A 110,707-nucleotide genomic window follows, 5' to 3' on the forward strand; every position below is an offset into this window, starting at 1 on the left:
CGCGAGAAGCTGCAGGAGCGGCTGGCGAAGCTGGCGGGCGGCGTGGCGGTCATCAAGGTCGGCGCTGCGACGGAGACGGAGCTGAAGGAGAAGAAGCTGCGCATCGAGGACGCGCTGAACGCGACCCGTGCGGCGGTCGAGGAGGGCCTGGTGCCAGGCGGCGGCACGGCGCTGGTCAACATCATCCCGGCGCTGGACAAGGTGCAGGCGACGGGCGACGAGCTGACGGGCGTCAACCTGGTGCGCAAGGCGCTCGAGGCGCCGGTGCGGCAGATCGCCGAGAACGCGGGCGTCGAGGGCTCGGTCATCGTGGAGCGCCTAAAAAAGGAGCCGGTGGGCCAGGGCTTCAACGCGGCGACCGGCGAGTGGGTGGACATGATCAAGGCCGGTATCGTGGACCCGGCGAAGGTGACCCGCTCGGCGCTGCAGAACGCGGCCAGCGTGGCGGCGATGTTCCTGACCACGGAGGCGGTCGTCGCCGACAAGCCGGAGAAGGAAAAGGCACCTGCCGGCGGCGGCATGGGCGACATGGACATGTGAAACAACGTCCATCATCCACCGCGGCGAGGCGGCCGGACCCGTGGGTCCGGCCGCCGCTTTTTTTTTCCAAGCCCCCCTGCTAGCCAGCACCCGCACCGCACGCCGGTCCCCGTGCCCTTCCGCGGCCGCCGTGACATAATCTCCGCCCGGCAGCGCATCCTAAAGCGCGCAGACATCCACGGGAGGAGGTTGTGCCATGCCACTCATTCCGTATGATCCGCTGGGGATCTTCCGACGCGAGAACGGCCTGCCGTCGTGGCCGGCGCTCGGCCAACTGTTCGACAGCGACTGGTTGCGCTTCGGCAACGTGCCGCGCGTCGATGTGCGTGAGACGCCGTCCGACGTCATCGTGACGGCCGAAATCCCCGGCCTGGAGCGCAAAGAGGACGTCCATATCGTCATCCACGACCGTCATCTCCACCTGAGCGGCGAGGTCCATCGCACGTACGAGGAGAAGCGGGAGAACATCCATCGGGCCGAACGGTTCTACGGCCAATTCTCCCGCACGGTCCCGCTCCCCGCCGCCGTGGAGGAGGACCAGGCCAAGGCCACCTATCGAAACGGCGTCCTCGAGATCACCATCCCCAAGGCGAAGACCCAAATCGGCAAGCGGATTGACGTCGACTTTCACTGACCGGTCCGAAGGGGTCCCGCGGGCACACGGAGGCAGTGCCTCGGCCTCCTCCCGCTCGCACCCGCGTGCGCGGCCACAGGCCCCGGCGCGCAACGGGGCCTGCGGCCGTTTCGGTGCGTCCGGCGTCTATCGGGTGCCATCCGGCGGCATGGGGGCGTCTGGCGGCCACACGCATGCCGCGGCCGGTAGATCCAGCACCGCCTGCAGGACCGGCGTGCGCAGCGAGCGACCGGGCGTCCACGTGCTGTACGTGACCCGCACGGTGATGTCCGGCCGTACCCATTGCGCGCCTCGGGATCGCCCGGGACGGCGGAAAAACGGCGCCTCCGGGACGCGCAAGGGGCCCAGCACGTCCGCCAAAGCGCGCCACTCCGCCGACGGCAGGCGACCGCTGCCGGTGTGTCCGACGTACCACAGGCGCCCGGCCCTGTCGTACACACCGAGCAGCACCGCGCCCATGCCGCCGTCCTCGCCGATGGTGTAGCCGCCGATCACCGCATTCAGGTCGTGCACGTGTTTGACCTTGAGCCAATCCCCCCGCTTCTCTCCCACCCGGTAAGGGGCGTCCCGGCGCTTGCACACGATGCCCTCGAGCCCGAGCACCCGCGTGCGTTCGAAGAGCTCGGCGCCGTCCGCGTGATCGTCCACGCAACGCACATGAGCGGTGGGCCGGATCACCCGGCGCAACAGCGCCAACCGCTGTTCCAACGGCCACGCCGTCACCCAGGCCCCGTCGCAGTAGAGGATGTCGAACACCATGTAAAACACCGGGACCGCGCGCTGCAACGCCGCCACCCGTTCTCGCCGCCGAACCCCGTCCCGGCGCATGACCTCGTGAAAATCCGGCTTGCCGTCCAGGCCGAGGGCGACGACCTCCCCGTCGAGGATCACCGACGACGCCGTGCAATACGCCTCCGCATCGAGCAATTCCGGGTAGTGCCAAGTCCGATCCCGCCGGTGCCGGTTGTACAGCCGCACGCCCCCGTCATCCCGGTATACCAACACGCGCACGCCGTCCCATTTCACCTGCGCGATCCACTCCGCCCCGGCCGGCGGCCGGTCCGCCGCCTTCGGTTCCATCGGCGTCACCGGCTTCATCTCGCATCCAACCGGTTTTTGATGACGCGCAGCAGCAACTCCAGCTCGAACAGCCGCCCCTCGATCCGGTGCAGGTGGCTCTGCATGTCGTCAATCTCCTGCTCGGCCTTGTAGTTGATGGCGAAGTCGATGACAGACTCGTGCTTGTCGCGGGCGGCCTGCCGGTTCTGGCTCATCATGATGACGGGCGCCTGAAAGGCGGCGATGAACGACAGGATCAGGTTGAGCAAAATGAACGGGGGCTCGTCGAAATGCGGCAGGAAACGGACCGTGTTCCAGCTCATCCACAGGGCCAAAAAGGCGGCGAAGCACACGATGAAGGTCCAACTCCCGCCGAAGCGCGCGATGCGGTCGGCCAGCCGGTCGGCCCAACGGGTCTTGCGGTGATACTCCTCGTCCAGGTGGGCCATGATGCGGCGCTCGTACAGGTCGACCAAGCGGTCGATGCGCTTGGCGTCGTCCTCGTTGATGGGGATGTCGAATCCCTCCAGGGTCGGCGCACCCGTCATCCACAGCTCCTGTGGTTTGATGTGGTACCGTTTTCTGCGCATCGCCGCCTCCCGCTTCCTCACCGATTCTCTCTCTTTAGCTTTCCCCTGCGCCGGTCCGGGCTTGCGTCAACGCTGCCCCGTCTCCAACCCCGGCACCCAGTCCGTCGGCTCCGGGGTCGCACGCTGGATGACGAGGTGCTCGTCGCCTGGCATCAGCCGCTCCCCGCGCCGAATGACCCACCGGAGCCAAGATCCGGCCATCCACGAGGTCACCAACGCCAGCATCACCAGGATGGCGAAGAAATTCTGGTTGATGATCCCGAGGGAATAGGCGACCGTCGAGAGGACGATGCCGGGCCCTCCGCGCGCGTTCATCGCCGCGGCGAGATTGAGGCTCGTCAATCGATCACACCGGATCGCCCGGCAGGTGCCGTACACCACCAGAGTCTGTGTCGCCGTGGCGAACAGGACGTACAGCAGGAAGAATCCCACGCTGAACTGGTGCGCCAAGTCCAACTGCAGACCGACGACCGCAAAGTACAGCGGGATGAACAGAGAGAACGAAAGGTCGCGCGTGCTCGCCTCCACCCGCTCCCGCAGCCGCTCTGGCAGGGTGAGTTTCGTCGCCACGCCGGCGAGCAGCGCCCCGTACATCACGTCGACCTTCAGATACCCCGCGATGTCGGAAATCAACAGGAGGATGAGCAGGAAGTAGCCGAGGAAAGACGCCCGGAACAGGACGTTGACCCGCCGGGACGTCACACGGCGCAGCATCCAGGGCAGCGCCACCGTGCAGGCCGCGAGAAAGCCGAATGTGACACCGAGGCTCTTGAGCAGGACGCCCGCATCCACCTGGCCGTGGCTGCTGACCAGGCTCGAGGCCACCGCCAAGGCCACCCAGAGGAGGATGTCATGCACCACCGCCACGGCCACAATCACCTTGGCAAACCGCGAGTGCAGGATCCCGAGGTCCGCGAAGATCTTGGAGATGACCGGGATGGACGTGACCGCAATGGAGATGGCGATCACGATCTTCAACGCGGTGAGCTGATTCGCAGGACCGAGGAATGGCGCGGGGTCCCAGACCATCGTCAGCAACCAGCCCGCGAGGAAGGGCAGGACGGTCGACGCCGCGATGATCGCCGCGCCAATCCGGAGGTCGGACGCCTCGAAGCGCGCCTGAAACTTGAGGCCCGAGTGAAACATGAGCAGCATCAACCCGAGTTGCGACAGGAACCCGAATAAGCTCCCCTCCGATGAAAACCCCAGAAACAACGCGTGAAACGCGTTTGGAAACCACATGCCGAGCACGGTGGGTCCCAGCAGAAGACCCGCTGACACTTCTCCGATGACGCGCGGAATGGCCAGGCGTTCGGCGATGTAACCGAGCACATGAGCGGCCGCCAGCAGGGCGGCCACGGCGAACAGAAAGCGGACCAGATCGGCTCCCGCCAAACTGAACACGACAGACCCCTCCTCTTGCATCTCCCCGCCTCACGGGACGGTGAGATACCGTATGAGGGGCGCCAACGTGTGTCCAAGGCGGACATCCCGGGTGGACAAATCCCTACCGCGATTTGGACGCAAGATCGGGCGGGACGCACGGTGCCTGCGTCTGTACGCAAAAACGGCTCCTGTGCCATCCATCAGATGCACAGGAGCCATCATCCTCAATGGGCATTTATACGGTGAGCTCCATCACCGGATTCGATTGTCTGCTCCAGCATATCGCAGGCAGACCCGGCGCGCGACGGACAGCCGCCCAACGTTTGCATGCGGAACGAAAACCAAGATCCCGCGCGGAACGCGCCAAAGGGTCTCCTTCTTCCGTGCATGCGTCCCCGTCAGAACATCCGCTTGACGGCGGTGATGTGCTTGCCCCAGTAGGAGTTCGGCGTGACGGGCAGGTATCCGACCTTGCCCAGGCCGCCGCCTTCCTGGATCATGCGGCCGTTGCCCGCATAGATGCCGACGTGCGATCCGTTGTTGAAGATGAGGAGATCGCCGGGCTGCATCTGGGACACGGGCACCGTCCAGCCCACCGACTTCGCCTGCGTGCGGGACGCGGTGCTCATCTTGTATCCGAGCGCGTGATGATACACGTACGACGTGAAGTTCGAGCAGTCAAATCCGTACTGTCCGCGATCCTCATTGTGACCCCACACGTACGGCGTCCCCAACTTGCTTTGGGCCACCTTCAGGACCGCGTTGACCTTCGCCTGCCGGGAAGCGGACGGCTTCGCCAACGGGTGCACGGAGGCATCGTAGGTGACGCCCGGTGGCAGAGACGCGCTGTGCGTGACGGCCACGCTCGAGCCCGTCGAAGCGGACGCCACCGGTGCAGCGATGGGTGCCAGCGTTGCGAAAACCAGTGCGGCCGATGCGACAAGCCTGCGCATTCCTGTTGCGGTCATTTCGATTCCTCCCTACGCCTCCGGGGCGCGTTGACGGGTTGGAGCCAGAGACCGCTCCAGCCTTGCGGCATTCCCCTCAAAGAACGCAGGTCCCCGTGCCGGACGTCCGTCCGGATTCGGCCGAAGTAGGGCGTCCGTCCCCAGCGGACGGGCGCGTATACAAAAGCCTAACATGGGAGCGGAAAGAAGAAAATACAAAACTTGTGGTTCTGTTGGCGCGAAATGCTATATCATGAGACCCCATGAATAGGATCACCCGCGCACGGCCATACTCTCGGGGTGTGATCCTGTCAGGGAACGGAGTGTCTCCATGCCCACGACGCACGAAGTGTTGTACCAGTCCGTGATCGCCTTCATCGTGCTGTTTGTGGTCGCGCGCGTATTGGGCAAACGTCAGGTGGCGCAGTTGAGCTTTTTCGATTACATCGTCGGCATCACCATCGGCAACATCGCCGCCAGTTGGTCGCTGGACCAAGTGAAGACGCGCCACGCCGTGGTGAGCCTGTTGCTGTGGTGCGGGCTGTCCTTATTGATTGCCCTGTTGCAGAGAAAATCCTACCGGGCGCGGGTGTTCTTGGACGGTCGCCCGACCGTGGTCATTCAACGGGGGAAGATTCTGGAGCGCAACCTGAAAGCGTGCAACCTGTCCATCGAAGAGCTCATGCAGATGCTGCGGGAGAAAGATGTTTTCAAGGTCTCGGATGTGGAATACGCCATCTTGGAGATGAACGGAAAGCTCAGTGTGATGAAAAAGTCGGAGGTCCAGCCGCTGACGCCGAAAGACACCGGGACCGCCATCACCCCGGAACACGAACCGCGGTTGGTCATCATCGACGGGCACGTCATGGAACGGTCCCTGCGGGACGCGGGTTTTACCCGCGAATGGCTGTTGGAGGAGGTGCGCAAACTGGGCGCGCAAGACTTTCGTGACGTGTTTCTCGCCCAGGTGGATTCCAATGGCCGGGTCTATGCGGACCTGTACCAGGATCATCCGCCGCGCCCGGAGCCGAAGCCGAAGGCCATGGTCGCGGCCAATCTGAAAAAGATCCAGGCCGACCTGGAGATGTTCGCGATGGAGACCCGCAACGAGGAAGCGAAACAGACGTACACCCAGATGGCCCAACAGGTGAAAGCGCTGCTCGACCGGGCGGCCCCCCACCTGAAAGATTGAAGCGGCTTTCGATTTCGGTCATGCGCGCCGGGCTGTGGACATACATTTTGATGGGGATTGTCCCATCCCGGTGAAGGAGACCTGCGTATGACTGGAGTCGTGCCGGCCCTCCTGTGCGCGGTGTGCTATTCTCTCTCTTACGTCCTGTTGCACCGCGGGCAGGCGGACCTCGACAGCGATGACAACGGACTGCTGCCTATCCTGGTCGTCGGAAGCCTGATACTGGGCGTCGCCACCCTGGTGAAGATGGCGCACGAGGCGGACGCCAGCCTGCTGTCTTCCCCCCGCGCGTGGATGGGGTACGGCCTGTGCGCCCTCGGCGGCATCGTGGGCACGATGCTCGGACGGATGTCGTTGTACGGCGCCATCCGGGTGCTCGGCGCCACACGCGGCGTCGTGATTGCCACCCTCGAGACGATGGTCACGTTGGTGCTGGCCGCCCTCTTCCTGCAGGAATCGTTGGACGGCGAGCGCCTCGCGGGCGTGGCGCTGATTTTCGCCAGCATCGGGGTGCTCCTGTGGGAACGCCAACGCCACCCGCAGCGTGCGCTCCTGACGCTCGGGGTATCCCTTGGCGTCGCCGCCGCCCTGTTCAAGGGCAGCGGCCACTTCCTGCGGAAACTTGGAATGAACCAAGGACTGGATCCCACCCTGGCGGCCGCCCTGGACGTGACAGCGGCTTGCCTGAGCTACCTCGCCGTCCTCGCAGCATCCGGACGCCTCAGTTCGTACATCCGCGTGTACACGCGCACGTTCAACGTCTATCTGTGGTCCGCAGGCTGCCTGTCCGCCGCCGGCGTGCTGTTGTTCTTCGTCGCCGCAGCCACCTCGCCCCTCTCCACCGTCGCCGTGATGGTGGGCCTGGAGCCGGTGTTGGTCGCCCTGTTCTCAATCGTGCTGTTGCGCGGGCTGGATCGCCTCACCTGGTGGACCGCCCTGTACGCCGCGCTCGCGACCGCCGGTGTGATGCTGGCCAAGTGATACCAGCGCCACGCCGGCGGTGATCAAGGTGGCGCCCGCCAGGAAGGACAGGCCCACCCGCTCTCCGAGGCACCACCACCCCAACAACGCGCCCGTCAACGGTTGAAAGAAAAAATACAGTCCGCCCGTTCCGGCGTCCACCCGTTGCAAACCGTAGTTCCACAAGAAGAACGCGATGGCGGTGGAGATCACGCCGATGTACAGGATGCCCAGTACAAGGCCCGGGCGCGTGAGCGCGGCCCACGAAACGCCTCTCCCCTGCCAGATGGCCGCCGGTGTCATCACCACCCAGGCGGCGAGCATCGCGTGGGCCGTGATGACCCAAGAGGGGTATTGCGGCGGCACCCGCTTCACCAGGACGGACATCAACGCCCACGTCAGGGCCGCCAGGACCAGGACCCATCCGCCCAGCCGCGCTCCGGCGTCCAGGCCGCCGAGCCCGATGATCATCCACACGCCGGCCGTGGCGAGGACCACGGACAGACCCTTTCGCCAAGTGACGGGTTCTCCGAGCACCATCCTGCCGAAGATCACCATGAAAGCCGGAGTGGTCGACGTGATGACCGCGCCCATCTGCGCCGTGGACCAGTACGTCCCGACGAACTGGGCGGAGATGGACAGCGCATACCCCACCAAGCCGACCACCGCCATCCGCGTCCAGTCCCGCCACGGAACCCGCATGGGCAGGCGCATCGCCCATCCCGCGCCGAACAGCACGCACACCGCAATCGCGTAACGGATCCACACCAACGCGAAAGGCGGCACCGCATCCAGTACCACTTTGCTGACCACGTACAAGCCGCCCCAAATACTGGCGGCCAACGCCAGAGACAACGGGCCGGCCCAACCGCCGCCGAACCGCTGGGCCACCGTCACCTGTCCTGCCACGCCCCGCCCCCCTTCCCGCAGCCACTGCCCTGTTCACCCTGATGCTAACCGGCCACCGGAGGGCGGTCAATTCCTTCCGAGACGATCAACGTCGGGTCCGCCGTGGCGGTTTGGCGGGGTGCGGCAGGTCTGGAGAACGGCGGCTCATCCGTCTATCGGTTGATCTGAACGGACTGCGGGGCGGTCATGACCATGTTTCCGTGATCGATCACGTGGTACATCACCCAGTACTTTCCGGGCGCCGGAAACGTGTACGAAGCGGAATACACCCCGTCGCCGGTGCGCTTGGCATGCATCAGGTCGTGCTGTGCATCCGGCTTGTCCGGCCAAACCTCGAACATCACGTCGTCCAGTTGGTTGACGGGAGATCCATTCCGGGTCACGCGCACCTGCAAGAGCAGGGGGGTCCCCGCCTTCGCCTGCGCGGGGACGGTCATCTGCACCGTGGGCAGCGGTGTCTGCGCCGCCGGCTGAGGCGGGGACGGTTGGGTGGCCTGTCCGCAACCGCACACCAAGCCGCCACCGCCCAACAAGGCCAGTCCCATCAACAGGGCGGCACCTTTTCGAACCATGCCAAACCTCCTCACAGCCAATGCCAACGCGCGATGAGGCTGTGGATGTCCTGCTCCATCTTCTTCGGGTCCGGATTGTCCCCGAGGTAGGTGGCGCGGATGTTCCCGTTCTGGTCGATGAGCTCTGTGACCAGCGTGTGGGAAATGTATACGGAATTGGGCACCTGCTGCTTGTAGATCCCCCAGGCTTTCAGAATGGCGGGCAATTGCTGGGGATCCGGACGCAGGAAATACCACCCGCCGTAGTCCGGCTGATAGTGGGACGACCAGTCCTTGATGACCTGCAGGGTGTCGTGTTCCGGGTCCAGGGTCACCGAGACGATGGCGACCTGGGTCCCGAACAGCCCCTGTTGCTTGAGGTCATTCTGGACCTGCTCCAACCGGTACGCCGTCAGCGGGCAGGGCCCCGGGCAGTGCGTGTAGAAAAACGTCACCAGCCGGATCTTGCCGTCCAGGCTGCTGAACCGGACCGGTTTTCCATCCAGATTGGTCGCCGTGAAATCGGACGCCTGTCCCGTCACCGGCAGAGCGCCGCCCCCCGCCCGGACCATGTAGCCGATGGCCCCCGCGATGGCAAACACCAGAACGGCGACGAACGCGTAGAACACCATCCTGCCCGCCCGAGTCCGCACACCATCACCCCGCATTCACCAGGTTGGCCGGCCGCGCGCCGCCGTCCCGCCCGAGCTTCACCGATTCGTCCGGCGGCTGAGCCACGCGGTGCCCAAGGAGATGACCGAAAGCACCAGGGCGATGACGGAGACGATCCCGGGCCATCCCGGCGCGCGCGACTCCGCCGTACCGGAGGCCGGCGCGGCCGGTGCCGCCGTGTTCGTGCCCGCCGCCGGAGCCCCCGTCGTATTCGCCGTCCCAGCCGGTTGTGTGCCAGCAGGCGCCGCCGCGAGGATGTCCGTCACGGAGTGCGGCGTATCGGCCCCCGGTTGTCCCGTCCATTCCACGATGCTGCCGTCCTTGTAATACTGGTAGGCGTCCCAGGCGACGCTGCCCGCCTGCTTCGGGTTCTGGCCGACGAACGAAAACTCCTGGAACTGCCCTGGCGCGATGCCGGCCCCCGTCGCGGTCCACGTCACACGGGTCACGCGGCCGGAGGCGTCCTTGTCCTCGCTGACCGTCCATCCGGGGACCGGTTCGTACTGCTCGAAGGTGACGCCGTCCGGCACCTTCAGGACCACCTTCACCGTCGGGACATCCTTCTCCGTCGGCACCCGCATGGTGTACTTCTCCCAAGCCCCCGTGGTGGATGTCTTCGGAGACACCGTGACATGCGCCCATACGGCCGGCGCGCCCAGCACCAGGGTGGCCGCCAACGCGCCCGCGGCCGACCAAACTGTCATTCTCTTTGTAAACATCATACCATCCTCCTCGCCTTCTCAAAATGCAGACGGATTGCCGGTGACGAACTCGTAATCCGCATCCCAGTTCGTCAAGTCCGCCGTCAACACGTGCAGATGCGCCCGCCACCTGCCGGCCATCGTCAGATACAACCCGTGTGCCCTGTACACGCCCCGGCCAGCGGGTTCCAGCCGGATGGTGTCGGTCCCCATATTCATCTCGAGGCTCGAGAGCGCGAGCGTGACCTGTTGCACGCCGGTCACCGGCTGGCCCGCCCCGTTCCGCAGCTCCACCTCAAACACATTGTCCCCGACCTCGTTCGGTTCGATCCGCAGCGTCGCCCGGACATCGTTGGAGATGGTCTGGGTCTGCACCACCGGCCCGGGCGCCGCGGCGGCCGGCGGCAGATTGGTCAACACCGAGGTGATGACCAACACCACCGCGCCCAATGCCAGCTCGGCCGCCAGCGTGCGTTGGATGCTCCGCCGCCGTCCCGCCGGTGCGCCGTGCGCGCGCACCCAATGGAAAGCGGCCAGGCCGAACATCAACAAGAACACGCCGAGTTTCACGAGCAACGTCTGACCGTAGCGGGTGTGGATCCAGGCGTATCCCGTCGGGATGTTGTCCAGAGCGGCGTACAGGCCGGTTGCGGCGAGCACGCAAACACTGGTGATGCCCCACGGCGCGAAGCGGCGCATCGTCTCCCAGTACAGTGCCATGCGCTCGTCCCGATCCGCGACGACCGGTTCCACCCGGGACAGCAACACGACCATGCCGAGCAGACTACCGATCCACAGTGTCGCGGCGGCAAGGTGAAAGGCATCCAGCGGGATCGACACCGCCGGAACGGTCGCGCCTGCGGCGTGTCCGCTGGCGCTCTTTGCCGCTATGCAGACGGCCGTGGCCAAGAGGGTGACCCACATCGCTCCACGGCGCCGTCCCGCCGCCCAGGCGGCCCACAGCACCGCCACCATCGCGGCGGCCCATCCCCACAGGGGACCAAACCGGGTCGCCGTCAACACCGGCCACCACACGCCGGGGGCGAGCGCCTGTCCCCACCCGACGCCGGCGTCCAGCCGGGCCTGCAAGGGCAGGTTGGCCAGCACCGCCACCGTCAACACGGCCAACCCGGCCAGACGAGCCCGTTGCACACGGGGCCACAGGGCATCCCGCAACCGGGCGGGCACGACCCGCCACCAGAACAGCAGCAGCCCCCCGGCGCCGGCCAGGCCCAGGTATTCTCCCCAGCGCACGGCCACCATGTCCGCCCCGGGCAAGTACGCCTGCCCCGTCACGGAGGCGTTCGACGCGGCCTGTCCCACGGAAAACGGCAGGGTGCCCGAGACCGGGTGGCCGTCTGCGGAGACCACCCGCCACCGCGCAGTGTACAGGCCCTGCCCCAATCCCGGGCGAAGGGAGACCAAGAGATGCTTCGGATCGTTGGCATCCACATGCGCGTCACCGCGGTCCACGCGCTGCCCCTGCTCGCCGGTCACCTGGAGGGCGTCGAACACCGCCTGAACCGGTTCATCGAACCAGATCTGCACGGTGGCCGGGGCGCTCGCCAACGCCGCATTCGGGGGCGGGTCGGCGTGAACGACGTAGGCGTGCGCGGACACGGTCGTCGGCCACGCGCACACCCACAGGATCGCCGCGAGGATCCGGATCCACCCGGCGATCCTGCCGCCCAACCTTCGCATGGCGTCCCCTCCCCTCACGCAATCCGAACGATTCCAGCTTACCCAATCTTGCATTGCGGAAATCTAGCTCACCCGGGCTATTTCTGTGGCAGGATTGCGTCCGGTCCCGGCGCCGCCCAGTACCGGTTTCCGTCCCGCGTGTCCAACGGACGCGACGGGGTGATTTGCATGACGATGCGCCGTGCGGGATAGTAGAGGAGGTAAAGTCGTTTGGGCGAAGGATGGGAGTTGTATGCCACTTCGGTATTACCGGGTCACCCTGGTCCTGGGCCCCGCCGGGATCGTCCTCGCCGCCGAGCTGGTCCGTCACCAGTTCGGCCTCCCGTACGTCTCCATGTCGAAAGGCAATTGGCTGATGGCGCTGCTCACCGCCGTCGTCATCGCCCTGTTCTCGCAGGGATTGTTCCGGCGTTTCGAAGCGGCCACCCAGTCGCTCGCCCGCGAGCGCGCAGCCCGGGCGGTGATGGAGGAACGGGAGCGGTTGGCGCGCGAGCTGCACGACCAGATTGCCCAGACGTTGTTCTCCATCGGGATCCAACTGGAAGCGCTGCGGCAAGCTTCTGCGGGTACGGACGCAGACAGGCCTGAGATCGAGGAGGCATGGCGCGAGATCCGGGTCGCGCTGCGGGAGGTGGATGACAACGTCCGCCAGGTGATCTTTCATCTGCGGCGGCCCTTGGACGACGGCCCGGACCTGCACAGCCGCCTGCGGGCCCTGCTCACCCAGGCGTTCTGGTCCCAAGACATCCGTTGGGAGGTCCGGATGGACCCTTCTGTTCGTCTGACGCCCGCCGAAGAGGTGCAGTTGTTCGGCATTGCCCAAGAGGCGATTGCCAATGTGAAGAAACACGCCGGGGCCACACGCGTGCGGGTCGCCCTGGAATCCAATCCGGCCGGTGGTTGGGCGTTCCGCGTGGAAGATGATGGACGAGGCTTTCAGCCCGGTGCCGGCGTCGGCCACTACGGCATTCAGATCATGGCCAGCCGGGCGAACGAGATCGGCGCGTGCCTGGAGATGGAACCCGCCGCGCCGGGAACCACCGTCCGCGTCGTCAAACCGGGGTGACGCGGCGGTGAGCCTGGTGGGCCGTCCCGTGGCCCGGGGCCGCCCTCACGACGACCGGCTATCGTTTCGGACGTGTGTCCGCCTATTCCCCCGAAGGCACCCGGTACGCCGCCAACTGCACGCGGTTGTGCAGGTGCAGCTTCGCAAGGATGTTCTTGATGTGGTTCTTGACGGTGTTCTCGGAGATGAAGAGGGCGTCAGCAATCTCCCGGTTGGTGGCGCCCGTACGCACCAGCCGGAGGACTTCCTGTTCCCGGGCCGTCAGCTTGTCCGCGCGGGCCGAATCCAGACGGCCGCCGAAGGGGCCCGTGCGCCCCGGGGTCCTTTCCTCTCCCCCTCCGGCGGCCCCATGGCCGTCCGAAGCCGCGGGCCGAAAGGAGGACCAAAGGCGCAGCGCCATCTCCCGCGGAAGCGGACCGTCCCCATCCATGACGCGCAACAGGTAGGCAATCCAGTCCTCCGGATGCATCCGTTTCACCAGGTACCCCTGCGCGCCGGCGCGAACCGCCTCGAACAGATCCGCCGGATCGTCGGATACGCTCAACACCACCACTGTGATGTCGGGCAGATCCCGTTTGATGCAGCGGGTCGCCTCCCATCCGTCCATGCCGGGCATGCGCAGGTCCATCAGCACCAAGTCGGGATGATGCAGCCGGGTCAGGCGGACGGCATCCATTCCGTTCGCCGCCTCCGCAACGACATGAAACCGGTCCTCCCGGGCCAACCAGGTGCACACGGCACGGCGCGCGCGATCATTGTCGTCTGCCACCAGGACTTTGTACCTGTCCATCGTACTCACCGCCCTCCAGCCGGACGTTCTCCTGCTATCTTAACGCAGCGCACCGGCAGGGTTCATCCTCCGCCAGGCCGGGTGAGAGGATGCGGGCTCTTTCTGCGGCGCGGTTCGCCGGTGGGGCCCGCGCTTGCAGCTCCCGCTTGTCTCTCCACTTTGGTATGATAGTGCCGGAAAGCGAATGAGGAGGATGACCGTGGACAAGGTACTGATCTTCGGACATCGGAACCCGGATACGGATTCCATCTGCTCCGCATTGGTCTATGCCGATCTGAAGACGAAACTCGGCGCCTCGGTGGAGCCCGTGCGCCTCGGCGAGCTGAACGCAGAGACCCGCTTTGTGCTGGATCACTTCGGGGTGCAACCGCCGCGGCTGGTGGACGGGGTCTCCGCAGAGGCCAAACAGGTGATCCTGGTGGATCACAACGAGCGCCAACAGAGCGCCCCCGACATCGAGCAGGTCCAGGTGGCCGAGGTGATTGACCACCACCGCATCGCCAACTTCGAGACCAGCCAACCGCTGTATTACCGGGCCGAGCCCGTCGGCTGCACCGCGACCATCCTGAACAAGCTGTACAAGGAGCACGGCGTCTCGGTCAGCAAGGAGATGGCGGGCCTGATGGTGTCGTCCATCATCTCCGACACCCTCTTGCTCAAGTCGCCCACCTGCACGGAGCAGGACGTCGCGGCCGCCCGCGAGTTGGCCGCCATCGCCGGGATCGATCTCGATTCGTACGGCTTGGCCATGCTCAAAGCGGGCGCGAACGTGCGCGACAAGTCCGTCGAGGAGCTGTTGACCCTCGATGCCAAGGAATTTCAGATGGGCGCCTACAAGGTCGAGATCGCACAGGTCAACACCGTCGATCCGAACGATGTCCTCGAGCGGCAGGCGGACGTGGAGGCGGCCATCCAACGCACCATCGACGCCAAGGGGCTGGATCTCTTCGTGTTCGTCATCACGGACATCCTGAACAACGACTCCGTGGCCATCGCGCTCGGCCGTGCAGCCAAGGCCGTCGAGATCGCCTACGGCGTCACCCTCGACCGCAACCGGGCCGTCCTGAAGGGCGTGGTCTCGCGCAAGAAGCAGGTCGTTCCGGTGCTGACGGACACGCTGGCCAACTACACGGCGTGATTCCCATTCCGCGGAAACCCGCAGAGATGTTCATCAAGAAACCCCGCAGCCCCGTACCCGCTGCGGGGTTTCTTGTCTGGTCCACGCGCATCGCAGCTTCGTCTGTTGACAAGGATACGGTACAGGGGTATGGTGTTTTCGAGCGATGAAAAAGGTGGGGATGGCGATGTGCGCCGATCACAAGGGGCATCCTTATACCGCGCACAAGGACGACCTGCTGCGCCGGCTGCGGCGCATTGAAGGGCAAGTGCGCGGCGTCCAGCGGATGATCGAGGACGACCGCTACTGTGTCGACATCTTGGTGCAGATTTCGGCCATCAAGAGCGCCCTGCACCAGGTGGGCCTGTCTGTGCTCGATGCCCACACCCGTGGTTGCGTGGCCGACGCGTTGGCGAACCGGCAGCAGGGCGAGGAGAAGATCGACGAATTGATGGATGTCATCCGCCAATTCACCCGGTCCTGAACGGCTGCGGGAGGTGAACCCATGGGTCAAGTGAAAGAGGTCACGCTGGCCATCGAGGGGATGACATGCGCTGCCTGCGCCGCCCGCATTGAGAAGGTCGTCGGCCGGCTGGACGCCGTTCGGTCGGTCCACGTCAACCTCGCTTCCGAGCGGGCGCACGTGACGTACGTCTCCGGCGGGATGGACGAGCAGGACCTCATCCGAGCCATTGAAAAGGCGGGATACGGCGCCACGCTGGCCACCGCGGCGGCGGACGAGGCGGAAACACAGCGCAAGCTTCAGGCGTACCGCACGGACCTGGCCAAGTTCTGGTTCTCCGCCCTTTTGACGCTGCCCCTCGTCGTGCAGATGGGGATGATGTTGTTTGGCGGACGCCCCTTTCTGCCGAACGGGATCGCGTGGCTGCTCGCCACCCCCGTGCAGTTTTACGCCGGCTGGCGCTTTTACAAAGGTGCGTACCACGCCCTCCGCGGCGGGGCCGCGAACATGGATGTGTTGGTGGCGCTCGGCACCAGCGTGGCCTATGTGTTCAGCGCCATTCGGACGGTCATGGGACGTCCCGACGTGTACTTTGACAGCTCGGCCACGGTGGTGACGCTCGTCTTTCTGGGCAAATTGCTCGAGACCCGCGCCAAGGCCAAGGCGAGCGCAGCCATCGCGTCCTTGGCCCAGCTCGGCGCCAAGTTCGCCCACGTGCTGCGGGAGGGCGTGGAGACCGACGTGCCCGTGGAGGCCCTGCGGGTCGGCGATCTCGTCCGGGTGCGTCCGGGTGAAAAGGTGCCGGCGGACGGCGTGATCGAAGAAGGCGTGACGTCGGTGGACGAGTCGTTTCTCTCAGGAGAATCGATGCCGGTCGCCAAACGGCCGGGCGATCCGGTCGTCGGCGCGTCCATCAACCAGACGAGCGCCTTTCTCATGCGGGTGACCAAGGTGGGCCGGGACACCGCCCTGGCGCAGGTCATCCGGCTGGTGGAGCAGGCGCAGGGGTCGAAGGCACCCGTGCAACGGCTTGCCGATACCCTTTCCGGCATCTTTGTCCCCGCCGTCCTCGGGGTGGCGGTGCTCACGCTGTTGGTGTGGGGCGGATTCGGCGCCTGGGCCCACGGCCTGCTCGCCGCTGTCGCGGTGCTGGTGGTGGCCTGTCCGTGCTCGCTGGGACTCGCCACACCGACCGCCATCATGGTCGGCACCGCCCTGGGGGCGGAGTCAGGCATCCTCATCAAGGGCGGCGAAAGCCTGGAACGGGCTCACCACGTCGACACGGTGGTATTCGACAAGACGGGGACGCTCACCCTCGGCAAGCCGATGGTCACCGACGTGTGGACGGTTGCGGGCGTGGCACGCGAACAGCTGCTCGCGGCTGCGGCGGCCCTGGAGGCGCAGAGCGAGCACCCGCTCGGCCTGGCGGTGGTTACGTACGCCAAGAAGCAAGGTGTGGACATCCCCGCCGCCTCCGGTGTGGAAGCGGTGCCCGGCCGGGGCGTCCAGGGCATGGTGAACGGTGCTGCGGTGCGGGTCGGGAATCGCACGTGGTTCCTGGAACAAGGCCTCACCGTCCCCGATCCCGTGTTGCCAGCGTTTGAGCAGGCCGGCAAGACGGCGGTGCTGGTGGCCCGGGAGGACGAGGTGTTGGGGGCGATCGCGATCGCCGACACCGTCAAACCAGACGCCGCCGGCACAGTGAAACAGTTGAGAGACATGGGCATTGAGGTGTGGATGATCACGGGAGACCAGGCGCGCACGGCGGAGGCGGTGGCCCGGCAGGTGGGGATCGACAACGTGATGGCGGGCGTCCTGCCGTCCGACAAAGCGGCCAAGGTGGAGGAGCTTCGCAGGCACGGGCGGGTGGTCGCCATGGTCGGGGACGGCATCAACGACGCACCCGCGCTGGCGGCGGCGGACATCGGGATCGCCATGGGCACGGGGACCGATGTGGCGCTGGAAGCGGCGGACATCGCCCTGATGCACGGGCGTACGCACGGCGTCGTGGAGGCCCTGCACCTGTCCAGAGCGACCCTGCGCAAGATCCGCCAGAACCTGTTCTGGGCGTTTTTCTACAACGTGCTCGGCATCCCCCTGGCTGCCTTGGGCCTGTTCAGCCCGGTCATCGCGGGCGCCGCCATGGCCCTCAGTTCCGTCAGCGTGGTGTCCAACAGCTTGTTGCTGCGCCGCCTGAAACTGGGACGAGAGGTGCTCGCGGTGTAACAGGGAGCAAATCTTCGCCACCGACGGTGCCTGACTTCAACCGAGAAGGAGGATGACTTTCATGGCGACCGAAACCATCATCGTCAAAGGCATGACCTGCAGCGGATGCGTGAACGCGGTCACAAGGGCCCTGAAGTCGGTGGACGGCGTTCAGGATGCCCATGTGGACCTCGAGGGTCAACAGGCGACCGTCACCTTCGACGAGTCAAAGACCAGCGTGGCCAAACTGAAAGCGGCCATTGAAGACGCCGGATACGACACCGAGTGAGCGGCAGGAGAAACCGGAACCCGCAAGGCCTCAGGCCTTGCGGGTTCTCTGTTTGCGGACAAACACACATTTCCCTGTCCATGGAACACTTGACCAAACCGCTGGATGAACCTGGTCATATGCTGGACGGGACTCAACCGAAAGGGGGACACTTCATGGCCGGCCATGTGTTCCAGCGCGTAGGTGTGGTTGGACAGGGATTTGTTGGACTTCCGTTGGCAGTGGCGTTTGCGAGCAGCGGGGTTCAGGTGGTGGGTATCGATATCGATGCGCGCAAGATTCAGGCGCTCAATGCCGGCAGAAGCCCCATTGCCGATGTGCCGGACCCATCCCTGCAGACCCTTCTCCAGGCCGGTCAGATCCGCTTCACGACGGACATCGGCGAGATCGCGGGAACCGACGCGGTGCTCATCTGTGTGCCGACCCCGCTCAATGAGCGCGATGCGCCGGATTTGACCGCCATCCTGGAGGCCGCCAAGTCGATCTCCAGACACCTGGCGAAAGGCCAGTTGATTGTCCTGGAGAGTTCCACATTTCCCGGCACCACCGAAGAAGTCTTGATCCCGATTCTCGAGACGTACGGCATGCGGGCCGGTGAAGACTTCTATGTCGCCTATTCCCCGGAACGCATCAATCCCGGTGAGAAGTTCAATCTCAAGCGCATTCCCAAGGTGGTCGGCGGCGTGACGCCGGCGTCGCTCGAACGGGCGCTGGACCTCTACCGCCTCGTCTTCGACCAGGTGGTTCCGACGTCGTCCGCGCGGGTGGCGGAGTTCACCAAACTGCTGGAGAACACGCAGCGCTTCATCAACATCTCGATGATGAACCAACTCGCGGTGCTGTGCCATCAAACCGGCCTCGACCTGTGGGAGGCCATTGCCGCAGCCGCGACGAAGCCGTACGGGTTTGTCCCCTACTATCCGGGGCCGGGTGTCGGCGGGCACTGCATTCCCGTGGACCCGATGTACCTGAAGTGGTATGCGGACCGGGCCCGGTGCACGCTCGACCTCGTCGATGCGGCAAACCACATCAACCACTTCATGCCCACGTTTGTGGCGGAGCGGATTGTGAGCCTGAGCGGCGTCGAGCAACCGCGGGTGTTGATTGTGGGGGTCACATACAAGCGCGACGTGAATGACACCCGCGAATCGGCTTCGCTGCGGGTGTTGGAAGCGCTCGCCCAGCGATCGGCGGTGACCGCCTACCACGACCCGCTCGTGCCCGAGATTCGCATCGGCGGCCAGCAACAACAGTCCACGCCCCTCACCGAGCGGACGGTTTCCAGCTTCGACGTGGTGGCGATTCTCACCGACCACTCTCAGGTCGATTACGAACTCATCCAAAGGCATGCCCGGAACGTGTTGGACTGCCGGGGGATTTACAAAGCCAAGCACCCGAACGTTCACACCCTGTGAGAGGAGCTGCGCAAGATGAAGCTGCTGGTGACTGGAGGGGCTGGCTTTATCGGTTCACACGTGGCCGAACACCTGCTTCGCTCAGGACACACCGTCACCGTCCTGGACAATCTGTCCACCGGGAGCCGGCGGAATGTCGAGGACCTCCAGGCGTACGACCGCTTTTCGTTTGTGGGCGGCACGGTCCTCGACGCGAAACAGGTGAATTCGCTGGTGAAGGAACACGATGCGGTGTTCCATCTGGCGGCCGTGGTCGGCACCAAGAATTGCATTGAAAACCCCATCGACCTGATACACAGCAACATCATGGGAACTGATCACGTCGTCACGGCCTGTTTCGAACACGGAAAAAAACTGGTTCTCGCCTCGACATCGGAGGTCTACGGACGGTCGGAGCAAGTCCCGTTTCGCGAGGACAGCCCGAGGGTGTTCGGCCCCATCCACTCAGACCGCTGGTGTTACGCCACCACCAAGACGCTGGACGAATACTTGAGCCTGGCCTACGCCAAGCGAGGCCTTGCGGTCACCATCCTGCGTTACTTCAACATTTACGGCCCGCGCGCCAATCAGAGCCGGTATGCCAATGTCATCCCGTCCTTCATCCGGCGCGCGTTGAACCATGAGCCGCTGCCCATCCACGGGACGGGAGAGCAAACGAGGAGCTTCACCTATGTGAGCGACTGCGTCGCCGCTACGGTTGCGGCGCTCGCGCCGTCGGCCGACGGGGCCGTGATCAACGTCGGCGCGGAAGAGGAAATCAGCATCAAGGCGTTGGCCAGGACCATCATTCGGCTGTCGGAATCCCAGTCCACCCTGGTTCACGTGTCCTACGAACACGTCTTTGGGCGCGGACACGAGGACGTTTCCCGGCGCGTCCCGGATGCCTCACGCGCGCGCCAGTTGCTCCACTTCAACCCGACGGTGACCCTGGAGGACGGCCTGCGGAAGACCATTGAGTGGTATCGAACGGCCGAGGGATATGGACACGATATCGATTGAAAAAGCCGAAATAATTGGAGGAATCAGGTGATGGAGTCCATTCACAGGGATACAAGCAAACGGCTGGCCATCGTGGTGCCTGTCTCGAACGAGGCAAGAACCATCCGTTCGGTCCTGGCTGAACTGCTGAAACTCCAGCCGGACGATCTCATCGTCGTGGAGAACGGCTCCACGGACGGCAGCGGGCAAATCGCCAAGTCGATGGGCGCCAGGGTCCTTTCCTACGAGACGCCGCTGGGCAACGACGTGCCCAGGGCGGTGGGTGCGCTGGCTACGGATGCGGACATCTACCTGTTTACGGATTCGGACCTTGTGATTCCTGCGGAGCAACTGCTGCCGCTCATCGAGGACATCGAGTCCGGCGCCGACATGGCCATGAATGCCATCGACTGGTGCGCGCGGTATCCAAAACCCGACGCCCCGTCCATCGCCCGCTACTATCTCAACCTCTGCTTGGGCCGGCGCGATCTCGGTTTGGAAAACGTGCTGACCATCCCGCATGCCTTCAGTCGGAAGGCGTTGGACCGCATCGGCAAGGAGGTGTTGGCCAACCCGTTGCTCGCGACGGCGCTCGTCATCTACGAAGGCCTGGCCGTCACGGTGCCGACGCAGTATAACGTCCTCGACAAAAACCGCGCCCGCAAGGCGCACATGACGCTGCCGGGCGACAAGCTGCCCTACGCATACCAGCGCATGCACGGTGACGCCACGGAGGCGTTCGCGCACCTGTTCACCCGGAAAGGGCCGAGGTTCGGATTCGGCCCCGGGTTGCAGGACCGGTCCGCCTATGACAACCGTCACCTTTACACGGCATCGTGGGTGCCCAGTGCGAAGCCCGTGACGGAGCCGGACGTCACGCTGGTCCTGTCCATCTCCCACGGCACGGTGCCGCTGCGCCGCTTTCTGGAGCAGATGAAAGACCGGTACCGCTTGATCCCGGTCGTACACAGCGCCGAGGCCAAGGTCACCCAATTGCTCGAGCGCCTCGACATCCCTTACATTCATATCCCGCACTTCGTCGGGCACAATGTGGCGTTTGCCATCGGTGCCGAACAGGTGCAGACGCCCATCGCGGTGTTTCACGACACGCTGCAGCCGCTGGACCACTACGAGATCCACCCCTTTGCGGCGCCGATTCGCGCCGGAAAGGCGCACGTCGTGGTCAATGATCAGTCCATGTATGTGGGCAGGCTCGAAGGCATGTCCCCCGTGCTCATCGGCAATTACTACCTGAACATCGTCGCCAATGAGCCCGAATTGACGACTTCCGCCATCAACCTCCCGCCGTACGGCATCCACGTCCCGTCCTTCCGGGACATCGGCTGGGCCGCGCTGATGAACCCCTCGCTGGCGCAGATAGTGGCGCTGGAGAGGGGCCTGACGGTGATTCCCGGTCTGCACCTGGATATCGCGCATCGCACGAACGTGCACTGGAGGCCGGTCCTGATGGACGAAAACACGCTCATCGGGGACCAATTGGAGAGTCTGTACTATTGGGTGACCAAGTACGGCTACCGAGGAGGTTTCAACGACGGCAACCGGCAGCGCCACGTGATTCCGGCAGGACACCCGGCATACCTCGTCACACCGCCGGTCGGGCAACCCCATGTCGACCTACACGAAGTCCTCAGCCACTGACGGCTCTCCACCGCCCCTCAACCCCGGCCGTGCCGTGATGCGCACGCTCAGGTCCCGCCCCCGTACGGGTATGCGGGCAAACCCTGCTCATGCGCCAAAACCCGCAAGGCGAAACGCCTTGCGGGTTCTCTGGTCCGGGAAGCAAGCCTGTAAGCCGAGTTCTGTACTCCCGTGCTGCAGGCGGCATCATACCGGCCATGCGGGTTGGCAGCGGATGCCTCGCACGAACGGAGTGACAACCATCTATCTAGGCCGACTGTTGCCAGCCGGCTCGAGCGACCTACCCGAGCGCGTGGCGGGCCACCACATGTGCGCTCCTATCCGGTCTTGCTCCGGGTGGGGTTTACCTAGCCAACCTGTCTCCAGGTTGCTGGTGCGCTCTTACCGCACCGTTGCACCCTTGCCTGTGAGGCCGAAGCCTCCATCGGCGGTCTGCATTTCTGTGGCACTTTCCCTAGGATTGCTCCCGCCGGACGTTATCCGGCACCCTGCCCTGTGGAGCTCGGACTTTCCTCTCGTGCGGCCTTTCGGCACTGCACCAGCGGTTGTCCGGCTTACTCCCCGTTGAAGCACAGGATATTATACGCCCGTACCGTCATGGCGTCAACATCCGATCCGGCGTCCACGTCAGATCCACTGAAACGGGTCCTCCGGCACGTCTGCGATCTCGATGGTCACGCCATCCGGCAGCTCGCGTGCAAGCCTCTCCCGGATCTTGTCCAACACCGGCCGCTCCAATGCGGCGTGTGTCGCATCCACGATGGCCAGCCCGTCCTGCCAGGCTTCCGCGACCGTGTGATGATCACAGTCGGAGGTCACCAACACCTGCGCTCCCTTCGCGATCGCGCTGGCCGCAAAACGGCCCCCCGAACCTCCTAGAACCGCCACGCGCTCGACCGTAAGCTTGGGGTCTCCCGAAAACCGGATGTGCGCCAGCCCGAGCCGTTCCCGAACGTGATCGGCGAAATCCCCCAGCGGCATGGGCCGGAACAGTCGCCCCACCCGGCCAATCCCTGAAACCTTCCCCATCAATTGCAACGGGTAGATGTCGTACGCCACCTCTTCGTAAGGATGCGCTTCCAGCATCGCCCGGACGACCGGTTCGAGCTTCGACTCAGGCACCACCGTCTCCAGGCGTACCTCAGCCGCCCGTTCCAGGCGGCCCACCTCGCCGAGAAAGGGTTGAGCGCCCTCCAGGGGCAGGAACGTTCCCGTCCCTTCCGTGTTAAACGTGCAGTGGCTGTACGCACCGATGTGCCCCGCGCCGGCCGCGCAGACCGCCTGCAACACCGCCTCGTGGTGAGAAACCGGCACGAAGACCACCAGCTTGCGCAACCCCTCCGTCCGCGTCCGCTCCAGCACTTCACACTCCGACAAGCCGAGGCGCTCCGCCAGCACGTCGTTGACGCCGCCCTCCGCGATATCCAGGTTGGTATGGGCGTTGAAGACCGCGAGATCGTGCGCCAGAGCGGCCGCGATGGTCCGGCCTCTGGCCGTCCCGGTATCGATGCGTTGGACCGGCCGGAAGAGCATCGCGTGGTGGGTGATCAACAGGTCTGCGCCCGCGGCCACCGCCGCGTCAATCACCGCCGGATACGGGTCGAGCGCCAACCACACCGATTGCACCGGCTTGTCCAATCGGCCGAGCTGCAGCCCCACCACATCCCGTTCCATGGCGAGCTCAGGTGGCGCAATCCGGTTCATGATGTCGATCACGTCGCGCACCGTACACACTGGGCGCATCCTCGTCATCCCCCTCCTCTGCCAACCAACGGTCCATGGCGCGAATCTGTTCCTCCACGGCGGCGCTCCGGGCCTTCGCCTCGTCGGAGGTGCCGTTCGCCACCCGCTCCCGGACGCGCATCAACCGGCCACGGTCCTCCTGCACACAGCGCACGGTGGCGGGTGAGCGCCTGCGGAGGAGATACGGCCCGTACTCGTGGCACAACCAGTCCTCCTCCGGCCCCCACCCAAGATATCCGGCGTCCGGACACACCGCGCGATCGAAGGCAATCACCTGGTAAAACCGCCCGTCCTCCTCCAGGAGCACCTCATCCCAGATGCCGAAGCCCAGCCGGCGCATGAACCGGCGGACCTCGCCGCTGGCGTTCATCGGTTGGATGACCACCCGCTGCATCGCCGCGAGGACATCCGGTGCCCGGTGCAGAATCCCCACCACCGTCCATCCACCGAGGCCGGAGATCACCGCCACGTCGGCCTCCCCGGGCTCGACGGGCGCCAGCCCGTCCCCTTGCCGTACGGAGATGGCGTGATTCAGTCCAAACCGGGCCACATTCTCCTTCGCCGCGCGGACGGGACCTGACGCGACATCGCATGCGATGGCACAGGGCACCTGGCCCGATCTCACGAGGGAGATGGGCAACAGCGCGTGATCGGTGCCCACGTCCACGGGGCGGGAACCCGCCGGGACGAACCGGGCCACGTGGGACAGTCTGGCCGACAGCCCCTTCGGCGACACTGGCATTCCCTGCAACCTCCTGTTCCCCCCCCCCCGGCGGATCACTGCAGGCGGAGCCCGGCCTGACCCGATACGGCATACTTCACGCGGGCCGCCACCTCCCGCACCGCATACCGGAATTCACTCGGTCCGGAACGGGCGGCGCACCCGCACGCCTCCATGCCCAGCCGATGGGCGACCGCCATCGCGCGCGGCAGATGATAATCACTCGTCACAATCACCGCGGTCCGCAAGCCGCGGGCCTCCATCACCCGTCGGCTGTTGGCCAAATTTTCCCATGTATCCGCCGAATGCCTGTCTTCTAGGATAACATCGGGCGGCACCCCGTTCAAAATCAGAAAGCGTTTCATGGATCGGGACTCACTGACCGATTCGTCCGGCCCTCTCCCGCCGCTGACGATGAGAAAGCGGACGTACCCCCTGCGGTACAGATGGAGCCCCACCTTGAGGCGGGCGGTGAGCGCGGTTCCCGGGCGGTATCCGTCCGTATACGCCCCGAGGATGATGGCCGCGTCCGAAGGTCTCGGCCGGTAGGCACGGCCCACCTGTCGGGCGCGGTGGGCCAATCCGAAGATGACGAGCGCACCGAGTGCCAGCACAGCCACGGCGCCGGCGGCCGCGCGCAACCCCATCACGACACCCCCTCCGCCCTCCATCGCCATGACGGCCCGGTGTTCGCTCTATTGTACGGGCATGCTCAGAACGGTAGAACCGCCTGACCGGGATCAGCCCAGGGTCCCGCGCAGCCACCGGCGCATGCAGTCCGACGGCACGGCATCGGCGGGGCCCGTCTCCAGGCGTGCGGCCGCGGGCCGGTCGGTTCGCCACAGGACACCGAGCGGGAACGGGTGTGTCTCCAGAAGCTGAATCAACTCGGCGCTGGAACGGGCGGGCGTCTCCTGATAGAACACCGAGCGCCGGTAGAAGGCGTAATCGTGCGTCTTGTTGAAGACCACACACGGGCTGAACACGTTGACCAAGGCGAAACCCGGATGGGAGACGGCCTGTTTGAGAAGTTCCACCAGGTGCCGGATGTCGCCCGAGAACCCCTGCCCGATGAAGGTGGCGCCCGCCGACCAGGCGAGCCGGAGCGGATGGACGGGCTCGTCCGCGTTGCCGTGCGGACTGGTGGATGACCGGTAGCCGGTGGGGCTCGTGGGGGACGTCTGCCCCTTGGTGTTGCCGTACACCCCGTTGTCCATGACGACGTAGGTGAGCGGCAGGTTCCGCCGCACCGCGTGCACGAGATGACCGACGCCGATGCCGTAGCCGTCCCCGTCTCCCCCGGCCGCGATGACCGCGATGTCCGGCCGGGCCGCCGCGATGCCCTGAGCGACCGGAAGCACCCGGCCGTGGGTGGTGTGGACGCCGTATCCGCCGAAATAGTGGCTGATCTTTCCGCTGCAACCGATGCCCGACACCAACACCACGTCTTCGGGAGCAATCCCCAGTTCCAACAATGCCCGCTGAATGACCTTCAACACCGCGTAATCTCCGCAGCCCGGACACCAGGTGGGCCGGTTGCCGTTCTCATACGCCTTCAGATCCAGCGTCATCCTCGAACCCTCCCGTGCAGGGTCTCACCCGCCGCCTCCAAGGCGGCCAAGAACGCCTCGACCGTGTAATGCTCGCCGTCGTAGCGCCGAACCGTCCGGCATCCGCCATCGGGTACCGTGGTGGCCAACAGGTGCGCCAACTGCCCCGTGGCGTTGTATTCGCACACCACGACCTCTCGCGCGCCGGCCACGGCAGCCAGCAGCCCGTCCGCAGGCACCGGCCACAGTTGACGCAACAGGACACCGCGGTACAGGTCGGGGTGCGCCGCCACCGCCGCATGAATCAATTCCCCCATCGCCCCGGTCCCCACCAGACACACAGGCGCTTCCGGTGAGCCGACCGGGGTGAGCGGGCGGTCGTACCGAACGCAATGCACCTTTTCCAGCCGGCGGCGGTGCAGCGTCGGCCGAACGGACTGAAAATCGGGCTCCATCCAGCCGCGCTCGTCGTGCTCATCGCCGCTGGCGACATACCCCCCGCCTCGCACCCCCGGCACCGTCCGCCATGGCAGTCCGCCGTCCTCCGCGGCAAAACGCCTGTACCCGTGGACGGACGCAGGAGGGAGCACCGTGCGCCCGCGCAACGCCGGCACGCGCATCAGCGCGTCGTTCACCGTCTCCCACGGAACGCTGATGCGCCGCAGCGCCAGATCGAGATCGAGCGCGACCAACACCGGACACTGATGGAGGTCGGCCAAATTCAGGGCCTCCTGGATCACGGCGAGACAGTCGACCACGCCCGTGGGGGCCAGCACGATCCGCGGGAACTCCCAGTGGCCGGCGTAAAGCAGGTGGCGCAGATCGCTTTGCTCCGTCTTCGTCGGCATGCCGGTCGACGGACCGCCGCGCTGGTTGTCGACCACTACCAGCGGGACTTCGATGGTCGCGGCGTACCCCAACCCTTCCGTCATCAGATCTATCCCCGGGCCGCTCGTCGCGACAAATGTCCGCATGCCCGCGTAACTCGCTCCGATGGCCATGTGGATGGCCGCAATCTCGTCCTCCACCTGGTACGCCCTGCCACCGACCTCCGGCAACCAGGCCGCCATGTACTCCAAAATCTCGGAGGCGGGGGTGATGGGATATCCGCAGTAGATGCGGACGCCCCCGTGAATGGCCCCGAGACACAGCGCATCATTGCCCGACAGGATCGCCGTGTCCGGCGCGTCGGACGCCTGCACCGGTCCCGAACTTGTGGAACCTGCGGCTTTCGCATATCCCCGATGCAGCGGTTCAAGATTCACGCGCTGATGAAAGTGCGCCATGGCGGCCGCCTGCACGTCCTCCGGCGAGAGCCCTAGCTTGCAGGCCACGACGCCGAGCGCCCACAGGTTGAAACCGACGGGATCCAGGACATCCCGATTGGCATTCGGGACCCCGTCGACCGTCGCCGCGCCGTACAAACCGGTGACGTGCCGCACCCGGTCGCGGTACCGCTCCGCCGCTTGGCGATCCCACACCACCGCCACATCGACCGCATGCAGACGGGCTGGGGCCTCGCCGCCCGTGTCCTCGTCCACGTACGCCTCGAAACTCGTCAGTCCGCCGCGAATGATGGTGGAAAAGTCGCGCCACGTCCGGAACCTGCGGCCGTTGGCCCGTAGGACCTCGGACAGGATGGCGCCGGCCGTCTCGACGCCCTGCCCCGTATAGCCACAGATGGCGATCACCATGTGTCGTCCCTCCTCGCCTCCCTTTGCACGTCGTCAGCACCCCAGATGGCGGGCGATGATGAGCCGCTGCACTTCCGATGTTCCCTCGCCGATCTCAATCAACTTCGCGTCACGCAGGTTCCGCTCCACCGGATAGTCGCACAGGTAGCCGTTTCCGCCGAGAATTTGAATTGCCTGCAGGCAGATCTGCGTGCACATCTCGGAGGCGAACAGTTTGGCGAACGACGCCTCCAGGGTGAACGGGCGGCCTTGGTCGTGCAACCACGCCGCTTTCATCACCGCGTTGCGGGCGAGGTCGATGTGCAGCGCCATGTCGGCCAGTTTGTGCTGAATCGCCTGGAATTTAGAAATGGTCTGACCAAACTGGGTACGCTGTTTGGCATAGGCCAACGCCGTCTCAAACGCGCTGCGCGCGATGCCGACGGCCAGTGCGGCGATGGCGACCCGTCCGCCGTCGAGGGTGGACAAGAACTGCTTGAATCCGGCATGGAGAGGGCCAAGGAGGTTGTCCCGCGGGATCCGCACGTCGTCCAGGATCAGCTCGACCGTGTTGGACGCCCGCATCCCCATCTTTTCGTACGCCTTTCCGACGCGGAATCCCGGCGCATCCGTGGGGACGATGAACGCGCTGATGCCGCGGCGCTCCGGATCGGTGACCGCCGTCAACACCACCGTCTGCGCGTATCCCCCGTTGGTGATGAAACACTTGCTGCCGCGAATCACCCATTCGTCTCCCTCGAGGCGCGCGGTCGTCCGCGTCCCGCCGGCGTCCGACCCCGCCTGCGGCTCCGTCAACGCGAAGGAGCCGAGTTTCTTCCCGGAGGCCAGCGGCACCAGGTACTGCTGCTTCTGCGCCTCCGTCCCGTACAGATAGATGGGCATGCAGGCCAGCGACACGTGTGCCTCGTAGCTCAAGCCCGTCCCGCCGCACGCCCGTCCGATCTCCTCCACCGCGAGACAGTAGCTCACCATGTCTGCGCCAGCACCGCCGTACCGCTCCGGGATCGGCAGCCCCAACAGGCCCAACCGGCCCATCTTGTCAAACACCTCTTTGGGGAATTGCGACGTTCGATCCCACTCCGCCGCATGCGGCAGGATTTCCGCTTCGGCAAACTCCCGCACCGTGTCCCGGATCATCCTCTGCTCCAGCGTCCAATCAAAATCCATCCGTGCACTCCCCCCGTCTCCCTCTCATTATACTGGGAAAGCGCTTGCACAAGGCACACAAAAAACGCCGCATTCCCGGTTGAACGCGGCGGCCCGTGCGTGCGGGATGCTGCCGGCCGGCTGCCCGGCCATCTCCCCCGTCGGTGCAGATAGCGAATTCCTCATTCGAGGAAATCCTTCAAACGTTTGCTGCGGCTCGGATGGCGCAACTTCCGCAACGCCTTGGCTTCAATCTGGCGGATGCGTTCGCGCGTCACCCCGAACACCTTCCCCACCTCTTCCAGCGTGCGGGTGCGCCCGTCGTCCAAACCAAACCGCAGGCGGAGCACATTCTCCTCCCGCTCGGTGAGGGTGTCGAGGACATCCTCCAGCTGTTCCTTCAACAACTCGTACGCCGCCGCATCGGCCGGTGCCAACGCGTCGTCGTCCGGGATGAAATCCCCCAGGTGCGAATCGTCCTCCTCGCCGATGGGGGTCTCCAGGGACACCGGCTCCTGCGCGATCTTCTGGATTTCGCGCACCTTCTCGGGACTCATGTCCATCTCCGCCGCAATCTCCTCCGCGGTCGGCTCCCGCCCTAGCTCCTGCAGCAGTTGGCGCGAGACGCGAATCAACTTGTTGATGGTCTCGACCATGTGCACGGGAATGCGGATGGTCCGCGCCTGATCGGCGATGGCGCGCGTGATGGCCTGCCGAATCCACCAAGTGGCGTACGTGCTGAACTTGTATCCCTTGCGGTAATCGAACTTCTCGACCGCCTTGATGAGACCCAAATTTCCCTCCTGGATAAGATCGAGAAACAGCATGCCGCGGCCGACATACCGCTTGGCGATACTGACCACCAGGCGCAGGTTCGCTTCCGCCAAGCGCCGCTTGGCTTCCTCGTCTCCCTGCTCGATGCGCTTCGCCAACTCAATCTCCTCTTGCGCGGAGAGCAGCGGCACCCGGCCGATCTCCTTGAGGTACATCCGCACCGGGTCGCTGATCTTCACCCCCGGAGGCATCGAAAGATCGTCCAGGTCAATCCGCTCGGGATCTTCGTCCCCTTCCATCGCGGCGTGATCCGCATCATCCGCATCGTCCAGGTCCAGTTCGTCGTGCTCGTTGACCACATCGATGCCGGCCTCGGCCAGTTGGTCGAAGAAATCATCCAACTGGTCCGGCTCCACATCGAACGGCGCCAGACGATTGGCCACCTCGGTGTACGTCAGAGATCCCCGCTTCTTCCCCAAGGCCAACAGCGCCGCCTTGACTTCTTGAAGGGTGTGTCCTCGTTGCTCGCGGGATTCTTCTTTTGTTTCTTTGCTCATTCTTGCCCCGCCTCCTTTAACCCTGTGCCCAATTTCCCTGTCCACTGTGGCCACTTCAACTGCTGAATCTGCCTCTGCAACGCTTCCATTTCCCCCCGCAGCGCGGCGGCGTCGTCCATCCGTCCATCGACCTGCGCCTGAACCGATTGTTGCAACACCCGTTGATACGCCGTTTCGAGCTGGTACAATCGGACCGTGCGCAGATAATCCTGGAGGACGCGCGCATCCAACTGCGGCGGCTCCTCCATTAACAGCGACGACGCCAAGCGGACGAGCGCCGGTTCATCCAGTTGATCCAGGAGGAATCCGGTGTCCGCATCCGGGTGCTCCGACCGAAACTGATAGATGTGGGCGAGCAGGGCGGTCTGTTCCGGAAGGGGCAGTTCATCCAGCCCTTCCTGCATCAACATTTCACACCACCGGTGTTCCAACAGCATCGCTTGCAACAACCGGTTCCCCGCCAGGACGTGCCCCTTGGGCAACGGAGCCGCTTCGGCGGTCCGTTCAAACCGCCTGCGCGGCCGGTGCCGTCCAGGCAGGGTCTTCGCGAGCTGGCTCAACTCTTCCTTCAAGGCGTCCACGGACACCTCAAATTCCCGCGCCAGTTCGCGGATCTCCGCATCCTGTTCAATCGGGGTGGCCCGTTGCGCGAGCACCTCCAGCGCACCGCGCAGAAACGCCATCTTGCCGCTCATGCTCTCCAAGTTGGCGTTTCTGCGCAGGTCTTGCAGCAGGAACTGAACTTCGGTCCACGCGTTCGACTGCAGATACCGCTGAAACGCCCGTTCGCCTCGAGCGCGGATGAAGTCGTCCGGGTCCTCACCCTCTGGAAACAATGCCACCTGAACGGACAAACCGGCCTGTTCCAACACATCCAGAGCCCGTTTGGCCGCCTGGATGCCCGCCTCATCCCCGTCGTACGCGAGGATCACGCGTTCCGCGTACCGCTTCAACAGTTGGGCGTGCTGTTCGGTCAACGACGTCCCCATGCTCGCCACGGCGTTGGTCACGCCTGCCCGCGACGCCGCGATGACATCCATGTAGCCTTCCATCAGGACGGCTGTGCCCAACTTCCGTATCTGCCGCCGGGCGGCATCCAGGTGAAACAGCACCTCGCTCTTCCGGAACAACGGCGATTCCGGCGAGTTGAGATACTTCGGCTTGGCGTCCGGGGCCAACGCCCGCCCGCCGAAGCCAATCACCTGGCCCTGGAGATTGCGGATGGGCACCATCACCCGGTCGCGGAACCGGTCCATCACGCGTCCACCGACATCGACCGCCAAACCGGCTTCCACCAGCAGCGACTCCGCAAAGCCGCGCCTCCGCAGAAAGCGGACCAAGGTATCCGACCCTTTCGGCGCGTATCCCAGACCGAACTCGACCAAACTCTGGCGCGGAAACCCTCTCGTTTCCAAATACGTTAGGGCTTGCACACCCGCACCCGTATTCATTAGAATGTAGCTATACAGCTTCGCGGCGAGTTCGTGCGCCTCCTTCATACCGTCGAGACGGCTGTGCGGAGTCGCACCGGGTGTCTCGTCAAGTGAAAACGGCGGATCCAGTCCGGCGCGCTCGGCCAGTTTGACGACCGCCTCGGGAAAGGTCAGACCGTCGATGTCCATAACAAAACGGATCACGGTGCCACCGGCCCCGCACCCGAAGCAGTGGTACATCTGCCTGTCCGGGGAAACGGAAAAAGAGGGTGTCCGTTCGTTGTGGAATGGACATAATCCGACCCATGAACGTCCTGTGCGTCTCAGTTGGACATATTCCGACACAATTTCCACGATGTCCAACCGGCGGCGGAGTTCCTCCACAAACGCGTCCGGAATCTTCCTCATCATCCCATCCCCTTCTCCCCCCGCCGCACAGGATGCGGCCCGGTCCGGACTCGGGACGACGGTTCCCGGATATGGTGTTTCATGATGTAAAGGGTATTCTACAACGTGAGCAATTTTCCTCCCTTCGTGCCACGATTTTGTGATCCTGTTCGCCGTGGATCGACATGACTGAGCGCGGCCGCACGAAATTCGGGGCCGCCAGAATCAACCATTAGTATCGACGGACCCCCTCCAAATTATCCTTCTCTTTCCCCTCGGTTGAAGTGTATGGCTTTCGCCCATAGGATATGTGAGCCTCCGGCCGAAGCGGCCGGAGGCTCCGGAGGCCGCCGGGGGGCACCCGGTGATGCGGCCCGGTCAGGGCTGGAGCGGTTTCTTCGTGTTTCGATGCACGTACTCGAGGACGATGGCGGCGGTCTCCTCCACCGCCTTGTCCGAAACATCGATCACGGGGCACCCGATGCGCCGGATCACCCCGTCGGCGTAATCCAACTCCTGCCGGATGCGCTCCGGGCTCGCGTAGCTCGCCTGCGGGGTGAGGCCCAGGGACTTGAGCCGTTCGACCCGGATGAGGTTGAGCTTGTCCGGCCGAATCGTCAGGCCAATCACCCGGTCCGGCGGCAGCGCGAACAACTCCTCCGGCGGCGCCACCTCCGGAACCAGCGGCACATTGGCGACGCGCAGACGGCGGTGGGCCAGATACATGCTCAACGGCGTCTTCGACGTCCGGGACACCCCGATGAGGACGATGTCCGCGCGCTCGAGTCCCCGCGGATCGCGGCCGTCATCGTACTTTACCGCAAACTCGATGGCCTCCACGCGGCGGAAGTATTCGTCGTCCAACTGGTGGACCAATCCCGGCTTGCGATGCGGCGGCCGTCCCACGACCTGCTCAAACGCATCGAGCATCGGGCCCATGATGTCCACCGTGCGCACGCCCAGTTCCGCTGCGCGCTGCATCAGGTGTTCCCGCAAGTGCGGCAACACGATGGTGAACGCGATGATGGCGTTCTCCTCGCGAGCGCTGGCCACCGTCTCATCGATGACCTGTGTATCCTGCACGTGCGACACGCGCCGCAGGTCCATGCCGCCGCCGTCAAACTGGCTGGCCGCGGCGCGCACCACGAATTCTCCCGTTTCCCCGACGGAGTCCGACACCACGTATACCACCGGCGTCACGTTCCCCATCCCGCAGCCTCCTTGTTCGCTCAGACCTCTCGGTACTGTCCCAGCTCGACAAACGCGCGTGCGATGGTCGTCTTGGAGACCCGTCCGACGACTTCCATGCCGCCGCCCTCCGCATCGGGCCGCACCACGGGCAGGGAGTCCACCTCGTGGTGGACCATCTTCACCGCCGCCTCGTACAGCGCCTCGTCCGGCTCCACGGTCACCACGTGAGGTACGCGGGTCATCGCCAAATTGACCGGGATCTGGTGGATGTCCCCGCCCCCAATCGCAACTTTGAGCAAATCTTTGCGGGAGACGATGCCCTGCAGCATTTGGTCGCGCACGACAATCAGGCTGCCGACATCCTCCATGAACATGGTGACGATGGCGTCGTAGACCGAGTTCTTCTCCGTGATCACAATCGGGACGGATTTGTAATCCTTCACCTTGAGTTTTCTCAACGTCTCGCCGAACAGGTCGGCATTCTTCTTGCCGCTGTAGAAATAGCCGACCCTGGGGCGCGCTTCCAGAAAGCCCGCCATGGTCAAGATGGACAAGTCGGGCCGCAACGTAGCCCGGGTGAGATTCAGCCGTTCGGCGATCTGCTCCCCCGTGATGGGACCCAACCGCTTGACAATATCGAGAATCGCCTCTTGGCGCTTGGTCAGTTCGATATGGCTCACCGCCCGCGACGCGCCCCGCGCGTCACCCGTATTTGTCATTTGAGTATATACCATCTAAGGCGAGTTTTCATCGCGCTCGCGGCGCGCCAGCCGTTCCCCCTCCTCCTCCAGGCTCGAGAGGCCGTCGAGAAATTCACGAGACCTCGGAGAAACGCCGGCAAACTCCCGCAATTGCAGCCGGAGGACCTGGTCCAGTGCGCGTAGCGTCGAGCGGTTCAACTGGACGGACCCCAGCCGGTTCCAGGGCACGTGGGTGAACAGGTGCAGGATGCGCGGCAGCGCGGCGGGAACCGGCAGGATACCAGGGCCCGGTGACACAAGGGGCTTTCCGTCGGGCCCTGGCGCGGCTGGCATCTCCCGGCAGCGCGGGCAGATGAGTCCGCCGTGGACCGGGCTGTATCCGGGAGCCGCCGGGCTGGGCGCCGCACCGCTCCCATCCCGCCCCCCGTCCGTGCCTGTCCCGGATGTCGCAGCGTTCGTCGCCCCACTCCCATGTGTGCCTGCCCCGAGGGGGGACCCGCATGCGGCGCAGCGCAGCCAGTCAGGCGCAGCCCCGAGCAAGTACAGGATCTTGGTCTCCCACATGCGGGCGAGCACCTCCGGATCGTCCCGCCCTTCCTCCAACCGGTCGAGCAAAGCCGTGAACTGGTTGAACAGGGACGCACTCCCATGCGGATACGTCTCCGAGGCCGACGCCGCCAATTCACAAAAATAGGCGGCATACGCCGCCTTGTCCAGATGTTCCCGCAAGCCGCGCCGGGAGCGGGTGATCTCCACCTGCTGCAGGTTGCCCATGCCCCGGCCTTGGTACACCGTATAAATTCCCTGTACGCAGAATTGGATCCCGGCGGCCAGCCGGCTCTGCGGCTTCTTGGCCCCTCGCGCCATGGCGCCGAGCGTCCCCGCGGGCGTCAGCAGCGTGACCACCGCGTGCGTCTCTCCGTAAGCGACCGTCCGGATCACAATCCCCTCGACATTGTACAGCAACCCTGTTCCTCCACTCCCGGCGGCTTCCCACGTGGCCGCATCACGACTCGGGGTCGTCGGGCTTCAGGTCGTCCTCCTCCACGTCCGGCTGGCGCCGGCCGGCGATCATCTGCTCGTGCTTCTTGTACAGCAGGTACGCGTCGATGTCACCCGTCAACGTGAAGTACCGCCACGAAAAATCCCGCAACCCCCATCATCCCCTCTGCACAGTTTCATCGCTGCGCGGTCACGCTCTGGGTGCGCCCTCAACGTTAGGGTGCCGCCGCCCTGCACCTGTATACGATGAAACCTGTGGCAAAGGTGTGCGCGCTTCACGGTTCGTCGAATCCCCAGCGGTGCAGCATGCCGGGCTGGTTCCGCCAATCCTTCTTCACCTTGACCCACAGCTCGAGGTAAACGCGGGTCCCGAACAACGCCTCCAGCTCCTGGCGCGCCAACTGGCCAATCTGCTTCAACATCGCCCCTCGTTTGCCGATGAGGATCGCCTTCTGGCTCTCGCGCTCCGTGTAGATCACCGCGTGCACGTACAGGACGTTCGAATCCTCGCGCCGCTCCAACTGCTCGATGTCCACCATCACCGAGTGCGGCACCTCTTCCCGGGTCAGGTGAAGCACCTTTTCGCGGATGTATTCGGCGATGATGAACCGCTCCGGGTGATCGGTCACCATGTCGTCCGGGTAGTATTTCGGCCCCTCCGGCAGCTCCGCCACCAACAGACGCTTCAGGGTATCCAACTGCGTGCCGTCCTTGGCGGACACGGGGATGATGTGCCGGAACGGGTGCACCGTGCGCAACCGATCGATGACCTCCAGCAACTGGGGCTTGGGCACCAGATCCACCTTGTTGATGACCAGCAACACCGGCGTGCGGAGCCCTGCGAGGCGTTCGAACACCAAATGGTCCTCCCGGGTTGCCGGCCGCTCCGCGTCCACCACCAACAGGACCACGTCGACCTCGCGCAGGGTCGACACCGCCGCCTCGACCATGTACTTCCCCAGCCGATGCCGGGGTTCGTGGATTCCCGGTGTGTCGATAAAGATCACCTGCGCCGCCTCGGTCGTCAGCACCCCCCGGATGCGGTTGCGGGTCGTCTGAGGCCGGCTGGACATGATGGCGACCTTCTGCCCAATCAAGGCGTTGAGCAACGTCGACTTCCCGACGTTTGGGCGGCCGATGAGGGCCGCAAATCCGGATCGAAATGCCTGTTCGCTGCGCGTCTCGTTCACTCGTTTCCCCCCTCCCCGTCATCCCATCCGAGCCGCTTGCGCTGGAGCACGCTCCGCACGGCCAAGAAACACAGCACCGACAATCCCCACAGGCTCTCCACCGCACCGAGCGGATGCGCGCTGCTGAACAACCGCCACCGCCAGGGATAAGAGGAGACGCCCAGATAGATGCCGACGCCGAGCGCCCCCATGCTCACGATGAGGACAGCGCCCGCCGCCACGTCCTTGGCGACCCCCGCGAGGGCGCGGGCGGTCCCCCCTGTGGCCAGGTCGGTCACGCGTTCCACGGCGGTATTGACCAACTCCAGCGCGATCACGGCGTGCACCGCCGCCAGTGCCCAGAGTACGAGAGCAGCGGGCGGCCGCACGGCGAGGCACCACAGGAGCAACAGGCCCCCCGCAGCAAAGTGGATTTTCATGTTGCGCTCGGTGATCAGGGCATGGCAGATCCCATCCAACGCAAACCGGAACGAATCCGCCAAAGGTCTGCGGGGACGCAACGGCCTCGCAATCGGCGGGCGGACGGCCGGCATCCTTCTCACTCCGCTTCCCGCGTCAGCCCAAGTCCGGTCAGAACCCGTTCCTGCCGCTGCATCATGTCCTGTTCGGACGCTTCGTCCGGGTGATCGTACCCCAACAGGTGCAAGAACCCGTGCACGAGGAGAAACGCCACCTCCCGCCGCACGCTGTGGCCGTACGCCTCGGCCTGGCGAACCGCGGTCGGAACGCTGACCACGACGTCTCCCAACAGCGGCAGGTCGTCGTCGCCGCCGGGCATCGGCTCCCCTTCTTGCAGGGCGAACGAGAGCACGTCCGTGGGCCGGTCGACCCCGCGGTACTGGCGATTCAATTCGTGGATCTCTTCATCGCTGACGAACGACACCGACACCTCTCCACGGACCCCCTCCTGGCGGGCGGCGGCCTCCAACACCTGTCGCACCAGGGGCTCGTCCACGCCGGAGGGCAGGGGATGACGGATGTCCACGTCGACGTGCACACTCATTTTGAAACTTCCTTTCGAATTTTATCCGGATCTGGATACTCAATCCGGGCGTGATAGATGCCTTTCAACGTCTTCATGAACGCACCGACCATCGCGTCCAGATCCTGCAGCGTCAGGTCGCACTCGTCCAATTGGCCGTCCTGCAGACGGTCCCGGATGATCTTGCGGATCACGCCCTCGACCCGGTTCGGGGTCGGCTTGCTCATGCTGCGCACCGCTGCCTCCACCGCGTCACAGATCATCAGAATGGCGCACTCCCGCGTCTTCGGCTTGGGCCCCGGGTAACGGAAGTCGTCCACCTTCACGGTGCCGTTCTTGTCCGCCTCCCGCGCCTTGTTATAAAAATACCATAATATGGTCGTTCCGTGATGCGTGGCGCAGATGTCCCGGATCGGTTTCGGCATGCCGGCTTTTTCGAGCATCTCCAGCCCGTCCGACACGTGCGACGTGATGATCAGGTGGCTGAGGCTCGGTGCAATCCGGTCGTGCGGATTGTCCTTCGTCATCTGGTTTTCGACGAAAAACAAGGGGCGCCTCGTCTTGCCCACGTCGTGATAGTACGCGCCGACCCGGCACAGGAGCGGATCGGCGCCCACCAACTCCGCAGCCGCCTCCGCCAGGTTGCCGACGATGAGGCTGTGGTGGTACGTCCCCGGCGCCTCCATCAACAGCTTCTTCAGCAACGGGTTGTTGGGATTAGACAGCTCCAGCAAACGGATGGCCGTCAGCAGGCCGAACGCCCCTTCGAAGAAGGGGAGGATGCCGATGGTCAGGACGGCGCTCCCCAATCCCCCCAGGGCCCCCAGGCCGATGTGCAGGGAGGTGGTATGCCAGTCGCCCCCCGTCTCCGTGTCCGTCAGGCTCATCGCCAGAATGCCGGCGACCTGCACCAGCGAGACGAGAAAGCCGGCGCGCATGAACGTCCCCCGGTGGGTCACCTTGTTCACCGTGTACGCCCCGACCAGGGACGACGTGAAACTGACCAGCGTCAGGCCGTAGTCGAAACCGAACGCGGCGCCGAACCATAACGACGTGAAGCACGCCGTCATCCAGGCGAGCGAGGCGTCGAGCAACACGGTGATCAGCATCGCGCCCATGGACATCGGGACCAGGTAGGCGATGGACTCCGGCCCGCCGGCGTTGACGATGCCCTTGGCCACCCGAATGATGACCGCCATCCAGATGAGGATGAGCGACAAAATCAGCAGCGACAGGTTGTCCAGGCGCCGGCGCATCCCCCGCCGCTCGATGTAGCTGGCCAACAGGCCGCCCAGGATCAACATGAACAGCGCGAATCCGGCCAACACCCCGTAGTTCGGATGGCTCCGGTACAGGCCGACGTCCCTCAACTGGCTGAGGACGGTGTCGGTGATCACCTCGTTCTTGTTGACAATCACCTGGCCCTTGTGGATGTACTTGTCGGGGACGGCCTTCGCCGCCGCCTGCCGCGCGGCTTCGGTGGCGTCCGGCTGATACACCATGTTCGGCTTGAGGACGCTGACCACCACGTTCTGGACAATCAGCCGCGACACCCGGTCGAGGTCGTAGTTGAGCATCTGCCGGTCCACCAACAGACCCGCCTGCTGCGCCGCCTCCTGGTTGAACGGTTGATCCAGCAGGTCGTGGACGATGCGGTCCGCCACGCTCTGCAGGATGCTGATCTGCCGGCTGTCGAGGCCGACCAGCGCCTGAAGCGTCGACTGGGACACCTGTTTGGGCGCGATGGCCGCCAGTGACTCAATCCGTTCCGCCTGCGTGAGCTGCTTGTCCGACACCACCTTGATGGCCGCGCCGAACAGCGTGTCCACCTGCTGCAGCGCCTGTTGTTCGACCGCCGGAGACTGGACGTATTGCTTCGGCACCTTGGCCATCGCGGCCTGCCGTTCTTCTTCCGTGGCCTTGGTGTCCACCGCCGTGATGGGCGCCCGGATGGTGACCGGGCTGGTCTGCCCGACCTGGAAATCGTAGCGTGGCGGCAAGACCGTCCCCACCAGCACCAGGTACAAGACCACCAGGGCTCCGACGTACAACACCAGGCGGATGCGCCGGTTCTCGCGGAATCCGGGGTCGTCGAGCCATTGGCGGATGGCCAAGCTCCAGGTTGACCACAAGTTCATATCCCTTATCCCCTTGTGTGCGTGTCCGCGCGGGAATGGGGCGCGGACAGCGCCACGCCCGGATCAGCGCTGCGCGTTCGCCGAGGTCTCGTATGCCTCGATGATGCGCTGAACCAGGTGATGCCGGACGACGTCGTCACCGCTGAAGTGGCAGAAGGCGATCCCGTCGATGCCCCGCAGAATGCGCTCCGCCTGCACCAAGCCGGACGGCCGGCCGGGCGGCAGATCGATTTGTGTGACGTCGCCCGTGATCACCATTTTCGACCCAAACCCCAGGCGTGTCAAAAACATCTTCATTTGCTCGGCGGTCGTGTTCTGGGCTTCGTCCAGGATGACGAACGAGTCGTCGAGCGTGCGCCCGCGCATGTACGCGAGCGGGGCGATCTCGATGCTGCCGCGCTCCAGCGCACGCTGCACCTGCTCCGGGCCGTACACGTCGTACAGGGCGTCGTAGATGGGCCGCAGGTACGGATCCACCTTTTCCTGCAAATCCCCCGGAAGAAAGCCCAAGTTCTCCCCCGCCTCGACCGCGGGCCGGGTCAACACAATCCGCTTGACGTCGCCCCGCTTGAGGGCCGCCACCGCCATCGCCACCGCGAGGTACGTCTTCCCGGTCCCGGCCGGGCCGATGCCGAACACGATGTCCTGGCGCCGGATGGCCTCGACGTAACGCCGTTGGCCCAGCGTCTTGATGCGCACCGGCTTCCCCTTGAAGGTGGTCGCCACCTCGGCCGTGTACAACGGGACCAATTCGGCGATCTCGCCGCGCTTGGCCAGATCCACCGCGTGCCGGTAGTCGCCCTCCGAGAGATGGACACCCAGTTGGGACAGTTGCGTCACCGCCTTCATGAGCGCGACCATGGTGTCGACTTCCGCAGCGTCACCCGCAAAGGACACCTCGGTCCCCCGCATCGTCACCTTCGCCGCAAACGCCTCATCGAGGAGCCGCAGCAGCGCGTCGTGCGGCCCCAGGACGGAGACCGCTTCGTCGTTGTTGGCAAACGCCCACCTGCGGACGATGATGTCCTGCCCCAACCAGCCACCACTCCTTCACGCCCGCGCCCCGTCCGGTTCCGTTGGGGTCTAGCGAAGGGGGGCGGGAACGCCGATGTCTTCTTCGGTTCGTGTCAATACCGTCGCGTATAGCTTACCATGTGCCACTTGGGACTGTAAAACCGTCTGTCCCAACACCGTCCCTTCCCCCATCTGGCGGCGGACGTCCTGCGCGGCCAGCTCCAGCGCGCGGGCGCGCGCGGCCTGCTCGCTGAGCGCCACCTGGGAGGCCGTCGCCTCGTACAGCGTCACCTTGCGCCACTGCACCGGCAGCCGCCAGGGACCGACGTGCCAGTCGGTATCGTCGTCTCGTTCATAGCTGGCGGCGAACGCGGGCTCCCGCCAGCCCCATGCCCGGATGGCCCAGCCGCCCAGGACGAGGTAGCCCCGCTCCGCCTTCTCTCCCGTCAGCGCCTGCACCTGAAGCGTCAAGGGCACCTGCACGCGCGACGTGTACCAGACCTCTGCCAACACCTTTCCGTCCGCAGGGACCCTGGCCGCGCCGCCGCCCAAGGCCCCCGAGACCAGCACCTGCCCCGGGCGGACCACCTGACCGGGGCGCACCAGCGCTTGTCCGCGCGTCGCAAACACCTTTTGAATCACGGCGGGCTTCCCTGCGACCAGGTTGCGCGGCGCCGTGGACCCCGACGCCGGGCCCGACACCCGTTCCACGGCCTCCAGCCGCGCTTTGCTCCCGTCCATCTGGACGCCGACCCACACCATCGACGGGGCTCGGCGGAGGATTTCCGCCTGAAGCGTCTGGGTGTCCGGCAACGCCCTCCGGAACACCGCTGGCCTCAGGCCGCTGTCCCGGGCCGCTTGCAGCAGCGTCATCCGCCCCTCGTCGCTGATCTGGCCCCCCACGTCCACCTGCCACACGACGGACCCCAGTCCGTACATCACCAGCACGAACAGGACCGCCCCCGCCAAGAAGAAGGGCCGCCGCCGGGCACGACGGACCGTGAATGCGAGGCCCCTGCGTTTGAGGATCCGAAAACGCACCCGGTGGCGCCGGCACAGCGCGTGCAGCGTTCTGAACTGTCCCAGGGAGACGGTCAGGGTGCAGCGGCTGCCGCGGACGCGGACACCGCGCAACCGCACCCCTTGCCGGGCACACTGGCCCAACACGGTGGAGATGGCCTCTCCGCGCAATTCCAAGTCCAGCGATCCCCCGAACCGCACGCCCCCCCGAGCCGCCATCATCCTCTTCCTCCTGGACCCGGTGGTTGCAGGCGGCGGTACGTGATCCGGTCCACGCGGCCTGACACGTGGACTTCTCCGCTCGCGACCAACTGGACCGTGAACGCGTCCCCTTCCAGCCGCACAGCCATCTCCCCGAGGTCAATCTCCACCTCTTTTTCATCGACGTGCAGCAGCGACACCGCTTGTTCGACGACCACCTCCTGGCCGCCGACGCACGTCAGGCGGGCGACGCGCTGCAGGGCGTCCTGGGGCAGCGCCAACAGGTCCGTGACGGTCCGCTGAATCCTGCGCTTCCAACCGTGCATCCCCGTCCCCTCCTCCCGGCCGATGTGCGATGGTCCCTCTTTCAATGGGTATGACAAGTCCATGCGGACTAGCACCGGGACCTGGCACCGAACCCGGAGGACAGACCAGAGTGCGCCCAAAAGCGTAAAAAGCCGCCGGTTCATCCGCCCTGAACGGGCCTGGATGAAACGGCGGCCACCGTGTACGCAAGCTCTTCAACTGAACCCCCGCATCGGGGGAAACTCGCCTGGAAGCTACAGCAGGGACTGCACCACCTGCTGAACCACACGTCCGTCCGCACGCCCGCGGACCTTCGGCATCAGGGCGGACATGACCTTGCCCATGTCCGATTTTCCCTTCGCGCCGACCTCGGCGATCACTTCCGCAGCCAGATGGCGCAGGTCCTCCTCCGTCAGCGGCTCGGGCAGGTAACTCGTCAGAATCTCAATCTCCTGGCGCGCCTCTTCGGCCAAGTCGGTTCGTCCGGCACTCTCGAACGCCTGGAGGGAGTCTCGGCGCTGTTTGAGTTCCTTTTGAATCACGGCGAGGATGCCCTCGTCGTCCAGGGGCGCACCCGTTTCAATCTCGCGGTTCTTCATGGCCGACCGCACCATGCGGATGACGGACAGGCGCACCTTGTCCTTGGCTTTCATCGCGTGCTTCATGTCCTCAGACAGGCGCTCCGAAAGACTCATGCGAACGGCCTCCTGCTCGTTTGACTCAGTACGCGCGCCGCTTCTTGCGCGCCGCTTCTGCCTTCTTCTTGCGCGCCACGCTCGGCTTCTCATAGTGGGACCGTTTGCGGATCTCCGCCAACACTCCGTCCTTCGCGGTCGCTTTCTTGAAGCGCCGAAGTGCACTGTCCAGAGATTCGTTTTTGCGAACTTTGATTCCGGACATCGATCTCCCTCCCTCCGCCCCAGGCAAATCGTGAATCAGACGTATTATAGTACACCCGCGAACACGCTGTCAAACCGCTTCCAGCCGTGCAGGCATGACCCTCGCAAACCGTTCATAGGTTGAGAAGGTGGAGGTGTTGTCCGTGTTCTGGAACCTGGCGACGGCCGCCGCAGCGCTGTTCGTCTTCATCGGAGGCCTGCAGGTCATGCGGGCAGGGCTCGAGGCCATGGTCGACAGCCGCCTTCCCGACCTCCTGCATCGGTTGGCGCGCACACCCGGCCGGGGCATCTTGACCGGCACCGTGATCACCGCCCTCGTCCAGAGCAGCGCCGCCATCACCGCCGCCACCGTCGGATTGGTCGCCGGCGGCAGCCTGGCGTTCCAGGACGCCCTCGGCATCGTGCTCGGGGCCAACGTCGGATCGACCATCACGCCTCAGTTGCTCACGCTCGATCTCACAGCGGCCGCCGTCGTGACCCTCGCCATCGGCACCGCCGGTTGGATGTCGGGCGGCCCGCGTGTGCGTCAGATGAGCCGGGCGCTCACCGGTTTCTCGTGCGTGTTCATCGCGTTGCACGTCCTGGAGCTGGCCCTGCAGCCGGTGGCCAAAACGGTGTGGTTTCAGGCCTGGCTTCAGGGGGCGGCCGGAAATCCCGTGTCCGCGCTCCTCACCGGGTGCCTGGCCAGCGTCATCGTCCAGTCGAGCACGGTGACCACCGTGATTGCCATGACCCTCGCCGCCGATGGCGTGCTGCCCGTGCCGGCCGGCATCGCCATCGTGTTCGGCGCCAACGTCGGCACGTGCGTGACGTCCGTGATCGCGTCCATCGGCCAGATCCGTCCCGCGCAGCAGGTGGCCCTCGCGCACGTGCTGCTCAACGCCGGCGGCGCGTTGGCGTTCCTGCCCCTGCTCGGGCCTTACAGCCGCCTCATGGCCGCCCTCGCGGGCAGCCCGGCGCAGCAGATCGCCAACGCCCACACCGTGTTCAACGTGCTGTGCACGCTCCTCGTCTGGCCGATGGCCCACCCGTTCGCCCGGTTGGTGGAACGGTTACTGCCGGACCATCGCCACGCCTGAACTGGTGCCGATGCGCGTGGCCCCGTAGCGCATCATCGCCAAGGCGTCCGCACGCGTACGCACGCCGCCCGCTGCCTTCACACCACGGCCCGCGGCCGCCCGGGCCATCAGGGCCACATCGGCGAGGCGCGCGCCCGTCGGCGCGAAGCCGGTGGAGGTCTTGACGAAATCGGCGCCGGCTGCGGCCGCCGCCATCGCCGCCATGCAGACCTGCGCATAGGTGAGGAAGTGGGTCTCCAGAATGGCTTTCACCATCACGCCGGGGTGCCGATGCGCCGCTTCGCACACGCGCCGCACGTGTTCATGCACCGTCCAGACGTCGTCCTCGCGCATGGACCCGACCGGGATCACCATGTCGATCTCGCCGGCCCCCGCCCGGATCACCGCCTCCGCCTCGGCGGCCAGCGCGTCCGGATGGGCGGCCCCCAACGGGAACCCGATGACCGTGCAGATCCCGACCGGAGTCCCTGCCAGCGCCTGCTTGGCCAACGCCACATGCTGCGGGTTGACACACACGGCGTGAAAACGGAATGCCGCGGCGTCGCGGCAGAGGTTGAGAATGTCGACCGCAGAAACCTCCGGTTTGAGCAGCGTGTGCTCGATGGCGCCCGCCAACGCCTCCGGTCCCACCGTCCGCGGCAGCACCGGTGTGTCCGCCGTCCACCGGATGTGCGGCGCCACCACCGCCAACTCTTTGGCGACCGCCGCCGTCAGGTCGTCCACCAGCGGACGCACCTCGTGCCAAAGAGCGTCCAGGGCCGCCGGTTCGAAGCTCGCCTGCACACCCCGCCAACGCGTCTCCCAGCCGCCCTTGTGCCACCGCCACAGGACATCCGCCTTGGCGAAGACCCAGGACCAGTTGTCGTACCCTCGCTCGGCATGCCGCGCCTCGGCCTGTGCCCAGGGCAGAAAATAGGCCCCCCGGACCTCCTCGGCCTGGTGGGCCGGCTCGTCCTGTTCGTCAATTTCCTCCATCAAGAACAGCCGCACCTGCTTGCGCACCGGAACCCCGTCCCGTTCTATCCGGTACTCCACCCGTCCCAGAGGGCAGAGGATGCGCGATTCAATCCCCGTCTCCTCGCGCACCTCGCGTACCGCCGCGTCCTCCCAGGTCTCCCCGGGCTCCAGATGCCCCTTCGGAAACGACACGCGCCCGTACTGGTCGTCAATCAACAGCACTTCGAGCCCGCGCGCTCCCTGCCGGAGCACGAATCCGCCGGCCGCTCGTTCCACCCGCTCCGCTTGCGTCACGTCGGTCCTCCTCCCGCGTTGCCCCTACGCCTTGACCGGGGCCGCCGTGTCCAACACCGCACCGGCCGCTTCCAGATCCACTTCGGCGTGCGTCACCTGGCCTGCGAACCGCCCCACCTGCACCTGGCCGCCCGCCTCGGTGAGCACCACCCGGCACACCTCGCCCATCAGCGTTTCCGCCGCCACCCCGTCCGGCACCGGGAAGGCCACTTTCAGGTAGTTGTCGGCGTGACCCACCAGCCAGAATCCCGGCCGGCCGTCCGGACCCTGACCCGGTCGCACGCCGCGGCCCTCCAGGTGCAGTGGTTCCTCCGGGATCACCTCCAGCGTCCGGCCGACGTGCGCCGCTGCGTACGTCCTGGCCAAGTCCTCGGAGAGCCGCAGCATCCGCTGAACACGCGCCTCCTTCACCTCTTCGGGCACCTGGTCAGTGAACCGGGCCGCCGGCGTCCCCTTGCGTGGCGAGTACGGAAACACGTGCAACTGGGAAAACGCCATCTCGCGCACGAAGGCTGCCGACGCCTCAAAATACGCATCCGTCTCACCCGGGAATCCGACGATGACGTCCGTGGTGACAGCCACGTCCGGCAGCGCAGCCCGCAGCCGCGCCAACTTATCCGCATACTCGGCGACCCGGTAGTGGCGGTTCATCCTCCGCAACACCTCGTCGTGCCCGGCCTGCAGGGGGATGTGCAGGTGGCGGCACACCTTGCGGGAACGGCCGAGGACGTCAATCAACCGGTCGTCGATCTCGCTGGCCTCAATGGAGCTGATGCGCACCCGGTACAACTCGTCAATCCGCTCCAGCTCCTCCAGCAGGTGCGACAGGCGGTAGCCGTCCAGATCCGCGCCGTAGCCGCCGGTGTGGATGCCGGTGAGCACAATCTCCCGGTAACCCGCCTTCGCCAGCTTCGTCGCCTGCGCGACGATGTTCTCCGGCTTGCGGCTGCGGATGAGGCCGCGCGCGTACGGAATGATGCAGAAGGTGCAGAAGTTGTTGCATCCGTCCTGGATCTTCAGGTTCGCGCGCGTGCGCTCCTCGAAGAACGGCACGTCCATCTCCTCGAATTCGCGCGTCTTGAGGATATTGCCCACCGCCTGGTAAGGGTGTTGCTCCCGCTGCACCTGTTCCACCAGGCGGACAATTTGCGTCTTTCGATCATTGCCGACCACGAGATCGACCCCGGCGATCTTCGCCACTTCGTCCGGCGCCACCTGGGCGTAGCAGCCGGTCACCACCACCGTCGCATCCGGGTTGGTGCGCACCGCCCGGCGGATCATCTGCCGCGACTTGCGGTCGCCCGTGTTGGTCACGGTGCAGGTGTTGATGACGTACACGTCGGCCCGTTCATCGAACGGCACCTGCTGGTACCCGGCCGCCTTGAACAGGCGCCAGATGGCTTCCGTATCGTAGAAGTTCACCTTGCAGCCCAGCGTGTGAAACGCCACCGTCGGCATCCGGCATCACCTCCTGAACTCGCCGTCATGGTACAAAATCGCGGCGAGCGCCGCCAGCCCCGCCGTCTCGGTGCGCAGGATACGCCGCCCGAGCGTCACCGGCGCGGCGCCGTGCGCCATGAATCCGGCCCGCTCCGCGTCGTCCCAGCCGCCCTCCGGCCCGATGGCGATGGCGATGGGGCCATCCCCACCGCCAGCCGCCGGATCCTCGAGAGCCTGGCGGAGCCCGCGAGCGACCTCCTGCTCATCGAGCAAAAACACGCGCCGGACCGACCGCGCCTCGAGCCATCGCATGACCTCGTCGACGCCGGAGGCGTACGCCACCTCCGGGATGGCGTCCCGCTGCGCCTGCGAAGCCGCTTCCCGCGCGATCCGCCGCCAGCGAACGAGCCGCTCCTCCGCCCGGCGCCCGTCCATGCGGACGACCGACCGCGCCGCCGCCAACACGGCGAAACCGGCCGCGCCCGCTTCGGTGTTGTGCTGAATCACGGCCTCTATTTTATCACCCTTCGCCAGCCCCTGGACCAGGTACACCGGGCGCCTGGGTTCCGACGAGGGCAGCAGCGCCCCGACCACGACCTCCACCCATCCGCGGCGGGCGTCCACGGCCACCACCTCGGCCAGGTGCGCGCGGCCACCGGACGCGAGCGCCAGCTCCTCCCCAGGGCGCGCGCGCAGCACCCGGCTGAAGTGGTGGCCGTCCTCCCCCGTGAGCGTCACGCGCGCCCCCGGGAAGAGCGGCGCGTCAACGAACGCACGCGGCATCACGGCTGTCTCACCGCCACGAGGGCCACCCAGTCATCCCGCTGGAGGCGGCGTTCGACGGTGAAGCCGGCCTGGCGGAGCGCCTGCTCCACCTGTCCCGCCTGGGTATGGATAAATCCGGAAGTGATGAACCACCCGCCCGGGTTCAGGGCCCGGGCCGCCTGAGGCGCCAGGGCAATCACGATGTCGCGCAGGATGTTGGCGACCGCCCCGTCGTACCGGTGCGGAAGCGGAAACCCGCGCAAGAGATCGCCCTCCCGCACCGTGACCACGCCAGTCAACCCGTTGTCGCGGACATTTGCGCCGGCCGCCCGGACCGCGACCGGATCGATGTCAATCGCCGTCACCTCCGCCGCGCCCAAGCGCGCCGCCCCGATGGACAGCACGCCCGTCCCGCAGCCGATGTCGATGACCCGCCGGCCCTCCACGGGCAGATCCTCCATCGCCTCCAGGCACAGCTGTGTCGTCTGGTGCGTCCCGGTGCCAAACGCCATTCCGGGCTCGATGACAATCGGCAGCCGTCCGTCCGTTTCCGCCTCGTCCGACAGCCACCTCGGCACGATGATGAACCGCCGCCCCACCGGGATCGGCGAGAAGTCCTCCTTCCACGCCGACGCCCAGCTCTCCTCGTCCATCTGCTCGCCGCGCACCGAATCGAGGGCTTCCCCCACGTCCAGGCCCGCCGACGCCACCACGGCCAGGTCTTCTGCGAGGCGCGCCCGCCACACGGCCTCCGCCACGGTCTCCGGCACGTACACCGTCACCTGGATGACGTCGCTGTTCAGAAGCGACTCGTCGAACCATTCGCCGTACTCCGGGTGGGGCGGCGTTGCGTCCCACACCCCCTCCATCGCCACGCCCTGCACCTCGGGCCAGTCCTGCAACCGGGCCGCCAGGGCTTCACTCGCCTCCGCCGGCACCGCCAGGCGAATCTGCCACCACTTCATGCGCTACGCTCCCATCTGCGAAGAACGCCCGGCTCGTGGCCGGGCGCCCTCCACCATCTTCAGTTGTCGCCCAGAAAGGCGCTTTTCATCCGCTCGATGAATGTCCGCGACTGTTCCTGAGGCGGTCGCCCCAGCTCCTTGCCGAGCTCACGCAGCAGCTCCCGCTGCCGCTCCGTCAGGTTCGTCGGCGTGATGACGTGCACCCGCACGTGCTGATCCCCGCGCGCATTCGTTCCGAGCTTCGGGATGCCCTTGCCGCGCAGGCGGAAGGTGGTCCCCGACTGAGTCCCCTCCGGGATCCTGAGCTTCACCTTGCCGTCGAGGGTCGGCACTTCCACCTCGTCCCCCAGGGCCGCCTGCACGAACGTCAGCGGGAAATCCACGTACACATTCGTGCCTTCGCGCTCGAAGATCTCGTGCGGACGCACGCGGATGACGATGTGCAGGTCGCCCGGCTGGCCGCCGTTCGGACTGGCCTCGCCCGCGCCCGGGATGCGCAACCGCGTCCCCGTGTCGACGCCCGCCGGAACGCGGATGTTGACCGTCCGGCGCACCCGCCGCCGGCCCGTGCCGTGGCAATCCGGGCACGGGTGGGGGATGCGCACGCCGCGCCCGCGGCAGGCGCTGCACGCGCGCCGGTTGACCATGCGGCCGAACGGGGTGTTGACCACGTTCTGCTGCTCGCCTGTGCCGTTGCACACCGAGCACCGCTCGACCCGCGTCCCCGGTTTCGCGCCGGAGCCTTCGCAGGTGGAGCAGGTCTCCATCCGCGGTACTTGGATCTCTTCCTCGACGCCGAAGGCCGCGTCCTCGAAGTCGATTTCCAGCTCGTACTCGAGGTCCTGACCGCGCTGCGGCCCGCGCGGCCGGCCGCCGCCGAAGAACATGTCGAAGATGTCCCCGAAGCCGCCGAAGTCCCCGAAACCGCCGAAGCCCTGGCCGAAGTCGGACCCCGCGCCGCCCATGCCCGCCGTGGGATCCGCGTGGCCGAACTGGTCGTAATGCGCCCTCTTCTGCGGGTCGGACAGGACCTCGTACGCTTCGTTGATCTCCTTGAACTTTTCGGCCGCATTCGGATCGTCCTTGTTCACATCCGGGTGGTACTGGCGAGCCAGCTTGCGGTACGCACGTTTGATCTCGTCCGCGGACGCCGATCGGCTCACGCCGAGCACCTCGTAATAGTCCCGCTTGCTCACTGGCTGCACCCCCTTCCCCCGTGGCCGCCGGCGGGATCAACGCCACGCACGGGTCGTGGCAGGGAGACCCTCCCTGCCACGACCCCGTGTGTGCCCTCCGTCACTTCTTGTCCTCGTCGACCACCTTGTAATCCGCGTCCACCACGTTGTCCTTTGCACCGGAATCCGCGCTGCCCCCGGTCGAACCCGTATTCTGGCTGACCTGCTCATACAGCTTCGTCGACAGCTTATGCAGCACCTGCGTCAATTCGTCCGACGCCCGCTTGATGGCGTCCGTGTCGGTGCCCTCCAGGGCCTTCTTCAAGGCCTGGACCTTGTCCTCCGCCTCCTGCTTCAACCCGACGTCCAGCTTGTCGCCGAGGTCCTTCATCGTCTTCTCCGTCTGGTACACCAACTGGTCCGCCTGGTTGCGGATCTCCGCCTGTTCACGCCGCTTGCGGTCTTCTTCCGCGTGCAGCTCCGCCTCCTTCATCATGCGGTCAATCTCTTCCTTGCTCAGACCGCTGGAAGCGGTGATGGTGATGGCCTGGCTCTTGCCCGTGCCGAGGTCCTTGGCGGACACGTGCACGATGCCGTTGGCGTCGATGTCGAAGGTGACCTCAATCTGCGGCACGCCGCGCGGTGCGGGCGGGATGCCGGTCAGCGTGAAGCGGCCGAGCGTCTTGTTGTCCCGCGCCATCTCGCGTTCGCCCTGCAACACGTGGATCTCCACCGACGTCTGGTTGTCGGCCGCCGTCGAGAAGATCTGGCTCTTCGACGTCGGGATGGTGGTGTTGCGCGGAATGAGGCGCGTGAACACCCCGCCCATCGTCTCGATGCCGAGCGACAGCGGCGTGACGTCGAGCAGGACCACGTCCTTGACCTCGCCCGTCAGGACGCCCGCCTGGATGGCCGCGCCGACCGCCACCACTTCGTCGGGGTTGACCCCCTTGTGGGGCTCCTTGCCAATCAGGTTCTTGATGGCCTCCTGCACCGCTGGGATGCGAGTGGAACCGCCGACGAGGATGACCTTGTCGATGTCCTTCGCCGTCAGGCCCGCGTCCTGCAGCGCCTGGCGCGTCGGTTCGAGCGTCTTTTCCACCAGGTCGCGCGTCAGCTCCTCGAACTTCGCCCGCGTCAGATTGACCTCCAGGTGCTTGGGCCCGGTGGCGTCCGCGGAGATGAACGGCAGCGAGATGGTCGTCGTCAGCGTCGACGACAGCTCCTTCTTCGCCTTCTCGGCCGCGTCCTTCAGGCGCTGCAACGCCATCTTGTCGTTGCGCAAGTCGATGCCCGTGTCCTTCTTGAACGTGTCAATCAGGTAGTCCATGATCCGCTGGTCGAAGTCGTCGCCGCCCAGGTGGTTGTTCCCGCTGGTCGCCTTGACCTCGAACACGCCGTCCCCCAGCTCCAGGATGGACACGTCGAACGTACCGCCGCCCAGGTCGTAGACCAGGATGGTCTGCTCGCCTTCCTTGTCGAGCCCGTACGCGAGCGCCGCCGCCGTCGGCTCGTTGACGATGCGCAGCACCTCCAGCCCGGCGATGCGCCCGGCGTCCTTCGTCGCCTGCCGCTGACTGTCGCTGAAATACGCCGGGACGGTGATGACCGCCTGCTTGACCGGCTCGCCGAGGAAGGCCTCCGCGTCGGCCTTCAATTTCTGCAGGATCATGGCCGAAATCTCCTGCGGGGTGTACGCCTTGCCGTCGATGTTCACCTTGTGGTCGGTGCCCATGTGGCGCTTGATGGAGATGATGGTCCGGTCGGGGTTCGTGATGGCCTGCCGCTTGGCCACGTCGCCCACCAGGCGCTCCCCGTCCTTCGTGAACGCCACCACCGACGGGGTGGTGCGGTTGCCCTCCGCGTTCGCAATCACCACCGGCTCGCCGCCCTCCATGACGGCGACGCACGAGTTGGTCGTCCCGAGGTCAATACCAATCACTTTCGGCATGACAGACTCCTCCCTTCACACAGTCGACAATCGGTCCCCTGCGCCACGCCCGGCCATCCGCGAAGCGGCGCCGGCGGTGCGTCCGCCTCACACCGTCACCTTCACCATCGCGGGCCGCAACACCTTGTCGCGCAGCATGTACCCCCGCTGCAGCTCCTGAACGACCACGCCCGGCTCGGCGCCATCCCCGGCCGGCTCCTGCATCACCGCCTCGTGCACCGCCGGATCGAACTTCTCCCCCACCGACGGCACGGGCGTCACACCGAACTTCTCCAGGATCCCGAGCAGCTGCCGGTGCACCATCTCGACCCCCGTGCGCAGTTCCGAGGCCTCCGCGCCGGCCGCCGCCAGGGCGCGCTCGAAATTGTCCACCACCGGCAGCAGTTCCGCGAGCAATTGCTTGTTCGCAAACCACTGCAGTTCTTCCTGCTCCTGCCGCGTACGCCGCCGGAAATTGTCAAAATCCGCGCGGGCGCGCAAAAGCTGTTGGCGCAGGCGCTCGACCTCGTCGGACAGCCGGGCCACTTCCGCCGCGGCATCCGGCGCGCCCGCGCCCTCGTCCGCATCCGGTTTGGGTTCGGCCGCATCCACGGCCGGCTCCTCCGCGACCGCGGCGCCCGCTTCCGGCTGCGCAGCACCCTCCGGCGCCTCCCGCTGGGCCTCCCCAGCGGCGGCCTCATCCGCCGTCGCCGACTGCGCCCCGTCTTCCGTTCGATCCCGCTTGTGTTCCTCGTCTTCTCGCTTCACGTCAGACCTCTCCCTCCAACCAACGGGCGCCAGCCCGGACGGCCTGTCCAGGGCGCGCCGATGCGGCCGCGGGCTGTCACGACCCGGTCAGCCGCTCCGTCATCAACCGCGTCAGGGCTCCCGCCGTGTACTCCAGGATGCGCATGACGCGCGCGTAGTTCATCCGCGTCGGCCCAATCACGCCGATGCTGCCGACCGGCACCCCCGCGACCATGTACGTGGCCGACACGACGGTGCAGTCCTGCAGGTTCTCCACCGGGTTCTCCTGGCCGATGCGCACCTGCACCCCCGGTCCGGTCAGCGGCACCACATCGAGCGCCCGCCGCCAGTCGGCCGACTCCAACAGTTCCAGCACCGGCCGCACCTTCTCCACGTCCCGGAACTCCGGCTGCCCGAGCATGTTCGTCACGCCGCCCACGTACACCTGCGCCGGACCGTTGACCACGGTCTCACTCAACTGGTCCAGCACGGAGATGGCGTCCTCGTACCGTTCCAGCGTATGCGCCATCTCCGTGGCGATCTCCTGGTACAGATGGGACCGCAGATGCGCCAGGGACGTCCCGACCAACTTGGCGTTGAGCAGATTGACCATGCGCACCACCTCGCCGGGCGGGATGTCCTCCGGCAGCGTCACGTGCCGGTTCTCCACGTGCCCGGTGTCGGTGACCAGGATGGCCACCGCCGAACAGCCGCCCAGCGGCACCAACTGGATGTGCCGGATGTGCTGCTGGTGAATCATCGGCCCCAGCGCGATGGACGCGTACTGGGTCAACTGCGAGAGCACGGTCGCCGTCTGCTGGATGACCCGCTCCACCTCGTTCATCCGTTGCTGGAAGACGTCCCGCAGCACGCGGAGGGTGGCTTGGTCAATGTCCTTGCGCGTAGCCAGGTGATCCACATAGTATCGGTATCCCTTCTGGGATGGCACGCGTCCCGCGGACGTGTGGGGCTGGTCCAAATATCCTAATTCTTCCAAATCCGCCATCTCGTTTCGGATGGTCGCCGGACTCAGCTGGAAATCCTGGTGTTTGGACAGCGTCCTCGATCCGACCGGCTCGGCCGACCGGATGTAATCCTCCACGATGGCGGCCAAGATCAGTTTCTGCCTGGGCGTCAGCACGTCCACCGCCGTGCACCTCCTGAACGCGCCCGAACCCCGCGGCCGCCGTCCGGGCCGCGGCGCCAAGTCTGTTAGCACTCACTCGGAACGAGTGCTAAACTCACTCAAGTCGAACATAGCAACTCGGATGGAAATTGTCAATTGACGTCGAGGGGCGCCTCGTCCTCGGTCAGAGCCCCGACAAACCGCTCGAAGACCACATTCGCCACCTGCCACGCCCGCTCCGTCAAGCGCAGACGGCCCTCCTGCCAGGCCAGCAGCCCCTGGGCGAGAAGCGGATCGATCACGCCGGCAAACGCCTCCTCCATCCGCACCCCGTGCCGCAGCCAAAACCGCTCCGCCGACACCCCTTCGCGAAGGCGCAGCCCCAGCATCAGGGTGTCCTCCGCCGCTTCCGCGGCCGACACCTCGTGATCCACTTCCCAGGGCCGCCGCCCGGCCCGTACGCGGGCCGCGTATTCCTGGAGGGCGCGGACGTTCTCGTAGCGCCGCCCGAACGCGTAGCCGTGCGCCCCCACACCGGCCGCCCAGTACGGCTCGTTGCGCCAATACACCAGGTTGTGGCGCGCCTCGCGCCCGGGCCGGGCGAAGTTGCTGACCTCGTAATGGCAGAAGCCCGCAGCCGCCAACTCCTCGAGCACCAGGTCGTACATGTCCGCCTCCAGGTCCTCCCCGGGCAGCGACAGCAGGCCCTGCTCCCGCCAGCGGGCAAACGGGGTCCCCGGCTCCACCTTCAGCCAGTAGGCCGACACGTGCGGCACCCCGAGCCGCACGACCTCCCGGACGCTCTCGTGCACGTCGTTCAGGGTCTGGTCCGGCAGCCCGAACATCAGGTCGAGGTTGAGATTCGTGAAGCCCGCGTCCTGGGCCATCACGACGCTGCGGCGGATGGTATCGGCGTCGTGCAGGCGGCCGATGGCGAGCAACAGGCGCTCGTCGAACGTCTGCGCACCGAAGCTGAGCCGGTTGACCCCCGCCTCGCGCAGCAGCGCCAGCTTCTCCGCGTCCACCGTCCCCGGATTGGCCTCGACCGTCACCTCGGCCCCGGGCGCCAGGCGAAAGCACCGGTGGAGCGCCGCGAAGACCTGCTCCCACTGGCGCGCCGACAGCAGCGTCGGTGTCCCGCCCCCGAAGAACACCGTCTGAAGCGGGGCCGTCGCCGCCTCGCCCAGCAGCCGGAATTCCTCTGCCAGCGCCACGACGTACGCGTCCATCGCCGGCCGTGGCGCCACGTACGTCGTAAAGTCGCAGTAGTGGCAGCGGCTGGCGCAAAACGGGATGTGCACGTACAGCGAGGTCGGTACCGCGCTGTGCAGGGTGTCCACCAGGCGCCCCCGCGCCGCCGGATGCTCCCGCGGCGTCTCCGCCAGGCCGCCTCGGTTCACATCCATACCCATCACTCCATCTTCAACACGGCCATGAACGCCTCCTGGGGCACCTCGACGCTGCCCACCTGCTTCATCCGCTTCTTGCCTTCCTTCTGCTTCTCGAGCAGCTTTCGCTTGCGCGTGATATCGCCGCCGTAGCACTTCGCCAGCACGTTCTTGCGCATCGCCTTGATGGTCTCGCGAGCGATGACGCGGTTGCCGATGGCCGCCTGAATCGGCACCTCGAACAACTGCCGAGGGATCAGCTCCTTCAGCTTCTCGCACAGGGCCCGCCCGCGCGGATACGCCTTGTCGCGGTGGACGATGAACGACAGCGCGTCCACCACCTCGCCGCCCAGCAGGATGTCCATCTTCACCAGGTTGGACGGCTGGTACCCGGCCAGCTCGTAGTCGAACGACGCGTAGCCACGCGTGCACGACTTGAGGCGGTCGAAGAAGTCGTACACAATCTCCGCCAGCGGGAGCTCGTACTTCAAGGTGACCCGGGTCTGGTCCAGGTACTGCATGTCCTTGAACACGCCCCGCTTCTCCTGGCACAGTTCCATCACCGCGCCGACGTAGTCGTTCGGCGTGATCACGGAAGCGGTCACCATCGGCTCCTCCACGTGTTCGATGCGCTCGGCCGGTGGCATCTTGCTGGGGTTGTCGACCTCGACCCGGGTGCCGTCCGTCAGGTACACGTGGTACACCACGCTCGGCGCCGTCGTGATGAGCGTCAGGTTGTACTCCCGCTCCAGGCGCTCCTGGACGATCTCCATGTGCAACAGTCCGAGAAAACCGCAGCGGAACCCGAACCCCAGTGCGCTCGACGTCTCCGGCTCAAACGTCAAGGCCGCGTCGTTGAGCGACAGCTTCTCCAGCGCCTCTCTCAGGTCCTGGTAGTCGCCGCTGTCCACCGGGTACAGGCCGCAGAACACCATCGGCGTCACCTTGCGGTATCCCGGCAGGGGCGCCGCACACGGCCGCCCGGCGTCCGTCACCGTGTCGCCGACGCGCGTGTCGCGCACGTTCTTGATGCTCGCCGCGAAGTACCCGACCTCGCCCGCCGCCAGGCTCTCCACCGGGGTCATGCCCGGGCGGAACACGCCCACCTCGACCACCTCGAACTCCGCCTGGGTGGCCATCATCCGGATGCGCATCCCGGGGCGGATTTCGCCGTTGACGACGCGAATGTAGACGATGACCCCGCGGTACGAGTCGTAGTGGGAGTCGAACACCAACGCCTGCAGGGGCGCCTGCGGATCCCCCTGCGGCGGCGGAACCTTGCGCACAATCTGCTCCAGCACCTCGTCAATTCCGATGCCCGCCTTGGCGGACGCCAGCACCGCCTCGCTCGCGTCGAGCCCGATGATGTCCTCAATCTCCTGTTTCACGCGCTCCGGATCGGCGCTCGGCAGGTCGATCTTATTGATCACGGGCAGAATCTCCAGGTTGTTGTCGAGGGCCAAATACACGTTGGCCAAGGTCTGCGCCTCGACCCCCTGGGCGGCGTCCACCACCAGCAACGCCCCCTCGCACGCCGCCAGGCTGCGCGACACCTCATATGTGAAGTCCACATGCCCCGGCGTGTCAATCAGGTTCAGCTCGTACTCGATGCCGTCCTGCGCCTTGTAGAACAGGCGCACCGGCTGCAGCTTGATGGTGATGCCGCGTTCCCGCTCCAGGTCCAACTGGTCGAGCAACTGGTCCTGCATCTCCCGCTCCGAAACCGTTCCGGTGCGCTCCAGCAGGCGATCCGCCAGCGTCGACTTGCCGTGGTCGATGTGTGCGATGATGCAGAAGTTGCGGATTCTCTGCTGCCGATCCGTCATGCCCGAGCGCCACCTCCCGCCGTGTAGGGGCGCCCGCCGTGCGGATTGCCCGGCGCGGCCCCTACGAAATACGCCGCGCCCCACTCAGGCGCGGCAGCCCGTCAAAACGCGGCATGATTATATCACTCCAGTGCGGCCAGAGACAACGGATTCGTTTCTGCTCATCTGGTCCGTTGTTCCTCGTGCAGCGTAAACGGCGCAGTCCGGGTCGACATCTTCCGAACCACCTCGTACCTCCACCCCAAGGGAGGGGCGCCCGCTCGCCGGGGCACCGTTTGCGCCACGATTCGAAGGCCCGTCACCAACAGGTTCAGTGCGATGACGGTGAGGGTCAAGAACACGATGGGCCCCGCCAGCACCCACGGGGTTGCGGCAAAATCGCGGGCGTTTTCGGCCACGAGCGCGGTCCAGTCCAATGAGGACGGGTAAAACACCCAGACTGGTGCGGAGTACACGGATTCCAGCCGCCAGCTCGGCATGATGGGGTACTGGAAGAACCCCAGTGTCGAGATGAGGAGCAGAACGCGGCCCGATTCGACGGCGAACAGCTCCAGCATGACCATCACGAGAGCTCGCCAGTGATGAATGAGCAATTTCGTCAGCGCCGAGTTGCCGGCGATTTCCGCGGCCTCCATGTATTCCTTTGCGGCGGCATCCTCCAACCTGCGGACCATGGCATCCGCCGCACGCCCGATCTCGATCACACCGATGATTGCCATGTACACCCACCGATGCACCGCATCCCAATGTATTGAATTTTGGGAAATCCGAACGCCATACCAATAGACATCGGGAATTTGAAGAATGAGCAGTGCCAGCAAGACGCTGGGCACGACACTGACCAGCGAGCTCCAGGTCAAGACCAGCTCGCGAACCCAACGTATCCGCCACACAGAAGACACGAGTGCGAGAATGGTGGCGGCCATCACAATCCCGCTGACAGGGATCAGCACGTATCCAAAGGTGGGCAGGATTCCGTGCAGGGTACGGCTGAGCATGTCCCTCCCTTGGGCGTCGGTGCCCAACCAATGGATTCGTGACGGCGGAAACGGCGGCGCAGTGATGGTGTCGTTGGGACCGAAGTGGATGACATCCTGCTGTTCGGGAGGTGGCAGCGGCAGCCACTGCGCAACCACGCCCAGTGCAACCATCGACAAGAGGGTCAGGCCACCGCCGATCATCTGCCAGGGCACGCCGAATCTCCAGCTGGACTCGCGCAAGGGTGCGGCATACGGGTTGAACGACCGACGATATCTAATGGCTCTCAACAGCAATCTCGCCAGTCCCCACGCCATTCCGTACACCAATCCGCACGCGAGCACGCCGCCGAAGACCAGTGGCGCGTCATAGGGGTAATATTGCACGTCGTTGGTTGGCCAAATGGGCGTGTAAATGGGCGCGAATCCTTTGTTGCCCATAGCTTCGAACAACATGGAGACCACTCCGGGACGATAGAGGAGATACTCCACCATCACCAGGTTGGAGAACAGCAGTCCGATGACAGGCACAACGCTCTCCAAGACCACCGGAAGGCAGTTCGGCAGGACGTGCCGGGCGATGACCCTTCTCCTCGACAACCCCTTTGCGTACGCGGCGACCAGGTACTGCTGTTCCAGTTGCTCCTCCACCACGCCTCGTACCATGCGCGCCAAGTACATGGCGGGCACAAGGCTGATCAATACCGCGGGCACGAGTGTCCCCGACCAGAAGGCTCGGCTTCCGACGAAGGACACCTGGATCTGATGGCGCAGCAAGTAGAAACTGAGCATTTCCAACACGAGGATCATGAAAAAATCCGGGAGGGACTCCATCAACCACTGCAGGCCGAACGACAAAAGCGGGAACCGGCCCCCATGGTGTCCCCGGACCCCATCGTAGATCCCCTTGGCCACACCGAACACGATGGTGATCAGTAACCCAATCGCCACGAGGACGAGGCTCGACGCGAAACTGGACACCACAATCTCGACCACGGGACGGCCCTGGATGACGTCCATGCCCAAAGATCCGTGCGCAATTCGGTGCCACAAATCCTCCAAATGGTCCAGGTAGGCGGACCAGCGAAAATAGACAACGGGGGTCCTCAACTGAGCGATCTGGGGTCTCGGATCCGCACCATGCGGAAACGCAATCAGCAGAACCAGCACGACCGCGACGACCAGCCAACGCACGAGCGTTTTCAAGACTGCCGCCTCACTTCATCCGCGAATCCCCCAAATAAGCATGAGACAAAAGAATGAGACGAGAGAAAACATTCTGTTTCGAACCCAGCAGGGATCCCCTCCCCGCCGTCCCCCGCAGGCGAGGCATCACGCCCCGCCTCCGAGCTGTTTCTGCGCCTGCTTCAGGAACGAGTCGTCGACCATGCTGCCCACGTCGATGTCGCCCTTGACAAAGCCGGCGCCCTGATAGAACTTCAGTTGGTTTTCGATGTTTGCCGGATCGACCTCCGCCTTCGGATCGACGTAAATCAGCTCCGTCTTCACGACGTCGGCCGGTTGTTTGGCGTACTTGGAGATGATGTCCAGCCCCTTCTTGTAATCCGGGTCATCCGCGTTGTGGTTCCCGTACACGTGCTGGTTGTAGAACTGCACCGCCCGCAGGTAGCCCTCCATGAATTTGGTGGCGGCGTCCGTGTGCGTGCGGAAATTGGGAGAGTAGGCGATGACGAGCAGGTCCGCCTTGACGTTGTCGTCCACCCAGGCGATGAGGTGCGCCTTGCCGCTCTGCAGCTCCTTGTTCGCCGCCGGTTGCGGCAGAATCGCCGCGTCCACCTGGCCCGACTCCACCGCAGCCGCGATGTTGGACGTGGTGTGCAGCGGCACCTCCTGCACGTCGCCCAGCGTCATGTTGTACGACGCCAGCATCGACCCCAGCAGGTAATCGAAGGTCGATCCCGCCGTCGTATTGCCAAACCGCTTGCCCTTCAGGTCGGCGACGCTGTGCACGCCGGCGTTCCACGCCTTGTCGCTCGCCACCAGCGCCTCGAACTTCTGGCCCGGCCAAATGCGGCCCTTGTCGGCGACGATGTACTCCTTCTTGCCGCTCGCCCACAGGTTGAACAGGCTGGCGGTGATGCCGGTTGCGCTGACGTCGAGGGTGCCCGCTGCCGTGGCGACGTCGATGTCCCCGGCCGCCTCGTACGTCTTCAGCTGCACGTCGAGTCCGAGGTCCTTCCAGTATCCCAAGTCCTCCGCCAGAAAAATCGGCGCCGAACTGACCAGCGGTGTCGTCCCGACGGTAATGGTCGCCGTCGATCCGCTGCTCCCCGCCGAAGGATTCCCTGGTGCCGAATTCGCGGTGTTCGAGTCCCCGGACGTCCCTGCTCCAGACGCGCCGCATCCGGCCACCGCCACCATCGCCAGCGCCAGCGCGGCACCCACCCAACGCTTGTTCAACACTCCACTCCTCCTCTGTCTTGGGGCCCCGACGGCGGAGCCCCATCCCTTGCCTCCACGGCGTGTTGGATGATTTTCGAATCATCATACGATCTCTGCTTCGATTCAACAAGAGGATCGACAGATGGCGGCTGGACCGCCGCCGGGGCCGCCCCCTGCAGGCGCCCCCGGCACCGGGCTGGCGCCCCGCTGGCATCAATTCGCCTGCCAGGGCAACAGACGGCGCTCCAACCAAGCCAGCCCGCGGCTGATGACCAGGCCCAATACGCTCAACACCACCACGCCGACCAGGACGTCGGCCGTCAGCATCAGCGACGAGTACTGCAGAATCATCGCCCCGATGCCGTGCTGCGCGCCGATCATCTCGGCCGCCACCAGGATGAGAAGGCTCAACCCTGCACCGATGCGCAGTCCCGCGAAGATGGTCGGCAGGGAAGCCGGCAGGATCACCCGCCACACGAGGGTCCAGCGCGACGCCCCGAAGCTGACCGCCGCGCGAAGCAGCGACGGGTCGGTGTTCCGCACCCCGGCGTACGTGTTGAACAGGACCGGGAACATCACCTCGGCCGCAATGACCAGCACCTTCGACGCCTCGCCCGCCCCGACCCACAGGATGAGGAGGGGGATGATGGCCAGCTTTGGGATGGGGTAAAGCGCGCCCGCCACCGGGAGCCCGACGCGCTCCGCGATGCGCGAGAAGCCGAGCCACAAACCGAACAGGATGCCGGCGCCCGCTCCGAGCGCGTAACCCGCTGCGATGCGGCCCAGGCTGGCACCCGTGTTCACCCACAGGTCGCCGCTTTGCACCAACTGCACACCCGCTTGAAAAATCGAGACAGGGCTTGGCAGATCCGCCTCCGGGATCACGCCGAGTCCCGTCAGCGCCTGCCACAGGACCAACAGAGCGACGACACCCGCCGGCGCAATCCACGCCGGGGCCCGCCGTTCCACGAATCCCATCCGGTAGCGCACCGGATGGCGTTCCGGCACCTCCTCCGACCGGCCGAATGCTCGCTGTCCTTCGACCGACATCGTCATCCCTCCACCAATGCCTGCTCTGCGTCGTGCCGAATGGTCTGCCAGATGGCGTCCGCGAAGCCCAACAGCTTCACCTGCGCCTCCGGTGCCTTGCGGGCCGCGCGCGGAACGTCGATATCCACCACGCGCACCACCCGGCCCGGCCGGCGGGACAACACCACCACCCGGTCCGCCAGCGCCACCGCCTCCTCGATGTTGTGCGTGACGTACAACGTCTTCTGCCGGACCGATTCCCACAGGTTCAACAGCTCTTCTTGCATGATCAGGCGCGACTGCGCGTCGAGTGCGGACAGCGGTTCGTCCATCAGCAACACGTCGGGCTCGATGACGAACGCGCGGGCGATTCCCACCCGCTGCCGCATGCCGCCGGACAGTTGATGCGGGTATTTGTCTTCGAATCCCTGCAGCCCGACCTTGCGGATCATCTCGCGGGCCCGCTCACTGCGCTCCCGCTTCGGCATTCCCAACTGCTCCAGGCCGAACTCCACGTTCCGCTGAACGGTCCGCCACGGGAACAGCGCGTGCTCTTGGAACACCACGCCGATGCGCGGACTGCGCCCCGCGGCGCCCTCGAAAAAGATCTGACCCCGGGTGGGCTCGGTGAGCCCCGCCACCATCGACAGCAGGGTCGACTTCCCGCATCCGCTCGGGCCCACAATGGCGACGAACTCCTGCTCCGCCACCGTGAGATGGATGTCGTCGAGGGCGACCGTCTCACGCCCGCGCCGATCCCGGTAGACCTTGGAGACCCCGTCGACCACCAGACGCATTCCGGTTCCCTCCCATGTTTCCGTCAGCGCGCCACGAACAGGACCCCGATGAGGATGATCCCGAGGCCGATCCAGCGCGTCACCGGCACCGTTTCATGGAAAAACACGAGCGCCACCAACACCGCGGCCACGTAGGCGAGGCTCTGCATCGGATAGAGAAGGCTCAGCGGCAGTTGCTTGAGCAGATAGATCCACACCAGCGTCGCCACGCCGTACAGCAGCACGCCGCCGAGGATCCACGGAGAGAACAGCGCCCGCAACAGGTCCCCAATGCCATGGAGCGACAGGGAAGCAATTCCGATCTTCCACATCGCCTGGCCCGTCACCAGCAGGGCGATGTTCACGGCGACCAACAGGTAGTTCATGCGCTTCACTCCGTCTTGTTCAACAGCAGTTGGTAGACATCCCGGTGCTGGCGCACGATGGTGTCGAGGATGAACCCGCACGTCACCGAGATGGACGCCAGCATCATGAAGCCGACCGCCAGGATGGCAGACGGGATCTTGGCGATCTGATGCGTGGCGATGAACTCCGTGATGACCGGCACCCCCACTAGCAGACCGAGCACGAAAAACACGATGGCCGCCGTGCTGAAAAACGCCAGCGGTTTGTAGTCTTTAAAGATCCAGAACACCGTCCGGAGCACCCGCATGCCGTCACTGAACGTGTTCAGCTTGGAAAAGCTGCCCTCCGGGCGGTCGCGGTAATCAATCGGGATCTCGACGATGCGAAACTTCTTGTCCAGCGCGTGCAGCGTCATCTCCGTCTCGATTTCAAACCCCTCGCTGGCCACCGGCATGTTCTTCACGAACAGCCGGTTGAACGCCCGGTATCCGGTCATGATGTCGCGCAGGTCGGAATGAAAGAGCGCATTGATCAGCCACTTCACCAGGTTGTTGCCGAAGTTGTGGAACGGACGCTTGTTTTCCTTCGTGTACGATCCGTTGGAATGCCGATCCCCGATGACCATGTCCGCCTCGCCGCGGACGATGGGTGCGATGAGGTCGTGCACGAACTCCGCGGGATACGTGTCGTCCCCGTCGACCATGACGTACACGTCGGCATCGATCCCGCGGAACATCGAGCGCACCACATTCCCCTTCCCTTGGCGCGGCTCCCGCCGGACGATAGCGCCCGCGGCGGCCGCCACTTCCGCCGTGCGGTCGCGAGAGTTGTTGTCGTACACGTACACGTCCGCCTCGGGCAGCTCCCTGCGAAAGTCCGAGACGACCTTGGCGATGGTGGGTTCTTCGTTATAACAAGGAATCAGAACCGCGATCTTCAAACTGTCGTGCCTCCACTCCCCGGTTGTCCGCCAACAGCGTAGCACAGCCGGGCCGGCGCCGCCACCCGACGCCGGGTCCGCCGGCCATGCGCCTCCTTCTGTCTCTGCCCCGCGGCCAGGCGGATGGTGCCCAACTGGCGTCGCCCCGCGCCGGCTCCGGCGCCAACCCGGCCGCCATCAGGCGCAGCCCGAGGATCAGCACGCACAGGGCCAGAGTGGGAAACAGGACGGGCGCCGGGTCGGAAAACCAGTGCTGGCTGGCGGCGCCGATCAACGCCGGCCAGTCCAGTTGCCGGGTGTCGATGACGACGGCGTTGTCGGTCCGGATGAGGCGCAGATGGCTGAAGATCCCGAAGTACGCCAGCTCTCCCATCACCGCCAGCACGCGGGCGTACGTCAAGGGGAGGTACTCGGCGAGATAGGGCCGCCACCAGGGCCACACATGGCGAACGAGGATGCGCACGGGCCCGCACCCGGTGGTCCGCGCCGCCTCGATGAACGGGCGGCCGAGCATGAGCCGCAGGTCGCCCTCCAGGGTCGGGGCGAAGCGCGCACTCTCGAGCAGCGCGATGACCAGGTAGTACCAAAGGCTCAGGCGGGCAGAGAAATAAATGCCGGGCGCCTCCAACAAGAGCAGCGCGACCAGCATGGGCGGCACGAGAGACATCAGGCCGGCCGCGAGATCGAACAACGGCAGAGGCACATGCCATACCGCCCGCAACAACGCGATGGCGCCGGACATCCCCCAGATGGCCAATACCAACAGGGTCGCATCGCGCAAGGTGGGCAGGGCGCCGTACAGGATGCGGGCGAACAGGTCGTGCCCGTCCTGGTCGGTGCCGAGCCAATGCAGGCGAGAGGGCGGAAAGGGCGGCGCGCTGGCCGTGGCCGCGTGCCACACGTCCTGGGCGTAGGGGGACACGTGGACCCACGCCTGGGGATACGCGCCCATTCCAATGATGGCCAAGGTGAGGATCGCCCCTGCGGCGGTGCGCGCGTTCAACCATTCAGGCACCCATCATCCATCTCCACCGGCGCTCCGCCCACCACCCGATTCCCCGCATCACCGCGGTGAAGAGCGTGAAAATCGTCAGGTAGGCGGTGAGCGCCGCGATTTGAAATTCGCCTGGCGAGGTCCACAGGGTGCTGAACCCGAGCCCCGTGTGGCCGAGCGCCTGAAGCGCGCCGAAGACGGCCCCGTGCTGGCGCATACCGATGAATTCCACCGCCACCAGGCCGCTCATCGCCATCGTGTACACCGTGGGCAGCTCGATGGCCAGCTTCGGCAGCGCGTTCTTCAGAATGTGCCGGAAGACGACCTCCCGCCAGCGCAGCCCTTTGCCGAGAGCGGTGAGGACGTACCGCTCGCCGAACTGTTGGCGCAGCGTCACCGCCAGCACGCGCGCCACGTACATCCCGGGTGCCCAGGTGAGCATCACGGCACACACAGCCGTGCCGCCCCAGAACGTCTCGTCGGGGAGCATGGGCACCGGGTCGCCACGCCAGAACATGCGCAAAAACAACGTCCCCATCTCGACGAGGATCACGAGGCCGAACAGCGGCAGGGCGTCCACCACCCAGCACACCGCCCGCACGCCGCGGTACCATCGCGCCGCCAGGAACACGTCGCACAGCCCTTTGAGGATGCCGAACCCGTACGCCCCGACCACCGCGAAGACGACAAACCCCAGGGTCAATGGCAAATGCCCGAGAGCATCCTGAATCGCCTGGCGGTGCGCCGGCGCCGCCGGATGGACGAACAGCGACAGGGCGCTCAGCATGTTGTCGCCCCAGGTGTCGCGGACGCCGCCGCGCGGCGGGCGGATGTGCCGCGGCAGGGACGCGGCGGACAGGAGCACCAGGAACAAGATCAGCCCGTACAGGCCGCGGCGCAGTCCCGCCTGAACCCAGGGGCGGGCGGAGCCTGTCGTCCGTGCCGCGCGGGCCTGTGCCATCCCATCGTCGTGCACCGCGCACCCCTCCCACCATCCGAGACCCCGGCGGCGGCGTGGCCGGGCGTCCCTGCGTCTGCCCTCTATTGCAAACCATTTCTTGAAAACAATCAAGAGAGACAAGCCGAAAAAAAGAGAAAACGCCTCCCCGCCGGAGACGGGAAGGCAAGGGGGAGGCGAACGGGCGGGTTCACAAGTTCGCCGAAGGGGGTTCGGACGCGGGATCCGAACGATGATGGTGCAGGTGCGGAGCGCCCGACCGTGCCGCCTCAGCCGATTCCAACGCCTCCCGCAGGACAAATGCGATGATGCCAAGGGCGGCGGCCGCGTCCACCCACCACCATCCGAACGCTCGCTGCAGCAAGAGCCCTGCCAAGAGCGCCCACGCCATGCAGGCGCAGGTCATGCTGCACGCCGCGTCCCCCAGCAGCGCGTGGCTGTGCAGCTTGCGCCCGAGGCGGCGTTTGACGAGCGCCAGCCAAGGGGTGATCAGGCTCGACGCCACGGCCACCGCCAACCCGAGTGGGCTCTCCAGCATCCCCGAGCGCAGGGCCAGCGCTTGCCCGGCCTGAAACGAGATGAACCCCGCGAGGGCGAACAGGCAAGCCGCCACGAGGGCGGAGGAGACGCGTTCCACGCGATCCACCCACCCATGGTCCGGATGGCCCCGCTCCCACCACAGGCGAACCCATAGGATGACCCCGGAGACAAACTCAATGCCGCTGTCGGCGCTGAACGCCGACAGGGCCAGACTGCCCGCGCGCACCGCCGCAAATCCGCTCAGCGCGGCTTCGGCCAGAATCCAGAGCAGCGAGGCGGTCTCCACCCACAGCGCCAACGTGAGCCACGACATCCGTTGCGCTTCCGCCCTGGCCTCCATCACGGCTGTCCCCCGCCGGAGGCCGCCGGGCGCTCCAAGAACAACGTCTCGAGCAGGCCGGACAGCAGGCGTCCGAAAGCGTCCTGCACGTGCACCCCCACGATGACGCCGCCGCGATCGAGCGTGTGTCCAATCGGGCTCTGCATCCCCGCCAGCCTTTGATCCCACGAATCGAGCCGGCCTGGAGATCCCGCAGCGGTCACCGGCGAGAGCGGGCTCGACTGCCCAGACAGAGCCCCGGGGTCTCCCCCGGCGGCGACACCTGGTGCGGCGGTGGACGCGCCGACGGGTCCCGCCGGCAACGCCGCCGGTCCCGACAGGGCGCGGATGCCCGCCGCGACCATCGACAGGGCCGCCGCGCTGGCGCCCAGCACCAACAGGCTGAACAACACCCCCGCCAGTCCCCGCTTCACATACCGCCGAACCTGCATCCACGTGCTCTTCATGGACATCCCTCGCCCTCGTGCGCCTTTGTGCCCGATGTATATGAATGAAGCGGACAAATTATCACTCTAGCGGACGGTTTGCCAGGTTACGAGAGACGGCAGATGGGTGCAGGAATTGAGAGGGGACGCGGCGAAATGAGCGTCAGCATAGGACGGACAGACCGTCCGGCGATGCACTGCCGGCATGGTCGCACCCAAAGGCATGATCAAGGGGGTGTTGGGATGACCGCCGAACTCCGGGTCTCACCGCTTGCAGCGCCCAGTCCCGGCCAGGGGCTGACGGCGCCAGGTCCCCGTGGGAGCGGCGCTTCCGCCGCGTCCGCCGCAAGCTCGGCCGCCGGCCGGACCCCTGCGTCGGGCGGGACGACCGCGCTGCCCGCGGACCCGTCCTTCTGGGAGATGTGGACCCAATCGATGATCTCCCAACTGCCCGTGCCCGGGCTGGACCCAGCCGAATCGGGCGGCGATGACACAGGGCTTGATCCCTTGACCTTCTCCGGTATCCTGCCAGGGTTCTCCGCGTCCGCGCTGGGAACCGCACTCCCGGGGCTTCCCGCCTGGACCTGGCTCGCGCTGGCCAGCGGGCTGAGCGCAACGGGGACACCGGCACCAGATGCGCTCGGCCAAACGAAACCCGCAGAACAGACCGGGGCCACGGGTTCCGGTGCCCAGCCTGCAGGAACGGCACACCCGGGGGAAGATGGCAGCGTGGCCGGTCTCGTCGCGCAGGCCGCCGCCCGGTACGGTGTTCCCGCCGGCTTGGTGATGAGCGTGATCGCCCAAGAATCCGGCTTTCGTCCAGATGCCCAAAGCCCCGCGGGGGCTCAGGGGTTGATGCAGCTGATGCCGGACACGGCACGCATGCTCGGCGTCACCGACCCGTTCAATCCCGCGCAGAACATCGACGGCGGCGTGCGCTACCTGGCGCAACTGCTCGCCCGCTATGGCGGCGACGTGTCACTGGCGCTGGCGGCGTACAACGCCGGGCCGGCCGCAGTGGACCGCTACGGCGGCATTCCCCCCTATCCGGAGACCGTGCAATACGTGCAATCGGTCCTCTCCCGTTGGACGGGCACGGCTTCGTAGCCCCTCGCCAGGGGACGCGCGCCGCGGCATGTGTTATACTCGCCTGGGAATCGGACGAGGAGGGGGACGCAGGCCGTTGCGCGTGGTGAAGCGGTGGATAACGTGGCTGCAATTGAACCGGGAACGCTGGATATATGCCATCCTCCTGTTGGCGCTGGCGGTCCGGGCGGCGGTGCTGGTCCGGTATCGCCTCAGCCTGACCCTGAACAGCGACGACGTGGGCTACATGCACAGCGCCATCTGGCTCCTGCAGTACGGGCGCTTCACCTACCATTCGCCCGATGAGCCGACCGCCCACATGATGCCCGGCATCACGCTGCTGTTGGCGGCGGTGTTCGCGGTCTTCGGGTGGGGCCCCTGGGGCGTGATGATCGCCAAGGGGGTCATGTGCCTGTTTGGCGTGGCCGCCGTCTATGGCGTCTACCTGTGCGGACGCGAGGCCTGGGGGGTGACCGCAGGGTTGGTGGCGGCACTCGGGTGCGCTCTGTACGTCCCCGGCATCTTGACGGACACGCTGCTGCTCACTGAACCTCCGTTCACCGCCAGCTTCGCCTGGCTGGTCTATTTCTGCATGCGCCTGGCGCGCACGCGCCGCACCCGCTATCTCCTAGCCGCCGTGGGCTGCTATCTGTTCGCATTGTTTTTCCGGCCGACGGTCGCCCTCTTCCCGCTGGTGGTGCTGGTGTATCTCCTGTCGCACCGCTATCCCCTGCGCACGCTCGCCCGGCACGCCCTCCTCGGTGCGGTCGTGGTGTGCTTAGTCCTCGCCCCGTGGTGGGTGCGCAACGAGCTGGCGTTCCACCGTTTCGTTCCGTTGACCAACGGATCGGGCGACCCCCTGCTCCTCGGCACCTTCCAGGGTGAAGGGTATCCCCCGGGGACCTATCAGGAGACATTGAACGCCATCAAGGCGGCCCATCCCGGCATCTCCGCGTTCAATCTGTCCATCGCCGAGCAACAGGTGGCGGAGCAAAGGATTCAGGCGTGGTGGCAGGCGGACAAACGGTCCTTCTTGCACAGCTATCTCTCCGTCAAGCCGGAGATCCTCTGGGATCGGCCGTTTTATTGGAAGCCCATCCTGCGCGTGAAGCAAGAGACCATGCGCTGGGTGCAGCCTCTCCTGGTACAGGCCGGGTGCCTCGGCTGGATCCTCGCCTTCCTGCTCGGGTGGGGCCGACGCCGGGAGGCGCTCTTCGTCATGATCACGCTCTTGTATTACACGGCCCTGTACTCGGTGTACTTCGCCTACGGCCGGTACAGCCTTCCGTTCATGCCGCTGATGTTCCTCGGGGTCGGCGCCGGACTGTGGGCGCTGGGTCGCGCATCCTGGCACCTGTGGCACGTGATTCGCCGGCATTTGCCTTCCCCGGCAGAGGGTCAGACGGGCCCCTGAAGCGCGTCGGCGGCCCCACGCCCCATGTCCGTGGCCCCATCCGTGGCCCCATCCGAGGACCCATCCATGGACCCGTCACCGTGCGTCCGTCAGTGCGTCAACTGACTCGCGTCCTCCATCGTCATGGACGGATGCAGCGCCAGGTTCAGTCCTCGCGCCACCACCTCGGCGACGTCGTCAATGAATTCGTCGATCTCCTTCGGCGTCACCATCAGATTGTTCCCGAGGGGATCCAGCACTTCCTTAATGAGCTGCCACTTCTCCTGCGGGCTGAAATGGTCGAAGATCTGACTGGCTCCGTTACCCGGCACGGTTTCCTTCAACTTCACCAGGATGAGCTCCATCGCATCGTTGGCGATGGTCGCCGCGTCGACCACGGTGGGCACGCCGACGGCCAGCACCTTGCAACCCAGCGTCTGTTCATCCAATGCCTTCCGCTTGTTCCCGACGCCCGCACCCGGCTGGATGCCGGTGTCCGAGATCTGGATGGTGGCGTTGACCCGGTTGAGCGACCGCGACGCCAAGGCATCGATGGCGACCACCAGATCCGGCCGCACATGCTCCACAATCCCCTTCACCACCTCGGTCGTCTCCACGCCTGTCACCCCCAGGACCCCGGGGGAGACAGCGGCGACGGTCCGGTAGCCCTCGTCGAGCAGATCGGGAAAGTACTGAAACAGATGCCGGGTCACGAACATCCTCTGGGCGACCTTGGGCCCGAGTGCGTCCGGCGTCACCTGCTGGTTGCCCAGTCCGACCACCAACACCGAGGCCTGCTCGGGGACGTTGAGCAGGCGTTCAAACTCCTTCGCAAACTGTTCGGCCACGCGCTGCTGCAGGTCGGGGTCCCGCCGCCGCAGACCGGGCACCTCGATGGTCACATAGCGTCCCGCGCGTTTGCCGAGCGCCTGCTCCCCCTGTCGATCCCGGACATGCACCCGGGATACGCGGATGCCGTCGAGCGCCTCGGTCTCCTCTTCCACCCCCGGCACGGTCTGCGCCCGCCGGCGGGCCATCTCATGCGCCTCAATCGCCAGGTCCGTGCGCGGACTGTAGCTGTCCATCTGTCCCCAACCATCCTCATCTCCCCGCGCCCCGTGGGCACGCAGCCATGGGTGGGCTGCCTTCATCCGACCGCCTCCCGTCCTCATCTTCACGTCTTTAAGCTGCCGCCTCCGGCGGTCCGGTATACAGCACGATTGCAGTTCCACAGGCGATGTGATAGACTGACCTTTGTCTGCAATCGAGGGTGGCAAGGAGGTGGCACTGTGCCGAACATCAAGTCCGCAGAAAAACGCGTCCGCACATCCGCACGGCGTACGCTGCGCAACGCGTCGCTGAAGTCGGCGTTGCGCACGACCATCAAGAAGTTTGAACGCGCCCTCGCGCAAAGCGACCTGGAGCAGGCGCAGATCACCCTGCGCATCGCCACGCGCGCGCTGGATAAGGCCGCGACCAAGGGCATCATCCACCGCAATGCGGCCAACCGAAAGAAGTCCCGCCTCACCCGGCGGTTCAACGCAGTCAGCCGAGCACAGCAGGCCTGAGCACCTTCTCGGTGTGACAAAAAACGACCCCCTGGCGGGTCGTTTTTTGTCTGTATCGCACTGTTCCCCCATGCAAAAGCCGAGGCCAAGGCCCCGCGTCCGAGCCTCCGACGGGATCGGATCCGCTCACCGGCCCGGCTCCGGACCGGTCCGCTGGCCGAGCAGGGTTCGGACCTGCTGCGGATTCGCCAGATGCGAGGACTTCGTCAGTTCCTCGCGGGCGATCCGCACCAACCTCTGGACCATCGTCCCGCCGATTTCACCGCCCAACCTCCCGGCTTGCCGAGCGGTCGCCACGCCGGGATCGGCCTCCCCAGCCCGGCGGGGCACCCCTCCGTGCGTCGGTCGTCGGATCGGTTTCCCATCCGGACGCGCCGGCCACGCCTGGGTGGTGGTGCCGGCGACGAGGGCGCCTTCCTGGCGTTTTTGCTCGATGACCTGCTGCTTCAACCGGTTCATGGCTTCCCGCGCCTCGGGAACCAACAGCCGCCGTCTCGCCATCCCTGCGCCCTCCTCGTCCACGTCCCTATCGCATGCGCTGGCCAGACAGCCGTCAACAGCAGGCCAGAACCGCCAACTCCAAGGCGTGCTGGGGATCCCGCCGCCCGCTTTTCACATCGAACTCCAGGTCAGCCAGGACAGTGAGCAAGCGCTCCATCCGCTCCGGGCGCACGCGCGCCGCCTGACCCGCGGCCACGCGGACCGCGTAGGGATGCGCGGCCACCTCGGCGGCAATTTGCGCGTGCGACATCCCTCGCTCGCCGAGGACGCGCGTGTACCACATCAGGCGAATCTGGCGGGCAATCAGCGCAAACAGTTTCAGCGGGTCTTCGCCCTTTCGCTGCACGTCCGCCAGCGCCCGGAATGCGCGTTCCGCACGCCCTTGGACCACGCCGTCTATCCATGCGAACACGTCGTCCTCCAGCGGCGGGGCGACCGCTTCCGCCACGTCCGCCGGGGTGATGGGGCGCTCGCCGGTAAACATCCACAGCTTGCGCATCTCCTGCAGGGCCTGCGACACGCTCGCGGTGCGGCGCCAGAGCTCCTTCATGGCCGCTGGACGGATGTCCATCCCGTCAGCGGCGGCCAGTTGCTGCAGGATGGCGAGCGCCTGGGTCTCCTTCGGTGGATGGCAATCGATCACGGTGTGCTGCTTGGCCAACTTCACCAGTTTCTTTCGCTCGTCCAGTTTGTCCTCGACCGTGATGACCAGCGCCCGCCCCGGCACCGGCCGGGCCAGATACGCCTCCAGCGCGTCGGTGGCAAAGCGAGCCCGGCCTCCCGTGGCCATCGCGGTGCAGCGCTGCAGCACGACGACCGGCCGAACCTGGAACAAGGTCAAACTTTCGAGGGCGAAGACGGCGTCGTCACACCCTTGTTCATCGAACGCGAATCGCTGGACGTCGGCCGGCCCCTGGTCGTCTCCCAAGCGATTGCGGAGCGCCTGAATGAACGACTCGGCCAGCGCGTGTTCGTTGCCGACGAGCGTGAACACCCCGCTCCCGTCGCCCTCTTGCACCGCCTTCATGGCGCTCGTCCAATCCAACACCGAGCGTCCGTCCCTCCTTCGGCGCCCCGCGCAGGGGCGCCAGGATGCGAAAAACCCCGGTGAAGCCCGGGGTGGTGGAGTCCATCAGGTCAGATGCACGATTTCGCCCGTCTTCTCCGCGGTCAGCCGCAGACCGCCGAGCTCCCAGAAGTACTTGACCTTCGTCGCTTCCTTCGCCAACCCTGCCAAAAAACCCTTGACCGGAAATCTGCCGATGTTGCCGACGCCCACCTCGCGGCCGAGCGAGGCCAAGGTGCCCTTCAGGCTGGGCCGGAACACCTTGAGCGGGTGTCCGTGCACCGCCGAGCTGACGTTTTCCGCGATGCAATGCCCCATCTGCGTCGCCAACTGGGCCGTCGGAGGCAGCGGTTTGCCCTGCTCGTCCTCGACCCAGGCCGTGTCGCCGCCGACGAACACGTGGTCGTCGTCCACGGACCGCAGATACGCGTCCACCTTGGCGCGCCCACGCCGATCCACCGTGAACCCCGCCTCGCTGAGCAGCGGGTGCGCGCGTACGCCGCCCGTCCAGATGATGGTGCCCGCCCGCACAGGGTCGTCTCCCTCCACGTGCACCTCGCCCGCCTCCACTTTGACAATCTTTGTGTTTGTCCGCAGCCGCGCCCCCTTTTCGGTCAGCGTGCGGGCCGCCACCTCGCGCAACTCCGGCGACACCTGCGGCAGGATGGTGGGCATCGCCTCGATGTTCTGGATCTCGACCGCCGTTCGGTCGATCCCGTAGCGAACGCACAATTCGGGGATCCAGTCGACCAATTCACCGACCAATTCGATGCCGGTCAACCCGGCGCCACCGACGACGATCCGCAGATGCGTCGAGTCGCCGTCGTTCTTGTACGCCTCGAACTGGGACTCGATGTGGCGGCGGATCTGAATCGCCGTGTCGATGTTGCGCAGCACGAGGCTGTGCTCGGCCAGTCCGGGGATGCCGAAGTACTCGGGCACCCAGCCGAGAGCGACCACCAGCCACTCGTACGGATACTCGCCAGCTTTTCCGACGGCCACCCGGCGTGCCCGATCCAAGCGCACGATTTCGTCCTGCACGAAACGGGACGTGGGCTTTCGTAGCATGTTCCGGATCGGGACGGTGTATTTCATCGGCTCCCCACGGCCCCCGGCCGCTTCGTGCAACAGCGTGGTAAAATAATGGTATTCATGGTTGTTGACGAGGGTAAACGGTTCCGAAATCCGATCCAAGCCGGTGGCGGCCATCATGCCCGCGTATCCGGCCCCCACAATCAGGATGTCTGCCATGGTGCCTCCCTCTCCCAACGCCTCTGTGTCAGTGGACGACGGACAATGGTGCTGTTCTTACGATGTCCACTTCGCAGGGGGACATCCGGCCGCCGCCGTCCAGTTGTTCCCGCTCTACCATCCGGCCGACTTGCCTGCATCATTATACCATACGCCGCCCCGCGGCCGGTTTGGCGAGCGCCAGATTCCGCGCCGGATTCCGCGCCGCCGCCCCGCATACAGGAGTACCAGCCCGGTGTAGTAAGGGACGGCCCATCCCCAGGGCCAGGGCGGAAACCGCCACAGCGCGCCAGGCCACCCCGCGACCCAATCACACCAGGCCACCAGACCATGCACACCGAGGGCGGCAAGGGCACCACACCCTTCCGCCACCGGTCGCAGCACCGGCAACCCCTGAGCAGTCACCGCCAACGCGATGCTCCCCGCTGCCAGCGGCAGCAGGAGGGCGAGCAACGGATCCACCAGCGCGTTGGACAGGACAGCGTACGGCGTCAACTGCCCAAAGACGCAGACCGAGACCGGAAGGACGACCGCCTCCACCCAGACCGACGCACGCACGGTCGCCGTGGCCGCCACCCGGATACGCATCATCGCCCGCCGGAGCCTCCCGCCTCCGGCTGAAGAGGACGCCGAGGCGGCGCCCGCCAACGCCATGGTCACGCCCGCCGTGGCCAGGAAGGAAAGGGCACTGGACACGCCCCACAGGCTTCCCGGGGCCGCAATCCCCATCATGAGGGCGGCGGCGGCAAGGCAGGTGGACACGCGGACCGGGCGGCCGCACCATTGGGCCGCCATCCGGTACGTGGACATCGCGGCGGCCCGGACGATGGACGGGGAGAACCCGCACATGCCCGCAAACGCCCACACGCCGGTCACCCACGCCACCGGCCACCCCCAGGCCGGCATCCGCAGCCGCCGCCACAGGGGTCGCACGGCCCAGGTCGCCGCCCGTTCCAAGATCAGCACGTTGGCCCCGCTCGCGGCCAACACGTGCAGCAGTCCGGCGGCCAAGAAGGCCTGTTGGAGACCGGCAGGAAGGGACGATCCCCCGAAGACCATGCTCTGCACCAGCCCGGCCGTCCCTGCGTCCAAGCCGGCCGTGCGGCGCAGGGCGCTCGCCACGGCGTCGCCTGCCCTGGAAAATGGGCTGGACCAGGTGTTCCCGTGGCGCGGAGCGGAGGTCACCGTCCCCTCGAAACGGTACTGGGGCCGGGCCAGCGATCCCGCGGGCGTGCGAGGCGGATCGGGAAAGAGGACGCCGCGGAGGACGACGGAATCGCCCGGGTGGATGCGGGCACCGTCCGGCCCGGCCGGAAACCACACCGCTTCGACGTCGCAGGGCGTCGAGGCCCCAGGTCCGCCGATCCGCTGCAGGTGCAGCCGATACCACGGCCCCGATTTCCCCGTGGATGCCGTCTGGACCGACGCCTCGGCCGACAGGGGGCGCCCGCACCACGCATCGGCGCGCTGCGGGGCGCCGGCGCCCCGCCAGGCACCGTAACAGAACGCCAATGCCAACAGGCATCCCCACCAAGCCCCTCGGTGGATGCCCCTCCGGTGCGGGCGGACCCACCCCGCCCCGGCGGGCTGCCGACGCGCACGCGTCTGTTGGGATGGGTTCGGACGCCCTCTACCGGCCCGAATGCGTTCCACCGCCTCGTCCCACAGCCAACCTGCGCCGATACCGCCCCACACGAAGAGGGTGCCCAACCCCAGCCAAAGCGGCCAGGGCTGCGGCGCCCTCGCGTTGAGGAGATCTCCCGCGACCATGGTGAAGACCAGGGTCCACACAACCCCCTGCCACGCGGCCACCCGGATCAGCGGGTGTCCCCCTTGATGAGGACGGCCGTCTGCAGGTGGTGGCTCTGCCAAAAGCCAGGCGCGTCAAACCAGACATCTTGTTCACTGCCCCAGGTGGTATCCAACGGGATCCACCGCTGCGCCTGGCCGTCCCACACCTCGTTCCATGCGTGGGGCCCGCTTTGCCCCGCGGCACCGCCGATGCCTTCGTCGATCTTCACCGTCAACCCGCTCGCGTGGGCCAGGTTGGCGTACAACAAGGCATAGTCGGCGCACACGCCCTTGCCCGTCTGCAGGGTCTGCTCGGGAGACTGCTGATCCCATTGCCCGCGATACACGAAGTCGTCGTACTTCTGCCAGTCGTACGACACATGGTGGATCTCCCACTCGTAGATGGCCTTCGCCTTTCCGCGGTCGGTGGTCTGCCCCGCGGTGATGCGCTGGGCCAAGTCGGCGATGTCCTTCGGTACCATGACGACGCCCTGCGCCTGTCCGCCCGGGCTGGGGACGACGAACAGGTTGATGTTGTTCGCGAGCGGCTGGAGGGCACCTTCGGCCAGCACGGGCAACTCGCGCGCCACGAACGGGCGCACCCAGGGATTGTACACCCGCTCCGCCAACCAGCGGTACGGGGCAGACTCGGCGGCCTCCCTTCCGATGGCGGGGAGCGTGAAATACTGCAGCGCGAGAAACAGCAGCGCCCCGTACACGGAGATCCGCGCCACGCCGGCGGCGACGCCCAGCGCCGCGCCGAGGCCGCGCTGGTGGCCGAGTGCGGGAGGAATCCCCTGCACGAGCAAGCCCGGCAGGGGTCGCAACAGGCGCTGGATACAGGCCGCCAGCACGCCGTACAACAGCAGAAACGCGATCGCGCTGCCCGCATTGGGGGCCCTCTGCCAGGCTTGCGCCAACTCGCGCAACACGGGTGGCCACGCGGCCAGGGAGGCGCTTTTCACCCAGGCCCCGAGCCATACCGTCAGACGCCACCCCGCCCACAGGCACGCGGCGATCATCGCCACATGAAGTCCCTGGCGGACCAGGTGTCCGGTCTGGATGGCGAAGCCCCGCCGGAAACCCTGCCACACGGAACCGAGCAGCACCAGTGCCAGTCCGACGGTCACCCAGTTGAGGGTCATCGCCGCTCCCCCTTTCCCATGTTGGCTGGCGCGTTCACACGCTGCGACAACGAAACGGCTGCCGTACGCACGTCAAGTCGCTAGGACACCACGGTCACGTAAGGTGCGATCCGTTCGTACAACACCGGCCCGATGCCCGGCACCGACTGCAACTCCGTGACGGCCCGGAACCGGCCGTGCTGCTGCCGGTAGGTGAGGATGGCGTTGGCCCTGGCCGGCCCGATGCCGGGCAAGGTCTGCAGCGTCTTGAGATCGGCCGTGTTGAGGTCGATCTTGAGCCCGCCCGCGGCCGGCCCGGAACCGTCCGCACCAGAGGATTCGGCGCTCGCCGCGCGGGTCTGGTCCGCGCCGCCGGATGAGGCCGCATTCCCGCCGGCCGGGCTCGCCTGCGCTGGCACGCTCGCCCCCGAATCGGCCGATGGCACCACGACGTCCTGCCCGTCGTCCAGCGGCGCCGCCTCGTTGATCCAGCGGGCGTCCTCTGGATGAAGAAATCCTCCGGCCGCAGCGACGGCGTCCGCCACCCGGGCCCCTGACGGCAACCGGTACACTCCAGGCCGCCGCACATCGCCCTGCACGTCCACCACCACCTCACTGGCCGCGGCATCCTGGGCCACCGGCGGTGCGACCGCGGACGGCGCGGACACCGCTGAAGACGCACCGTTGGCAGAAGACGGCCGGTGAATCCACCAGCCGATGGCGATCCCGCTGAACAACGCCAAACTGCCTAGCGCCCAGACCGGCCATGCGCCGCGCGTGACGAGGGACATGCCGTATCCGTCGGCCGCCCCTGCCCACGGTGGCAGATCCGCGCCAGGGGGCTCCGCATCGTCCGCCACCGACGGCGAACGCACGTCATCGGACGCGGTGTCCTCCTCGGCCCCTGGGTGACCAGTGCCATCCGGGCGATGTTCCTCCTGCACCATGGACTCCTCCCTTCGCGCCGATCCGCTTCGCCAGCGCGGCGGGGAGTTCCTGTTCGCTACTGTACGGGCTTATGATGATTTTGACAATGGAAATCCGATCTGGCAGCCGAGCCCGAACTCCGCTAAGATAAAGGAATCAATGTGCGGAGGTTTTGCTCGTGTTGACGCCGAGCATGGAGGATTACCTGGAGAAGATCTACGAACTGATGAAGGAAAAAGGGTATGCACGCGTGTCGGACATCGCGTCCTCGCTGGACGTGCAGCCTTCATCCGTCACCAAAATGCTGCAGAAGCTGGGCGAGAACGATTACGTCACCTACGAGAAGTACCGCGGCATCGTGTTGACCTCCCGCGGCCAGAAGACCGGCAAGCGGATCAAGGAACGCCACCACATGCTGGAGGATTTTCTGCGCATGCTCGGCGTCCACGAAGACGTCATCCGCCGCGATGTCGAGGGGATTGAACACCACGTCAGTCCCAGCACGCTCGGTGCCCTGCAGGCACTGGTGCTGTATTTCAGCGAACACCCCGAACAACTGGCCGTGTTTCAGACCTATTTGGCACGCGTGGGGGAGGACGAGGCGTAACGCCGCCCGCCCCCGCGCCACGCGGGCCCCACGCGGTTCCACGGTGCCCGCCGGATCCGCCCGCGGGCCGAAACCGGCCGAATCACTGCGCCATCTCGAACGGAACCTGGCGGGCGTCGCCCCACAGCCGTTCCAGGTGGTAAAACTCCCGCTCCTCGGGCCGGAACACGTGCACCACCACATCGCCGAAGTCCAACAACACCCAGCGCGCTTCATCCATCCCCTCCGTCCCGCGGCAGGGGACCCCGAGCTGCGCCATTTTGTCCGTCACCGCCCGGGCCACCGCCTCCACCTGGGTGCCTGAGTTGGCGGAACAGATGACGAAGTAATCGGCCACCGGGGTCAGATCGTGAATGTCCAGCACGACGATGTCCTTGGCCTTCTTGTCGGCTGCCGCAGACGCGGCCTCCAGCGCGATGTGGTCCACCGAATGGGTCATTCGCGTTCCTCCCAATCCTTGGTTTCGTTCGGCGCCAACGGCGCACCGCGCCCGTCCGCGCCGAGCACCCGCCGCCAGAGATCGTTTCTCGCACGGACGGTCAATTCGAAGATCGGCGCACGTTGAGCGATGAGATACGTCAAGGTGGCGTCGAAGGACTCCGCCAGCGCCCGCTCCAAATCCTCTTCCGCCACTGTGCGCAGCCTGTCCACGCCGGGATAGCGGCGGCCGGGCTCAATGGCGTCGGCCAGGCACAGCACCATTTCCAGGCGCGTCATCCCGACCCGGCCGCTGGTGTGATAGCGGATCGCGTTCCGAATGTCCTCGTCGTCCACCCCGAACCACTCCCGGGCCAGGCCTGCGGCCACGGGGCCGTGCAGAACGGCCGGCACGTCAAAGAACGCCGGTTCCACCTCAAAACGGCGAGCGGTGTCCACCAACCGCGCCCATTCCCACTCCCGTGCCACATCGTGGATCCAGGCCGCCAAACGCGCTTTCTCCGGGTCTGCGCCGTGCCGCAAGGCCAGTCGCTCCGCCGTACGCACGACGCCCTCGGTGTGGCGAAACCGCTCCGGGCTCAATTCTCGCCGAACCCGTTCGCGGATCTCCGTTTCCTCCACGCGTCCACCTCCCGCTCGCCACCATGAAGGCGATGCGCCATTCCGTTATGCATGGATCTTATTCCAGACACGCAGGACCCGGTCGGGAACCAGGCCACAGACGGGGAGTCCGCGGGCCAACCGTTCGCGCAGGAACGTCGAGGACACGTCGAGGATCGGCATCTCCAGCCGCTCCGCCCGCAGCTCCGGCAGCCGTTCCCGGCTGGCCGCATACGTCTCGTCAAACGGCCAACCGGTGCGAACAGCGACCCAAAACGGAATCGCGCGGGCCAGTTCCTGCGCCCGTCCCCAGTTGGGCAACTGCGCCAGACTGTCCGACCCGACGAGGAACGAAAACGACACCCGCGGATGAAGCGTCTGAAGCGCCCGGACCGTGTCCACCGTGTAGGACGGCTTCGGCAGGCTCGCTTCGATGTCGCACAGGCGCAGATGCGGATACCCGTCAATCAGCGCGCGGACCATTTCGACCCGCCCCCCGTAGTCGTCCACCTGCTGATGTGCCTTGTGCGGCGGAACCGGGGCCGGAAGCCACCATACCTCGTCCGCGCCCGTCTGTTCCCAGGCCAACTGCGCCATGGTGAGGTGGCCGACGTGCGGCGGATCGAACGTGCCGCCGAACAGGACCACCCGGTTCAGGGGGGCGGCAGTTGAATCTGCGGGTTTTCCCTGCTCCGCCTGTACAGGACCACCGTCCTGCCGATGGACTGCACCCACGATGCACCCGTCTCCTCCACCAGGATGTCTCCCACCTCGTCGCGCTCGAGCGGGCTCGTGTCGAGGACCGAAACCTTGATCAGTTCCTGCGCCTCCAGAACCTCTTCGACTTGTTCAATCACGCCGGCGGTCACGCCTGCCTTTCCCACCTGTACCACCGGCCTCAGGTGATGGGCGAGCGCGCGCAACGTCCGTATCTGTTTTCCGGTCAGGGTTTGACCAGCCATGAGCTCCTCCTTCCGCGTCCCCCTTCTCCCCAGGGGCAGCGCTCAGGCGCGGGCCGCGTCCCCCTGCGGCCCGTGTCGCACCGCCTCTTCAGCGGCCGCCCGCATCACCGCACGCGGAGCGGGCGCCTCGAACCAGCGCTCATACGCCAGAGCGCCCTGTTCGACCAACATCGACAGCCCATCGACGGCCGTGGCCCCCCGGGCGGCCGCCTCCTCCAAGAAGCGGGTGCGAAGCGGCCGGTACACCGCGTCCTGAACCACCTGCCCGGCGCGGAAGCACCGGCCGTCCTCCACCGGAGCGGCGTCCGTTTCGGGCCACATGCCGATGGGCGTGGTCTGCGCCACCAGGTCCGCCTGGGCCACGCACGCATGCCGGTCGGCCCACGGGAATACCTGCACCCGCAGCCAATCGCCAAACTGGACCGCCAATGCCTCCGCACGCTCCAATCTCCGCGCAGCGACGGCCACCCGCGTACCCGGGGCGCGCAGCGCCAACGCCGTGAGCACCGCGCGGGCCGCGCCCCCGGCGCCGAGCACCGCCACCCGCTCCGGAATGCCTTCGAGGTGCGGGCGGACACTCTCCCACCAACCGTCGACATCCGTATTGTGTCCCCACAGGCGCCCGCCGGGGTCCACCCGGACCGTGTTGACGGCGCCGGCCATCCGGGCCGTGTCGGTCACCTCGTCGAGCAGCGAAAACACCGCCTGTTTGTGCGGGATGGTTACGTTGAACCCGCCCGCTCCGAGTGCCCTCAACCCTTCGACCGCCGCAGCGATGTGCGTTGGCGCCACTTCGAAGGACATGTACACCGCCGCCTGACCCGCGGCCCGGAACGCCGCGTTCATCATCGCGGGCGAAGCGGAGTGGCCCACGGGCCACCCCAGCACCCCGTACAACCGCACGCACAACCCCTCCCCGGCAACCGATGGCCAGCCTGTCCCTCATCATCGGCACTATAGCACAACCGTCGGAAATCGCAAATAAAAAAGCAGCGCCCCGCGGAAGTTCCCGTGCGCTGCAAAGCCTTGCGCTCACTTGCGAAAGTCCAGAACCGCACGCAGTTCCCCGCCCTCGATACGGAGGTGGACGTCGTGCAGACGGTAGTCCGCCAGGTCCGGGTGCTGTACCCGCGCCTGGCGCACCACGCGCTGCAACCGCCCAATCAGCCCTTCGACCGACAACGTGCAGGAAGAAGAACGTTCGCTCCACACGGGCAACACGACGTGCCTCTTCGTCTCTTCCCCCATTCGGTCACCACCCGAACCCCCATCCTCCACGGCAGCCGCCGGGAGGCCCAGGCGTTGTACTCTAGGTGTATTCGGGTGGTCCGGGGTTCATGCGTTCGGATGGCGGCGCACGGCTTGGCGGGTCACCCCGCCGATCATCCGCTCCCGCACCGTCACCTGGATCCCTTCCGGCACGAACAGCCGGCCGGCGAGATCGCGGCCGAACAGCGTGATCCAGCCGAGGCCCGCCAGCACCACGTCACATCCCTGACGCGGCACGGGCACATCCATGCGCGTCCGGCCACCGCCCCGGTGGCGGCCCGCTCCGACGACGAGCGGGCGCAGCTCGCCCAGTCGCGCGCGGCAGTCCGGGCAGGGGACCTGAAGCACTTCCTCGTACCGCTCCTCCCCGATGGTGTCGGCCCGCTCCAGCTTGGTCCGATGCACCACCAGGTCGTTGCTCACCCACACGACAATCGGTTGACGTTCCCCCGCCACGAAGTCGAAGCGGGCGAACCCCGCAATCCACAAGGTCTGCCGTGGATTGAGCTGATAGACGCGAGGGCGCAGCCGGGCCGAGGGCACCGCCCGCTTGAGGCAATCGGCGCACAGGCGGTCAATCACCCGCCCTCCGTGCATCAGACCCGGAGTGTCGACGAACGACACGGCGCGCCCAGACGGCAGCGTCCCTGCCATTTCGACCACGCCGAGGGTGGTCCCGGGCATCCGCGATTCGGTGAGCACCGGCTCGGCGCGGCCTGCGCGGATCAAGCGATTTAACAGGGTCGACTTGCCGACGTTCGCCATCCCGACGGCGTACACGCGGTCTTCCCGCCGTTCGTCCAACGCCGACAGCAGTGAGTCCATCCCGAACCCCGTCCGGCCGCTGACGAACCACACCCCGTCACAGCGGACCCCGCGCTCCTCGACCAAGCGCCGGACCCAACGGGCCAGGGCGTCGGGACGCACCTCCGCAGGCAGCAGATCCACCTTGTTGACCACGGCCCACACCGGGCTTGTCCCCACCAGTTCCGCGAGGCCCGGCACCATGGATCCACTCAGGTCGAACACGTCGAGCACGTAGAGGACCAATCCCGGATGCCGCGCGATGCCCGCCACGGCCTGCCGGTACGCATCCGGGGACACCGCCACCGGGACAAATTCGCCATAGTGCCGGATGCGAAAACACCGCCGGCACACCGGCTTGTCCCGGTCGAAGGCGCTGGCCGGTACGTATCCGGGCGCCTCCGGCATCTCCGACTGCAGCGGCGCGCCGCATCCGGCGCAGATCACGACCGATCCCTCAGCCAATCCTGTCCGCTCCTCTCTGCCTGGCCCGCCTGCCGCTCCGGCGCCCGCAGCCCGCGCCCGCGCAGACGGTTCAGCACGAACCGCTCGGCGATCCGCAGCACCTTCGTCCCCCACCACTCCCGCCGGTGGATGGGCAACACGAGGATGGTGTGGAGGCCGCACCGGTTCCCGCCGCGCACATCGGTGAACAGTTGGTCACCGACCATCACGGTCTCCTCCGGTCGCGCGTCGAACCGGCGCATGGCCTCCTGGAACGCCGCCGGTTTCGGCTTGCGGGCCGCCGCGATGTGCGGCAGGCCGGATTCCTTCGCGAAGCGCGACACACGCGGCCCGCGATTGTTCGAAACGATGCAAAACGAAAATCCCAACGCCTGCCCTCGCCGGATCCACGCCCGAAGCGCCTCGGGGACCTGCGGATCGTTCCAGGGCACGAGCGTGTTGTCCAAATCGCACAAAATGAGGCGCCGGCCCTGCCGGTGCAGACGGTCCAAGTCGATGTCGTGCACCGACGCAACGTACTCGTCCGGCATCCAGCGCTCCCAGAAACTCGGCATACCGTCTCTCCGTCCCCGCCCAAGGTATCCCCCATCACAGCGCGGCCCACCGCGGCCGCCCGACAAAACGTCCGGCAGCCGCCGCCGTGATCCCCAATGTAGCACACCGGGGCAAGGCAGGCAAAATCACGACAACCCCTTGCCGCTGCGCAGTTGGGCGTACAGTTTGTTCAGGGCCTTGCGCTCGATGCGCGACACGTACGAGCGGGAAATCCCCATCTCGGCGGCGATCTCGCGTTGCGTCCGCTCCTCCCCGTCGAGGATGCCGAACCGTTTGCATAACACCTCCCGCTCGCGCTCCGGCAACAGGGGAAGGTGCTCGAAGACCTTCTGCTTTTCCCACGACAGGTCGACCTCATGGATGACGTCGTCCGGGTCCGACCCGAGCAGGTCCGCCAACGTCATCTCGTTTCCGTCCTTGTCGACGCCGATGGGATCGTGCAGGGACGCGTCCCTGCGGTGACGCTTCGTGCTCCTCAAGTACATCAGGATCTCGTTGTGAATGCACCGGGCTGCGAACGTCGCCAGTTTGGTCCCGCGGTCCAGCGTGTAGCTCTCCACCGCCTTGATGAGGCCGATGGTGCCGATGGAGATGAGATCGTCCATCTCCTCGCCCGAGCTCTCGAATTTCTTGGCCAGGTGGGCGACCAGCCGCAGGTTGTGCTCAATCAATGTGTTGCGGGCGTTCTGGTCGCCCGCCTGCATTTTGCGGATGCACTCCGCCTCCTCCTCGGCCGAGAGCGGTTGGGGAAACGCGTGATGCTTGACATAGGAGACGAATACGGAGACGTCCTTCAAGACCAAAGCCAACAGGGTGAACAATCCGGTCATGCGCATCGCCCCCCGTCATTCGCCACTCTCCATACGTATGACAGGGGACGGAGGATTCTGCCTGTCTGGTCCGGCGTCAGGCCGCGCCCGGTGCCGGCGGCAAGTACAAAAAAACAGCGCCTATTCGGCGCTGCCGGATGCCCGCCCGGCGCGGACCGGCTGGGGGTCCGACTCCGCGTGCGCAGGCTGCTTCAGACTGAGGAGCAGGGTCTCCAACTCGTACAGTTTGCCCTCGATGCGGTGCAGGTGGCTCTGCATGTCGTCAATTTCCTGCTCCGCCTTGTAATTGATGGCGAAGTCGATGATGGATTCGTGCTTGTCGCGTGCCGCCTGGCGGTTCTGGCTCATCATGATGATGGGCGCCTGAAACGCCGCGATGAACGACAGGATGAGATTCAACAGGATGAACGGAGGCTTGTCAAAATGCCAGGTAAAACGAAGAGAATTCCAGATCATCCACAGCGCCAGAAACGCGGCGAAACTGATGATGAACACCCAACTGCCGCCGAACTTCGCGATGCGATCCGCAAGGCGGTCCGCCCACGTGGTCTTGCGCAGGTATTCCTCGTCCAGATGCGCCATGATCCGGCTCTCGTAATGGTTGACCAAACGGTCGATCCGCTTGACGTCGTCCTCATTGATGGGGATGTCGAAGCCTTCCAGGCGGACGCCGTTGTGATCGAGATCCTGCGGCTTGACGTAGTAGTTCTTCTTGCCCACGTTGATCAACTCCCCTTTCCGGGAGAGTTGACAGACCCTCATCAGGTCCGCGCGGGCGCCCTCGATGCGCACAGCCGCCCATCGCTCCCGCCGGACCCAGGCAGAGCTGTCCCTCTCCCCGTATTCAGTTCCGGACTAGGACTGTTGACAGACGAACTGTCCATCGAGTCGTTTCACTCCTTTGGGAGCCGCTTTCCGCGCCTCCAGCCCCTTACCATCATACTGTCGATCCCGCTGCTTGGCAACGGATTGATGCGGGCATCCCGCCCAAGTTCCCCGACCCGTGCCGCGCCCGCCGCTCCGATAATCCCCGCCGCTCCGGTAACCCCCACCCCTCCGGCAGCGCTTGCCGGATCAAACCGGGCACAGGCGCGCAGCAGGTCGGAGGTCAACCCGAACACCTGGCGGTGCGCCCGCGCCGACCGCTCCCCGGCGACCATGGCGCAGAAGGCGATGCGTGGCGCCGTCGCCGGGGCGAACCCGGCGATCCAGGCGTTGACGCGCCCATCCGGCCGCTCCGCGGTGCCCGTCTTCACCGCGCTCGCCACCGGGAGCCCGGCCAACGCATGGGCCGTCCCGGCGGACGATGCCACCGCCTGCCGCATGGCGTCCGCCAACCAGGCGGCGGTGTACGGGGACACCACCCGCTCGTCGTCCCCTCCCGGAAACACCGCCAGCGTCCGGCCCCCGCGCTCGGCGCCGAGCGCCAGGCGCACCGGCCGCCACCGCCCGCCTGCTGCGATGGTGCGCGCCAAATTCGCCGCCACGAGCGGCGACAGGCGTACATCCTGCTGTCCGATGGCCGTGTTGGCCATCCGCCCGTTGTCGTCTCCACCCCCGGCGAACACGCGGCCGCCCTCAGCCTCCGCCAACACACGGCCGCCGAAGCCCGTCTGCACCTGGGGCTCCGCCAAATGCAACCGCCGCCCCATCTCCTCGAAGCCCGGCCTGCCCACGCGCACCCCCACGCCGGCGAACACCGCGTCGCACGAGTCCGCCAGCGCCTCGGCCAGGGTCTGCACCCCGTGCACCCGCCAGCAGCGCATGCGCACGCCGGGGATGTCGGCCTCGCCGCGGCAGACGAACCTCGTCCCGCCGCGGAACCGAAACGATTCCAGCGCCGCGGCTGCGGTCACCAGCTTGAACACCGAGCCGGGGGTGTACGTTCGCACCGCCGTGATGCCCCCGTCCCGGCTCCGGCTCGCCACGGCGAGCGCCTCCCCGGTGGAGACGTCGAGCACGACGACCGCGCCCTCCGCCACTCCGTGCTCCGAAAGCGCTGCCTCCGCAACGCGCTGCCATGCGGGATCGAGCGTGGTCCGCACGTCCAGGCCCGGTTCGGGCGCGAGCCGGTACAGCAAGCCCTGCGGCCGCCCGCCGGCGTCCTCCAACAGTCCCACGTGCCCCGCGCGCCGGCTCGCCAGCACCCGGTCGAACCGGTGCTGCAGGCCGGATCTGCCCTGCTCCGGGACCGGGCGGTCCGGGTCCGGCCAGCGGTCCGGCAGGCCCACCGAACCAAACAACGGATCCGATCCCGTCCGCACGGGCAGCCCGTTGCGGTACAGGATGCGGCCGCGCCCATCGTCCGTCGCCACCGTCCGCAGGTGTTCCGCCTGCGCCCGCAGGCGGACACCCGGCCCCGCACGACCTGCCGGTCCCCAATCGGGGAGGACGGACAACACGAACAGCCGTCCCGTGAGGACGGCTGTCAACACACCGTGAAAAGCCATGAGCCACCACAACCGCCTGCGCACGGGTCCCCGCACCCCTCCCGATTCGCATCACCGGGAGGATGTCCCAATCTCGTGCGCGTCATGCACGCTCGCCACCATCGGCGCCCCGGCCGCCGGCGCCCTGTGCCCGGTAGCCTCCCGCCGCACGGACCCCCGAACCGGGCGCTCACGAATGTGCCTTGAGATTCGCCCGGCTGACGGCCTCATTGTGCAACTGCTGCGCGTAGGTCGTCGCGAAGAAGTGCTCGCCGCTCCCGTCGTTTTTCACGACATAGTACAGATACGACGTGTGCGCCGGATGCAGCGCCGCCTCGATAGACGCCAGACCCGGATTGGCAATCGGACCCGGTGGCAAGCCCGCATACCGGTAGGTGTTGTACGGGTTGTCCACCTGCAGGTCCTTGTCGGTCAAGACGTCCCGGTGCCCCAAAACGTACTCCACCGTCGCGTCAATTTGCAACTTCATCGGCGGCGTTTGGTGCAACCGGTTTTCAATCACGCTGGCAATCACAGCCCGTTCCTTGTCCACGCGCGCTTCCCGCTCAATCATGGAAGCCTCGGTCAAGACCTGGTGCAGCGTCTTCCCCTCCGCCTTGGCCGTGGCACGCATCTCGGGCGTCACCCGCGCGTCGAACGTCCGCAACATCTCCGCCACCACATCGTGGGCCTTCTCGCCGCGAGTGAACTGGTACGTGTCCGGGAACAGGTAGCCCTCCAGCCGCCATTGGATCTTCGCATTCGCGGGGATGGCCTTGACAAAGTCGAACGGGTAGTCGTCGTGCTGGACCGCGTCGAGGAAAGCCTGGCGGCTGCACACACCCGCCGCCTGCAGCCGGTCCGCAATCTGGGTCACCGTGAACCCCTCCGGGATGGTGACGGTGACCGTGTCCGACACCACGTCGCCGCCGACCAACTGCGCCAGCACTACCGGCAAGGGCAATCCGCGGGCGATCCGGTAGTGTCCTGCCTGAACACGCCCGGCCTGCCCGCTCCAGTGCGCGTACAGGCGGAACACACCGGCGCTTCGAATGCATCCGGCCGCCGCCAGATCATCCGCCACCTCGGCCAACGGCTCACCGGGACGGATGGTGATGTCCGCCGCCCCCGTGCCCGCCGCGGGCCTCAACGCCTGCCATACCCAGGCCCCTGCCGCTGCGGCCGCGAGGACCAGGAGACACGCTGCGGCGAGGAGGACTCGCCACAGCCAACGCCGGGACTGCGGTGCGGACGCCTGCATCGGGGTCTGTTCGTTCAATCCGTTCCTCCTCGCTTCTGCGTGTGGCTGCGCTTCCAGTCGAGATATCCCTGCAGGAGCACGGTCGCCGCAACGGCGTCAATCACTTGCTTGCGCCGCCGGCGGCTCACGTCGGCGGCGATGAGCATCCGCTCGGCCGCCACCGTCGTCAACCGCTCGTCGTACAGCACGACAGGCAATCCGGTCTCCGCCCTGAGCCGCTCGGCGAAGGCTTCACTCTGCACCGCCCGCTCACCGGCGGAGCCGTTCATGTGGCGCGGATAGCCGACGACGATCTCCTCCACGCCGTGCTCGCGCGCCATCTCCCGGATGGCCCGCGCCGCTTGGTCATCGCTCTCGCGCGCGAGGACGGTCAGGCTCTGTGCCAAAAGCCCCGTCGGATCGCTGATAGCCAGCCCAATCCGCGCCGAACCGTAGTCAACGCCCAGGGTTCTCATGCTTGTGGTGCTCCGCGTACGAGCGCACCAGCTCCTCAATCAATTCGTCGCGTTCGATGCGGCGGATGGTGTTGCGCGCGTCGAGGTGGTTGGTGATGTACGCCGGATCCCCGGAGATGAGGTATCCCGCGATTTGATAGACCGGGTTGTAGCCCTTCTCCGACAGAGCCCGGTAGGCCAACTGAAACGCCCGCTTGGCCTCCTCGTTCTCGGGTTTGGGCGAGAACCGCATGGTCTGTTCGAATTCCACGTCTGTCACCTCGCTCCACCGTGAGCTTCGCGGTGATGCTAGACACTATTTCGCCTCGGTCGGCAAGATTCCTGCGCCCTGGCGGACAATTTCCGCCACTTTCGCGATGGCTCCCGGCAGTTTGTCGGCGTCGCGGCCCCCCGCCTGCGCCAGGTCCGGCCGGCCGCCGCCGCCGCCCCCGGTCAGTTGGGCGACCTGCTTGACGATCTGGCCTGCGTGCAGTTTTCTCTGTTGCAGATCCTTCGATACGGCCGCCACCAGCTGCACCTTGCCGCCGCCGGCCGTCCCCAGCACCACCACGTGGCTCGGCAGGCGATCGCCCAGTTCGTCGACGATAATGCGCAGCCCGTCCATGTCGGTGTCCGGCACGATGGCCGCCACCACCGGGATGCCGCCGACATCCTGCACCTGCTCCGCCAACTGCGCCGCCACGCCGCGGCTGAGGCGGGCCTTTGCCGACTCCAGCTCGCGCTCCAGTTGGCGCGTCTCCTCCAAGGCCCGTTCGACCCGGTTCACCAGCTCACCAGCGGGCACCTTGTAGAGATCCGCCACCCGTTCGATGAGCGCTTCCCGTTCGCGCACGTATTGGTACGCCCAGCGCCCGGTCACCGCCTCGATGCGGCGCACCCCCGAACCGATGCCGGTTTCCGAGACAATTTGGAACAGGCCGATGACCCCCGTGCGCGGCACGTGGCATCCGCCGCACAGTTCGATGCTGTACTCCCCGGCCTTAACCACGCGCACCCGCTTGCCGTATTTCTCGCCGAACAGCGCCATCGCGCCCATCGCCTTGGCGTCCTCCAGGTCGGTCTCGAAGATCTCCACGACCTCGTCCCGCCAGATGGCGTCGTTGACGCGCCGCTCCACCTCCGCCAGCTCCTCGCGCGTCAGCGGCCCGAAGTGGGAGAAGTCGAAGCGCAGCCGGGTGTCGGCCACCAGCGATCCCGCCTGGGCAACGTGATCGCCCAACACCTCGCGCAGGGCCTTGTGCAACAAATGGGTGGCGGTGTGGTTTTTGATCACGTCTTTCCGCCACGCCTCGTCCACCTGGGCCCGCACCGCCTGTCCGGCGGTGAGCCGGCCGCGCACGACGCGCACGTGGTGCAGGTGTTGGCCGTGGGGCGCTTTCTTCACGTCGAGGACCTCGGCCTCCACCCCGTCGCCGACGATGCGGCCGCGGTCCGCCAATTGGCCGCCGCTCTCGGCGTAGAAGGGCGTCACGTCGAGCAGCAGGTCCGCTTCCTCCCCTTCGCCGACCGCCTCCACCGCGTCCGTCCCCTGGACGAGGGCGATGACGCGGCTGTCCGTCACGAGTTGATCATAGCCGACGAAGCGGCTCTCCACCGTCAGCGTCTCCAGGACGCCGCGCTCGCTGTTCATCCCCTCCGCCGTCTGGCGCGCCGCCCGGGCCCGCTCGCGCTGGGCGTCGAGCGCGCGCTGGAACCCGTCGCGATCCACCGAGATCCCGTGCTCGCGGGCGATCTCCTCGGTCAGGTCAATCGGAAAGCCGAACGTGTCGTACAGCCGGAAGGCGTCCTGCCCGGAGAGCACCCGGTCCCCCTGCGCCGCCAAACGCTCCAAGGTCTCCTGCAGCAGCGCCTCGCCTTCGGACAGCGTCTCGAGGAACCGCTCCTCCTCCGTGCGCACGACGCGCTGGATGAACTCGAGCTTCTCCGCCACCTCGGGATACTCGACCCCCATCGCCTCGGCGACCGCCGGCGCCAGCTCGTGCAAGAACGGGCGCTCGACGCCGAGCTTGCGTCCGCTGCGCACCGCCCGCCGCAACAGCCGGCGGATGATGTAGCTGCGCCCTTCGTTGCCCGGCAGAACCCCGTCGCCGACGGCGAACACAACCGTGCGCAGGTGGTCGGCGATGATCTTGAAATGGACGTCGCGCCCCGCGTCCACCCCGTACGGGACGCCGGCGACGCGCTCGGCCTCGGCGATGATGGGGCGGAACAGGTCGGTCTCGAAGTTGTTCGGCACACCCTGCAGGACCGAGGCGATCCGCTCCAAGCCCATGCCGGTGTCGATGTTCTTCTTCGGCAACGGCGTGTACGAGCCGTCCGGCTCCTTGTTGAACTGGGTGAACACCAGGTTCCAGATCTCGAGGAACCGGTCGCAATCACAGCCCGGCTTGCAGTCGGGCGATCCGCAGCCGAACTCGCGCCCGCGGTCATAATAGATCTCCGAACACGGCCCGCACGGCCCCTCGCCGATCTCCCAGAAGTTGTCCTCGTCCCCGAGCACGATGCGCTCCTTGGGCAGGCCAATCTCCTGATGCCAGATATCGTACGCCTCCTGGTCCTCGTGATGCACCGTCGCGTACAGCCGCTCCGGTTCCAATTCGAGCACCTCGGTCAGATAGCCCCAGGCCCAGCGGATGGCATCCCGTTTGAAGTAGTCGCCGAACGAGAAGTTGCCGAGCATCTCGAACATCGTCTGGTGCCGGGCCGTGTAGCCGACGTTTTCGATGTCGTTGGTGCGGATGCACTTCTGCACGCTGACGATGCGCGCGCGCTCCGGGATCTCGCGCCCGTCGAAGTACGGTTTGAGCGGTGCCATCCCGGCGTTGATCCAGAGCAGGGTCGGGTCGTCGTGCGGCACCAGGCTGGCGCTCGGGAACACCAGATGCCCCCGCTCCGCGAAGTACGATTTAAACGAATCCCGGATCTCTTGCGCAGACAGTCGCTTCATGCCATGTCCCTCCAACCGCGTCTGACCGGAGCGATGTGCGCCTCCCGCACGCCAAAACGCCTCTCGTCCCGACAGGGACGAGAGGCGTGTCTCGCGGTACCACCCTGATTACAACCCTGCGGGCAGCCTGCCTGCGGGTTGTCCCTCTGCTTCGCTGTAACGGGCGAACCCCGTCGTGTCGCGCGCTTGAGGCTGGCTTCAGCTTGTCGATGGGGGCGCCTCGCAGCCAAAGGGCACCCTCTCTGAGCCATCGGGGGCAAGCTTACTCGTTCCTCGCATCGCTTTCCGGTATTGCCCCGTATTCTAAAAGAACGGATGCGGCTTGTCAAACGCGCGGGTACCCCAAGCGGGCGCGGTCGGGGGCGGCCGCGGACGCCGCCTGGTGGCGATCGTCTCAGGGCCGGCGGAACAGCGCGCGCACCCCTGTGTAGACCACCTTCGCCACGGCCAAGAGGGGCACCGCGCACACCAGGCCGAGCACCCCGCCCACCTCGCCGCCGATGAGCACTGCGGCGACGATGGCCATCGGGTGCAGATCCAGGGTGCGCCCCATGATCTGCGGCTGAATCAGGTTGCCCTCCAGCTGTTGGACAATCGCGTTGACGACCAGGACCTTCAGCGCCAATTGCGGGCTGACCGTCAGCGCCAAGAGGATGGCCGGCGCCGCCCCGATGAACGGGCCGAGGTACGGAATGACGTCCATCACCGCGAGGAAGACCGCCAAGAGCAGCGCGTACGGCATGCCGACGACCAGGTAACCGGCGTACGTCAACACTCCCACCGCCATCATCACCAACATCTGCCCGCGCACGTAACGCCCGAGGGTCGTGTCGATGTCCATCAGGATCTCGCGCGCCTCGTCCCGGTACGGGCGCGGAACCAGGTGCAACAGCGCGCGTCCCAGGGCGCGCCCGTCTTTGAGCATGTAGAAGACGAGGAACGGCACGACGAATGCCATGAACACCGCCCCCACCGTGGACGTCAACATGGACACGGCGCGGGTGACGTAGTGGGTGAGATGCTGCTCCGCCTGTGCCAACGCGGTCTCGACGCCGCGGCGCAGCGCGTCGGGGAGATAGTGCCGGCGCGCGGCGACGCCGTCAATCCAGCCGTCCGCCTGCCGAATCATGTCCGGCAAGTGTTGCCCGAGCTGCGTCAACTGGCGGGACACCACCGGGATGGCCTGCAGGATGACGACCACGGCCAGCACAGCGAACATCAGGTAGATGATGAGGATGGCCATCCCGCGCGGCACCCGGCGCCGGACCAGCAATTCGACCACCGGCTGCAGCAGATAGGTGACCACCATCGCGGCGAGAAACGGAATGGCGACGACCTTCAGGATGGTCCACAGGTCGTGCAGGAAGCTGCGCAGTTGGGCAATCAGCCACAGGCACGCGAGGGTCGCCAGCAAGGACAGGACCGTGCGAAGGTATTTCGTGGACGCGTCCAAGCCCCTCCCCCCTTTGGCGGCGTGTCCATTCACAGCCAGTATATGCAGTTGTCCCAGCGGACATTTGCCTGTCTGGCAACAAAGCCCGTATACTGGCACCGTAACGGGACGCGCCCGTGCGGGCGCAGAGGGGGAAGACGGGCATGCCGTACCTCGCCGTGGCCATCGGGGGTCTGCTGGGCGCCGTGGCGCGCTACCTCATCAGCGAGTGGGTGGGTACCCTGCACGGGTTTCCAGTCGCGACCTTGATCATCAACATCGCCGGCAGCGCCTTCCTTTCGTGGTTCTACACGCTGACGCTGGAACGCCTGCCTGTTCACCCGCACCTGCGCCTTTGCATTGGCACCGGATTCGTCGGAGCGTTCACCACGTTTTCCACGCTGACCGTCGATGTCTGGAATTTGACGGCGGCACAACTGTACGGATGGGCAGGCCTGTATCTGCTTCTGACCTTCGCCGGGGGCCTGCTCGCCGCCGCGTTCGGATACTGGGTGGCATCGCGGCAGGCCGCCCTGCGCTGGGTGCCGACGAGACCAGACGACGAGGAGATGTGAGGAGTGGGCATCCTGTGGGTGAGCATCGGGGGCGTCGCGGGCGCCCTGCTGCGGTACCAGCTGTCGAAGTGGATCGGGGAGCGCTGGGCGGTGTCGTTTCCCGTCGCGACGCTGTTCATCAACGTCAGCGGCTCGTTCCTGCTCGGCGTCATCACGCGCCATGCGTCGGGCTGGTTTCCGAATCACGAGCAGGCCGCCGTGCTCTTGCTCGGCACGGGGATATGCGGGGCCTATACGACGTTCTCCACGTTCTCCTACGAATTCACCATGTTGATGCGCGAGGGACGGACCCGGGCAGCCCTGGTGTACCTGGCTGCCTCCGGCGTGCTCGGCCTCGCCGCCGCGTTCGCCGGGCTGCACCTGTAAACAGGCGAAGGGCTGCGGCACGCGCGCCAGGTGCGCCCCGCAGCCCTTCTTCACCATCTGCTGCTCACCGCTTCCGACCGTCCGCGCCGCAAGGACTCACACCGTGCCGGTGCCCAGTTCGAGCGAGTCCGGCGAGTACTCCACAGCGACCAGGGATCCGTCTTCCGCGACCTCGTACACCTTGATGTCATCGCCCGACACGTTGAACTCCTTGAAACAACCCCAGCAGTAATACTGATTCGCACCGATCTTTCCAATATCCCTGCAGTGACAGTGTGGACAGCGCATGACTCAATCTCCTTTGGGAAGACCTTACATGATACTCTTAGCGTATCCAGAAGTGGAAATCAGTAAACAGGCGCAGGACGGCACACGACGACCCCCGCAGCCTGCTCGGGGGTGATTCCAGAATGTAGCGCTGAAAAAAGGTGAGTTACTTGGGCGACCTCCTTCATGGTAGCGCAGCCGGGTGTGAAAGGCAAGCCAGCAAACGGAAATCCGCCAGCCTCCGCCTCCCGTCGGCGCGCATCGGCACCTCACTGCCGAAGCGCGTCCACCACCCGCCGTACCGTCCGGCCCGCCCATGCCGCCTCTTCCGGTTCAATCAACTCGGAGAAGCTGAATCGCACGGACGAACGAACCCGCGCCTCCGTATGCCCGCACGCCATGAGGACGTGGCTCGGCTCCGGGCTGCCCGCCGTACAGGCCGCGCCCGCCGACGCCGCGACCCCTTCCAGATCCAGGCGCATCAACAACACGTCCGCGCGGATGCCGATGAACGCCAGATTGACAATCCCAGGAACCCCCGACGGCGGGCTGTTGTACGCAACCCCGGGCAACCCCTCGAGCGCAGCGAGAAAGGCTTCCCGCGCCCGCCGGATACGCTTCCCGTGCGCCGCGGACCCCGTCAGACGGGCCACCGCCGCGCCGAAGCCGGCAATGCCCGCCGCGTGCTCCGTCCCGGCGCGCCGGCCTCGCTCCTGGGATCCGCCGCGCAGGACGGGCTGCCAACGGGTGCCTTTGCGGACGTACAGCGCCCCGACCCCCTTGGGACCGTGCAGTTTGTGGGCGGAGAAACTGGCGAGATCGACCGCCGAATCCGCCAAGGCGACCGGCACCGCCCCGAGGGCCTGTACCATGTCGGAGTGCACCACGATGTCCGGATGGACCCGTTTCACCGCGCGGGCGATGGCGTCGACGTCCGTGATGGCGCCGGTCTCGTTGTTCACCCGCATCAGGCTCACGACGCCCGTGTCCTCCCGAAGGGCTTCGAGCACCGCGTCCACGCCCACCGATCCATCCGGACCAGGAGGCACGAAGGTCACCTTCGCCCCCAACTGTTGGAGGAAGTCACAGGTGTGAAGCACCGCGTGATGCTCCGCCTGGCTGGTCACCACGTGGCGGCGCGCCCCCGCGGCCAGCCACGCGCCGACGAGCGCCAGGTGCACCGACTCCGTCCCTCCGCTGGTGAAGACCACCTCGTCCGGGCGCGCGCCGATACCCTCGGCCACCTGCCGCCGCGCCGCCTCGATGCCGGCGCGGGCATCGCGGCCGAACCGGTGTGTGCTCGACGGATTTCCGAACCGTTCGTCCAGGTACGGCGCCATTGCCTCGCGCACCTCAGGCAGCAGCGGGGTCGTGGCGGCATTGTCCAGATACACCATTGCATTCGCCTCCGCATGGCGAAGCGGGCCCGACCGATTAAATGTAGTACATGTACGAATCGGCACCGCTCTCCTTCATCTCCACCAGATCCTGCAGGGTCACCGACTTAAGCACCGACAGGATGGCCTGGCGCAGGCGCTCCCACAGCTCGTCCAGGCCGTCTTCCACATCCTCGTCCACCAAATGCAGCGGTCCCTCCAACGTCAGGATGATGTCGGCCGCCGTGATCTCGGTCTTCGGTTTCGCCAGGACGTAGCCGCCGTACGCCCCGCGGATGCTGCGGACATACCCCGCGTTGCGCAGCGGCGCAATCAGTTGTTCCAAGTAGTGCTCCGACAGTCCTTGCCGTTCCGCGATGGATTTCAACGAGACCGGTGAACCCGTCTCGTGCATCGCCAGGTCCACCAACAGCATCAGCCCGTATCTGCCTTTCGTCGAGATCTTCACGGCGTCGCCTCCCTGTGTGCTTCCTGTTGTTGTAAATCCTCCCGCAGGTATTTGCGCGGGGCCACCCCTACCGGCCAATAGTCCTGCTCCACCCAGTGACCCGGGTAATCATGCGGATACCGGTAGCCAATTCCGCTGCCCAACTGCTCGGCGCCCCGATACCCCGTGCCCCGCAGGTGGGGGGGAACGGTCAGGGGCAGTCCCTGCGCCACGTCCTGCATCGCCTCGTTGATGGCCCGGTACGCGGCGTTCGACTTGGGCGCGCGGGCCAGATACGCCGTCGCCTCCGCCAACGGGATCCGCCCCTCCGGCATGCCGATGGCTTGTACGGCGTGCATCGCCGCCACCGCCAACGGCAGGGCCTGGGGATCCGCCAGGCCGATGTCTTCGGCCGCCAAAATGACCAGGCGCCTGGCGATGAACATCGGGTCTTCGCCCGCCGTCAGCATCTTCGCCAGCCACAGGATGGCGGCGTCGGCGTCCGATCCGCGCACCGACTTGATGAACGCCGAGATGGTGTCGTAATGCTCGTCCCCGCCGGTGTCGTACACCACCTGGCGCTGCTGAATAGCCGCACGCGCCTGGTCCTCGTCCACCTCGACGCGCCCGTCCGCCCCCACTGGCGCGGTCGTGACCGCCAACTCGAGGGCGTTCAGCGCGCGCCGGGCGTCTCCCGCCGCGAAGCGGACGATGACGTCCAGCGCCGCGTCCGTCACCGTCGCGTCGTACGCCCCGAGCCCCCGCTCGCGGTCCGCCAAGGCCCGCTCCAGCAGTTGCCGGATATCCGCCGCGTCCAGGGGATCGAGCCGGTACACCTGGGAGCGGGAGACGAGCGCCGCGTTCACCTGCACATACGGGTTTTCCGTCGTCGCGCCGATGAGCGTCACCAACCCACGCTCCACGAACGGCAACAGCGCGTCCTGCTGGGCCTTGTTGAAGCGGTGGATCTCATCGATGAACAGGACCGTCCGCCGCCCGTACAGGCGCCGCTCCTCCTTGGCCTGCTCGATGACGTGCCGGATGTCCGCCACGCCGGAGGAGACCGCGTTGAGAGAGGCAAACCGTGCCTTGGTGGCGCGGGCGATCACGTGGGCCAGCGTGGTCTTGCCGGTGCCGGGCGGCCCGTAAAAGATCACCGACCGCAGGCGATCCGTCTCGATGGCCCGCCGCAAGGACGACCCCGGCCCGACCACGTGCGCCTGTCCGACCACCTCGTCGAGCGTGCGCGGACGCATGCGGTGCGCCAGGGGCGCTTCCAGCTCTTGCTCGCGTTGAGCCTGCGCCTCGAACAGATCCATCAGGCCCGGACGCCCCCCTTCGCGACCCGTGCGGCGGCGTCCAGGGCGCGCAGGACACCGGCGCGATCCACGTCCCGATGCGTCACGAAACGGACCAGCCCCTCGCCGAAGGCGGAGGCGAGGACGCCCTCCTGCCGGAGCGCCGCCACAAACGCATCTGCCGCCAGGCCCGTCCCGCTGATCTCCGCCAGCACGATGTTCGTCTGCACCGTCTCCAGGTCCACGCGCATGCCCGGAACCTCGGCCAGCCCTTCCGCCAGCACCCGGGCGTTCGCGTGATCCTCGGCCAGCCGGTCCACCATCTGGGTCAGCGCCAGGATGCCCGGCGCCGCAATGACGCCAGCCTGCCGCATCCCGCCGCCGAGCCGCTTGCGCCACTGCCGCGCCGCTTCGATAAAGTCCCGCGGGCCGACGAGCACCGATCCCACCGGCGCGCACAGGCCCTTCGACAGGCACACTTGGACCGTGTCCGCCAACTCGGCGAAGCGGCGCGCCGGCACGCCCGACGCCACGGCCGCGTTGAACAACCGCGCACCGTCGATGTGGATGGGCACCCCGTGCCGGTCGGCGATCTCCCGAAGGGCTCGGAGGTTGTCCAACGGGATGACGGTCCCCCCCGCGCGGTTGTGGGTGTTCTCGACCTCAATCAGAGCCGTCCTGGGATGGTGGATATCCGGCTCCCGGATGGCCTGCGCCACCGCCTCCGGCGGAAGCGCGCCGCGCACGCCAGGGATCTGGCGGATCTGCGCCCCCGCGATGGCAGCCACCGCGGCCGCCTCGTAGTGGAAGATGTGTGAATTCGCCTCGGCGATGACCTCCTCCCCCCGGCCCGCGTGGGTCGCGATGGCCACCTGGTTGCCCTGCGTCCCGGAGGTGACCAACAACCCCGCCTCCTTACCGAGCATCTCTGCCGCCAGTTCTTCCAGCCGGCGCACCGTGGGGTCCTCGCCGTACACGTCGTCGCCCACTTCCGCCTCGGCCATCGCCCGTCTCATCTCGTCGGTCGGCTTCGTCACCGTATCGCTGCGCAGGTCTACCCAATCCGGCAATCTCAGCGCCCCATTTCCTACTAATATACTCAACATTAGCCTATTATAGTCTTCCCAAGTCCCGCAGGCAACTCAAAAAGGCAGTCCAGACGGACTGCCTTTCGGCGGGCGGCCGACGTTGCGAACGCCGCCCTGTTCACGCAGGAAGGAAACCCCGCTTCTGCCGTGAAGCCCCCGTTTTGAACCTGCTCTCTCGCAGGTGGGTGCCCTGCTCATCGGACTTGCACGTCCACGAAGGGCGACGCCCTTGAGGCGTGTGCGCGCCGACGAGACCCCGAGCTCCCTTTTCGGTCGGTGTTGGCTCAAATAACCGGCATTAGGCTCACACGAACAGCGCAGGGAGCGCCGCGGGTTGCCCCGCTGTGCTGTGACTTCATCCTAGCACCGACGGCATCCGAGTGCAAGCGTCAACCCCGCGGAGCCGCCGCTGCCGTCCCGTGCGGTTTGGCGGCCGGGCCCTTGACCGAAAGGTGCAGGACCTCCAACTGCTCTGGGCTGACTTCTGAGGGCGCCATCGTCATCAGATCGGTGCCGCTCGAGGTCTTCGGGAACGCGATGCAGTCGCGCAGCGATTTGCCTTTGCCCATGATCATCACCAACCGGTCGATACCGAAGGCGATCCCGCCGTGCGGCGGGGTGCCGTACTCGAACGCCTCGAGCAAGAAGCCGAACTGCCGGTGCGCCTCCTCCGGCGTAAACCCGAGGGCCTGGAACATGCGCTCCTGCAGCTCGCGCCGGTAGATGCGCATGCTGCCACCCCCCAGCTCGAAGCCGTTGAGCACCATGTCGTACGCCTGCGCCCGCACCGCCCCCGGATCGGACTCGAGTTTGTCGATGTCCTCCCAACGGGGCATGGTGAACGGGTGGTGTTCCGCCACCCAGCGGCCCTCCTCCTCGTCATACGACAGCAGCGGGAAGTCGGTCACCCAGAGGAAGCGGAACGCGTCCGGATCGATGAGGCCGAGGTCATGGCCCAGTTTCGACCGCAACGCCCCCATGGCCTGTAACACCGTCGCCCGGGGCCCCGCGCCAATCAGGATGAGGTCGCCGTCGCCCGCACCCGCGCGCCCGGCGATGGCCGAGAGCTGCTCCGGCGAGAAGAACTTGGCGATGGGGGAGCGGAACTCCTCGCCCGCGACGGCGATGGGCGCAAGCCCCTTCATCCCGAACGTGCCCACAAACTGCACCAGCTCGTCGGTCTGCTTGCGGGACCATCCGGCGCACCCCGGCGCCACCAGGGCCTTGACCACCCCGCCCTGTGCGATGGCGTCCTGGAACACCCGAAACGGGGCGTCCCGGACGATGTCCGCCAGGTCGGACAGGGGCATCTCGAACCGCAGATCCGGTTTGTCGGATCCGTAGCGCTCCATCGCCTCCTGGTAGGGCAGGCGCTGGAACGGCACCGGGATTTCGACGCCGAGCACCGTCCGAAAAACGTGCTGCATCATCTGCTCCATCATCGACTGGAACTCCGCCAGGGACAGGAACGACTGCTCGATGTCGAGCTGCGTGAACTCCGGCTGCCGGTCGGCGCGCAGATCCTCGTCCCGGAAGCAGCGGGCCAACTGGTAATAGCGCTCGAGGCCGGCGACCATCAAGAGCTGCTTGAACAGCTGGGGCGACTGCGGCAGGGCGTAGAACTCGCCCGGCTGCAGGCGGCTCGGCACCAGGTAATCGCGCGCCCCCTCCGGCGTGCTGCGCGTCAGGATGGGCGTCTCCACTTCCACAAAGCCGCGCGCGTCGAGGAACTCCCGCAAGGCGCGCGTCACCTGGTGGCGCAGCATCAGCATCCGCTGCATCTGCGGCCGGCGCAGGTCCAGATAGCGGTGGCGAAGGCGCACCGCCTCGTCCACGTCGATGTCGTCCTCGATGTAAAACGGCGGGTGCTTGGCCGCGTTGAGCGTCTCGAGGCGCCGCACCAGCACCTCGATGGTCCCCGTCTCCAGCCGCGGGTTGACGGTGTGCTCCGCGCGCCGCTCCACGGGGCCGGCCGCGTTGATGACGTACTCGCTGCGCAGCCGCTCCGCCTCCGCCATGACCTCCGGCGGCGTGCCGCGCGCGGGATCGAAGACCAACTGGATGATCCCGCTTCGATCCCGCAGGTCGATGAAGATGATGCTGCCCAGGTCGCGCCGGCGCTGCACCCAGCCGGAGAGCACCACCTCTGTGCCCGGGGGCACGCCGAGCGCGTCCAGGGCGCGATGGGTACGGTACAGCTCAGGTTGTCGAACCATCCTCGATGCCTCCCTTGCTCACGTGATGGACAACGGCTTCCGCCGGCACCTCCGTCTGGACGCCGGTGCGCAGGTCCTTAAGCGTCACCGTCCCGCGCGCCACCTCGTCCGCGCCGAGGATGGCGCAGTAGGCGGCCTGCATTCGGTCGGCCGATTTCAACTGGGCTTTCAATCCCTTGCCGAGGTAGTCCCGGTCGGCGCGAAGCCCCTCGGACCGCAGCCGCTGCAGAAGGCGCATGGCGGGCACCTCCGCCGCCTCGTCGGCCACCGCCACCCACACGTCGAGCCTGGCCGCCTGCGGCAACGCGCCCCCCTGCTCGCGCAGCACCATCAAGGCGCGCTCGATGCTCCCGGCGAACCCGACCCCGGGCGTCTCGGGCCCGCCCACCTCGGCCACCAGGCCGTTGTACCGGCCGCCGCCGCCCACGGAGCTGAACCCGGGCACCGTGACCTCCCAGGCGGTGCGGGTGTAGTAGTCGAGCCCGCGCACCAATCGGTCATTGAGCACATAGGGCACGTCCATCGCGTCCAGGAACGCGCGCACCTGCTCGAAGTGGCGGCGGCAGTCGTCGCACAGGCTCTCCAGGATGGTGGGGGCGCCCACCTCGGCCAACACCTGCTGGCAGCGGTCGTTCTTGCAGTCGAAGATGCGCAGCGGATTGCGCTCCAACCGCTGCTGGCAGTCCCCGCACAACCGGTCGGCCACCGGCCGCAGCCGCTCCAGCATCTGCTCGCGGTGGCGCGGCCGGCACACCGGACAGCCGACGGAATTGAGCTCGACCGTCAGGTCCCGCAGGCCGAAGCGCCGCAGCAGGTCCAGGTTGATGGCGATCACCTCGGCGTCCGCCGCCGGGTGCTCGGGGCCCAGCACCTCGACACCGTACTGGTGGAACTGCCGCCAGCGGCCCCGCTGCGGTTTTTCATAGCGGAACATGGGCCCGATGTAGTAGAGCTTGACGGTGTGCGGCTGGCCGTACAGTTTGTTCTCCACGAACGCCCGAACCACCCCCGCGGTGCCCTCGGGGCGGAGCGTGACGCTGCGGCCGCCGCGATCGGTGAACGTGTACATCTCTTTCGAGACGATGTCCGTGGTCTCGCCGACGCCGCGGGCGAACAACTCGGTGTGCTCGAACACCGGCGTGCGTACCTCCTCAAAGTGGTACAGCGCGCACGTGTCGCGGATGATCTGCTCCATCGCCTGCCACTGCCCGCTCTCGCCGGGCAGGATGTCGGCCGTCCCCCGCGGCCGTTGTGTCAACATGCCATGTCCCTCCTGTCCTGGCCCGCAGGCCATATCGTGAACATCAAAACGCCCTTTCGCCTGCCATCGGGCAGGGGCGAAAGGGCGTGGTTCCGCGGTGCCACCCTGCTTGGACAAAACGCCCAGGGCGCTCGTCCATCTCATTCGCGCGTAACGGGCGCCGCCGCCGGCGCTTTGGGGTGCCGCACGGGGGCTGAACCCCAAGGTGGTGCGGACCCGTTCACACCGGTTCATCGGGGGTGTCTTTCCCGCCAGGCCCGCGAACCTGCTTCCAGCCCAGGCAGGTCTCTCTGGACGCCGAGGCGCGGACGGTACTCTTCCCCGTCATCGAATCGCTGTTCATCATGATACAGGCCAGTATACGGAAGGGCTGAAACATTGTCAATGCCGGCGCATCCGCTGCAGGCGAAGGTTCCACTCCCGCGGCGCCGGTTCCCACTCCTCCGGCCAATCCCAGTCCTCCTCGCCGCCAAGCACCTGTTCCGCCTCCTGGCGGGGTGTGTACAGCGCGTCCGACAGCTGGTGGATGCGCGCCCCCTCCGTGTCCCGCACCCGCATCGGCCATCGCCTCCCGTGCAAAGTCGGAGCGTCCTCTCCGTAGTGTGGCTGGGCGCACGGCAGGGCATGCATGCGGGAGGGCTGGATGCTCGGCGAGCGCGTGTCGAAAGGCAGGGATGTGACGCACAGGGTTGTGATACCATGGAACTCGAATTCGGAAGGGGGAGAGGCGATGGATTTCACACAGAGCCACCTCTGGCAGCAGCGCGCCGACGCCGTGATCCTCGGCGGGGTGAACAGCCCGTCGCGCTCGTTCAAATCGGTGGGCGGCGGCACGCCGGTGGTGATGGCGCGCGCCCAAGGGTCGCGGTTCGTCGACGTGGACGGGAACACGTACATCGACTATCTGGCGGCCTACGGGCCCCTGGTGCTGGGGCACGCCCATCCCCGGGTGATGGAGGCGCTGCGGGCAGCTACCTACGACGGGATCCTGTACGGGACCCCGACGACCTGGGAGGTGGAGTTCGCGGAGACGCTGCGGGCGGCCATCCCGGACCTGGAGCGGGTGCGCTTCGTCAACTCGGGCACCGAGGCGGTGATGACCACCATCCGCGTCGCCCGCGGGGCGACCGGCCGCAACAAGATCCTCAAGTTCGCCGGTTGTTACCACGGCCACTCCGACGCGGTGCTGGTCGCCGCCGGCTCGGGGCCGTCCTCCATCGGCGTGCCCGACAGCGCGGGCGTGACGCGCGCCATCGCCGGCGAGGTGATCACGGTGCCGTACAACGACCTCGAGGCGTACGACGAGGCGCTCGCCGTCCACGGGGAGGACCTGGCCGCGGTGCTCGTCGAGCCCATCGTGGGCAACTTCGGGATCGTGCCGCCGGAGCGGCCGGATTACCTGGCGGAGGTCATCGCCCGTGCGCACCGCGTGGGCGCCCTGGTGATCTTCGACGAGGTGATCACCGCCTTCCGCTTCCACTACGGGACCGCGGCCCAATTGTACGGTGTGCACGCCGATCTGTACGCCCTCGGCAAGATCATCGGCGGCGGGCTGCCCATCGGCGCCTACGGCGGCCGGCGGGATGTGATGGAGTCGGTGGCCCCGCTCGGGCCGGTGTACCAAGCCGGCACCATGGCGGGCAATCCGGCCTCCATGCGCACGGGGTTGGCCTGTCTCGAAGTGCTCCGCGATCCCGCGGTGTATCGCCACATGGACCGCCTGGGCGCTGCCTTGGAGCAGGGCATCCTCGCATCCGCGCAGCGGCACGGGGTGGCCATCACCATCAACCGGGTCGGGGGCGCGTTCACGGTGTTCTTCGGATCGCACCGCGTCCGCGACTACGCGGGGGCGCAGGCGACGGACGGGCGACGCTTCGCCGCCCTCTTCCACGCCCTGCTGCGGCGCGGGGTGTTCATTGCCCCCTCCAAGTACGAGGCGTGGTTTGTGTCCGCCCAGCATACCGACGCGGACATCGAGGAAACCCTCGCCGCCGTGGACGCCAGCTTCGCCGAGATGGCTGCCACGTCCGACGCCTGACGAGGCGGTACGGCAAACAAAACAAAACGGCCCGGCGCCAGGATACCCTGGAACCGGGCCGTTCTCGATCCGCGATTCGGAATCCGCCCTCACAGGACGTCGGCCAGTTGGCTGACCAGATCCGCCTTGGATCGGTAACCGATGAGTTGCTTGACCACCTGTCCGTCCTTGAACACCAACAGGGTCGGGATGCTCATGATGCCGAACTGGCTCGCCGTCTGCGGGTTCTGGTCGACGTCGAGCTTGCCCACCTCGAGCCGGTCGGCGTACTCCTCGGCGATCTCCTCGATGACCGGCGCCATCATCCGGCATGGGCCGCACCAGGTCGCCCAGAAGTCAATCAGCACCGGCTTATCCGACTGCACAAACGCCGCGAAGGTCGCGTCCGTGACTTCTTTTGCCATGGTCATCCTCCTCCTGCCTGCAAGAGGCAGATTTTATTGTAACACATCCGTTATGCGGCGTCACACCCTCCGCGCCACCATCCGGCGCCGAGGAGGGCCGTCATCGCCCCGGCCACCACGGCCCACCCGAGCCAATAGGCGGAGAAGACGCCGTACCGCACGGCGACCGTGTGCAAGGGCAGAATCCAATACAACAGGGACGCTGCGAACAGGACGCTCGGCGTCACCCGGCCTCTCAGCCGAAAGGCGCCGAAGACGAGCGCCCCGGCCGCCAGCGTCAGCCCTCCGGTCAACATCGCTTGCTCGGTCAGGTTCCACCCCGTCAGCCAGATGCCGAGGGCGGGAACCAACGTGCTCTGAAACACCACGGCCCCCGTGATGTTGCCCATCGCCAGGGCGTCCTTGCCCTGCCGGATCCACACGACGCTGTTGAGCGTCTCCGGCAGCTCCGTCGCCAAAGGGATCAGCAAGGCCGACAGGACGAAGGGGGGGATGTTCAACCAGACCGCGATGCGCTCCACCCCGGCGGCCAACAGCTGCGCGCCGCCGACAATCATGGCCAGGGCCGCGACGAGCTGGAAGAGGACCGCGAACCCGCCGGGTTGCGGCTGTTTCCACTGCAGATACAGGGGCGCGAGATGCGCATGGGCCCCCTGGAGGGATCGGTCCCGCATCGTCTGCACGACAAACACCAGATAGGCACCGAGGAGCACCATCGGTGCCACCTTGTGCACCCATTCGCTCTGCACGCAACCGACCACTAGACTCAGGGCGTACGCAACCAGGAAGTAGGTCATGTCCCGCTGGTATGCCTGCCGCTGCACCGCCAGATGCGTGCGGTCATTCGCACGCCGGTGGACCAGCAGCAGGGAGATGGCGACAATGGCGGAGCCGAGCGTGACCAGCAAAAAGGGGGCCCCGAGGATCCCGCCGATGCCGACCTCTTCCGCGGCCCGGCTGCCGCCTCCGAACAGGATGGCGGCCACCGGGACCGCCGCCTCCGGCAAGGCGGTCCCCAGGGCCGCCAACACACTGCCCACCGCCCCTTGGCCGAGGTGCAGTTTCGCACCCAGCCATTCCACCGCATTGGTGAACAGTTCCGCCCCGAACAGGATCATCGCCAACGCCAGGAGCATGGACAGGGCGATCTGCATGCTACCCCTCCCCAGGGTGCGCCCAGGCCATCGCGCACAGCATGTCCCTACACTGTACGCGTCCCCCTGTCCGTGTATTCCGCCCTGCCCGTTTCTCCGGCCGGCGTTGCCGCGGAGGCGCACCTCACGCCTGCGGCGCCACTTCCGTCACCGCCGACAACAGCCGCCGGCTCAATTCGTCGACGTCCGTCTCCCGTTCCACAAAGAGGGCGAACCAGGTGTCGTCGATCCCCGTCAGAAACCAAACCTTCCCCTCGTCACCGGTGATGGAAGTCTCCACCACGTGTGACAGGCCGACCTCCTCACGGACGCGTTCCACCGTCCGCCGATAGGTGCGCAGCACGTCGAGAAATCCCGGTTCGTAGTCTCGGTCGGCGGCGCCCAGGGTCTCGCCCTGGAACGCAATCCAGCCCAACACCCGCGCGTCCTCCGTGAGGCGGGTGAAGCACGCCATCCAAGGCTCCGACGTGAATGCCGGCACGCCGGCACCGTTGAGCACAAAGGGCAGTTTGAGTCGTTCGAAGACCCGCCGCCGTGGGCCGGTATCGCCGTCCTGCAGGACCTCCACCTGGGTCGGGCGGGGATCCCACCCGTCCCCCTCTGCATCGGCCGCGGCCACGGCACGCGTCGCATCGTCGCCAGCGGCCGCCTCGAGGTGCGACGCCGAGGCGGCTCCTCGCTCCTTGTCCGCATCGCCTGTATCCGCATCCGGGGCATCCGCCCGCTGGGCGGACCGGTCTGCCGCGCGCCGCTCGCGCGCACGGCGGACCCACAACACATTCATCCACACCCAGGCACTGAGGATTATCAACGCCAGGGCGACGACCGCCAACAGCGTGGTCGGCATGCACTCACCTCCGTCTTCCGCACCGGCCGCCGGTCACCCATCAGGTGCCGGAATTCCTGTGGATCCGCACGGTCGCGTTCATTTGCGGCACGATGTCTTTGCCCTGCTGACCGGACAGCGAGATCTTGACCGGCACCCGCTGCACTTCCTTCGTGAACGTGGTGGAAGTCGGGCTCGGAAACGGCGATTGTTCCGCGGCCGATTCCGCGCCGATGCTCTCCACCGTCCCGGAGAACGTGTCGCCGGGATACGCGTCGATGTAGATATCCACCGACTGGCCGACCTTCACGTTGCGCACATCGGACTCCTTGATGTTCGCGATCACGTATTCGTGATCGAGATCCCCGATGGCGGCCAATACCATGCCGGGTGCCACCACCTCGCCTTGGATGGCGGCGTTCTTCAGGACCACGCCGTCAATCGGCGCCGTGATGGCCACCGACTGCCCCGTCGGGAGGGTCTCCTGTCCCAGGGTGTCCCCTTGGTGGACGGCCGCCCCTTCGCTGACGTTCCAACGGGTCAACTTGCCCGCCGCGGTGCCGACCACGTAGCGCGTGTCCGCGGAGACATACGCGTCTTCCTCACGGACGTAATTGTTCTGGTTGTAAAAGTACAGGTACCCTCCGACCAACGCAGCTGCCACCACAATCAAGGCAATCACGTTGATGATCAGGATTTGCCGAGCGCGCATGTTCCGCCCCCACTTCCCCGTTCAAGCGATTTGTTTATCCTGTTGATGTTTCATTCACAAAACGATTTTATTGTAATACGGGTCAGGGAAAAAGGAAAGCGTGGCTGGACGCCGGGATGGCACTCGGATGCGTCCACCGCGCATCGGTCCGCAGCCGGCCCCGTCCTCCAGCGCCATCCTCCGGCGTCACGCCTGGCCGGGCGGTCACTGGTAATCCCGTTCGTCCGCCTCCGGGCGCAAGGGCAGGAATCGAAGCACCTGAGGCCGCAACCGCCAGACGCTGGCCGTCATCAAGATCACGCAGAGCCCGCCGTACACCAGGCAGAACCACGCCCAGGCGTGCGGCGGACCCGTGACGGCAGCCTCCAACAATGCCAGCACCCAGAGCGGATTCAGGCTGAGCAGGAACGATCCCCAACCGGCCAAGAACTGATCCAGAGGATAGCGCTGGGCCACCAACTGCAGGCCGTACCCCATCACCCCGGTGAAAACGAGCATCCACGCCACGGTCGCGTACGACAACACGGTGCTCCATCCGGAGCGCAGCACGAGCGTCGACCAGCACACGCTCAGCGCCGCAATGACCAGGATGGTGAACAGTTGGAACGCGAAAACCGCCACGACCTCGCCCGGGACCGCGCCGCCGAACAGAAACACCAGGCTGTACAGCGGCAAGGTGACGACCAGGAGCAGCACCAGCAGCGCGGTCGACGAGAGGATCTTGCCGGCCAGGATGCCGAAGGGCGAGAGTGGCGTCGTCAACAGGACCGCCAGGGTCCTCCGCTCCCGCTCTCCGCTGATGGAACCGGCCGCGAACGCCGGCGTGAGAAACCCGGCGACCGTCATCTGCACCAAGCTCAGGGTCAGAAACACCTGCTCGCTTCGCTGCGGCAACAGCAGCGTCAATTGGCCCTGCACGTTTTCGTACAGCAGGAAAAAGGTGAACAGCGCCATCCCGCACACGTACCCGAACACCACGATGGGCGCGCGCGCCGTGCGCATGCGCTGGCGGAACTCCTTGAGCAACAGGGGATTGCGGATCACGCCAGCCCCTCCTCCGTCAGCCGAAGAAACAAGGCCTCGATATCGGTCGGCTGCTCCACGAACTGGGTGACCGCGATGCCCGCGCGAACCAGCCGCGCCAGCAGATCCGCCTGCTGCAGGACGGTTCCGGCGTACAGGACCTCCACTCCGCCGGCGGCAGGATGCACGTCCATCACCCGTGGATCCTCGCGGAGTACGGCCGACCACCGCGCGAAATCCGCGTCGCCGGCCAGGTGGAGGCGGCGGTACGCGGACGTGTGGCTGCGCAGCACCTCCACCGACGCCACCGCAATCAGTTCTCCGCGGCGCATCATGCCGATTTCGTCCGCCACCTCCGACAGCTCGTGCAGGATGTGTGAACTGATGATCAGGGTCTTGCCAAGCTCCCGCAGCCGCTTCAGGACCTGGCGCACCTCGATGCGCGATCGCGGGTCGAGGCCGGAGGTCGGTTCATCGAGGATCAACACCGGCGGGTCATGCATCAGGCAGCGGGCGATCTCCAAGCGCTGTTGCATGCCGCGTGACAGGTGGTTGACATATGTGTCCCGCTGGTCCGCCAGTCCGACCCAATCCAGGTACTCCTGGCACCGCGCCTCCGCGACCGCCCGCGGCACCCGATAGCACTCGGCGTAAAACTGAAGGTATTCCTGGCAGCTGATATCGTCGTACACGCCGAAGCTGTCCGGCATGTACCCGATGGAACGCCGGACGCCGGCGGGGTTGCCCATCACCTCGAAGCCGTTGACGTACGCCCGCCCGGAGGTGGGCGTCGTCAACGTCGCCAGGACCGACAGGGTGGTGGTCTTGCCGGCTCCGTTCTCCCCCACCAAACCGAACACGGTGCCGCGGCGGACGAACAGGTTGAGGTCCCGGACGGCCAGATGCCTGCCGTACCGCTTGCACAAGTTCTCGGTCTGAATCAAATCGGCGTCACCTCCGCCGCAGGGTACACCGCCACATCCGCCAACTGGCGCACCAGCATCAGCGTCTGGTCGGACACCACGCGCTGTGCGGTCCGAAGCGGCGGCAGCGCGGGCAGCTGGGGGCCGTCCGCCGCCGTCACGGTGGCCACCACCAACGCCTGGTCCACGCTGTTGGAGTCGTTCAACAACCCCGCCGTCGAAGCGTAGTTGACCAGGGTTCGCCCGATGCCGCGCGAGAGATCGCGATTGTACGCCGCGTACGCGGACAGGTATCCGCCACCCCCGTTTGGCGATATCACCGTACCCGGCAGATAGGCGGTTTGGCCCGGCTTCAGGTCCCCGACCGGGTACAGGCGCCCGTTCCAACACACCGCCACCCCGTGCAGGTTGTACGGCGTGCCGTTGTGCACGCTGCCGGACAGGTTGCCTTGGGACGCCGTGAGCGCGAGGACCAGTTCTCCCTGGTCATGCACCATGCCGGCGGTGTACAGGTAGCGAACCCCCCACCGTCCGATGTCGCGCATGTCGGACACCGCCCGCTGCCCGTAGTCGACCACGGCGTCCCCAATCTGCCGGACGTTTTGCTCGGCCAGGGGCATCGCCAGCATCGGTTGCGGCGTCACCAGCCGGGCGGATATGACCTGCGGCGACATGAAGGCCCGGATGCCGTAGGCGTGGCCATCGCCGTCGCCCGCGAGATCGAGCACCCCCACCCCTTCGGTGAGCACGCCGGCAGGGCGCTGCGAGGCGCCCACCCCGTAGATGGCCACGGTGGTGATCACACTGAGGGCAGGCAGAATCAGCCATGCCCAGGGTTCGCGTTTGCGCCGCCGCAAGGCGACGAACACCAACGGACCGATGCACAGCGCGTACAGGGCGAACACCATCGCCCAGAAGCCGAGCGACGGGATCCGCAACGGCGACAAGGACGTGCTCGCGGACGCCAGAGACAGCGCCTGGCTGGGGTTGAAGAAATTCGGAAACGCGCGCCCATGGGCGTTGGCACGCCCGAGAATGGTCGTCCACAGCGCCGCGTTGCCGGACCAAGTCGCCAGCCCTGGCTGCAGCGGGGAGAACGACGTCTGCACGAGGATGCCGCGGCCCACGGTACGGGTGGCGACCAACGGCATCGCGGGCGTCCCGGCCCAGATCTCGGCACCTGCCCGGAGCGTTGCGCGGGCACCGGTCACTCCCGCCGGTGGGCTCACGGCGTCGCCGAGCAGGGCGGCCAATTCCGCACCGTTGAGCGGTGCCGCAGGTCCGGGCGCAAGCGGCAGCCAAGTGTCCCACCGGGCTCCCGCGTGGCCCGCTCCCGTCACCATCAACACGCCGCCCATCTTCACCCAGTTGGCCAACGTGTTCGCCTCGTCCTCCGTCAGCCGGGCCAACACGTCCGGCGTGACGACGACGGCGGTCAATCCGCTCATCAGGTCCGGTCCCGCAGGCAGCGTTCCGGGGCGCACGGACAGCGGCAACACCGGGTTCCCGCCCGGCCCGTCGGTGGCGCCGGTGAGGAACTGGGCCGCCTGCGGCTGCGCGGAGAGTGCGGCCACCAGTGTGACCTGGCCGAGGGGCGTCCCCGTCAACTTTGCGGCCGCAATCACCTGTCCGTTCACAAAACACTCGACCACCGCGCCCTCGCTGACCGCCTCGCCGGGCACCGCAATCAGCTTGTCCACGCTGGTGGCAGCAGGCAGACGCACATCCCACCGCAACACCCCGTCCGCCAGGCGCTGGGGTCCGACGGAAAAATGGACATCCACCCGCAGCTGGGCCTGGACGGCTTGTCCACGGTTGTGCAGCGTCAGGCGCACCGGCACCCAATCGTCTCGCTTGTAATACCCGCCAAATCCGACGACCGTCGACATCGACACGGCCGGCTGGGCGGCCGCCTCGCCGGACGGGAAGAAAACGATGGTCAGCAGCATCCACAGGCATACCATCGCACACAGTTTGAGCCGACGCCGTTCGACGGAGGCCACCCCCTCTGTCATGCCTGCAGGTGCATGGTCACCAACCCGATTGTACCGCGGGGGCTTCGGCTTGGCCACCGCGGCCCCGAGAGGACGGCATGTGCAGCCAAGGAACGGTCCGATTTTAACTTGTATCCAAGAAAACAATCTCATGGGAAAGAGTCAACAAAGGCCCATGGTGGAAAAGGCAATGAACCCTTCCCGTGCGAACCGCAGCCCGAGTCATTTTGTGATTTGTGCTCAGAGTTTATGTAATTATATAATCTTTTCCTCACATTTGTTGTGTAGCGTTACGACCAACACAGAGAATAGGAGGCGAATCTGAGTGAACGAACGAGCGCTGCCCATATCATTCCTCAATCGAGGCATCATCCATTTATTGATCCTGTACGTCGTGTGGGGCAGCACGTATGTCGCGATGCGAGTCGCGGTCAGCGGAACCCACGGATTTTCTCCATTCACAACGGGAGCAATACGCGTCCTCATGGCAGGCATCATTCTCTTTGCATGGGCCGCTGCCAGGCGTCACCCGATGCGGATCACCGGACGCGACGCATGGGTACTGGCTATCACCGCTGGCTGCCTTTGGCTGGGAGGAAACGGACTGGTCCTGTGGGCAGAGCAATACGCGAACTCGGGGTACGCCGCACTCATGATCGTAAGCGTCAAAGCCCCCACACCTTGCGTTTCTCCAACCGTCGTGCGACAGTCATGGACGACAACAATCAGCCCCGCCAGGAGACCCAGCGGGGCGATTTCTCATGCTATCCTTTTTTTCCACGTCTCCGGATTCGTTCCGGCAGGCGATCTGACCACGGGAGCAACGCGTCCATCGCTGCCCGGTCATCCGTTCGGATGTTGGGTAGCCGCTCGAACAGGTATTCCAGGTACAAATACGGGTCCAGCCCGTTCTCCTTGGCTGTCTCCACCAGGCTGTAGGCGATGGCGCTCGCCCTCGCACCCTGTGGGGTGTTGGCAAACAGGAAGTTCTTGCGACCAATTACAAACGGCTTGATTGACCGCTCGCTCCGGTTGTTATCCAACTCCAGATGGCCGTCCTCCAG

The 110,707-nt window shown here is 66.2% G+C and carries 110 protein-coding genes, 2 other RNA genes, 1 pseudogene and 1 riboswitch; of the genes and pseudogenes, 21 read left to right on the top strand and 92 right to left on the bottom strand.

Annotated features, from left to right (window positions below; genetic code table 11):
- Together BM357_RS11900 and BM357_RS11905 are read left to right on the top strand one after the other, a co-directional pair.
- Positions 1–540: TCP-1/cpn60 chaperonin family protein (locus BM357_RS11900; protein WP_281245593.1), on the top strand; the 540-nt coding region annotated here is incomplete at its 5' end.
- A gap of 196 nt (positions 541–736) precedes the next feature.
- Positions 737–1,174: an Hsp20/alpha crystallin family protein gene (locus BM357_RS11905; RefSeq protein WP_074953541.1), complete on the top strand. Its 438-nt coding sequence runs from the start codon at positions 737–739 to the stop codon at positions 1,172–1,174.
- A 126-nt stretch (positions 1,175–1,300) separates the two neighbouring features.
- Here BM357_RS11905 and BM357_RS11910 read toward each other — a convergent pair whose 3' ends face one another.
- The 4 genes from BM357_RS11910 to BM357_RS11925 form a co-directional block, all read right to left on the bottom strand.
- The gene (locus tag BM357_RS11910) at positions 1,301–2,272 is read right to left on the bottom strand and encodes an ATP-dependent DNA ligase (protein WP_074953544.1); all 972 of its coding nucleotides are present in this window, start codon (positions 2,270–2,272) and stop codon (positions 1,301–1,303) included.
- Positions 2,269–2,844, bottom strand: a complete 576-nt coding sequence (locus BM357_RS11915; RefSeq protein WP_245783975.1) for a DUF1003 domain-containing protein — start codon at positions 2,842–2,844, stop codon at positions 2,269–2,271. Before BM357_RS11915 ends, BM357_RS11910 begins: the two co-directional genes overlap by 4 nt.
- Before the next feature lie 45 nt (positions 2,845–2,889).
- On the bottom strand, positions 2,890–4,227 hold the full coding sequence (locus BM357_RS11920) for a cation:proton antiporter (protein WP_074953550.1): 1,338 nt from the start codon (positions 4,225–4,227) through the stop codon (positions 2,890–2,892).
- Between the two features lie 184 nt (positions 4,228–4,411).
- Positions 4,412–4,475, bottom strand: a riboswitch (Fluoride riboswitch).
- A 132-nt stretch (positions 4,476–4,607) separates the two neighbouring features.
- Positions 4,608–5,177 carry a C40 family peptidase gene (locus BM357_RS11925; protein WP_245783976.1) on the bottom strand — a complete coding sequence of 190 codons (570 nt, stop codon included), beginning with the start codon at positions 5,175–5,177 and terminating at the stop codon, positions 4,608–4,610.
- Positions 5,178–5,487: 310 nt separating this feature from the next.
- On the opposite strand from BM357_RS11925, the gene BM357_RS11930 reads away from it, so the two are divergent.
- Entirely contained in the window at positions 5,488–6,348 is an 861-nt protein-coding gene (locus tag BM357_RS11930) for a DUF421 domain-containing protein (protein ID WP_074953553.1), read from the top strand.
- Between the two features lie 87 nt (positions 6,349–6,435).
- Complete coding sequence (locus BM357_RS11935; RefSeq protein ID WP_074953556.1) at positions 6,436–7,329, top strand: EamA family transporter; 894 nt, start codon at positions 6,436–6,438, stop codon at positions 7,327–7,329.
- On the opposite strand, the gene BM357_RS11940 is transcribed toward BM357_RS11935, so the two are convergent.
- From BM357_RS11940 to BM357_RS11960, 5 genes are all read right to left on the bottom strand, one after another.
- A complete protein-coding gene (locus tag BM357_RS11940) occupies positions 7,237–8,217 on the bottom strand; it encodes a DMT family transporter (RefSeq protein ID WP_074953560.1) in 981 nt (326 codons plus the stop codon). The genes BM357_RS11935 and BM357_RS11940 overlap by 93 nt on opposite strands.
- Positions 8,218–8,369: 152 nt before the next feature.
- A complete protein-coding gene (locus tag BM357_RS11945; protein WP_074953563.1) occupies positions 8,370–8,789 on the bottom strand; it encodes a FixH family protein in 420 nt (139 codons plus the stop codon).
- 11 nt (positions 8,790–8,800) lie between these two features.
- Positions 8,801–9,421: an SCO family protein gene (locus BM357_RS11950; RefSeq protein WP_175511516.1), complete on the bottom strand. Its 621-nt coding sequence runs from the start codon at positions 9,419–9,421 to the stop codon at positions 8,801–8,803.
- 57 nt (positions 9,422–9,478) lie between these two features.
- Positions 9,479–10,159 (bottom strand): YcnI family copper-binding membrane protein, encoded by a 681-nt coding sequence (locus BM357_RS11955; RefSeq protein ID WP_074953571.1) that lies wholly within the window; start codon positions 10,157–10,159, stop codon positions 9,479–9,481.
- 21 nt (positions 10,160–10,180) lie between these two features.
- Positions 10,181–11,842: a copper resistance protein CopC gene (locus BM357_RS11960; protein WP_074953575.1), complete on the bottom strand. Its 1,662-nt coding sequence runs from the start codon at positions 11,840–11,842 to the stop codon at positions 10,181–10,183.
- 232 nt (positions 11,843–12,074) lie between these two features.
- On the opposite strand from BM357_RS11960, the gene BM357_RS11965 reads away from it, so the two are divergent.
- Positions 12,075–12,908 carry a sensor histidine kinase gene (locus BM357_RS11965; protein WP_074953578.1) on the top strand — a complete coding sequence of 278 codons (834 nt, stop codon included), beginning with the start codon at positions 12,075–12,077 and terminating at the stop codon, positions 12,906–12,908.
- An 82-nt stretch (positions 12,909–12,990) separates the two neighbouring features.
- On the opposite strand, the gene BM357_RS11970 is transcribed toward BM357_RS11965, so the two are convergent.
- Positions 12,991–13,698: a response regulator gene (locus BM357_RS11970; protein ID WP_074953581.1), complete on the bottom strand. Its 708-nt coding sequence runs from the start codon at positions 13,696–13,698 to the stop codon at positions 12,991–12,993.
- Positions 13,699–13,897: 199 nt separating this feature from the next.
- Between BM357_RS11970 and BM357_RS11975 the strand changes: the two genes are divergently transcribed.
- The 7 genes from BM357_RS11975 (at position 13,898) to BM357_RS12005 (ending at position 21,824) form a co-directional block, all read left to right on the top strand.
- On the top strand, positions 13,898–14,836 hold the full coding sequence (locus tag BM357_RS11975; RefSeq protein ID WP_074953584.1) for a manganese-dependent inorganic pyrophosphatase: 939 nt from the start codon (positions 13,898–13,900) through the stop codon (positions 14,834–14,836).
- A 145-nt stretch (positions 14,837–14,981) separates the two neighbouring features.
- Positions 14,982–15,299, top strand: a complete 318-nt coding sequence (locus tag BM357_RS11980; protein ID WP_425426545.1) for a metal-sensitive transcriptional regulator — start codon at positions 14,982–14,984, stop codon at positions 15,297–15,299.
- 21 nt (positions 15,300–15,320) lie between these two features.
- Positions 15,321–17,504, top strand: a complete 2,184-nt coding sequence (locus BM357_RS11985; protein WP_083430465.1) for a heavy metal translocating P-type ATPase — start codon at positions 15,321–15,323, stop codon at positions 17,502–17,504.
- 61 nt (positions 17,505–17,565) lie between these two features.
- Entirely contained in the window at positions 17,566–17,772 is a 207-nt protein-coding gene (locus BM357_RS11990) for a heavy-metal-associated domain-containing protein (protein ID WP_074953587.1), read from the top strand.
- 155 nt (positions 17,773–17,927) lie between these two features.
- A complete protein-coding gene (locus BM357_RS11995; RefSeq protein ID WP_074953590.1) occupies positions 17,928–19,187 on the top strand; it encodes a nucleotide sugar dehydrogenase in 1,260 nt (419 codons plus the stop codon).
- A gap of 15 nt (positions 19,188–19,202) precedes the next feature.
- Complete coding sequence (locus BM357_RS12000) at positions 19,203–20,186, top strand: NAD-dependent epimerase/dehydratase family protein (protein WP_074953606.1); 984 nt, start codon at positions 19,203–19,205, stop codon at positions 20,184–20,186.
- 30 nt (positions 20,187–20,216) lie between these two features.
- Complete coding sequence (locus tag BM357_RS12005) at positions 20,217–21,824, top strand: glycosyltransferase (RefSeq protein WP_074953609.1); 1,608 nt, start codon at positions 20,217–20,219, stop codon at positions 21,822–21,824.
- 134 nt (positions 21,825–21,958) lie between these two features.
- Here BM357_RS12005 and rnpB read toward each other — a convergent pair.
- From rnpB to rpsU, 22 genes are all read right to left on the bottom strand, one after another.
- Positions 21,959–22,385, bottom strand: an RNA gene (rnpB, locus tag BM357_RS12010) — RNase P RNA component class A.
- 66 nt (positions 22,386–22,451) lie between these two features.
- Entirely contained in the window at positions 22,452–23,567 is a 1,116-nt protein-coding gene (locus BM357_RS12015) for a Nif3-like dinuclear metal center hexameric protein (RefSeq protein WP_074953612.1), read from the bottom strand.
- Positions 23,506–24,309, bottom strand: coding sequence for a tRNA (adenine(22)-N(1))-methyltransferase (locus tag BM357_RS12020; protein ID WP_074953615.1), 804 nt, complete (start codon positions 24,307–24,309; stop codon positions 23,506–23,508). The genes BM357_RS12015 and BM357_RS12020 overlap by 62 nt, the downstream gene beginning before the upstream one ends.
- 35 nt (positions 24,310–24,344) lie before the next feature.
- Positions 24,345–24,935, bottom strand: coding sequence for a YdcF family protein (locus tag BM357_RS12025; RefSeq protein ID WP_074953618.1), 591 nt, complete (start codon positions 24,933–24,935; stop codon positions 24,345–24,347).
- Positions 24,936–25,028: 93 nt separating this feature from the next.
- Positions 25,029–25,859 (bottom strand): thiamine pyrophosphate-dependent enzyme, encoded by an 831-nt coding sequence (locus BM357_RS12030; RefSeq protein WP_074953621.1) that lies wholly within the window; start codon positions 25,857–25,859, stop codon positions 25,029–25,031.
- Positions 25,856–27,532, bottom strand: coding sequence for a 2-oxoacid:acceptor oxidoreductase family protein (locus BM357_RS12035; RefSeq protein ID WP_074953624.1), 1,677 nt, complete (start codon positions 27,530–27,532; stop codon positions 25,856–25,858). The genes BM357_RS12030 and BM357_RS12035 overlap by 4 nt, the downstream gene beginning before the upstream one ends.
- A gap of 33 nt (positions 27,533–27,565) precedes the next feature.
- Complete coding sequence (locus BM357_RS12040) at positions 27,566–28,699, bottom strand: acyl-CoA dehydrogenase (RefSeq protein WP_074953627.1); 1,134 nt, start codon at positions 28,697–28,699, stop codon at positions 27,566–27,568.
- 161 nt (positions 28,700–28,860) lie between these two features.
- A complete protein-coding gene (gene rpoD / locus BM357_RS12045) occupies positions 28,861–30,009 on the bottom strand; it encodes an RNA polymerase sigma factor RpoD (RefSeq protein WP_074953630.1) in 1,149 nt (382 codons plus the stop codon).
- Entirely contained in the window at positions 30,006–31,853 is a 1,848-nt protein-coding gene (dnaG, locus tag BM357_RS12050; protein ID WP_083430467.1) for a DNA primase, read from the bottom strand. The genes rpoD and dnaG overlap by 4 nt, the downstream gene beginning before the upstream one ends.
- A 354-nt stretch (positions 31,854–32,207) precedes the next feature.
- Entirely contained in the window at positions 32,208–33,038 is an 831-nt protein-coding gene (locus tag BM357_RS12055) for a pyruvate, water dikinase regulatory protein (protein WP_074953633.1), read from the bottom strand.
- Between the two features lie 20 nt (positions 33,039–33,058).
- Positions 33,059–33,739 (bottom strand): transcriptional regulator CcpN, encoded by a 681-nt coding sequence (ccpN, locus tag BM357_RS12060; protein WP_281245596.1) that lies wholly within the window; start codon positions 33,737–33,739, stop codon positions 33,059–33,061.
- A 15-nt stretch (positions 33,740–33,754) separates the two neighbouring features.
- Complete coding sequence (gene recO, locus BM357_RS12065) at positions 33,755–34,687, bottom strand: DNA repair protein RecO (protein ID WP_074953636.1); 933 nt, start codon at positions 34,685–34,687, stop codon at positions 33,755–33,757.
- A gap of 40 nt (positions 34,688–34,727) precedes the next feature.
- Positions 34,728–34,874 (bottom strand): YqzL family protein, encoded by a 147-nt coding sequence (locus BM357_RS12070; RefSeq protein WP_074953639.1) that lies wholly within the window; start codon positions 34,872–34,874, stop codon positions 34,728–34,730.
- A 124-nt stretch (positions 34,875–34,998) separates the two neighbouring features.
- Positions 34,999–35,913 carry a GTPase Era gene (gene era / locus BM357_RS12075; RefSeq protein WP_074953641.1) on the bottom strand — a complete coding sequence of 305 codons (915 nt, stop codon included), beginning with the start codon at positions 35,911–35,913 and terminating at the stop codon, positions 34,999–35,001.
- Positions 35,910–36,446 (bottom strand): diacylglycerol kinase family protein, encoded by a 537-nt coding sequence (locus BM357_RS12080; RefSeq protein WP_074953643.1) that lies wholly within the window; start codon positions 36,444–36,446, stop codon positions 35,910–35,912. Before BM357_RS12080 ends, era begins: the two co-directional genes overlap by 4 nt.
- 5 nt (positions 36,447–36,451) lie before the next feature.
- Complete coding sequence (gene ybeY / locus BM357_RS12085; RefSeq protein ID WP_074953645.1) at positions 36,452–36,916, bottom strand: rRNA maturation RNase YbeY; 465 nt, start codon at positions 36,914–36,916, stop codon at positions 36,452–36,454.
- Positions 36,913–39,033: an HD family phosphohydrolase gene (locus tag BM357_RS12090; protein ID WP_074953647.1), complete on the bottom strand. Its 2,121-nt coding sequence runs from the start codon at positions 39,031–39,033 to the stop codon at positions 36,913–36,915. Before BM357_RS12090 ends, ybeY begins: the two co-directional genes overlap by 4 nt.
- A gap of 63 nt (positions 39,034–39,096) precedes the next feature.
- Positions 39,097–40,068, bottom strand: coding sequence for a PhoH family protein (locus BM357_RS12095; protein ID WP_074953649.1), 972 nt, complete (start codon positions 40,066–40,068; stop codon positions 39,097–39,099).
- A 48-nt stretch (positions 40,069–40,116) separates the two neighbouring features.
- Complete coding sequence (gene yqfD, locus BM357_RS12100; protein ID WP_074953652.1) at positions 40,117–41,286, bottom strand: sporulation protein YqfD; 1,170 nt, start codon at positions 41,284–41,286, stop codon at positions 40,117–40,119.
- Positions 41,286–41,594, bottom strand: coding sequence for a YabP/YqfC family sporulation protein (locus tag BM357_RS12105; protein WP_074953655.1), 309 nt, complete (start codon positions 41,592–41,594; stop codon positions 41,286–41,288). The genes yqfD and BM357_RS12105 overlap by 1 nt, the downstream gene beginning before the upstream one ends.
- 234 nt (positions 41,595–41,828) lie before the next feature.
- Positions 41,829–42,269, bottom strand: a complete 441-nt coding sequence (locus BM357_RS12110; RefSeq protein ID WP_074953657.1) for a GatB/YqeY domain-containing protein — start codon at positions 42,267–42,269, stop codon at positions 41,829–41,831.
- A 25-nt stretch (positions 42,270–42,294) separates the two neighbouring features.
- Positions 42,295–42,474 (bottom strand): 30S ribosomal protein S21, encoded by a 180-nt coding sequence (gene rpsU, locus BM357_RS12115; RefSeq protein WP_029420811.1) that lies wholly within the window; start codon positions 42,472–42,474, stop codon positions 42,295–42,297.
- Between the two features lie 142 nt (positions 42,475–42,616).
- Here rpsU and BM357_RS12120 point away from each other — a divergent pair, with 142 nt between their 5' ends.
- Positions 42,617–43,552, top strand: a complete 936-nt coding sequence (locus BM357_RS12120; protein ID WP_074953815.1) for a Na/Pi cotransporter family protein — start codon at positions 42,617–42,619, stop codon at positions 43,550–43,552.
- Here BM357_RS12120 and deoC read toward each other — a convergent pair.
- The 20 genes from deoC to BM357_RS12220 form a co-directional block, all read right to left on the bottom strand.
- Complete coding sequence (gene deoC, locus BM357_RS12125) at positions 43,526–44,803, bottom strand: deoxyribose-phosphate aldolase (protein WP_074953659.1); 1,278 nt, start codon at positions 44,801–44,803, stop codon at positions 43,526–43,528. The two genes, BM357_RS12120 and deoC, sit on opposite strands and share 27 nt — an antisense overlap.
- Positions 44,804–44,827: 24 nt before the next feature.
- A complete protein-coding gene (gene mtaB, locus BM357_RS12130) occupies positions 44,828–46,261 on the bottom strand; it encodes a tRNA (N(6)-L-threonylcarbamoyladenosine(37)-C(2))-methylthiotransferase MtaB (RefSeq protein WP_074953662.1) in 1,434 nt (477 codons plus the stop codon).
- 6 nt (positions 46,262–46,267) lie between these two features.
- Positions 46,268–47,026: an RsmE family RNA methyltransferase gene (locus BM357_RS12135; RefSeq protein ID WP_074953665.1), complete on the bottom strand. Its 759-nt coding sequence runs from the start codon at positions 47,024–47,026 to the stop codon at positions 46,268–46,270.
- Complete coding sequence (gene prmA, locus BM357_RS12140; RefSeq protein WP_074953668.1) at positions 47,026–47,973, bottom strand: 50S ribosomal protein L11 methyltransferase; 948 nt, start codon at positions 47,971–47,973, stop codon at positions 47,026–47,028. The genes BM357_RS12135 and prmA overlap by 1 nt, the downstream gene beginning before the upstream one ends.
- Before the next feature lie 59 nt (positions 47,974–48,032).
- A complete protein-coding gene (gene dnaJ / locus BM357_RS12145; protein ID WP_074953672.1) occupies positions 48,033–49,169 on the bottom strand; it encodes a molecular chaperone DnaJ in 1,137 nt (378 codons plus the stop codon).
- A 100-nt stretch (positions 49,170–49,269) separates the two neighbouring features.
- Positions 49,270–51,099 carry a molecular chaperone DnaK gene (gene dnaK, locus BM357_RS12150; protein WP_074953675.1) on the bottom strand — a complete coding sequence of 610 codons (1,830 nt, stop codon included), beginning with the start codon at positions 51,097–51,099 and terminating at the stop codon, positions 49,270–49,272.
- Between the two features lie 87 nt (positions 51,100–51,186).
- A complete protein-coding gene (gene grpE, locus BM357_RS12155) occupies positions 51,187–51,846 on the bottom strand; it encodes a nucleotide exchange factor GrpE (RefSeq protein ID WP_074953677.1) in 660 nt (219 codons plus the stop codon).
- 76 nt (positions 51,847–51,922) lie between these two features.
- Positions 51,923–52,966: a heat-inducible transcriptional repressor HrcA gene (gene hrcA / locus BM357_RS12160; RefSeq protein WP_074953818.1), complete on the bottom strand. Its 1,044-nt coding sequence runs from the start codon at positions 52,964–52,966 to the stop codon at positions 51,923–51,925.
- Positions 52,967–53,103: 137 nt separating this feature from the next.
- A complete protein-coding gene (gene hemW / locus BM357_RS12165; RefSeq protein ID WP_083430471.1) occupies positions 53,104–54,357 on the bottom strand; it encodes a radical SAM family heme chaperone HemW in 1,254 nt (417 codons plus the stop codon).
- A 5-nt stretch (positions 54,358–54,362) separates the two neighbouring features.
- A complete protein-coding gene (gene lepA, locus BM357_RS12170; RefSeq protein ID WP_074953680.1) occupies positions 54,363–56,165 on the bottom strand; it encodes a translation elongation factor 4 in 1,803 nt (600 codons plus the stop codon).
- A 161-nt stretch (positions 56,166–56,326) separates the two neighbouring features.
- The gene (locus tag BM357_RS12175; protein WP_074953684.1) at positions 56,327–58,348 is read right to left on the bottom strand and encodes an ABC transporter permease subunit; all 2,022 of its coding nucleotides are present in this window, start codon (positions 58,346–58,348) and stop codon (positions 56,327–56,329) included.
- A gap of 126 nt (positions 58,349–58,474) precedes the next feature.
- Entirely contained in the window at positions 58,475–59,563 is a 1,089-nt protein-coding gene (locus BM357_RS12180; RefSeq protein ID WP_139234699.1) for an ABC transporter substrate-binding protein, read from the bottom strand.
- A 195-nt stretch (positions 59,564–59,758) separates the two neighbouring features.
- On the bottom strand, positions 59,759–60,595 hold the full coding sequence (locus BM357_RS12185) for an ABC transporter permease (RefSeq protein ID WP_245783977.1): 837 nt from the start codon (positions 60,593–60,595) through the stop codon (positions 59,759–59,761).
- Positions 60,596–60,597: 2 nt separating this feature from the next.
- Positions 60,598–61,371: an ABC transporter ATP-binding protein gene (locus BM357_RS12190; RefSeq protein ID WP_074953693.1), complete on the bottom strand. Its 774-nt coding sequence runs from the start codon at positions 61,369–61,371 to the stop codon at positions 60,598–60,600.
- Between the two features lie 23 nt (positions 61,372–61,394).
- Positions 61,395–61,736, bottom strand: coding sequence for an EamA family transporter (locus BM357_RS12195; RefSeq protein WP_074953823.1), 342 nt, complete (start codon positions 61,734–61,736; stop codon positions 61,395–61,397).
- Positions 61,737–61,741: 5 nt separating this feature from the next.
- A complete protein-coding gene (locus BM357_RS12200) occupies positions 61,742–62,656 on the bottom strand; it encodes a glycosyltransferase family 2 protein (protein ID WP_074953696.1) in 915 nt (304 codons plus the stop codon).
- Entirely contained in the window at positions 62,625–63,671 is a 1,047-nt protein-coding gene (locus BM357_RS12205) for a hypothetical protein (RefSeq protein ID WP_074953699.1), read from the bottom strand. Before BM357_RS12205 ends, BM357_RS12200 begins: the two co-directional genes overlap by 32 nt.
- On the bottom strand, positions 63,664–64,626 hold the full coding sequence (locus tag BM357_RS12210; RefSeq protein ID WP_074953702.1) for an ABC transporter permease subunit: 963 nt from the start codon (positions 64,624–64,626) through the stop codon (positions 63,664–63,666). Before BM357_RS12210 ends, BM357_RS12205 begins: the two co-directional genes overlap by 8 nt.
- A gap of 172 nt (positions 64,627–64,798) precedes the next feature.
- Positions 64,799–65,488 (bottom strand): cation efflux transmembrane domain-containing protein, encoded by a 690-nt coding sequence (locus BM357_RS12215; RefSeq protein ID WP_074953705.1) that lies wholly within the window; start codon positions 65,486–65,488, stop codon positions 64,799–64,801.
- Positions 65,488–65,940: a hypothetical protein gene (locus BM357_RS12220; protein WP_074953708.1), complete on the bottom strand. Its 453-nt coding sequence runs from the start codon at positions 65,938–65,940 to the stop codon at positions 65,488–65,490. The genes BM357_RS12215 and BM357_RS12220 overlap by 1 nt, the downstream gene beginning before the upstream one ends.
- Before the next feature lie 216 nt (positions 65,941–66,156).
- On the opposite strand from BM357_RS12220, the gene BM357_RS20725 reads away from it, so the two are divergent.
- Both BM357_RS20725 and BM357_RS12230 read left to right on the top strand, forming a co-directional pair.
- Positions 66,157–67,020 (top strand): lytic transglycosylase domain-containing protein, encoded by an 864-nt coding sequence (locus BM357_RS20725; protein ID WP_425426547.1) that lies wholly within the window; start codon positions 66,157–66,159, stop codon positions 67,018–67,020.
- Between the two features lie 82 nt (positions 67,021–67,102).
- Positions 67,103–68,413 (top strand): ArnT family glycosyltransferase, encoded by a 1,311-nt coding sequence (locus BM357_RS12230; RefSeq protein ID WP_245783981.1) that lies wholly within the window; start codon positions 67,103–67,105, stop codon positions 68,411–68,413.
- 89 nt (positions 68,414–68,502) lie between these two features.
- On the opposite strand, the gene gpr is transcribed toward BM357_RS12230, so the two are convergent.
- Positions 68,503–69,543, bottom strand: a complete 1,041-nt coding sequence (gpr, locus tag BM357_RS12235) for a GPR endopeptidase (RefSeq protein ID WP_342741626.1) — start codon at positions 69,541–69,543, stop codon at positions 68,503–68,505.
- Between the two features lie 138 nt (positions 69,544–69,681).
- Between gpr and rpsT the strand changes: the two genes are divergently transcribed.
- Entirely contained in the window at positions 69,682–69,960 is a 279-nt protein-coding gene (gene rpsT / locus BM357_RS12240) for a 30S ribosomal protein S20 (RefSeq protein WP_074953711.1), read from the top strand.
- A gap of 126 nt (positions 69,961–70,086) precedes the next feature.
- Here rpsT and BM357_RS12245 read toward each other — a convergent pair whose 3' ends face one another.
- From BM357_RS12245 to BM357_RS12270, 6 genes are all read right to left on the bottom strand, one after another.
- Positions 70,087–70,461, bottom strand: a complete 375-nt coding sequence (locus BM357_RS12245) for an alpha/beta-type small acid-soluble spore protein (RefSeq protein WP_074953715.1) — start codon at positions 70,459–70,461, stop codon at positions 70,087–70,089.
- A gap of 52 nt (positions 70,462–70,513) precedes the next feature.
- A complete protein-coding gene (holA, locus tag BM357_RS12250; RefSeq protein ID WP_083430473.1) occupies positions 70,514–71,509 on the bottom strand; it encodes a DNA polymerase III subunit delta in 996 nt (331 codons plus the stop codon).
- Positions 71,510–71,593: 84 nt separating this feature from the next.
- Positions 71,594–72,778 carry an NAD(P)/FAD-dependent oxidoreductase gene (locus BM357_RS12255; protein ID WP_074953718.1) on the bottom strand — a complete coding sequence of 395 codons (1,185 nt, stop codon included), beginning with the start codon at positions 72,776–72,778 and terminating at the stop codon, positions 71,594–71,596.
- A 114-nt stretch (positions 72,779–72,892) separates the two neighbouring features.
- The gene (locus BM357_RS12260; protein ID WP_139234700.1) at positions 72,893–74,569 is read right to left on the bottom strand and encodes a ComEC/Rec2 family competence protein; all 1,677 of its coding nucleotides are present in this window, start codon (positions 74,567–74,569) and stop codon (positions 72,893–72,895) included.
- A 26-nt stretch (positions 74,570–74,595) separates the two neighbouring features.
- A complete protein-coding gene (locus tag BM357_RS12265) occupies positions 74,596–75,714 on the bottom strand; it encodes a transglutaminase-like domain-containing protein (RefSeq protein ID WP_074953723.1) in 1,119 nt (372 codons plus the stop codon).
- Between the two features lie 80 nt (positions 75,715–75,794).
- On the bottom strand, positions 75,795–76,637 hold the full coding sequence (locus BM357_RS12270) for a ComEA family DNA-binding protein (protein WP_175511519.1): 843 nt from the start codon (positions 76,635–76,637) through the stop codon (positions 75,795–75,797).
- A gap of 161 nt (positions 76,638–76,798) precedes the next feature.
- On the opposite strand from BM357_RS12270, the gene mntR reads away from it, so the two are divergent.
- On the top strand, positions 76,799–77,227 hold the full coding sequence (mntR, locus tag BM357_RS12275) for a transcriptional regulator MntR (RefSeq protein ID WP_074953729.1): 429 nt from the start codon (positions 76,799–76,801) through the stop codon (positions 77,225–77,227).
- 82 nt (positions 77,228–77,309) lie between these two features.
- Here the strand turns inward: mntR and rsfS are convergent, their stop codons facing one another.
- From rsfS to BM357_RS12355, 16 genes are all read right to left on the bottom strand, one after another.
- Complete coding sequence (gene rsfS, locus BM357_RS12280; RefSeq protein ID WP_074953732.1) at positions 77,310–77,666, bottom strand: ribosome silencing factor; 357 nt, start codon at positions 77,664–77,666, stop codon at positions 77,310–77,312.
- On the bottom strand, positions 77,663–78,286 hold the full coding sequence (yqeK, locus tag BM357_RS12285) for a bis(5'-nucleosyl)-tetraphosphatase (symmetrical) YqeK (protein ID WP_074953734.1): 624 nt from the start codon (positions 78,284–78,286) through the stop codon (positions 77,663–77,665). Before yqeK ends, rsfS begins: the two co-directional genes overlap by 4 nt.
- A 45-nt stretch (positions 78,287–78,331) precedes the next feature.
- A complete protein-coding gene (gene nadD / locus BM357_RS12290) occupies positions 78,332–79,000 on the bottom strand; it encodes a nicotinate (nicotinamide) nucleotide adenylyltransferase (protein ID WP_083430474.1) in 669 nt (222 codons plus the stop codon).
- Positions 78,919–79,227 carry a ribosome assembly RNA-binding protein YhbY gene (yhbY, locus tag BM357_RS12295; RefSeq protein WP_074953736.1) on the bottom strand — a complete coding sequence of 103 codons (309 nt, stop codon included), beginning with the start codon at positions 79,225–79,227 and terminating at the stop codon, positions 78,919–78,921. Before yhbY ends, nadD begins: the two co-directional genes overlap by 82 nt.
- A gap of 42 nt (positions 79,228–79,269) precedes the next feature.
- Positions 79,270–80,130: a shikimate dehydrogenase gene (gene aroE, locus BM357_RS12300; RefSeq protein WP_074953738.1), complete on the bottom strand. Its 861-nt coding sequence runs from the start codon at positions 80,128–80,130 to the stop codon at positions 79,270–79,272.
- A gap of 129 nt (positions 80,131–80,259) precedes the next feature.
- Complete coding sequence (locus tag BM357_RS12305) at positions 80,260–80,475, bottom strand: hypothetical protein (protein ID WP_074953741.1); 216 nt, start codon at positions 80,473–80,475, stop codon at positions 80,260–80,262.
- A gap of 87 nt (positions 80,476–80,562) precedes the next feature.
- Entirely contained in the window at positions 80,563–81,765 is a 1,203-nt protein-coding gene (yqeH, locus tag BM357_RS12310; RefSeq protein WP_074953744.1) for a ribosome biogenesis GTPase YqeH, read from the bottom strand.
- A complete protein-coding gene (locus BM357_RS12315; RefSeq protein ID WP_074953747.1) occupies positions 81,744–82,319 on the bottom strand; it encodes a YqeG family HAD IIIA-type phosphatase in 576 nt (191 codons plus the stop codon). Before BM357_RS12315 ends, yqeH begins: the two co-directional genes overlap by 22 nt.
- Before the next feature lie 126 nt (positions 82,320–82,445).
- Entirely contained in the window at positions 82,446–83,150 is a 705-nt protein-coding gene (gene sigK, locus BM357_RS12320) for an RNA polymerase sporulation sigma factor SigK (RefSeq protein ID WP_074953749.1), read from the bottom strand.
- A 120-nt stretch (positions 83,151–83,270) separates the two neighbouring features.
- Positions 83,271–83,870: a DUF1003 domain-containing protein gene (locus BM357_RS12325; RefSeq protein ID WP_083430482.1), complete on the bottom strand. Its 600-nt coding sequence runs from the start codon at positions 83,868–83,870 to the stop codon at positions 83,271–83,273.
- 173 nt (positions 83,871–84,043) lie between these two features.
- On the bottom strand, positions 84,044–85,624 hold the full coding sequence (locus BM357_RS12330) for a penicillin-binding transpeptidase domain-containing protein (RefSeq protein ID WP_074953751.1): 1,581 nt from the start codon (positions 85,622–85,624) through the stop codon (positions 84,044–84,046).
- A 145-nt stretch (positions 85,625–85,769) separates the two neighbouring features.
- Entirely contained in the window at positions 85,770–86,858 is a 1,089-nt protein-coding gene (gene mltG, locus BM357_RS12335; protein ID WP_245783978.1) for an endolytic transglycosylase MltG, read from the bottom strand.
- Positions 86,855–87,295 carry a Holliday junction resolvase RuvX gene (gene ruvX, locus BM357_RS12340; RefSeq protein WP_074953754.1) on the bottom strand — a complete coding sequence of 147 codons (441 nt, stop codon included), beginning with the start codon at positions 87,293–87,295 and terminating at the stop codon, positions 86,855–86,857. The genes mltG and ruvX overlap by 4 nt, the downstream gene beginning before the upstream one ends.
- The gene (locus BM357_RS12345) at positions 87,276–87,527 is read right to left on the bottom strand and encodes an IreB family regulatory phosphoprotein (RefSeq protein ID WP_074953848.1); all 252 of its coding nucleotides are present in this window, start codon (positions 87,525–87,527) and stop codon (positions 87,276–87,278) included. The genes ruvX and BM357_RS12345 overlap by 20 nt, the downstream gene beginning before the upstream one ends.
- A gap of 63 nt (positions 87,528–87,590) precedes the next feature.
- A complete protein-coding gene (gene alaS / locus BM357_RS12350) occupies positions 87,591–90,242 on the bottom strand; it encodes an alanine--tRNA ligase (RefSeq protein ID WP_074953758.1) in 2,652 nt (883 codons plus the stop codon).
- Positions 90,243–90,636: 394 nt separating this feature from the next.
- The gene (locus BM357_RS12355) at positions 90,637–91,695 is read right to left on the bottom strand and encodes an AI-2E family transporter (RefSeq protein ID WP_074953761.1); all 1,059 of its coding nucleotides are present in this window, start codon (positions 91,693–91,695) and stop codon (positions 90,637–90,639) included.
- Between the two features lie 143 nt (positions 91,696–91,838).
- On the opposite strand from BM357_RS12355, the gene crcB (BM357_RS12360) reads away from it, so the two are divergent.
- Positions 91,839–92,249 (top strand): fluoride efflux transporter CrcB, encoded by a 411-nt coding sequence (gene crcB, locus BM357_RS12360; RefSeq protein ID WP_074953764.1) that lies wholly within the window; start codon positions 91,839–91,841, stop codon positions 92,247–92,249.
- A gap of 3 nt (positions 92,250–92,252) precedes the next feature.
- Positions 92,253–92,615 (top strand): fluoride efflux transporter CrcB, encoded by a 363-nt coding sequence (gene crcB / locus BM357_RS12365; protein WP_245783979.1) that lies wholly within the window; start codon positions 92,253–92,255, stop codon positions 92,613–92,615.
- A 96-nt stretch (positions 92,616–92,711) separates the two neighbouring features.
- On the opposite strand, the gene BM357_RS12370 is transcribed toward crcB (BM357_RS12365), so the two are convergent.
- From BM357_RS12370 to BM357_RS19890, 9 genes are all read right to left on the bottom strand, one after another.
- Positions 92,712–92,903, bottom strand: coding sequence for a hypothetical protein (locus BM357_RS12370; protein WP_074953767.1), 192 nt, complete (start codon positions 92,901–92,903; stop codon positions 92,712–92,714).
- A 248-nt stretch (positions 92,904–93,151) separates the two neighbouring features.
- Positions 93,152–94,279, bottom strand: coding sequence for a cysteine desulfurase family protein (locus tag BM357_RS12375; protein WP_074953769.1), 1,128 nt, complete (start codon positions 94,277–94,279; stop codon positions 93,152–93,154).
- A 37-nt stretch (positions 94,280–94,316) separates the two neighbouring features.
- Positions 94,317–94,727 carry an RrF2 family transcriptional regulator gene (locus BM357_RS12380; RefSeq protein WP_074953772.1) on the bottom strand — a complete coding sequence of 137 codons (411 nt, stop codon included), beginning with the start codon at positions 94,725–94,727 and terminating at the stop codon, positions 94,317–94,319.
- Entirely contained in the window at positions 94,724–96,025 is a 1,302-nt protein-coding gene (locus BM357_RS12385; protein ID WP_074953775.1) for a replication-associated recombination protein A, read from the bottom strand. Before BM357_RS12385 ends, BM357_RS12380 begins: the two co-directional genes overlap by 4 nt.
- Entirely contained in the window at positions 96,025–97,110 is a 1,086-nt protein-coding gene (gene ltaE / locus BM357_RS12390) for a low-specificity L-threonine aldolase (RefSeq protein ID WP_074953778.1), read from the bottom strand. Before ltaE ends, BM357_RS12385 begins: the two co-directional genes overlap by 1 nt.
- Positions 97,111–97,221: 111 nt before the next feature.
- A non-coding RNA gene (ssrS, locus tag BM357_RS12395) (6S RNA) lies at positions 97,222–97,419 on the bottom strand.
- A gap of 62 nt (positions 97,420–97,481) precedes the next feature.
- The gene (gene aspS / locus BM357_RS12400; RefSeq protein WP_074953781.1) at positions 97,482–99,308 is read right to left on the bottom strand and encodes an aspartate--tRNA ligase; all 1,827 of its coding nucleotides are present in this window, start codon (positions 99,306–99,308) and stop codon (positions 97,482–97,484) included.
- The gene (gene hisS, locus BM357_RS12405; protein ID WP_074953784.1) at positions 99,292–100,569 is read right to left on the bottom strand and encodes a histidine--tRNA ligase; all 1,278 of its coding nucleotides are present in this window, start codon (positions 100,567–100,569) and stop codon (positions 99,292–99,294) included. The genes aspS and hisS overlap by 17 nt, the downstream gene beginning before the upstream one ends.
- Before the next feature lie 381 nt (positions 100,570–100,950).
- Positions 100,951–101,127 carry a hypothetical protein gene (locus BM357_RS19890; protein ID WP_175511520.1) on the bottom strand — a complete coding sequence of 59 codons (177 nt, stop codon included), beginning with the start codon at positions 101,125–101,127 and terminating at the stop codon, positions 100,951–100,953.
- Positions 101,128–101,299: 172 nt separating this feature from the next.
- Here BM357_RS19890 and BM357_RS12410 point away from each other — a divergent pair, with 172 nt between their 5' ends.
- The gene (locus tag BM357_RS12410; RefSeq protein WP_074953787.1) at positions 101,300–102,607 is read left to right on the top strand and encodes a glutamate-1-semialdehyde 2,1-aminomutase; all 1,308 of its coding nucleotides are present in this window, start codon (positions 101,300–101,302) and stop codon (positions 102,605–102,607) included.
- Positions 102,608–102,696: 89 nt separating this feature from the next.
- On the opposite strand, the gene trxA is transcribed toward BM357_RS12410, so the two are convergent.
- The 7 genes from trxA to BM357_RS12445 form a co-directional block, all read right to left on the bottom strand.
- Positions 102,697–103,011 (bottom strand): thioredoxin, encoded by a 315-nt coding sequence (trxA, locus tag BM357_RS12415; RefSeq protein ID WP_139234702.1) that lies wholly within the window; start codon positions 103,009–103,011, stop codon positions 102,697–102,699.
- 50 nt (positions 103,012–103,061) lie between these two features.
- Positions 103,062–104,165 carry a sodium:calcium antiporter gene (locus tag BM357_RS12420; RefSeq protein ID WP_074953793.1) on the bottom strand — a complete coding sequence of 368 codons (1,104 nt, stop codon included), beginning with the start codon at positions 104,163–104,165 and terminating at the stop codon, positions 103,062–103,064.
- 124 nt (positions 104,166–104,289) lie between these two features.
- Entirely contained in the window at positions 104,290–105,012 is a 723-nt protein-coding gene (locus BM357_RS12425; RefSeq protein ID WP_074953796.1) for a hypothetical protein, read from the bottom strand.
- Positions 105,013–105,052: 40 nt separating this feature from the next.
- Positions 105,053–105,703 (bottom strand): efflux RND transporter periplasmic adaptor subunit, encoded by a 651-nt coding sequence (locus BM357_RS12430; protein WP_074953799.1) that lies wholly within the window; start codon positions 105,701–105,703, stop codon positions 105,053–105,055.
- 204 nt (positions 105,704–105,907) lie between these two features.
- A complete protein-coding gene (locus BM357_RS12435) occupies positions 105,908–106,747 on the bottom strand; it encodes an ABC transporter permease (RefSeq protein ID WP_245783980.1) in 840 nt (279 codons plus the stop codon).
- The gene (locus BM357_RS12440) at positions 106,744–107,670 is read right to left on the bottom strand and encodes an ABC transporter ATP-binding protein (protein ID WP_074953802.1); all 927 of its coding nucleotides are present in this window, start codon (positions 107,668–107,670) and stop codon (positions 106,744–106,746) included. The genes BM357_RS12435 and BM357_RS12440 overlap by 4 nt, the downstream gene beginning before the upstream one ends.
- A complete protein-coding gene (locus tag BM357_RS12445; protein WP_139234703.1) occupies positions 107,667–109,664 on the bottom strand; it encodes a hypothetical protein in 1,998 nt (665 codons plus the stop codon). The genes BM357_RS12440 and BM357_RS12445 overlap by 4 nt, the downstream gene beginning before the upstream one ends.
- A gap of 304 nt (positions 109,665–109,968) precedes the next feature.
- Here BM357_RS12445 and BM357_RS20730 point away from each other — a divergent pair.
- A pseudogene (locus BM357_RS20730) lies at positions 109,969–110,289 on the top strand (EamA family transporter); the annotation flags it as partial.
- A 118-nt stretch (positions 110,290–110,407) separates the two neighbouring features.
- Here BM357_RS20730 and BM357_RS12455 read toward each other — a convergent pair.
- The coding region (locus BM357_RS12455; protein ID WP_139234642.1) for a transposase domain-containing protein at positions 110,408–110,707 on the bottom strand (300 nt) is incomplete at its 5' end.

Source organism: Paenalicyclobacillus macrosporangiidus, from assembly GCF_900116805.1.
Classification (GTDB): Bacteria; Bacillota; Bacilli; order Alicyclobacillales; family Alicyclobacillaceae; genus Alicyclobacillus_H; species Alicyclobacillus_H macrosporangiidus.

Coding starts and splice junctions, on each gene's coding strand:
- BM357_RS12190 (WP_074953693.1), bottom strand. CDS start 61,371: ATGCGTCTGGTGGTCGACGGGGTCTCCAAGGTCTACCGGGATCGGCGC.
- BM357_RS20725 (WP_425426547.1), top strand. CDS start 66,157: ATGACCGCCGAACTCCGGGTCTCACCGCTTGCAGCGCCCAGTCCCGGC.
- aspS (WP_074953781.1), bottom strand. CDS start 99,308: ATGGTTCGACAACCTGAGCTGTACCGTACCCATCGCGCCCTGGACGCG.
- BM357_RS12195 (WP_074953823.1), bottom strand. CDS start 61,736: ATGAACTACCTGTTGGTCGCCGTGAACATCGCCCTGCTGGTGACGGGC.
- crcB (WP_074953764.1), top strand. CDS start 91,839: ATGCCGTACCTCGCCGTGGCCATCGGGGGTCTGCTGGGCGCCGTGGCG.
- BM357_RS12020 (WP_074953615.1), bottom strand. CDS start 24,309: ATGCCAGTGTCGCCGAAGGGGCTGTCGGCCAGACTGTCCCACGTGGCC.
- yqfD (WP_074953652.1), bottom strand. CDS start 41,286: ATGGCGGCTCGGGGGGGCGTGCGGTTCGGGGGATCGCTGGACTTGGAA.
- BM357_RS11910 (WP_074953544.1), bottom strand. CDS start 2,272: ATGAAGCCGGTGACGCCGATGGAACCGAAGGCGGCGGACCGGCCGCCG.
- BM357_RS12040 (WP_074953627.1), bottom strand. CDS start 28,699: ATGGATTTTGATTGGACGCTGGAGCAGAGGATGATCCGGGACACGGTG.
- BM357_RS11945 (WP_074953563.1), bottom strand. CDS start 8,789: ATGGTTCGAAAAGGTGCCGCCCTGTTGATGGGACTGGCCTTGTTGGGC.
- BM357_RS11905 (WP_074953541.1), top strand. CDS start 737: ATGCCACTCATTCCGTATGATCCGCTGGGGATCTTCCGACGCGAGAAC.
- alaS (WP_074953758.1), bottom strand. CDS start 90,242: ATGAAGCGACTGTCTGCGCAAGAGATCCGGGATTCGTTTAAATCGTAC.
- dnaK (WP_074953675.1), bottom strand. CDS start 51,099: ATGCCGAAAGTGATTGGTATTGACCTCGGGACGACCAACTCGTGCGTC.
- BM357_RS12410 (WP_074953787.1), top strand. CDS start 101,300: ATGGATTTCACACAGAGCCACCTCTGGCAGCAGCGCGCCGACGCCGTG.
- ybeY (WP_074953645.1), bottom strand. CDS start 36,916: ATGAGTGTGCACGTCGACGTGGACATCCGTCATCCCCTGCCCTCCGGC.
- hisS (WP_074953784.1), bottom strand. CDS start 100,569: ATGTTGACACAACGGCCGCGGGGGACGGCCGACATCCTGCCCGGCGAG.
- BM357_RS12345 (WP_074953848.1), bottom strand. CDS start 87,527: ATGCGGTTCTCGCCCAAACCCGAGAACGAGGAGGCCAAGCGGGCGTTT.
- BM357_RS11980 (WP_425426545.1), top strand. CDS start 14,982: ATGAAAAAGGTGGGGATGGCGATGTGCGCCGATCACAAGGGGCATCCT.
- prmA (WP_074953668.1), bottom strand. CDS start 47,973: ATGAAGTGGTGGCAGATTCGCCTGGCGGTGCCGGCGGAGGCGAGTGAA.
- BM357_RS11985 (WP_083430465.1), top strand. CDS start 15,321: ATGGGTCAAGTGAAAGAGGTCACGCTGGCCATCGAGGGGATGACATGC.
- BM357_RS12255 (WP_074953718.1), bottom strand. CDS start 72,778: ATGGCAGACATCCTGATTGTGGGGGCCGGATACGCGGGCATGATGGCC.
- BM357_RS11930 (WP_074953553.1), top strand. CDS start 5,488: ATGCCCACGACGCACGAAGTGTTGTACCAGTCCGTGATCGCCTTCATC.
- BM357_RS12265 (WP_074953723.1), bottom strand. CDS start 75,714: ATGACCCTCAACTGGGTGACCGTCGGACTGGCACTGGTGCTGCTCGGT.
- BM357_RS11970 (WP_074953581.1), bottom strand. CDS start 13,698: ATGGACAGGTACAAAGTCCTGGTGGCAGACGACAATGATCGCGCGCGC.
- BM357_RS11935 (WP_074953556.1), top strand. CDS start 6,436: ATGACTGGAGTCGTGCCGGCCCTCCTGTGCGCGGTGTGCTATTCTCTC.
- ruvX (WP_074953754.1), bottom strand. CDS start 87,295: ATGAGAACCCTGGGCGTTGACTACGGTTCGGCGCGGATTGGGCTGGCT.
- hemW (WP_083430471.1), bottom strand. CDS start 54,357: ATGGATGTGAACCGAGGCGGCCTGGCGGAGACGCCGCGGGAGCATCCG.
- BM357_RS19890 (WP_175511520.1), bottom strand. CDS start 101,127: ATGCGGGTGCGGGACACGGAGGGGGCGCGCATCCACCAGCTGTCGGAC.
- BM357_RS12425 (WP_074953796.1), bottom strand. CDS start 105,012: ATGCCGACCACGCTGTTGGCGGTCGTCGCCCTGGCGTTGATAATCCTC.
- BM357_RS12080 (WP_074953643.1), bottom strand. CDS start 36,446: ATGCCGGCCGTCCGCCCGCCGATTGCGAGGCCGTTGCGTCCCCGCAGA.
- rpsU (WP_029420811.1), bottom strand. CDS start 42,474: ATGTCCGGAATCAAAGTTCGCAAAAACGAATCTCTGGACAGTGCACTT.
- BM357_RS12005 (WP_074953609.1), top strand. CDS start 20,217: ATGGAGTCCATTCACAGGGATACAAGCAAACGGCTGGCCATCGTGGTG.
- BM357_RS11965 (WP_074953578.1), top strand. CDS start 12,075: ATGCCACTTCGGTATTACCGGGTCACCCTGGTCCTGGGCCCCGCCGGG.
- yhbY (WP_074953736.1), bottom strand. CDS start 79,227: ATGGCTGGTCAAACCCTGACCGGAAAACAGATACGGACGTTGCGCGCG.
- BM357_RS12305 (WP_074953741.1), bottom strand. CDS start 80,475: ATGGGGGAAGAGACGAAGAGGCACGTCGTGTTGCCCGTGTGGAGCGAA.
- BM357_RS12215 (WP_074953705.1), bottom strand. CDS start 65,488: ATGGAGGCCAGGGCGGAAGCGCAACGGATGTCGTGGCTCACGTTGGCG.
- BM357_RS12445 (WP_139234703.1), bottom strand. CDS start 109,664: ATGACAGAGGGGGTGGCCTCCGTCGAACGGCGTCGGCTCAAACTGTGT.
- BM357_RS12220 (WP_074953708.1), bottom strand. CDS start 65,940: ATGTCCATGAAGAGCACGTGGATGCAGGTTCGGCGGTATGTGAAGCGG.
- BM357_RS11925 (WP_245783976.1), bottom strand. CDS start 5,177: ATGACCGCAACAGGAATGCGCAGGCTTGTCGCATCGGCCGCACTGGTT.
- BM357_RS12090 (WP_074953647.1), bottom strand. CDS start 39,033: ATGAACTTGTGGTCAACCTGGAGCTTGGCCATCCGCCAATGGCTCGAC.
- trxA (WP_139234702.1), bottom strand. CDS start 103,011: ATGGCAAAAGAAGTCACGGACGCGACCTTCGCGGCGTTTGTGCAGTCG.
- BM357_RS11955 (WP_074953571.1), bottom strand. CDS start 10,159: ATGTTTACAAAGAGAATGACAGTTTGGTCGGCCGCGGGCGCGTTGGCG.
- BM357_RS12025 (WP_074953618.1), bottom strand. CDS start 24,935: ATGGGGTTGCGCGCGGCCGCCGGCGCCGTGGCTGTGCTGGCACTCGGT.
- BM357_RS12000 (WP_074953606.1), top strand. CDS start 19,203: ATGAAGCTGCTGGTGACTGGAGGGGCTGGCTTTATCGGTTCACACGTG.
- BM357_RS12370 (WP_074953767.1), bottom strand. CDS start 92,903: ATGCGCTGTCCACACTGTCACTGCAGGGATATTGGAAAGATCGGTGCG.
- BM357_RS11960 (WP_074953575.1), bottom strand. CDS start 11,842: ATGCGAAGGTTGGGCGGCAGGATCGCCGGGTGGATCCGGATCCTCGCG.
- gpr (WP_342741626.1), bottom strand. CDS start 69,543: ATGAAGGCAGCCCACCCATGGCTGCGTGCCCACGGGGCGCGGGGAGAT.
- BM357_RS12430 (WP_074953799.1), bottom strand. CDS start 105,703: ATGCGCGCTCGGCAAATCCTGATCATCAACGTGATTGCCTTGATTGTG.
- BM357_RS12110 (WP_074953657.1), bottom strand. CDS start 42,269: ATGAGTCTTTCGGAGCGCCTGTCTGAGGACATGAAGCACGCGATGAAA.
- BM357_RS12035 (WP_074953624.1), bottom strand. CDS start 27,532: ATGGTGATCGCCATCTGTGGCTATACGGGGCAGGGCGTCGAGACGGCC.
- BM357_RS12420 (WP_074953793.1), bottom strand. CDS start 104,165: ATGCAGATCGCCCTGTCCATGCTCCTGGCGTTGGCGATGATCCTGTTC.
- BM357_RS12315 (WP_074953747.1), bottom strand. CDS start 82,319: ATGCCGAGTTTCTGGGAGCGCTGGATGCCGGACGAGTACGTTGCGTCG.
- sigK (WP_074953749.1), bottom strand. CDS start 83,150: ATGACCGGATTGTTCACCCTGTTGGCTTTGGTCTTGAAGGACGTCTCC.
- dnaG (WP_083430467.1), bottom strand. CDS start 31,853: ATGATGAGGAAGATTCCGGACGCGTTTGTGGAGGAACTCCGCCGCCGG.
- BM357_RS12015 (WP_074953612.1), bottom strand. CDS start 23,567: ATGCGCCCAGTGTGTACGGTGCGCGACGTGATCGACATCATGAACCGG.
- ltaE (WP_074953778.1), bottom strand. CDS start 97,110: ATGTTGAGTATATTAGTAGGAAATGGGGCGCTGAGATTGCCGGATTGG.
- BM357_RS12030 (WP_074953621.1), bottom strand. CDS start 25,859: ATGACGCTGGATCTGAAGGCGTATGAGAACGGCAACCGGCCCACCTGG.
- BM357_RS12385 (WP_074953775.1), bottom strand. CDS start 96,025: ATGGATCTGTTCGAGGCGCAGGCTCAACGCGAGCAAGAGCTGGAAGCG.
- rpoD (WP_074953630.1), bottom strand. CDS start 30,009: ATGAGCAAAGAAACAAAAGAAGAATCCCGCGAGCAACGAGGACACACC.
- rsfS (WP_074953732.1), bottom strand. CDS start 77,666: ATGACCCATTCGGTGGACCACATCGCGCTGGAGGCCGCGTCTGCGGCA.
- BM357_RS11990 (WP_074953587.1), top strand. CDS start 17,566: ATGGCGACCGAAACCATCATCGTCAAAGGCATGACCTGCAGCGGATGC.
- mtaB (WP_074953662.1), bottom strand. CDS start 46,261: ATGCCGACGGTGGCGTTTCACACGCTGGGCTGCAAGGTGAACTTCTAC.
- BM357_RS12105 (WP_074953655.1), bottom strand. CDS start 41,594: ATGCACGGTTGGAAGCGCAGGATTCAGCGGACCGTCACGGACCTGTTG.
- BM357_RS12245 (WP_074953715.1), bottom strand. CDS start 70,461: ATGGCGAGACGGCGGCTGTTGGTTCCCGAGGCGCGGGAAGCCATGAAC.
- lepA (WP_074953680.1), bottom strand. CDS start 56,165: ATGACGGATCGGCAGCAGAGAATCCGCAACTTCTGCATCATCGCACAC.
- BM357_RS12375 (WP_074953769.1), bottom strand. CDS start 94,279: ATGGTGTATCTGGACAATGCCGCCACGACCCCGCTGCTGCCTGAGGTG.
- BM357_RS12135 (WP_074953665.1), bottom strand. CDS start 47,026: ATGCCGCGTGCGTTCGTTGACGCGCCGCTCTTCCCGGGGGCGCGCGTG.
- BM357_RS12055 (WP_074953633.1), bottom strand. CDS start 33,038: ATGGGGAACGTGACGCCGGTGGTATACGTGGTGTCGGACTCCGTCGGG.
- BM357_RS12185 (WP_245783977.1), bottom strand. CDS start 60,595: ATGTCGGTCGAAGGACAGCGAGCATTCGGCCGGTCGGAGGAGGTGCCG.
- ccpN (WP_281245596.1), bottom strand. CDS start 33,739: ATGACAAATACGGGTGACGCGCGGGGCGCGTCGCGGGCGGTGAGCCAT.
- BM357_RS11995 (WP_074953590.1), top strand. CDS start 17,928: ATGGCCGGCCATGTGTTCCAGCGCGTAGGTGTGGTTGGACAGGGATTT.